Below are 115,343 nucleotides of genomic sequence, written 5' to 3'. Positions count from 1 at the left end.
ATAGTTCAGAACCAGAAACATCTACCAAAAGCATCATTGTTAGCTCACGTTCTTCTTCAAAAACTTTAATATAAGGTTCGTTGTAACGCGCGGTAACATTCCAGTCAATGGCTCTTACATCATCACCAAATTGGTATTGTCTTACTTCAGAAAAAGTCATACCACGTCCTTTGAAAGATGAGTGGTATTCACCTCCAAAAATATCATTAGACAAGCGTTTTGTCTTAATTTCTATCTTCCGAACTTTTTTAAGTATCTCTTTTGTATCCATTTCTTCAATTGTCCGTTAACATTTATCCATTATCAGTTTCACATTTTACACTGATAAGTGTTTATTGATAATTGATTAAGGTACTTCAACTTCATTAATAATCTGGTTTATAATGTCTACAGACGTTATGTTTTCTGCTTCCGCTTCATAGGTAATTCCTATTCTGTGACGTAAAACATCAAAAACAACCGCTCTTACATCCTCTGGTATTACATACCCTCTTCGCTTTATAAAAGCATAACATTTAGCAGCTTTTGCTAAGTTGATACTTCCTCTTGGAGATGCACCAAAACTAATTAAGTCTTTTAATTGTGGTAAATTATATTTTTCTGGATAACGTGTTGCAAAAATAATGTCAAGAATATATTTTTCAATTTTCTCGTCCATATAAACTTCATTCGCAACTTCTCTAGCTTTAATAATTTGTTCCACAGAAATAACAGGATTCACTTTTGCGAATCCGCCAGATAAATTCTGACGCATAATAAGCTGTTCATCTTGTAACTTCGGGTAATCGATGACTACCTTTAGCATGAAACGATCGACTTGTGCTTCTGGTAAGGGATACGTTCCTTCTTGCTCAACCGGATTCTGAGTTGCCATTACTAAGAAAGGTTCATCTAGCTTAAAAGTAGTATCTCCAATAGTAATTTGACGCTCTTGCATTGCTTCTAATAAAGCAGATTGCACTTTTGCAGGCGCTCTGTTTATCTCATCTGCTAATACAAAATTTGCAAAAATGGGTCCTTTTTTAATCATGAAGTCGTTTTCTTTCATGTTATAAATCATGGTTCCAACAACATCTGCCGGTAATAAATCTGGCGTAAACTGCACTCTACTAAAACTTGCTTGTACTGCTTTAGATAAGGTATTAATTGCCAGTGTTTTTGCCAAACCAGGTACCCCTTCTAATAGAATGTGTCCATTTCCAATCAATCCAATTAACAAACTTTCGATCATTTGTTTTTGGCCCACAATTACTTTATTCATTTCTAAAGTAAGAATATCGATAAAGGCACTTTCCCTTTCGATTTTCTCGTTAATAGCTCTTACATCTACATCCATTATATATTGTATTAGGTGTTATATTTTTTATTGAAAACAAAGCTACAATTTTAACAAATTTATTCTTGTTAAAAGTAGGTTAAAGATACTTTGTTATTTTTTCTTACTTTTATAGAAATATTAGAGGACTAAATTTTACATGGATAAGTTGACAGACAAGTTTTTATGGAAATCATTAAAGGAAGGAGACTTAAACGCTTTCTCTGTACTTTTTGAAACTTATTACCCAGAATTACATAGTTATGGTTTAAAAATATCGAAAGATACTGCTCTTACAGAAGATACTTTGCAAGATTTCTTTTTATATGTTTATGAACATCGAGAAAATTTAAGCGATTTAGAAACCATTGCTCCTTACCTTTTTACCTCTTACAAACGCTTTTTATTAAAAGTGATGAAAAAGAATGAAAAAGTAAAACACACAGATTTTTCTAATGAAAACTTTGCAGACATTCAGTTTACCGCAGAAGAGTTAATGACAAACCAAGAAACAGAACGATTTAAAAATAAAAACATTTCTAGTTTGCTAAATAAGTTGCCAAACAGACAAAAAGAAGCCATTTATTTAAAATATTATAGTGGTTTAAAGGCTACGGAAATATCAGAAATAATGGGAATTAATTATCAAAGTGTAGTAAATACGCTTCACAAAGCCATAAAGAGTTTAAAGGAAGAAATTTCTATTATCAAATTATTTAAGCTTTAACATAATATTAAGAGTATAGAAAAAGGGGAATTGCCTTATCTATATACATTCGATACATTTATTAAATGATAAAGAAAAAGTACAATACCATAAATGATTTTTTAGAAGATGCTTCTTTTAAAAATTGGGCACTACAAAATAATGGCACAGACATTAATTTTTGGGAATTTTGGATTGAAAACAATCCTGATAAAAAAGCATTGGTAAATAAAGCAAAAGACCTTGTTCTAGGCATTTCTTTTGATAAGAATTTAGTTGGTAAAGAAAAAGTAGCTTTCGAATGGAAGAAGCTAGAAGCTAAAATTCAAGCTAAAAAAGAAAAACCGAAAAGAAAAGTAAGATTTCTAAAGCAATTTAGTGCCGCTGCATCTATACTTTTATTAATTTCTGTTGCATTCTATTTTATAAATAGCAATTCTAAAATTATGCATAAAACAGACTATGGAGAAATTTTAACTATAAAATTACAAGACGGTAGTGATGTTACTTTAAACTCGAACTCTAGTTTGTCTTATTATAAAAATGAAAGTAGAAAAGTTTGGTTGTCTGGTGAAGCTTTTTTTCAAGTGGATAAAAAAGTAGCTACAAATGCTAAATTTTGGGTTTTAACAGACGATTTATCTGTAGAAGTTTATGGCACTTCTTTTAATGTAAACACTAAAAAGAAAAAAACAGGTGTTTTTTTAGAAGAAGGAAATATTTGGCTTAAATTAAAGAATGGTGCAGATAAAAAAATGATTCCGGGTAATTATATTTCTTATTCCGCAGCAAAAGATAAAATTTTAGAAGATAAAAACATATTTAATGCGACTATTAAAACCTCTTGGAAAAATGGTTCTTTACTTTTTGAAAACCTATCTTTGGAAGAAGCGATGGAAAAAATAGAAGAAGCTTATGGTTTTTCTATAATTTTTAAAGACGAGCAGAGTAAAAATACTTTAATAACAGGAGCTGTTCCTATTACAAATATTGACATCTGTATAAAAGCAATTGAAAAATCTGTTGATGTACTTATTATTAAAAAAGACAATAGTTTAATTATCAGTAAGAAATAGGCATCACCTTAAACTCGTAAATGTTTCAAAAATTAGTATACATAAAACTGATATTACTTATTTCTGTAACTTTTACTTTTCAAACGGCAGTTGCTCAAGAGCATAAAAAAGAGACCATATCTTTAGCTGCTTTGCTAGATAAAATTAGTAATAATCATCAAATATTTTTCACTTACAACGCAAATTTACTTTCGGGCAAACAAATTCAAGAAGAAGGTTTTGTAAACTTATCTTTAAGTGAGTCCATCTCTTTATTAGAAAAATTAACCCCTTTCTTATTTGATGATTTGGGCAATAACTATTATGTTATTTATGTCAAACAAAAAGACGGCAAGCGGAAAATTCATTCTAAGGGAACTACTGTTTTCTCGAGGAATGCAATTATAGACAGTACTTTTAATAGAAAAAAGGTAGTGGTTAGCGGAATCGTTCTAAGTTCAGATAATAGACCACTTAGCGGCGCAACTTTGCAAGAAAATGAATCTTTAGAAGGAACTACTACAAACATAGACGGAACATTCGCGTTCGAAATTCAGCAAAAAAATAATATTACCGTTAGTTTTTTAGGGCACAATTCTAAAAGACTTCAACTTGCGCCAAATATATTTCATACAATTGTTTTGTTGGCGGGTCAAGAATTAGATGAGGTACAAGTGGTAGGATCTAGAAATAAAAACAGAGTTGCCAAAGATACACCAGTAGCTATTGATTTTATAGATATTGAAAAGACATCTTCTAAAAGTAGTCAAGTAGAAATTAATCAATTTTTACAATACGCAATACCTTCATTTAATGCCACAAAACAATCTGGTGCAGATGGTGCCGATCATATAGATCCTGCAACTATAAGAGGTTTAGGACCAGACCAGACCTTGGTTTTAATCAACGGAAAAAGAAGGCATCAAGCTTCTTTAATAAATTTATATGGAACCAGAGGTAGAGGAAATTCTGGTACCGATTTAAATGCCATACCTATTTCAGCAATAAAAAGAATAGAATTATTAAGAGACGGTGCTTCTGCCCAATATGGATCTGATGCAATTGCAGGAGTTTTAAATATTGTTCTAAAAGACACCGATAATGAGCTAAATGTGAGTACTACTTTAGGGTTTCATAATGGCGATACAAATAGTGTTTTTCCTAATAAAGTTGATGGTTTTACCTATAAATTAGGTTTAAATTATGGCACAAAAATAAGTAAAGGAGGTTTTGTAAATGTTTCTGCAGAAGCTTTATCCACCGATAATACGTTAAGACCAACAACTGCTGCAAGAGAAAAATACGGTCAAGCAGCTGTAAAGAACGTGAGTCTTTTTTTAAATTCTGAAATTCCGATTTATAGAAATACAAAACTGTATTTAAATGGTGGTTTTAATTATAAAAACACAGAAGCTTTTGCTTTTACAAGAACTTTTAACAGCGAAAGAAATGTTTTAGCGATTTATCCGGGCGGATTTAATCCGTTAATTACCTCAGAGATTATTGACAATTCATTTTCAATAGGAATGGTGACAAATTTCAAAGAATGGAATATAGATGTGAATAATACGTTTGGAAGAAATAACTTTCATTATTTTATTAAAAACACTTTAAATGCAACGCTCGAAGAAAATTCACCAACAGAGTTTGATGCGGGTGGCCATCAATTAATTCAAAATACAACAAGCATCGATTTTTCTAAATATTTTTTAGAGAAATCTTACGGATTTAATATTGCTTTGGGTTTAGAATATCGATTAGATGAATACAAAATATTTTCTGGTGAAGAAGCTTCGTATGGCTCTTATGACATAAATGGAGATTTGGTAACCTCAAAAACACCAGTTTCAGACTATAAAACATATAACGGAATAATGAGACCAGGAGGTTCTCAAGGGTTTCCTGGGTATTCGCCAGAAAATGAAGTCGATAGAAATAGATCTAACTTTGGTCTATATTTAGATACAGAAGTAGATTTTACTAAGAAATTTATGATTGGTGCTGCGTTGCGCTATGAATATTATAGCGATTTTGGAAGCACACTAAACTTTAAATTGGCCTCTAGATATAAAATCACTCAAAAATTAAACCTAAGAAGTTCTTTTAGTACAGGCTTTAGAGCACCTTCCTTAGCTCAGATTTATTACAATTTAACCTTTACTAATTTTATTGGCAGCAGACCAACGGAATCACTTTTAGTAGCAAATAACAGTCCAATTGCAAGAAGGTTTAATATTGATAATTTAAAGGAAGAAAGCGCTAAAAATTTTAGTTTAGGGTTTGCGGCAAAACTAAGTTCTGCATTTAATGCAACATTAGATGCGTATTATGTTTCCATTAAGGACAGAATTATATTAAGCGGTAATTTTGATGCCTCTAGTTTAGGTTTGGGAATTGATAATGTTCAGTTTTTTGCAAACGGAGTAAGTACAGAAACTACAGGGATGGATTTGGTTTTAAACTGGAAGAAAAAAATGGCAAATAGCGAATTATCTTTCGATTTTTCTGGGAACATTAATTATATGAAAATTACAGAAATAAATAATAGAGAGTTAGATAAAGAAACTTTTTTTGGTAAGCGAGATCAGCAATTTTTATTAGCATCGGCGCCAAAAAGTAAGTTTAATTTAGGCGTTAATTATCAGTATAAAAAATTAAAAACATCTTTAAGCTTTACAAGATTTAGTAGCGTGCAATTAATTGATTGGCAAATAAGTCAAGATTTATCAAACTTTAATAATTCAGAAAAAGAAAGATTAGAAGCCTCTATAGATCGTTATCAACCAAAAATAACTACAGACATCCATTTCAGCTATCAAGTAAATGCTCTAATTAATCTGCAATTAGGCGCCAGTAATTTGTTTAATATCTATCCTACGAAACAAAATAGTTTTACTGATAGTGGAGGATTATGGGACGCTACACAAATGGGAACAAATGGTTCTTTTTACTACACAAAATTGAATATTAAGCTATAAATAGCAGCTATTCTATTGCTTTTTATAGTTTTTTTTGAAAATAAATAAATTTTTAAGGGTATACTTTTAGATTTCCTGTCTTATATAATAAATCGGTTACTGCAACTTTAAAAAAAGCGGCAACTAGTTAAACGTATTTATTAACTAATAATTTATTTATGAAACAAAAGTCTTTATCAAAATTATGTACAATTGCTCTTCTGTTTATGCTTCCTTTAGCATTCATGGCACAGACAATAAAAGGAAAAGTAACAGATGCCTCTGGAAGCGCATTGCCTTATATGAATGTTCTGGTAAAAGGAACTTCTATAGGTACTACCACTAATGATTCTGGTGAGTTTAGTTTAACAGTAAAAAAATTACCAGTTACTATTGTTGTGTCTTCGATAGGTTATAAATCGAAAAATGTAAAAGTAACCAATAGTGCTTTCTTAAACATATCAATACAAGAAGGAGATGAGGCTTTAAATGAAATTGTAATTACAGGATCTAGAACCCCAGCAAGAAGTAATACAAAAAGTCCTTTACCAATAGATATTGTTTCTGCAAAAGACCTAGTTTCTACAGGACAAACTAGTTTTGATAAAGCGTTACAATACAGAATACCATCATTTAATACTGTGCAAACACCAGTAAATGATGCTACTTCTTTATTAGATCCGTATGAAATTAGAAATATGGGGCCAAGTAGAACCTTAATTTTAATTAATGGGAAACGTAAAAATCTAAGTGCTTTATTATACACACAAGATTCTCCTGGACGTGGTGAAACGGGTGCAGATATTTCTGCAATTCCAACAGATGCAATTAAGTCTATTGAAATTTTAAGAGACGGCGCTTCTGCTCAATATGGTTCTGATGCGATTGCAGGGGTTATGAATATCATTTTAAAAGATGCTTCAGATGGAGGTTCTGCAACATTAAGAACAGGGATGACATCTAAAGGAGATGGCGAAATGTTTGGTGTTTCTGTGAACAATGGTTTTTCTATTGGAGAGGATAACGGTTTTATCAATTATACAGTAGATTTTTCTAAAACAAGTCTAGCAAATAGACCCGGTAAAGTGAGTGCAGAGGGTGAAGCGAATGAATTTGGTGCAGACTTAGGTGTTGTTCAAGAATTTTTATCAAGAAATCCTGATGCTAATAATATTAATGGTGCTCCAGAAACTGCTGCTGCAAAGTTTTTAATTAATGGAGGTTATGATTTAAGTGAAACTTCAAAAATTTATTTTAATGCAGCATATGTATTTAAAAAAGTAAATTCTTTTGCAAATTATAGAACTCCGTATTGGAAATCTGTAGTTTCAGAACCTTATTTAGGAGATTTGTTTCCTGGTGATCATCCTACAAATGCAGGTGGTTTTGATGGATATGTGCCAACTTTCGAAGGTTTATTAAATGATTATAATGCAACATTGGGTTTAAAAAAAGTTATTAATGATTGGAATATTGATTCAAGCATAACTTTTGGAGGGAACCAACAAACATATACCGTAAATAACTCTCATAATAGCTCATATTCGCTTACAGACCCTATTTGGACAGATACGAATAGTAATAATGAGGTTGATTCTGGAGAAGTTGCTTTTGGGAATAACAAGTATAGAGAAAATAGTCCTACTAGTTTCAATCCAGGAGGTACCGCTTTTAATCACGTTGTAGGGAATTTAGATATTTCAAAAATTTTATCTGATAAAGTAGCCATTGCAGTAGGAGCAGAATTTAGAACAGAAAATTTCGAGATAATTGAAGGAAGTGTTGCCTCTTATGAAGGTGGTGGTGCAGATTCTTTTGCAGGAAACGATATAAAAAACTCTGGAAGTTTTAACAGATATAATTTAGGTGGATATTTCGATTTAGCTTGGGATATTTCTGAAGACTTTTTAATAAACGGGACCATTAGAGGTGAAAATTATTCAGATTTTGGAAGTACTTTCGTTTGGAAAGTAAGTTCTCGTTATAAGTTTGCAGATGATAAGTATACGGTTAGAGCATCTATTTCTACAGGATTTAGAGCGCCTACTTTACATCAAATTTTTACAGAGAAATTACAATATTCTTTTGCAGATGATGGTGGAATTGAAATTAACGGAATTGTGAATAACGTATCTCCAAAAGCAAGAGCATTAGGTATACCAAGTTTAAATCCAGAAGAGTCTACAAACTTTACAATTGGTTTTGGTGGTAAGCCTTCAAGAAACTTTAGTTTTACTTTAGATTACTATAAAATAGATGTTGATGATAGAATTATTTTTACGAATCCGATTGCAGGAAATCAATTTTTTATCAACGGATTAAACACCACAACTTCTGGGTTAGATTTTGTATCTAACTTTAGAGGAATTAAAATCGGGGATGGTAAATTAGCATTCAACTTATCTGGTAACTACACGATAAAGAATGAAAGAACAAATGAAATACCTACTATTACAGCAGAAGATGGCAACAGTTATGCTGTTTTAGATAGATCTACAGAGGCTTTAATGTTTACTTCTAGACCAAAAACAAAATGGATTCTTGGTGCTAATTATGACATTAATAAATTCGGATTCTCTTTGAACAACACTTATTTTGGAAAAACTACTTTTAAACAAAAGTTTATGAGCGACAATTTAAGAACAGAATTTACACCAAAAATAATTACAGATTTAGGGATTAATTTTAATGCATCAGAAAAAATAACGATTGCTTTTAATGTAAATAACCTATTTAATGTATTACCAGAATGGGGCTTTAAAGCAGAAAATGCAGCAGGACAGTCAATTATAAACGATACTACTCTTACAAGTACCGGGTTAACGGAACTTCAAAACAATTCAAATGCAATTACATTTGATAATCGTTATGCTATAACTACTTATGATGGTTCTCACTTTAGCCAATTAGGTACCATGTTTAATTTGTCTTTAAATTACCAGTTTTAAAGAACAATTATATTTGATTAATTAGGAAACGCTACTCGAAAGAGTAGCCTTTTTTTACATAAAAAAGTAAATGATTAATAACGGATAGAAAGGCTTTTTTTAAAACAAGAATTTAATGCCGTTTTATTAAAACAGCAGCATATAAAAGGAACATGTGCCTTTTATATATCGCTACCTATTCAATAAAAAAAATACACTAAAACAAGTGTATCTCAAAGTAAATTGCTAATAATTAAATACTTCTATCAAAAAGTTGTAGTTTAGATAGCGTAATTAATTATTTTTAATAGAAACAATAATTTTAAAACACGAGGACTATGAAACAAAACAACGTACAAAAAATTTTATTTTTTTCTTTCTTATTTTTGTTGCCTTTAGCGATGGTTGCACAAACTATTAAAGGAAAAGTAACAGATGCTTCTGGGCAAACTTTACCCTACATGAATGTCTTTGTAAAAGGAACATCAAACGGAACCACCACAAATGATATCGGAGAATTTAGCCTTACGGTAAAAGGTTTGCCAACTACCATAGTGGTATCTTCTATTGGTTTTGCAACGAAAGAAGTACTGGTTACCAAAAACACTTTTTTAACAATTCTAATAAAGGAAGACAATGTTTCTTTAGGAGAAATTGTTGTAATTGGTTCTAGAAATCCAAATAGATCTGCCATAGATTCTCCTGTACCAATTGATATTGTTGATATAAAAGAATTAGCAGCATCATCACCACAAGTAAATTTAAATCAAATTTTAAATTTTGTAGCACCTTCATTTACATCGAACACACAAACTATTTCAGATGGTACAGATCACGTAGATCCTGCTTCATTAAGAGGTTTAGGTCCAGATCAAGTGTTGGTATTAATCAACGGGAAAAGAAGACACACCTCTTCTTTAATAAACGTGAATGGTACTTTTGGTAGAGGTTCTGTAGGTACAGATTTAAATGCAATACCAGCAGCAGCAATTAAGAGATTAGAAGTTTTAAGAGACGGTGCAGCTGCACAATATGGTTCTGATGCTATTGCAGGAGTTATAAATATTGTTTTAAACGAAACAGTAAATGAGTTGTCTTTAGCGGTAACTACCGGAGCTAATTTTAGCAAAAATGCAAATGCACAAACAGGTGGTGTAGACGGACAAACTACAAACATTAGTGCAAGCTACGGATTGCCTTTAGGTGAAAATGGTGGTTTTATTACTTTTTCTGGAGATTTTGATGTTCGTGAAGCTTACAACAGAATGAAAGAATGGGAAGGAGATATTTTTAATGGATATAATGTTGTTGAAAGATTAGCAAATGCAGCTAATTATGATACCACAAGATTTTTATCTTTAGCAAATGGATTAGACCCAACATCTAATGAATACAATACTATTTTAAATGATCTAAAAGGATTTTCAAACACGGCTGGTTATCCTACAACAGCAGGAGATGATTTAGCTGCGCTACAAACAATATTAGGTGCCGATGCAACTACATCTGAATTGGCAGCAAGAAATTTGAATAGAACAGACTTTAACATGAGAGTTGGGCAATCTAAAGTTCGTGGAGGTAGATTTTTTGCCAACTTTAAACTACCTTTAGATGACAATGGTACAGAAATCTATTCTTTTGCAGGTTTAAGTTCAAGAGATGGTAACTCTGCAGGTTTTTACAGATTACCTAACCAAAGTAGAACGTATACGCCTGCTTACAATAATGGTTTTTTACCAGAAATTAATTCAACAATTTCAGATAAATCTTTAGCTGTTGGTATCAAAGGTAAAATTGGTGAGTGGAATGTAGATTTTTCAAATACCTACGGTAGAAATGCATTCGATTATAGAATAGGGAATACCTACAATGCTTCTCAAGGAAAAGCATCTCCAACCACTTTTGATGCTGGTGGATTTGCATTTACACAAAACACGACCAATTTAGATATATCTAAATTTTATGACGACACTTTTGAAGGATTTGGTCTTGCTTTTGGAGCAGAACATAGAATTGAAAACTATGAAATTATTTCGGGAGAAGAGTCTTCTTACACACAATACCAAGCAGATGGACAAGCATTTAGTGGTATAGCGGGTACCACTCCGTTAAAAGACTTTTTTGGAAGTTCTAGACCAGGAGGTTCTCAAGTATTTCCTGGGTTTGGTCCTAAAAACGAATTGGCAAGAGCACGTAGTAGTGTCGCTGCTTACTTAGATTTAGATGCGAAATTTTCAGAAGTATTCTCAACTACTTTTGCAACACGTTATGAAAATTATTCAGATTTTGGTGCTACCGTAAACTTTAAGTTAGCGTCTATTTACAAAGCATCTGATAATTTTAGAATTAGAGCTTCCTTTAATACTGGTTTTAGAGCACCTTCTTTACACCAATTAAATTATAACTCTACCTCTACTATTTTTCAAGATGGTCTACCTGTAGAAGTAGGTACGTTTGCAAATGATAGTAAAGCAGCACAATTATTAGGAATTCCTCAATTAAAAGAAGAAACTTCTAATAGTTTTAGTGCAGGTTTTACAGCAAAATTACCAGAGTCTAATATTACATTTACTGTAGATGGTTATATTGTAAATATTGATGATAGAGTAGTGTACACGGGTCAGTTTAAACCGACACTTATTGCTGATGGTCTGCCAAATGCAGGAGAGCCAATTGATGCAGCTAACTTAGAACTTTCTAACTTATTGGTTCAAGCGAATGCAACGGCAGCGTCTTTCTTTGCAAATGCAATAGACACAAGATCTACAGGTGTAGATGTTGTAATTTCACACAAGGCAAATTTTGGAAAAAACACAAGATTAAAAACTGATTTATCAGGAACTTTTTCTCAAACAAGACAAGTAGGTGGAATCAATTCTTCGCAAATATTAAAAGACGCAGGTCAAGAAAGTACTTATTTTCCAGAAGATAGTAGAATCTATTTAGAAGAGGCAGTACCAACAACTAAAGTGAACTTAACAAATAGTTTAACTTCAGGAAAGTTTAATGTTTTCTTTAGAAATGTTTACTTTGGAAAAGTGTCTGAGGCAACAAACTCGATTGCTAATCAGCAAAACTTTAACTCTAAAGTAGTTACAGATTTATCACTTGGTTACAAAGCTACAGAAGACTTAACATTAACTATAGGAGCTAATAATTTATTAGACGTATACCCAGATAGAGCTATTGAAGCGAACCGAAGCGGTGGGCGTTTTGACTGGTCTAGAAGATCTCAACAATTTGGTGTTAGTGGTCGTTTCTTATTTGCAAGAGTAAGTTTCAACTTAAAATAAACCAATGTATTTTATCAGAAAAAAGCGGCAATTTGCCGCTTTTTTTTGTTCTTTCTTATTCTTGAGGTATCTATTATTCGTCTTTAAGTAAGAGAAAAGTATGTTCTGAAAAGACACCATAGGTATAATAATGTATCCAATCGCCAAGATTTATATAGATGCTGTTTTCTTGTAATTTTATCTCTAAAGGAAGGTGTCGGTGTCCAAAAACAAAGTAATCATAATGTTTTTCTGTCAGTTTCTTTTTACAATATTGCACCAACCATTCGTTTTCTTCTCCTAAAAATTTCGCATCTTCATCACCAGAAATCATTTTATTTTTTACAGACATGTATTGGCCAAGTCTTACGCCAATATCTGGGTGAAGCCATCTAAACATCCACTTAAATAAAGGAAAAGTAAATACTTTTTTCATGCGTTTATACCCTTTGTCTCCGGGTCCTAAACCATCTCCATGTCCAATTAAAAACTTTTTATTGTTGATGAGAAACTCTTTTGGTGCATGGTATACAGGTATATTTAATTCTTTTTCGAAATAATCATGCATCCATAAATCATGATTACCCACAAAGAAATAGACGGGAATTCCGGCATCTCTAATTTCTGCTAATTTTCCTAAAACTCTAACAAAACCCTTAGGAACTACTGTTTTATATTCAAACCAAAAATCGAATAAATCGCCTAAAATAAAAATAGCTTCTGCATCTTTTTTAATGGTATCTAACCAAGCTACAAACTTTTTTTCTCTAGGAAAACTAGCTTCAGCGGTTGGTGCACCTAAGTGCTGATCTGAAGCAAAATATACTTTTTTATTTTTTGAAGTGGTTATTTTTATCATTGCTACAAAGAAAAGCTATTCGTTAGTACTTTCCAACTCCAAAACCTTTTGCAGCATTTTGTCTTCTTCATGAATAATTCTGTAGAAACCAACATCACCAAAAAGTACGTTTGCAATAGAAGCTTTTAAATATTTTTTAATGCTCTGTTTTGCTCTAAAAGAAGGCTTAATTCTTTGTTTAATATCAGCTAAATAACTATTAAAAACAGCTTCATCTTTGTCAAAATCTTCAATATATGTAGCGATGGTCCATTTTGCTAGCTTCTTTCTATTTGTATCTACATAATCGAAAGCAAAATTATTAATAGTATTAAAATAAAAATTAGACATGTAAGAAGTGGTGTCTATCGCTACAAAAACATCAGGAATTATACCTCCACCGCCATAAACAACTTTCCCTTTAGGTGTTGTAAATTTTAAAGAATCTACTACTTTTATACTATCTTTATTTAGCAACTCTCCACTAGAAATTCTTTGTTGAAAATCTTTGTAATAATTTTTATTTCCGTGACCAGCATACGGTTTTTGTATCGATCTACCAGTAGGCGTATAATAGCGAGCAGTTGTTAACCGAACTGCAGAACCATCTCCTAGATCCATTTCTATTTGCACCAAACCTTTCCCAAAAGAACGTCTTCCAATGATCGTTCCTTTGTCGTTGTCTTGTAAGGCACCGGCAACAATTTCTGAAGCAGAAGCCGAATTTTCATCAATTAAAACATACAAACCACCTTTTTCGAAATCTCCCTTAGAAGTTGCAAAAGACTCTTCAATTTTACCTTTATTATTCTTTGTAAAGACAATTAGTTTGTCATCTTCTAAAAATTCGTCAACAATACTATTTGCGATGTCTATAAAACCACCTCCATTTCCACGAAGATCTAAAACGAGGTCTGTCATGCCATCATCCATTAAATTATTTAAGGAAGATTTAAATTCTGTAAAAGTGTTTCTAGCAAAGCGATCTAATTTAATATATCCAATAGAATCATTAATCATATAAGCTAAATCGACACTTTTAATATTTACTTTACCGCGCGTAATTTCAACATTAAAAAGAGAATCTGTACTTTTTCTATAAATTTGAAGATTTACTTCTGTATTTGGTTTTCCTTTTAAGAATTTAGGAATTGCATCAATTATTAATTCTTTTCCAAAAAGGGTGTCTTTATTAGCCATTAAAATTCTGTCACCCGCTTTTATTCCGGCTTTTATACTTGGACCACCTTTTATAGGTTGAATAACGGTAATAGAGTCGGAAATCATTCTAAACTGAACACCAATTCCTACAAAATTACCTTGCATATTTTCTTTAACAGCTTGTAGGTTTTCTTTGGGAATATAGACAGAATGCGGGTCTAATTCGCCTAGCATTTTTGTAATTGCACCATCTAATAAACTGTCTGTAGAAACGTTATCTACATAATCGTTTTCAATAAAATTTATTAGTTTTTTTATTTTTCTTTCTTGGGTAGAACTTTTTGAGAAAGACAATAAGTTGCTAGAGCTTCCGCTAAAAGACATGCCTATTAAGATTCCGAAAACAACTGCGATTGCAAGAAATAATGGAAGATTTTTTTTATTCATAAGGTAAATATGTGATTTTTACACCAGCTTTTTCTAAAAATTCTATTCCAGCAGTATCTCTATAAGAATTTGCATATACAACTCTTTTGATGCCTGCTTGGTGAATTAGTTTGCTACATTGTGTACAAGGTGATAGGGTAATATATAAAGTTGCATTTTTTGCAGATTGTGTAGAGCTTGCAACTTTTAAAATAGCGTTAGCTTCTGCGTGCAAAACCTCCCATTTTGTAATGCCTTCTTTGTCTTCGCAACAATTATTAAAACCTGTTGGTGTTCCGTTAAAGCCATCAGAAATAATCATTCTATCTTTTACAATTAAGGCACCAACTTGTTTTCGTTTACAGTGAGAAAGTTTTCCCCATTCTAAAGCCATTTTCAAGTAAGCTTTGTCATATTTTAACTGTTTTTGTGCTGTCATGAATACGAAAGTAAAAAGATTAATAAGAATGTTACGTTAATAAATTACCAAAATACTCTGTCTAACATCATTTGAATAGAGAAACCAATTACAATAGAAGAGCAAACTAAAACCCAATCTCTTCTGGCAACTCTTAAAAAATTCTGAAGGATCGCGCCAATAATTAAGATTCCTAAAACAATAATTATTTGTGCAGCTTCTATACCTAAAGCAAATTCTAATAACGGAAAAAGTTTATCGTCTTCTTTACCAACCATCATTTTAAAATAATTAGAAAAGCCTAAACCATGAATTAAGCCAAAAATTGAGGCAAAAAATAAGTTTATATTTTCTTTTCCTGTGGATGATTTCTTAGCAGTAAAAACATTGAATACTCCTGTGATGAAAATAGTTACGGGAATTAGAAATTCAATCATATCCATGTTAAGACTTAGAATTCCGTATGCAGACAAAGCCAATGTTACAGAATGCCCAAGTGTAAAAAGCGTAACCAACCAAAAAACTTTTTTAAATTGGTGAAAGCTAAAGACAACCGCTAAAACTATTAAAAATAAAATATGGTCGTAAGCACTAAAGTCTAAAACATGGTTTAGACCCATTTTAAAGTAAAGAATAAAATCGTTCATCATTATAATTTTCAGAGGAATTTCAAAGATATGAAAAGAATAAATTACTTAGTTAATTTCTAACAAGTAAGATACTTTCTAAAGTGTCTTTTTCTTTGAAGAATCTCTCACTATTAATTCGGCATCTAAAATTTGCTTGTTTAGTTTTTGCGTTACTGTTTTCTCTTTAATATGTTTTAAAAAGGTTTCTGCAGCCAACCGTCCTATTTCTGCACTGTGTTGGTTTACGCTTGTTATACTCGGAGTAACCATATCTGTAAAAGGTTCGTTACCAAAACCAACCAAGGCAATTTCTTCGGGTATTTTTATATTATTTTCATTTAGAACCTGCAAAGCACCTAACGCAGCATAATCTCCGGCAACATAAACAGCATCTGGTCTGTTTTTTAAATTGAGTAACTGTTGCATTTTTGCTCTTCCATTTTCGGTAGAAAGATTTGTTTCAATTAACAACTCATCATCTAAAGGTAAATGATACTTTTTTAAAGCATCTATGTAGCCTCTAATTCTGTTATTATAAATTCTTGTTCTTTTATAACCGCCAATATGAGCAATTCTTTTGCAACCCTGTGCTACGAGATGTTCTACAATAATATGACTGCTATTATAGTCATCAATTCCAATATAATCAACATTTAAATTATTTTCACCTCTATCAAATAAAATCAACGGAATTCCTTTCGACTTTATTTTCTCGTAATATTGTAAATCTACAGTCTCATTTGCCATAGAAGCAATAATACCATCTACTTGGGTAAATAATAAAGTGTCTATACTGTTACATTCTTTTTGATAAGATTCATTAGATTGTGTAATGATGATGCTGTATCCTTTCTCATTTAAGACGTGTTCTATATTTTGAATTACTGAAGAAAAGAAGCTGCTATTTGTTCTCGGTACAATAACACCAACTAATTTAGATTTTCCGCTTCTTAGTGCACTTGCCAAATGATTTGGTTGATAGTTTAAGTTTTCGGCAACCTGCTTTACTGCTTTTTTAGTTTTATCGCTAATTCTAGAATCGTCGTGAAGTGCTTTAGAAACGGCAGCAGCAGAGATGTTTAGAACATTTGCAATATCTTTTATAGTTGTTTTCTTTTTTTTATTCAATTTTTTATACCTTTGCTTAAACGATTAAGCAAATATAGAGCGATATTGTTAATTATCAAAATAGACCACAAGTATAATCTGTTTTGATTTTATTTTGAAGGGTTGGTTAAACGTTTAACCAAATAAATTGTAATTATTAAATAAGATATAAAATGGGTAAAGTTGTAACTTTCGGAGAGATCATGCTAAGATTAGCTCCACAAGGATTTTTAAGATTTTCACAAGCAAATAATTTTGATGTTGTTTATGGTGGTGGAGAATCTAATGTAGCCGTTTCTTTAGCAAACTACGGTGTAGATGTAGATTTTGTAACGCGTTTACCAAAAAATGATATTGGAGACTGTGCTATGATGGAAATGAGAAAACGTGGTGTTGGTGTACATAAAATTGTTTGGGGTGGAGACAGATTAGGTATTTATTTCTTAGAAACCGGTGCCGTTTCTAGAGGATCTAAAGTTGTTTATGACAGAGCGCATTCTGCAATCGCAGAAATTAAATCTGGTATGATCGATTGGGACGTTGTTTTTGACGGTGTGGAATGGTTTCATTGGACAGGTATTACGCCTGCAATTTCACAAGGAGCTGCGGATGTTTGTTTAGAAGCTGTAAAAGCTGCAAGTGCTAAAGGAATTACCATTTCTACAGATTTAAATTATAGAGCAAAACTTTGGAACTTCTGTGATGATGCTCATAGAGAATCGATTATGACAGAATTAACTTCTTACTGTGATATCGTTTTAGGGAATGAAGAAGATGCAGAAATGCATTTCGGAATTAAGCCAGAAGGAATTTCTGTACAAACAGAAGGACACAACGTAAAAGCAGAAGCCTTTTTATCTGTTTGTGAGCAAATGATGGAAAAATTTCCAAGAGCTAAAAAAGTAATTACAACCTTAAGAGGTTCTATTTCTGCTTCTCACAATACATGGGCAGGAGTTTTATATGATGGTAAAACATTGTTGCAAACACGTCAATATCAAATTACAGATATTGTAGATAGAGTTGGTGGTGGAGATTCATTTATGGGCGGTTTAATCTACGGATTGTTAAAATACCCAGAAGATGACCAAAACGCATTAGACTTTGCAGTGGCAGCTTCTGCTTTAAAACACACAATTAAAGGAGATGCAAATTTAGCAACCGTTGCTGAGGTAGAAAAATTAATGGGTGGTGATGCATCTGGTAGAGTAGCAAGATAAAATGTTTAATTTTTGAAACGTTTAATTGTGTAACTATACCTAATAATTACACATTTAAACAATTAGACAATTAATTACAACTAAAGAATTACGCAAATTTATGGCACAATATACAAGATTAGAAGTAGCACAAGTAATGAAAGATACAGGAATGGTTCCTTTATTCTTTCATAATGATATAGAAGTGAGTAAAAAAGTTTTAAAAGCATGTTATGACGGTGGTGCTCGTTTAATGGAGTTTACCGCAAGAGGAGATTTCGCACATGAAGTTTTTGGAGAATTAACCAAATATGCAATTAAAGAATTACCAGGCATGGTAATGGGTGTTGGTTCTGTTACAGATGCAGCAGCAGCTTCATTATATATGGCCTTAGGTGCAAACTTTATTGTAACTCCGGTTTTACGTGAAGACATTGCAATTGCTTGTAATCGTAAAAAAGTATTATGGTCTCCTGGATGCGGAACCTTAACAGAAATTGCAAGAGCAGAAGAATTAGGTTGTGAAATAGTAAAATTATTTCCTGGTGATATTTATGGTCCACAATTTGTTAAAGGAATTAAAGGACCACAACCATGGACGAGTATCATGCCAACAGGCGGAGTTTCTCCAACCAGAGAAAACTTAGAAGGTTGGTTTAGCGCAGGTGTAACTTGTGTTGGTATGGGTTCTAAATTAATGGCAAAAAATGCCGATGGTAGTTTCGATTATAAAACGATAGAAAGCACTACAAAAGAAGCTTTAGATATTATAAAGTCTCTTAGAAAATAAGATTATTTTTTTATTTTAAACTTTGAAGCCCTTCAATATATATGTTGAAGGGTTTCTTTTTTTTAAAATCAAAAAACAGACCAGTACCTACTAGTTGTTTGTTTAAAGAATATAGTATATATTTGTCTTATGGAAATTGTATCACTAGAACAGGAATCTAAAATACCTAAATATAAGCAAATAGTTAACTCTATAGAGAATGCAATTATAAGTGGAGTCTTAAAAAAGGGAGATAAATTGCCCTCTTTAAACACCATTAAAGAGCAGCATTCTCTTTCTCGAGATACTGTTTTAATCGCTTTTAATGAATTAAAAAATCGTGGAATTATCAATTCTGTGGTTGGTAAAGGTTATTATGTAAACAGTGAACATGTAGAAGTTGCGAAAAAAATATTTTTACTTTTTGATGAACTCAATTCCTTTAAAGAAGACTTATATAATTCTTTTTTAGAAAACTTAGGGGAAGACAATCAGGTAGATATCTTTTTTCATCATTTTAATAATGCCGTTTTTAGTAAACTAATCAATGACAATATCGGCAATTACAGCCATTATGTAATTATGCCCGCAAATTTAGTTGGTACAGAAGCCGTTATTCAGAATTTACCCAAAGAAAAAGTATACATTCTAGACCAGGTTCATGAAGAACTTTCTCAATATCCTGCCATTTATCAAAATTTTGAAAAAGATATTTTTAATGGTCTTTCCGACGGACTTTCAGCATTGAAAAAATACAATAAACTCATTTTATTATTTTCTGATGACAGGCAACCTAAAGGGATTTTAAAAGGTTTTCAGACTTTTTGTGCAAAAAATAAGGTGTCTAATGAAGTTATTTCTTCATTAAATAACCGAACACCAAAGAAAGGTGAAGTGTACTTTGTGTTAGATGATAAAAACTTGATTGTAATTATTAAAAAAATCAAACAAGAAAAATTAATTATAGCAGACGAGATTGGTATTATTTCTTTTAATGATACCATTTTAAAAGAAGTGGTAGCAAACGGTATTACAACTATTTCTACCGATTTTAATTTCATGGGAAAAAAATTAGCCCAAATGATCTTAAATAATGAACAAGAAAAAGTAGCAAATCCTAGTAGTTTTATAAGCAGAAAATCTTTATAGCATGTTTAAAGTTCATAAAATAAGCCAAAACGGTTTCAGTTTTTTAGAGTTAAAAAATTCAGATGAAAGTAGTATCGCAAGAATTTCTTTAAACGAAGGTGGAAGGTTGCAAGAATTCACTTTTAACAACATTGAAATTGTAAAAGACATTCTTAATTTCGAATATAAAAACTCGTATGCTTCTGCAATATTATTTCCTTTTGCAAATAGAATTGAAAACGGAAAATATATTTTTAATGATGAAAAACATCAATTTAAGTGTAATGAAGGGGAAGGTAAAAACGCGTTACATGGGTTGGTGTATAACAAAGAGTTTCAACTTAAAGAAGAAGAAATTAAGGTTGATAAATGTGCTGTAATGCTCTGTTATCAAGAAAATAAAAAGATAAAAGGTTTTCCTTTTACGTATGCAATTTACGCAACATACACTTTAACGAAAGAAGGGTTAAGTCTTTCTATAAAAGTAAAAAACACAGATACCAATTCATTTCCGTTTACTTTAGGTTGGCATCCTTATTTTTTCTGTGAAGATTTACACAATAGCTCTTTAAATTTTGCAAGTGATAAAAAAATAGCGTTTGATAAAAACTTAATCACTAAGGAAATTGTAGCCTATAAAGCTACTTCAGTTTTTAAAATTGAAGACAAACAATTAGACGATTGTTTTATTTTAGAAAACAATAAAATCGACTTTAATACCGCTAAGTATCAATTAGAAATAACATCAAACGTAAAAGAAAATTTTTTACAGATGTATACTCCAAAAGGATTGCCTTTAATAGCAATTGAACCAATGACTGGGGTTTCTAACAGTCTTAATAATAAAATTGGGTTACAAGTTTTAGAGCCAAATACATCTTATTCCTTAACATGGAATGTGAAAATAAATAATAATTAAACTTTTTATAATGAGCCAAACATTAATACAAGAAGTAAAAACAAAGTTTATATCGGTTTTTGCAAAAGAACCTTTACTTGTTTTTTCTCCTGGAAGAATAAATATAATAGGAGAACACACAGATTATAACGGAGGTTTCGTTTTTCCGGCTGCTGTAGACAAGGGAATAGCAGCTGCAATTCAAAAAAGTGATGTTGACGGTTGTATAGCAATTGCGCTAGATTTAGATAGTGAAATTAAGTTTGAGCTAGATACTTTAAAACCATCTAAAGAAGGAAGTTGGGAAAATTATGTTTTTGGTGTTGTTGCTGAAATTCAGAATCGGAATAAAATTATTGGAAATTTTAATATTGTATTTAAAGGAAATATTCCTAGTGGTGCAGGTATGTCTTCTTCTGCGGCTTTAGAAAATAGTGTTGTTTTTGGGTTGAACGAATTGTTTGAGTTGGGTTTAACAAAAACAGAAATGATTCTAATTTCACAAAAAGCAGAACACAATTATGTGGGTGTCAAATGCGGAATTATGGACCAATACGCAAGTATGTTTGGTATTAAAAACAATGCATTGTTGTTAGATTGTAGAACCATTGAATCTGAAGCCTTTGAAATAGATTTTAAAGACCATGAATTAATGCTCATAAACACCAACGTAAAACATAGTTTGTCTGATAGTGCTTATAATGATAGAAGGTCTGCCTGCGAAAGTGTTGCAGAACTGCTAAATATTGAAACGTTAAGAGAAGCAACCGAAGAAGATTTAGAAGGAATAAAAGATAAAGTTACACCAGAAAATTATCAAAAAGCGTTGTATGTAATTCAAGAAATTGAAAGAACTCAACAAGCTGCAAAAGCAATTAAAGAAAATGATTTAGAAAAATTAGGCGCTTTAATTTATGGGTCTCACAATGGTTTGCAACATCAATATAAAGTAAGTTGTGTAGAGTTAGATTTCTTGGTAGACCAAGCGAAGAAAAATAAACATGTTTTAGGAGCAAGAATGATGGGCGGTGGTTTTGGCGGTTGTACCATCAATTTAATTGCAAAAAGCGAATCAAAAGCATTTGCAGAAGCAGCTGCTAAAGCGTACAAAAATAAATTTAAAAAAGAGTGTTCTGTTTATTTTGTAGCACTTTCTGAAGGAACACATTTAGTAAAATAAAGAATTAAAAAATATTAAAATGGAAAATAACGATTTACAAGACTATTCACATAAGAGGTTTAATATTTTAACAGGAGAATGGGTTTTAGTTTCTCCTCATAGAGCAAAACGCCCTTGGCAAGGGCAGAATGAAGAGATTTCTACAGAAAAAAGACCTTCTCATGATGAAAGCTGTTATTTATGTGCTACAAATACACGTATAAATGGGGAGATAAATCCAGATTATAAAGATGTTTTTGTTTTTACAAATGATTTTGCGGCGCTTCAAAAAGACTCTCCTTCTTTTTCTGTGGATGAAGGTTTGTTAAAAGCTAAAAGTGAAAGCGGTATTTGTAAAGTAATTTGCTTCAGTCCAGATCACTCTAAAAGTTTGGCAGAAATGGAAGTTGAGGATATTAAAAAAGTAGTGCATGCGTGGCAAAAAGAATTTACTTCTTTAGGAGAAAATGAAGCGATTAACTATGTACAAATTTTCGAAAACAAAGGCGCAGTAATGGGTTGTAGCAATCCGCACCCTCACGGACAAATATGGAGTCAGTCTACGTTGCCAAACGAAGTTGAGAAAAAAGATGTTCATCAGAAAAAATACTATTCAGAAAACAACACAAGTCTTTTAGGAGATTATTTACAGCAAGAATTAAAAGCAAAAGAACGCATTATTTTTGAAAATGAAGATTTTGTTGTGTTAACCCCTTTTTGGGCAATTTGGCCTTTCGAAGTGATGATTGCACCTAAAAAAGCACAGAAAAATATCTTAGAACTTTCAGATGCTGAAGCTAAGAATTATGCCCAAGCAATTTCTGTAATTACAAAAGCGTATGATAAATTGTTTCATACTTCTTTTCCGTATTCAAGCGGAATTCATCAAGCACCAACAAACGGAGCAGATAATTCTCACTGGCATTGGCACATGAGTTTTTATCCACCTTTACTAAGAAGTGCTACTGTAAAGAAATTTATGGTAGGTTATGAGATGTTTGGTTCTCCGCAAAGAGATATTACTGCAGAAATAGCTGCAAACAGATTAAAAGAATTGATATAATAACGTTTAACGTTATAGCCTTCTAGAGGCTTTTTATAGATACAAATAAAAAAAGGGAGTAACTTTATGTTACTCCCTTTTTGGTTTATGCAAAATAAATATACACACCAATTACAATCACACAAATAGCAATACCTACTTGTTTTGTGTATGCCCAAGGTGTAATATCTACTTGTTTTGTGTATTCTTGTACAAATGGCTCTTTTCTCGGAGCTATTTTACCAATGATTAACATGATAATTACGTTTAAAGCAAACAAAATAGCCATCACATCTAAAAAGTGAGGATAGGCTTGTGCTTCAATTAAAGCAAGTTCTGCAATATCTGTAATATTAGACTCTGCTGCAGTATTCATTGCTTTTTGAACAAAATAAGGTTGTAAAATAAACTGACTCAATATATACAACAAACAACCAGAAACAAGTCCGACTTTTGCTGCAATTGCAGGAACCCATTTAGTTAAGTAACCCACAATAATAATGGTTAAAATAGGGATGCTGTAAATTCCGTTAATTTCTTGCAAATAATCAAATAAACTACCCGCATTCGCAATTAAAGGAGCAATAAACATGGCAGCGATTGCTAATATTACTCCAAATGTTTTTCCATATTTAACAACTGTTTTTTCACTAGCTTCTTTGTTGATGTGTTGTTTGTAAATATCAATACCAAATAAAGTAACAGAACTATTTAAAACACTATTAAAAGAACTTAAGATTGCGCCAAATAAAACGGCTGCAAAGAAACCAACCCAAGCACTTGGCAGTACTTTTTTAACCAACATTGGATAGGCGCTATCTGCCGATTCTAAATTCCCTTGAAATAAATGAAATGCAATTAAACCTGGTAGAACCACAATAATTGGACCTAATATTTTAATAAAAGAGGCTAATAATAATCCTTTCTGACCTTCTTTTAAATTTTTTGCACCTAACGCTCTTTGTATAATTTGCTGATTGGTTCCCCAATAAAATAATTGTACCAACATCATACCTGTAAAAATGGTATAAAAAGGAACAGGATCTGTTGGGCCACCCATCGATTTAAACTTCTCTGGATGTTCTGTTGTTAAGGTTGATAAACCATCTAAGATATTACCATCACCAATCATCATTAATCCAAAAACAGGAATTAAAATTCCACCAATTAAAAGTCCGATTGCGTTTATAGAATCTGAAACGGCAACAGCTTTTAATCCGCCAAAAACGGCGTAAATAGAACCGATAATTCCAATTCCCCAAACACATATCCAAATAGATTGAGTGTGCGTAACACCTAGTAACGTTGGTATATCGAACATACCACTAATAGCTAAAGAACCAGAATATAAAATTACAGGAAGTAGCACAACAACATAACCAGAAAGAAATAAAACGGATGTTAATGTCTTTGTAGTAACATCAAATCTTTTTGCTAAAAAACCAGGCACGGTTGTTAAACCACCTTTTAAGTACCTTGGTAATAAAAACATTGCCGTTACCACCATTGCAATTGCTGCTAAAGTTTCCCAAACCATTACAGACAATCCGCTTTGATAAGCAGCGCCATTTAAACCAACAATTTGCTCTGTAGATAAGTTGGTTAATAATAATGACCCAGCGATTACACCTGCGGTTAAACTTCTTCCTCCTAAGAAATATCCATCAGATGAAGATTCTTCTGTTTTACGCGTTTTTAAATACGCTATGATAGCTACTAGAGCTGTAAATCCTATAAATGTTAAAAATTGCATACTTGATTATTTGTGATTTTTAAAAGATTTAAATATACGTTAGAATTACCAAACAAGGGATACTACTTAAAACAAAATCAGAAAACATTTAAGGTGTCTTGTATAGCATAGATGCTTAAAAATGAAAAACCCTATTAATTGTTAAATTAATAGGTTTTTTTTTGTACTCAAGGCGGGAATCGAACCCGCACTTCCGAAAAAACTGGATTTTGAATCCAGCGCGTCTACCAATTCCGCCACTTGAGCAATTATTTAATAGGACTGCAAATATATTAAATTATTTTATTTTAAAGTCTATAAATTAATTCGAAACTAAATAAATAATTTCTACTTTTGTTGCTACACAACAACACAACATAAATTATATCTAAATGCCTACAAATCAATTAGCACCAAAACTTTTTGCCTGCAGACAAAGCACCGTTTTGGCAGAAAAAATTGCAAAAGAGTACAACACATCTTTAGGAAAAGTGAAAACAACCTATTTTAGTGATGGAGAATTTCAACCAGCTTTTGAAGAATCTGTAAGAGGAAGACGTGTTTTTATTATTGGGTCTACATTTCCGAATGCAGACAATTTAATGGAAATGCTTTTAATGTTAGATGCAGCTAAAAGAGCATCTGCAAGACACATTACAGCAGTTATGCCATACTTTGGTTGGGCAAGACAAGATAGAAAAGATCAACCAAGAGTTGCTATTGGTGCAAAATTAGTTGCAAACCTATTACAATCTGCAGGTGCAACTAGAATTATGACGATGGATTTGCATGCAGATCAAATTCAAGGATTCTTCGAGAAGCCAGTAGATCATTTATTTGCTTCAACTATTTTTATGCCCTATATAAAAAGTTTAAAGTTAGACAATTTAACAATTGCATCACCAGATATGGGAGGTTCTAAAAGAGCATATGCATATTCTAAGCACTTACATTGCGATGTTGTAATTTGTTACAAACAACGTAAAAAAGCCAATGTAATTTCTCACATGGAGTTAATTGGAGATGTGAAAGGGAAAAATGTAATTCTTGTAGATGATATGATAGATACAGGAGGAACTTTAGCACATGCCGCAAATTTAATGATGGAAAGAGGTGCTTTAAGTGTTCGTGCAATTTGTACACACCCAATACTTTCTGGAGAAGCTTATGATAAAATAGAAAAGTCTGGTTTAACAGAGTTAATTGTTTCAGATACAATTCCTTTAAAGAAAGAGACTTCTAAAATAAAAGTTGTATCTTGCGCGCCATTATTTGCTGATGTTATGCATAAAGTGCAAGACAATACTTCAATTAGTGGACAATTTTTAATGTAAATAAATAATAAAACAAAGTAATGAAATCAATTACAATTAAAGGATCAAAAAGAGAAAGCGTAGGTAAAGTAGCAACGAAAGCCTTACGTAATGCTGGTATGGTTCCTTGCGTTATATACGGAGGAGATAAGCCTATGCATTTTTCAGCGGAAGAATTAGCATTTAGACATTTGGTGTACACTCCAAACGTATATACTGCAATAATTGATGTTGATGGAGAAAAAACAGCTGCAATCTTAAAAGATATTCAGTATCACCCAGTAACAGATAGAATCATACATGCAGATTTTTATCAGTTATTTGATGATAAAGAAATTACAATGAAGATTCCTGTTAAATTAAAAGGGACATCACCAGGAGTTTTAAATGGAGGTTCTTTACGTTTTACAAACCGTAAATTAAGTATAAAGGCTTTACCTGCTAACTTACCAGATTCTGTAACTGCAGATATTTCAAAACTAAGAGTTGGAGCAAAGTTACTTGTTTCTTCATTATCTAGTGATGCTTATACTTTTATGCACCCAGATAATACTGTTGTCGTACAAGTAAGAACGTCTCGTAATGCAACTGCAGATGACGGCGAAGAAGAAGAAGAAACTACAGAAGCTGCTGCAGAATAATTTTTTTTAAAATAGAATTTATAAAAAGCGTTACATGTTGTAACGCTTTTTTTATTTTTGTAAAATGAGGTTTAAAAATTTATTTTTTAAATTATTAAGAATTAAAGTTGAAGCGAAAGAAGAATTGATGAAAAAGTTTTTAATTATTGGTTTAGGAAATATTGGTGCTACATACACGAATACACGCCATAATATTGGTTTTAAGATTGTTGATGAGGTTGCAGAAGAACACAAAGCAACTTTTGAAACAGAAAAATTAGGAGATGTTGCTACTTTTAGATTAAAAGGAAGAACTTTTATCCTTTTAAAACCAAGTACATTTATGAATTTAAGCGGTAAAGCTGTAAAATATTGGATGGATAAAGAAAATATATCTGTAGAAAATATTTTAGTAGTTACAGATGATGTGCATATAGACTTTGGTACAATACGTGTAAAAGCCAAAGGTTCTGCTGGCGGACACAATGGCTTAAAAGATATTCAAGAGGTATTAAACACTCAAGAATACGCTCGTTTTAGATTTGGTGTTGGTGCAAATTATCCCAAAGGAAGACAAGCAGATTTTGTTCTTGGAGAATGGAGTAAAGAAGAAACTAGCCAGTTAATTGAGCGCTTACCGCTTTCATCAAAAATTATTACCTCATTTGGTACTGCAGGTTTAGCAAATACAATGAATGAATTTAATGGTAAATAATTACTTTATACCCAAAATTTTCTTAAAACTTTTTACCTCACACGTATAGAATCTTTTAAATTTTAGTAGGAGTTCTTTCATTTTTAGTATTTACTTATTAGTAGGTAAATACTAAAATATGTTACAAAATTAGTTCTCACTAGCATACCATTCGGCAAAACTAGAGTCTGTTTCTTGTAATTTCATCGAATGTAATTTGATGTTGTTTGGTAATCTACGCTTAATTTTCTTTGCAAAATCAATCACCATCATTTCACTAGTTGGCTGGTAATCTACCAATAATACATGATGATCTCTATCCATTAACTCTTTTGCAAGCTCAACATGTGGTGTGTTTTTATTGAAAACTGTTGCGTGGTCGAAAATATCTACAATTTCTTCGTTCACAATTTTCTTTAGGTCACTAAAATCTATGACCATTCCAAATTTTACATTGGCATTGTCTGTAATTGGTTTTCCAGAAACTGTTACAGAAAGTTTGTAAGAATGTCCGTGAACATTTTTACATTTTCCATCATAACCGTATAAAGCATGACCCGTTTCAAAATTGAATTGTTTTGTGATTCTAATTGTACTCATTTGTGTTTTTATTGATGTTTGAAATCACTTTTAAAATGTGTTTTTAAAGCGACTCTGCGTATTATTTTTGGTAAAATGTTAACGACGTTTGTTTCTGTATTTGTTGTAAAAGTAAACAATAACCAATCCTATTGCTAAAACTAAAAATAAATAATCTCCCATTTTGTGTATCTCTTGTTATTCTTCAATTAAAAAATTATCTAAAACGTCTGCGATTTTTCTATTATCAGACAGTTGCGGAATTTTATTTTGTCCGCCAAATTTACCAATAGATTTCATGTATTCATGAAAGCCACCTTTTTTTACTTTTCTAATTACTAAAGGACGTAATATTTTTCCTTCAATCAAATCGAAATAATAAATATTCTGTTCTTGCATAGAACCATCTACTTTTTGTGCAAATTCTTCCATGTTTTTAGGCTCATTTTCAAACTCTATAAACCATTCATGATAAGGCAAACCATCGGTTGCATTTACTTGTGGCGCAACTGTAAATTCGCTAATATTAATGGGTGTTCCTTTTATAGCATCATTCAAAGCCTTTTCTACTTCTTTACCAATAACGTGTTCGCCAAAGGCAGAAATAAAATGTTTAATTCTTCCTGTAACCTTTATTCTATAAGGTTTTGTTGAAGTAAACTCTACAGTGTCACCAATATTATACCCCCAAAGACCCGCAGTTGTGTTTAAAATAATCACGTAATTCACACCAATTTTTACATCTCTTAGAGAGATTCTTGTTGGGTTTTCTTCAAAAAATTCACTGGCAGGAATAAATTCATAGAAAATTCCAGAATCTAATTGCAGCAACATTCCTTTTTCGGTTTGTGAGTCTTGATACGCAATAAACCCTTCTGAGGCAGGATATAATTCGATATAATCTATCTTTTTGCCAATTAAACTCTCAAACTTATTTTTATAAGGTTCAAAATTTACGCCACCATAAATAAAGAAATTAAAATTTTGGAATAATTCTGAAACCGATTTACCCGTTTTTTCAATCAGTTTTTCGAAATACATTTGTACCCAAGAAGGTATTCCGCTAATTACAGACATGTCTTCGTTTACGGTCTCTTCTACAATTGCATTTACTTTTGTATCCCAATCTTCAATACAATTGGTTTCCCAACTTGGTAATCTATTTTTCAATAAATAATTAGGTACGTAATGTGCTGCAATGCCGCTTAACCTTCCTAATTTAACGCCATTTTTATCTTCTAAAACAGGGCTCCCTTGTAAGAAGATCATTTTTCCATCAACAAAACTCGCATCATTTTTTTCAACAATATAAAACAACATGGCATTTCTTGCTGCTTTAATATGCGTTGGCATAGACTCTTTGGTAATTGGTATGTACTTTGCACCCGAAGTTGTACCCGAAGTTTTAGCAAAATACAGTGGCTTCCCTGTCCAGAGAACATCAGCTTCTCCGGCTACAACTCTATCTACATATTTTCTTAAACCTTCGTAATCTGTTACTTTTACTTGTTTTTTAAAATCTTCATAAGTAGCAATATCTTCGAAATTATGATCTTTTCCAAAAGCTGTTTTACTTCCTTTAGATATTAAATTTTTAAAGACTTTTTCTTGTGTTTCATGCGGGTTATTAGCCCATTTAAAGACTTTTTTAGTTGCAATTTTAGCAAACGGAATGGCAAAAAAAGATTTGATACTCATTATTTAAAGTCTATAAAATTTGTTGGGTTTACGGCATAACCGCCTTTCCAAAGTTCGAAATGTAAATGCGGTCCTGTAGAAAGTTCTCCTGTAGAACCCACACTAGCAATTACTTCGCCAGATTTCACAAAATCACCTTGTTGTTTTAGTAAGTTTCCGTTGTGTTTATACACAGAAATATAATCTTTATTATGTTTTAGAAGAATGGTATAACCAGTTTCTGCGCTCCAACCAGAGAAAATAACAGTGCCGTCTGCGGCAGCTTTAATTGGTGTGCCTGTTTTTGCAACAATATCTATCGCAAAATGTTTAGAATTCACATCGAAATCTTGAGAGATATTACCTGTCAGAGGAGCAAAAAACACAATTTTCACGTTACTTTTAGAATTGTTTAAAATAGCAAAACGAGTTTCTCTGTCTACTTTTTCTCGAAACAAAGAATCTTCTTTAGTAGGGTTTAATTCACTTTCTTCTAATACAGATTGTCTTGCTTCTATTTGAAGAGAATCTACTTCTTCGGAAGTTATCTCACCTGTAAGAACCGGTCTTAGTGCTTTTGTGTAATTTTCTAGAATTGCTAACTTTTGCTTTAAAGAATCTGCTTCGAATGTTAAGTTAATAGCAGCTGCTTTTAATTTCGAAGAAGAATAACCAGGAATGTACTCTTTAATGGGGGTAAATGCAATGATAACGGTAGTTATGGCAACTAATAAAATAGAGAAAACACCTCCCAAAACAAAGACGTTTAATCTAGATAGTTTTAATGAAAAACGCTCTTCGAATGTATCTTCGTTTAATACAACCAACCTGTACTTGTCAGTTAGTTTTTGTTTAAATTTGCCTTTTTTTTGATCGTTTTTTGCCAAAATAATTGTTTGAATATTTACAAATATACAACGAATTTTAAGTGAAGTTATTTCCTATAAAAATTCATTTGGTCTATATAGTTCCAAACTTCTTTTGTTAACATAGGTTTCACGTTTTTACCGTCTTTAATTCCGTTTCTTATCATCGTAGAAGAAATTTGTACAATGGGTGCTGCTACTCTGTGAATTTTAGGATGATCATCAAATTGTGTTTCTATTTTTCCTTCAGAAATTCTTGGATAAACATAAATATGATGGTGTTCTAAAATGGTTTCAAAATTTTTCCATTTATGAAAACTTTTCAAATTGTCTTCGCCCATAATCAAACAAAACTCTTTGTCTTTATAAAGCTCAGAAATATGAGCTAATGTATAAACAGTGTAGTTGGGTTGCGGTAATTTAAACTCAATATCAGAAGGTTTTATATTTAGATAATCTTCTGTTGCTTTGTAAACCAATTCTAAACGATGATGGTTGTCTAGCAATGAGTTTTTCTTTTTAAACGGATTATGAGGCGTTACAACCATCCAGATTTCATCTAAATCTGAATTTTCTACCATGTGATTGGCAATAATTAAATGTCCAATATGAATTGGATTAAAGGTGCCAAAATATAAACCGATTTTCATTTTTTTGCTTTTAGCTGTTTGTTTTTGGCTCTTTTTCTAATTCCAAAAACGCACTCATTAATTCTTCTGCTTCTTCTAGAGCAACATGTAAATCGTAATTTTTAATGATTTTATCAAATTGAGGTGCTGTAGCTAATTCTACAGAAGCTTTTGCAATGCGCATATTTATTTTTTCTTCACTTTCTGTTTTACGCTTTTTTAAACGGATTTTTAATTCATCTACACTTGGTGGTTTTACAAAAACAGATAAGGTTTCGTTAGGAAACTTCTTTTTAATTCTTAAGCCACCAACAACATCAATATCAAAAATAACGTGTTTTTTTAATGCCCAAATACGTTCTACCTCACTTTTTAAAGTTCCGTAGAAATTATCTCTGTAAACTTCTTCCCACTCTAAAAACTCATCACTTTTAATTTTATTTTTAAAATCTTTTAGGTCGATAAAATAATAATCTTCACCATCTTTTTCAAAACCTCTAGGTTCTCTAGACGTTGCAGAAATAGAAAACTCTAAATTAAATTTTTTTTGTTTTAATAAATGACGAACAATGGTGGTTTTTCCTGAGCCAGAAGGTGCTGAAAACACAAATAGTTTTCCTTTAAAATCTTTCATTTTCTAAAATTATGATTTCTAAATTTCACTCTAAAAGACAGAAAGGAATGTCTAATAAAATAGTATTGAAATTTTTATAATACGTTTAATATTTGTTCTTTAATCTGTTCTAGCTCGTTTTTCATTTGAATAACTGCTTTTTGCATTGGTGCATAATTTGCTTTAGAACCTGTGGTGTTAATTTCACGGCCCATTTCTTGAACAATAAAACCTAATTTTTTACCATTAGAATCTTCTGAAGCCAATGTTTGTAAGAAATAATCTAAATGATTTGCCAAACGAACCTTCTCTTCATTAATATCTAATTTTTCTAGATAATAAATTAATTCCTGCTCAAAACGATTTTCGTCTGTATCTACTTTTAGATCATCAATAGCCTTTTTTAAACGCGTTTTTACGTTTTCTACTCTATCGTTATCTAGTGCTTTTACTTCTTCTAAATACGTATTAATGTTTGTAATTCTTTCTTTAAAATCGATCTCTAAAGAAGCCGCTTCATCAACTCTATATTGTACAATTTCTTTAATTGCAATGTCTATATTTTCATTGATAAGGTCCCATTCATTTTCATCTAATTCTTCTCTTTCTGTAGATAATGCATCTGGCATTCTTATAGCCATTTTCAGCAATTCAACATCATCGTTAGAAGCTAACAAAATGGTGTTTCTTAACTGTTCTATGTATTGTTTTACAACCGTTTTATTTACCGTTGTAGAAGTTTCGTCTGCCGTCATTTCTACGTAAATAGAAAAATCTACTTTTCCTCTTACCAAAGAGCTGGCTAACTTTTTACGAACAGCTAATTCCTTTTCTTTGTAATAAGAAGGAATTCGTACGTTTAAATCTAAATTTTTACTGTTTAAAGATTTAATTTCTATAGTTACTTTTTTGGTTGGCAATTGTAAAACTGCTTTTCCATAACCAGTCATAGATTGAATCATAAAATCATCATTTTAAATGAGTTGCAAATATAGTTTATTTGATAGGTTTTTTCACTTGTTTGGTTACTAAATAAACACCAAAAAAGATCAATAAAGTAGCACTAATTTTTACTAAGTTTAAAGAATCGCTACCAACAATTAAGGCATAAATAGAAGCAATTACTGGTTGTAAATAAATAAAAACACTAACTGTTGTAGGTTTTAATCTTGATAAACCATATAAATTACAAAGATAGGTTACACAAGAAGTAAAAATCATTACAAAACCTATGTTCCAGTAGATATTTGCTGGTATTTCTAGCCATACAACTTCTTTTAACTCGCTGTAGCCAAAGGGAATTACAAAAATTAATCCAAATAAATACAACCACTTTACAAATACAACAGGATGGTATTTGTTGATTAAATTTTTAGCCAAAACCAAATACATACCATAAGAAGCGGCATTTACAAAGACTAAAAAGTTACCCCAATTGCTATTGGTTGCTGTTCCGGTAGCAGAACTACCATAAGTAATTAATAAAATTGTACCAGCTAAACCAACAAAAACACCAATAATTCTTTGTTTACCTATTGCTTTTCTAGTTAAAATACTCGAAAATAGTAGCACCATAATTGGCGACATAACCATCATTACAGAAGCACTTATAGGAGTGGTTATGCTCAAGCCCTTAAAGAAAGTAAGCATGTTTAAGCCTACACCAAAAAAGGATGCTAATAAGATTTTTTTATAATCTTCTTTTTCTATCTTTTGCTGTTTTATGAATAAACCTAGCAACCAAAAAATAGTTGTTCCGCCAATAACTCTTAGAGAAATAAAGGCGTAAGGTTTTATGTAAGTAGGCATTACGTCTTTAGCGATGGTAAATGTTAAACCGTAGATTAAAGTTGCAACAGAAACGGCAATTAGTGCTAATGTTCTTTGATTCATTTTAAAATTGACTCTAAAAAATTAAAAGGCAAAGTTGATGATAAAATTTAAATTTTAAGCACAAAAAAAGAGCCTCAAATTAATTTTGAAACTCTTTTTACTTTGGTTGATTAACTTTTGGCTAGTCCACTAAAGGTGGAATTCTTAATACCTGACCAGGATAAATTTTATCTGGATGTGATAACATTGGTTTGTTGGCTTCGAAAATTACAGGGTATTTCATTGCATTACCATAATATTTTTTGGCAATTTTACCTAAAGTATCTCCACTTTCTACAGTATAAAACTGTGCTTTCTCTGCTTCTTCAATAATTTCTACTTCTTTTACAGACATCTTATCTTCTACAGAAGCAACACCTCTTGTGTTTCCTGCTACTAAGATTACTTTTTCTTTGGTTGCTAAATCTGCGGCTTCTCCCCAAATTTTTACAGCATCATCAGCTACTTCTATCGCCAAATCTGCAACGTGTAGATCTAATGATGTAATTGCATTTCTTAATTGATCAGATTTCTCTGCATTCTCTTCTTCTGTTGTTTTTCCAATACCGAAAACCTTGGCTCCAGCATTTTTAATGAATGAAAAAATTCCCATTTTTTTTGTTTTAAATGATTAATTAGTACAGCAATATACAAATTTTAAGGAATTATGCTACATTTGTTATTATATTTCTACAAAATGAAAATACACCATATCTCAGAAAACAATTCAATTTTAAATAAGTTTATAGCAGAAATTAGAGACGTTGCTATTCAAAAAGATTCTTTGCGTTTTCGTAGAAATATTGAAAGAATTGGCGAGATTCTAAGCTATGAATTAAGTAAAAACCTTTCTTATAAACCTATAGACGTTGTTACTCCTTTGGGAGAAAAGTCAATAGAAAAACCTACAAATGATATTGTTTTATGTTCTATATTAAGAGCTGGTTTACCTTTACATCAAGGTCTTTTAAATTATTTTGATGATGCAGAAAATGCTTTTATTTCTGCATATAGAACTCATCCAGTGAACAATACGGCATCTGAAATTGTTGTAGAATATTTTGCTTCACCATCTATAGCGAATAAAACGTTGTTATTGGCAGACCCAATGTTGGCTACAGGACAAAGTTTAGTGGCGGTTTACGAGGCAATTAAAAAATATGGTGCGCCAAAAGAATTGCATATTGTTGCTGTAATTGCAGCTAAAGAAGGTATCGATTTTATTAAACCCCACTTCCCCGAAAACACCCATTTATGGGTTGCTACAATAGATCCAGAATTAACCGACAAAGGGTATATTGTTCCTGGTTTAGGAGATGCTGGCGATTTAGCTTTCGGAAGTAAACTATAATAAAAAAGGAAAAATAAATGCACTTATAAAAAGAAGTGTAAAAACAATATTTTTAATTAAATTTTTATTTACAGTTTCAAGTCCGTTTGCCATAATAATTGCGGAAGGAAATAGAAAAAACAACAACTCTGTTCCGTTTTTATTAGGAACTAAAAACGCAAACAATAGCGTAATAACTAGGTTTATCATTAAGAGAATCCAGCTTTTCTTAAATGAATTATTTACAGACAAAGTTTTTGGTGACTTCAAAAATATTGAGATCACAGAAAATATTACAATCAATATAGATATCCAATAAATGCTCTTTTCTGAATAGTAAAAGAAACTATTAAAGTCTTCAAAATAAAAAAGATTGGTAAAAATATACAATTTATCAAACCAAAAACAATATGTAAAGTATAGAGTTATTGGAGTTAAAAAACCAACTATTGGTGCAATTAGGTTATTAACTATTATTTTTTGATGCAAAAAAATAGCGCTATAAATTAATACGGCAAACATTGCAGAAAAAGGTTCTAGTATGTATAAAATACTTAGCCAAAAACCACTGTCAAAAAGCTTTTGTAAGGGTTGTTTTTGAGATTTTAAGCTGTATATTTTTCTTAAAAAAAGAATGTATAATAGTAATACAACCAGTGTTTTAGGGTTTGTTACAATAGGTAAAAAATAACTTAATATAATCGTGAAAATAAAATAGGCATAAGAATTATCAAAGGTTAAATTATTTTTAGAAACAATAAAATTAAAAAAGAAGAAAATAACTAAATATAAACCTAGAGAACTCGCAATTTTCATTAATAGAGAAAGTTCAAAACTATGGTTTAAAAAAAGAGAAAAAGAAGAAAACAGAAACAAGCAAATGAATAACCCTAAAAGAATTATGAAATTGATTGGTTTAGATTTTCCTAAAAAGTTGGCTAGCATCGTTTCTTTTTGTTATTTTTGCAGCGTAAAGATAATTAAGTTATGATAGCAAGCAATATTTTTAGATGGATTGGTAGTTTATTTACAGATCTTTTATTCCTTCCTTTTGATTGGTTACGTTTAACCGTAGCGAATGCAGATTTAGGATGGTGGATTTCTAACGCAGTAAACTGGTTTTTTCTATTAGTTCTTTTAGTTTTATTTGCCTATTGGATGAGAGAATCTCGTCGTTTTGCAAAAGAAGGAACAGAAGACAGAGCTTAATTTTATACTTTGGGAAGCAAAAATAAACTAAAACGTTTCAAAGAAAATGAAACGTTCGAAAATGTCATTCAGCCAACAAGAGAAGAAGTAGTAACGGGTTTTTCTCATAAAGGTAAATGGCATTCTTTTTTTGGAAATAACAATCCTATCGTTGTAGAACTAGGTTGTGGTAAAGGTGAATATACAATTGCCTTGGCCAGAAAAAATCCGAATAAAAACTACGTAGGTATCGATATTAAAGGTGCTCGTTTTTGGCGTGGTGCAAAAACTGCTATCGAAGAAGATTTACCAAATGTTGCCTTTGTAAGAACCCAAATAGAGTTGGTTGATTTTATTTTTGCAGAAAATGAAGTTTCAGAAATTTGGATTACTTTTCCAGATCCTCAAATAAAATATCAGCGCACAAAACACAGAATGACAAACACCTCTTTTCTTAAAAAATACCATCATATTTTAAGTGAAGAAGGAATAATGAACTTAAAAACCGACAGCGAATTTATGCACGGTTACACTTTAGGTTTGTTGCATGGTGAAGGTCATGAAGTTTTATATGCAAATCATACGGTTTACAAAAATGAAGGCGCACCAAAAGAAGTAACAGAAACCCAGACTTTTTACGAAAATCAATATTTAGAAGTTAATAAACCAATTACGTATATTAAATTTCGTTTGAAATATTAATTTTAGTTGTTACATATGAAATCTTCTTTTCATCCTTTTTTGTATTGATGATAAAATAAACCAAAACTGATTTTAATTCTCTAAAATTTTGCATTTCACGCTATAATCTGTCCAGACCACTTCGTTTTTTTGGATACGAGCCATCCTACAAAACTTAAAAATTAGAAAACATTAATTTATAGAGGTAATTCCTATCTAATTTTAACGTTGTGAATCTTTGTGTAATAATTATATCTTCACGGCATGAAAGAATCAGACAATTTTTTTGCTAAAGTTTACAAAGTAGCACGCTTAATTCCCTACGGAAATGTAACAAGTTATGGTGCAATAGCTACGTATTTAGGGGCAGCAAAATCTGCAAGAATGGTTGGTTGGGCAATGAATAAAGCACACAGTTTAGAAGATATTCCTGCACACAGAGTTGTAAATAGAAAAGGTTTACTTACAGGAAAGCATCATTTCGAAGGCACAAATTTAATGCAACAATTACTAGAAAATGAAGGCATTGTTGTGATTGATAACCAAATTCAAGATTTTGAAAAAGTTTTTTGGAATCCTCTCGATACCTTATAACTATTTTTTTTAGAAATAAAAAAAACCTATCACGTGAATGATAGGTTTGTATTAAGAATGTTTTAATAAACTTTATTTTACGGGAGTAATGTCTTTAACTTTTATGAATTTACCAGACCAAGTTAAGCCTTCTAAATTAGATTCATAATAATATCTACTTCCTTTAACTCTAGATATTTTTGTGTTAAGAATAGTGCCTTCACCAAAAGGTAAGCCTTTTTTATTTATTTCTGTAATAATAAGATTGTATTCGCTTTTAGAAGTCCATTCTATTTTAGCTTTAACAAATTCATTATTAGGATAATACTCTGTGTAATAACCATCTTTAATTTCAACTAAAATATCTTTTTCTCCATTATCAAAAGTATATTTACCTTCGTTTAAAAGGGTGCTTTGTATTTTTTCTACGTTTTCATCATCTTCAGATATGTTAAACGTATCTAATCTGTTAATTTGTAAGTTTTGATTAGAGTAGTTAGCGGCTACTTCTTGAGAAATTAGGTTTTGAGAACTAAAAAATACTATTACTGCTAGACTAAAAGTTTTTACTACTTTTTTCATAATTAGGGGGGTTAAAAAGTTATAGGATAAATATAAGTACTTTAAGCCTTACTTTTTGTTAAACTATGTTAATAAATTACTAAGTTTAAAGTTTTTGGTTCTAAAAATGTTCCTTTTTTTTGGTTTTACTATCTGCTATCTAAGACGTATCTTTGCAATTAAGATTAAATAAAAATAAGACGTGAGTTTTAAAAAAGAAGATATATATAAGGCATTAGAAACCATAACTGCACCTGGTGAAGGAAAAAGTTTGGTAGAAAATAAGAACATAACAAACGTAGTTACTTTTGGTGATGAGGTTGAGATAGATGTTACAATTAGCAACCCAACTTTACAAGCCAAGAAGAAAATTGAAACGGAAGTTACCAAGGCCATCCATAAGAATGTTGGTGAGCAGATTGCTGTAAAAGTAAACGTAAAGGTAGAAAAGCCTGCTGTGAAAGAAAATCCGAATCAAATTCGTGGTAAGGAAATTCCGAATATTAAAAATATTATTGCAGTTGCATCTGGTAAAGGTGGTGTTGGTAAATCTACAATTACGGCAAATACGGCTATTTCTTTAGCAAAAATGGGATTTAGCGTTGGTATTTTAGATGCAGATGTTTACGGACCGTCACAACATATAATGTTCGACGTAGAAAAAGCAAAGCCACTTTCTGTGAATGTAGATGGGCGTTCTAAAATGAAACCCGTAGAAAACTATGGCGTAAAATTATTATCTTTAGGTTTCTTTACAGATCCAGGTCAAGCTGTAATTTGGCGTGGACCAATGGCATCTAAGGCATTAAATCAATTAATTTTTGATGCAGATTGGGGAGAATTAGATTTCTTGTTAATCGATTTACCTCCAGGAACCGGAGATGTGCATTTATCAATTGTGCAAGCCTTACCAATAAACGGAGCTGTTATTGTAAGTACACCTCAAAATATTGCCTTAGCAGATGCTAAAAAAGGAGTTGCAATGTTTCAGCAAGAAAACATTAATGTACCCGTTTTAGGAATCATAGAAAACATGGCGTATTTTACACCAGAAGAATTGCCAGACAATAAATATTATATATTTGGGCAAGATGGTGCAAAAAACTTAGCAGAAGATATTAAAACCAAGTTTTTAGGAGAAGTTCCTTTGGTGCAAAGTATTCGTGAATCGGGTGATATTGGGCATCCTGTAGCTTTACAAAAGGGCACTGTTTTAGAAAAGTCTTTTAATGATATTACAAAAGAAATGGTATCAGAATTATTAAAAAGAAACGCAAATTTACCACCAACAGAAGTTGTTAGAATTACAACAATGAGTGGTTGTAGCACAAAATAAGCTAGATTTATGACAGCACAAGAAACATTAGACAATGTAGAAAAAGCGTTAGATGAAATTCGTCCGTTTTTAATTAGCGATGGTGGTAATATTAAACTTTTATCAATAGAAGATAACGTTGTTAATGTTCAACTAGAAGGTGCGTGCAATGGTTGTTCAGTAAACCAAATGACTTTAAAAAATGGTGTAGAAGCAACCATTAAAAAGTACGCACCACAAATACAAGAAGTAATAAATGTTACTTAAACTGATAAAAGTCAGTTTTTAAACCTTTATAAAAATATATTTTTGGGCGTTCCCTAAAAAGGGCGGGCTTTTCGCACTCGCTTTTTTTACTTAAAAAAGTAAAAAAGAGCTCAAACAAGTGCTTCAATCCCTAACGCGCTCATCAACATAAAAAAATATTAGATTAGTATCATAGCGAGGAACGAAGCAATCTCTTTATAAATAGGTAGATTGCTTCGTTCCTTACAATGACGAAGTAAAAAAATTAAAAAAGTGATTACAACAGATATCTTAATTATAGGAGCAGGACCAACAGGTTTGTTCACCGTTTTTGAAGCAGGTTTATTAAAACTGCGTTGTCATTTAATAGATGCATTGCCGCAAGCTGGCGGACAATGTTCTGAGATTTATCCTAAGAAACCTATTTATGATATTCCGGCATATCCAGAAATTTTAGCAGGTGATTTAACCGATAAGTTACTGGAACAAATAAAACAATTTGAGCCAGGTTTTACGCTAGGTGAACGTGCAGAAACCATAGAAAAACAAGAAGACGAAACGTTTATTGTGACTACAAATAAAGGGACCAAACACCATGCAAAAGTGGTTGCAATTGCTGGCGGATTGGGGTCTTTCGAACCAAGAAAACCACCCATTCCTAACATTGCAAATTTCGAAGATAAAGGAGTTGAATATATTATTCGAGATCCAGAGTTTTACAGCGGTAAAAAAGTGGTTATTTCTGGTGGTGGAGATTCTGCCTTAGATTGGTCTATATTTTTAACAGACGTTGCTTCTTCCGTAACTTTAATACACAGAAGAAACGAATTTAGAGGTGCTTTAGATTCTGTAGATAAAGTACAAGAGTTAAAAGATGCTGGTAAAATTACCATGATTACACCAGCAGAAGTTGTTGGTATTGCAGGTACAGATAAAGTAGAAGGAGTTTCTGTAATTCAAAACGGAGGAGAACCTTTTATAATAGAAACAGATCATTTCATTCCACTTTTTGGTCTATCTCCAAAATTAGGACCAATAGGAAACTGGGGTTTAGAAATAGAGAAAAATGCAATTAAAGTAAACAATGCTTTAGATTACCAAACAAACATTCCAGGAATTTATGCTATTGGAGATGTAAACACGTATCCAGGGAAATTAAAATTAATTTTGTGCGGATTTCATGAAGCAACCTTAATGTGCCAAAGTGCGTACAAACGTATTTATCCAGATAAAAAATACGTAATGAAATACACTACTGTTGGTGGTGTAGATGGTTTTGACGGAACACGAAAAGAAGCGCCAAAAGCCGTTGTTAAAAAGATAGAGTAATTAAGTTGTTGGTGTTTTATCAGAAAAAATATCAAACAGCATTTAATAAAAAACACCCTTTAGGTTATTATGCCTAAAGGGTGTTTTCATTTAAGGTTAATTGGTCTTAGTAAATACCAATATAAGTACCTTCTGCTAAATTTTCTAATGTTGCACCAACAGTAAAACCATCAGGACTTGTAGAGGTTGTATCAAAAATATATACATTACCATCTTTACCTGTCGGTGTAATTGCCATGTAGAATTTGCCATCTTTAACAACAGCACTTTGGTATTGTCTTAACCAAAGGTTGGTGGGTAAATTCATTTTAATTGCTGTACCGTTATATAAATCTACACGAGCAACAGACCAATTAGAATCGCTATTTGAATTTGTTTCATCTGATCTTAAGTACGGAACATAACCAATTCCGTTTCCGGCATAAAACCATCCGTAAGATCTTGTGTTTTCTCCTAATAGATCAGATAAATTAAATTGAAAGCTTTCATCATAATCACCATTACTTATTTTTAAAATATTTGTGTCATACGTGTTGTCTGGCACAGAAATAATTTGATATACATCTCCAAGTTCATCTTTGTAAGCAACAGGAGTTCTATAGCCATTAGTAGCGCCTTTTGCAATATCGGTAGAAATAATTTTAGGGTTTGTTAAAGAAGGGTAATCTAAAACTAATGTTTCCGTATTTTTGTAAATTGCAGGAGGACATCCTCTACCAGAACAAGGTTTTTCTGGGTTGTATGCACTTTTAGACATGCCATAATATATTTTATTACCAGCAATAACAGGTGCATCTACTCTACCAACATAATTATAATGATCATAATCTGTACCTGCTACATTAATGGTATAAGGCTCTAAATATGTATCACTTACAGGAATAATAATTTCTTCAATAGAACCAAAAGTAAGGTTGTTTAAACCAACACTCATAATTCTTAAAGTAACATCAGATCTTATAAATTTTGTAGCATCATTTTCATCATAAACTCTTGTAGCATTGCTACCACTAGCATAATGTATAGACGCAGATTCCTCGCTAGCTTTCGTCCACCTTGGGTAGGCTGTACCCATTGCAAATTCTACATTTTTTTCGAATAATTGGCTATAACTTTCTTCGCCATCAACAGAGAACTTGTAGATTCTTCCACCGCCATAATCAAGATTATATAAAGATTTTCCATCCGTAGATCCAAAAATTCTTGCAGTTCTTGTAGAAGGTATTTCAAACCCTTTACCATCATAACTTACAGTTACGCCAGCAGTTACATCTGTTAAAGCTTGCGTATACACTTTTGTTTCTCCGGTTGGGCTTGCAGATAAAGCTAATGTAAATTGGTTGCGACCTTCTATGGTTGGTTCTTCTGGTTCTGGGTTATCAATTGGGGCATCACTACTACAAGAAGTAGTTATAAAAACGATTGAAAGTATACTCAAAACAATTGCTTTTTGAATAGACCATTTGAAATTGAAATTCATCATAATAAAGTAGTGTTTAAAATTTAATGTTAAAAAATTGTGTAGTTTATTTTCATGTAAAAAGCACGTCCTGGTTTTTGTAAAGCATAATTATCAAAAACCTGAGTGTTTAAAATATTTCTTGCGTCTAAAGAGAAGGTTAGGTTTTTGTTAGGAAATGTATGTGTAATACCAATATCGCTAACTAATTGTGTTGGTATGATGTCTTTTCCAGTTCCGCCTAAAGATTCCCAATCTCTGTAAAACCAATGCACATAAGATAAGTTTGTAGAGAATACTGTTTTAGATTTTTTTTGAAATAAATTATCGCTTGTATATCTTAAGTTACCATTTGCTGTAAGAAAAGGTGCATTTCTTTCTCGGTCTCGATACCAATTATATGCTAGACCTGTTTCATCAAACTGAGTATTAAAACGGGAGTTAAATACAGATACATTTCCATTAAAATCTAATTTTCTGTCGTAAGAGTAGAAAATATCAATATCAAATCCTTTACTTATGTAGCTTTCATCATTAATAAACTCGGTGGTTTCATCGGTATCATCTTCTCTTACATTTCGTTTTATTTTGTCTTTGGTATCTCTTAGAAAAGTGTTTATTTTAATGCTGGTTTCATTTTTCCCATAAGTAAAAGTACCTAGTACCACACCTAGGTTTACGTTTTTACTTTTTTCGGGTTTTAAATTATAATTAGGCTCAAGGTTTTCGGCAAGATTACCAAACAACTCTCGAGCTACAGGGAGCCTGAACGAATTTTCTACGGATGTTTGAATTAAAATATTAGGTAAGAGTTCATATGCGATGGTAAATCCAAATCCGTTAGCAGTTGCATTTCTAGTTACATTATTTAATTCGACAGGAGAAGCCTCATTTTCTTTTTTATATTCAATAATCTGTATATTTTGATTGAAATTTTTATAAAAAATAGCTGTCTTTAGTTTGTCCTCAAAAGCATTTAACTCATAGCCTAACCCTAAAATACTCTTATTAGAAAACCTAGTGTCTTCTAAATTTCTTATATCAATATGTCTTAAAGGATCTTGTAAATCTCTAATAAACCTTGTGTGTAAAAAGTTAGCGGTTATTGCGTGGTGATCGTTTATCTTATATTTTGATGTTGCACGACCTAGGTATACTTTTTCAATACTTTCTTGTAATGTTGGGTTTCCTGCTTCAGCACCAGAGAAATACTCGTAATACCCTGTTGAGTTTCCACTTGAATCAAATTTTTCTTTACGTTTCCCGTCCCAATCATAAATAAAAGGAGTAATGTCTGTTAGGTTCCTTTTCAATCTAGAATATGATGAAAATAAATCTACAGTAATTTTTTTGTTTCCTAAAAAGCTAGCATCTTTATAAGATGCACTAATCAGTTTTGTTTGCTGTGCTACTTTTCTATTTCCGTAAACAGACTCCATGGTAGCGCCATGTTGTATCTCTTTATTTAGAGAGGAATAAAGAGCACCCACCAACAACTCATCTGCCCATTTTTGTTTAGAAAAGCCCGCATCTACTTTAAAACCTTTAGAAGTATACGCATCATGAAATCTTTTAGCCCATACATAAGTAATGTCTCCCCTTGTTGGTCCTTCTGTATCTGTAGTATAAACTTGGTTTCCCCAGACTTTGTAGTTGTTGTCAGAATAGTTATAAAAACCAGAACCTCTTAGAGTAAAACCAGAATTGTTATTGTATTTATTACCAGCTATTGTAGCTTGGTGTGTATTGAAAGAGCCAACTGAATAAGAAGTGCTTAAAGAATTTTTATTAAAATCATCTTTTAAAAGTACATTTATTGCGCCGCCCAAAGCATCTCCCGCCAATTCTACCGGAACAACACCTTTGTAGACTTCTATACGCTTAATCATGTTGGTTGGTATGCTACTTAAAGAAAAAGAAGGACCGTATGATTGTATTGGAGATCCATTGATAAAAATTCGAATTGCATTGCCCGAAAGGCCATTTATAGTATAATGTGTGTGAGAACCCAAGCCACCATTTTGCCTTATTCTTACACCAGAAGAACGATCTAAAACATCATTTGCTTGTATAGATTGTAGTGCTATATCTTTCATTTTTATAGCATTTACAGCAAAACCTTTTGTTTCTAGTTTGCGTTCTTTGGTTTTACTTTTTATAATTACCTCTCTTAAATCATTTGTTTGGTTGTAGTGTAAAATGTGGTTTATAATTACTTCTTTAGTACTTATCTGAACGGTTACACTTTCTGTATCCTTACCAAAGTATTTTATTTTGATGATGTGTTTTCCATAGGCTAAATCTTTAATTGTATAAAACCCTTTCTCGGTTGTGTAGGTATGTTTCGTTCCGTTTTCTAAGTAAACAGTTGCTAAATCTGCAGGAGTATTGTCTTTAAATTTAATAACACCAGTAATTGTTGCTTTCTGAGCAAAAAGAGATAAGCTAGCAAGAAAGAGAGAGAGGTATAAAAAGGATTTCATTTTAATTTTGTTATTTTTATTAAATCTAAATAATAATAATTTCTGCAAAGGTATTTTTTAATACCAATCTCACAAGAGTTATTTAGAATAATTTTAAATAAGGTTCAATGCCTTCCTATTCTAGGTAAATAAATGGTTCAGGTACTTTTTAAAGAATAAAAAAATAAGAATTGTATTATTTCCTATCTTTGTATAAATAACTAAATCGATTGAGATGTATTTAGATTTATTATCACATTTAAAATTCCTAATAAAACGCAACCCAGAATAGCGGTTTTTAATTTTTATATTAATCAAATTATTAATTTAAAATTTAACAAAACATGCCTTTTTATCATAAATTAGGAAAAATTCCACCCAAAAGACACACACAGTTTCGTAAAAAAGACGGAAGTTTATATTACGAACAACTCTTTGGTACTATTGGTTTCGACGGAATGTCTACCAATTCTTATCACGAGCACAGACCCACAATGGTCAAAGAAATTGGTAAACAATATTCTGTAAAACCAAAAATTGCCAAAGCCAATAATATTCAATCTTATCGTTTTCGCGGATTTCAAGTTCCATCAGAAGATGATTATTTAGAAAGCAGAAAAATTGTTTTAACAAATTCTGATTGTAACATTATTTTATCAGCACCAAAAAAGTCTACCACAGATTATTTTTATAAGAATACAGATGCAGACGAAGTAATTTTTATCCATAAAGGAACCGGGAAATTAAGAACGCATCTAGGTAATATCAATTTTAAATACGGAGATTATTTAGTAATTCCGCGAGGAATTATCTACAAATTAGACTTCGATGATGAAAATAACAGACTTTTTATTGTAGAATCTTATTCGCCCGTTTACACCCCAAAAAGATATAGAAATCATTTTGGTCAACTATTAGAACACTCCCCATTTTGCGAGCGAGATTTAAGAAGACCTCAAGAATTAGAAACGTATAATGAGTTAGGAGATTTCTTAATAAAAGTGAAAAAGCAAGGCGAAATTATAGAAATGATTTACGCTTCACATCCTTTTGATGTGGTTGGTTACGACGGTTATAATTTTCCGTACGCATTCTCAATTCACGATTTCGAACCAATTACCGGTCGCATTCATCAACCGCCACCAGTGCATCAAACCTTTGAAACAAATGCCTTTGTAATTTGCAGTTTTGTACCACGTTTGTATGATTATCACCCGAACTCAATTCCTGCACCATACAATCACAGTAACATCGATTCAGACGAAGTTTTGTATTATGTAGCAGGCGATTTTATGAGTAGAAACGACATCGATCAAGGTCATATTTCCTTGCACCCATCCGGAATTCCGCATGGTCCACACCCAGGAACTACAGAAAAAAGCATCGGAAAAACAAAAACAGAAGAATTAGCCGTTATGGTAGATACTTTTAAACCTTTGATGGTTACAGAAGAAGCTATGAAAATTGCCGATGAAACCTATTATAAATCTTGGTTGGAAAAATAGAATAAAGAAACTAGAGTAAAGAATAGAGATAAATTAGGATTGAATAAATAGATTGGAAAAGAGAAAAAGACATAACTACAAGAATTTAAAGATTTGGCAAATAGGAATCGAAATTGTTGATGATGTTTATACTATTATTGAAGGTTTTCCAAAAGGTGAAAGATTTGGATTAATTTCTCAAATTAGTAGATGTTCTGTATCTATTCCAAGCAATGTTGCTGAAGGTTCATCAAGAACAGATAAATCTTTTTCGCATTTTTTAGACATTTCTTTGGGTTCTTCTTTCGAACTTGAAACTCAATTAATAATAGCATATAAAAGAAATTATATAAATAAAGAACAATTAACAAAGATTGAAGTAAAAATTCAAGAATTTCAAAAGATGACAATGGGTTTTCAAAACAAACTCTAATTCTCTTTTTTCTTGCATCTCTTCTCTCTTTTCTATAAAACATAAAGATGAGTAAAAAAGAAATAAAATCAGTAGACTACGGTTTAGAAAAAATATTTGAAGGAGCACAAGATTTCCTTCCATTATTAGGAACAGATTATGTAGAATTTTATGTTGGTAATGCAAAACAAGCAGCACATTTCTACAAAACAGCATTCGGATTCCAATCACATGCATATCGTGGACTAGAAACAGGTTCTAAAGATTCTGTGAGTTATGTCTTAACGCAAGACAAAATAAAGCTGATGCTAACAACTCCGTTAAATAGCAAATCGCCAATTAACGACCATATTGTAAAACATGGTGACGGTGTAAAAATTGTAGCACTTTGGGTAGAAGATGCTAGAAAAGCGTATGAAGAAACAACTTCTAGAGGAGCAAAATCATACATGGAACCAACTGTAGAAACAGATGAAGATGGAGAAGTTGTAAGAGCAGGAATTTATACCTACGGAGAAACAGTACACATGTTTGTAGAACGAAAAAATTACAACGGCGCATTTTTACCAGGTTTCCAAAAATGGGAATCAGAATACAATCCGCCAAGTGCAGGTTTAAAATACATAGATCACATGGTTGGTAATGTAGGTTGGAATCAAATGGATGTTTGGGTAAAATGGTACGAAGATGTTATGGGCTTTGAAAACTTCTTATCGTTTGATGACAAGCAAATTCATACTGAATATTCTGCATTAATGAGTAAGGTAATGTCTAACGGAAACGGTAGAATTAAGTTTCCAATAAATGAACCAGCAAAAGCTGCAAAGCGTTCTCAAATTGAAGAATATTTAGATTTTTATGAAGGAGCAGGAGTGCAACACATAGCAGTTGCAACAGACGATATTATTAAAACTGTAAGTCAATTAAAAGCAAACGGAGTAGAGTTTTTATCGACTCCACCAGAAGAGTATTACAGATCAGTACCTGGAAGATTACAAGAATTTAGTCACGAATTAGGGGAAGATATTGAAAAATTAATGGCTTTAGGTATTATGATTGATGCCGATGAAGAAGGTTATTTATTACAAATTTTCACAAAACCAATTGAAGACAGACCAACTTTATTTTTCGAAATAATTCAAAGAATGGGCGCCAAAGGTTTTGGAGCAGGAAACTTTAAAGCTTTGTTTGAATCAATAGAAAGAGAGCAAGAAAAAAGAGGAACGCTGTAAATCAGTAAACAGTTTTTAGTTGTAGTTAAATCAATGTCATTGCGAGGCACGAAGCAAGCTAATAATTGTTACTACTTATTTTTAACAGATTTCTTTATGTTTTAAATAAGTTAAAAAGAGTCAAAAATATAAGATGAAAAATCTTTATTTTTGGCTCTTTTTCTATTCTAAATGAATACTAAAGATTCATTCAATTTATTAAAAAATAATAAAAGGAAACCCTCTTTTAAAGATATTTATACGATTCTATTTTAATGCTGTGTCTTTTTCATACGAATCGGAATCTCTAGGTATTTCAACAAATAAATTAGATTTTCAATAAAAAGTCTTGTTTCTTTGTTCTCTTATCTTGATTCCCGAAAAAATGAACAAAGACGAAATTTTAAAAGCAATAGAAGAAAAATACGATAAATTAGGGGTTCCTGTAGATTCGATGTTAGAAGGTTTACTTTGGAGCACACCAATTACGTATTGGGATTATATTCAGACAGACGCACTTTTAGGTTTGCAAACACCAAGAACAACGCAACCAGATGAGATGGTTTTTATTATGTATCATCAAGTAAATGAGCTGTTGTTTAAAATGATTTTGTGGGAAATAGATCAAGTTGCAAAAACCACGGAAGTTTCTGTAGCTAAATTCTCGATGCATTTAGGCAGAATTAGCAGGTATTTTGATATGTTGTGCAGTTCTTTTTCTGTAATGGCAGACGGTATGGAGAAAGAACAATATCTTAAGTTTAGAAATACATTAACACCTGCAAGTGGTTTTCAAAGTGCACAATACAGAAAAATTGAATTTGCTTCTACAGAATTAATTAATTTAATTGATGCGCGTTTTAGAAAAGATATCGATAGAAATTCATCTTTTAAAAATGCATACAATCATTTATACTGGCAAGCGGCAGGTAAAAATTATACTACAGGGCAAAAATCTACTTTATTAAATCTTTTTGAGGAAAAATATTTAGGTGAGTTCATCCATTTTATGGAAGATTATAATGATATCAATCTCTCAAAGAAATTCAAACAATTGCCAAAAGAGGTGCAAGAAAATGAAGATTTAATAAAAGCAATGCGTCATTATGATTATACGGTAAATGTAAAATGGGTGATGGCACATTACAACGCTGCAGGTAAATATTTAGGCGGAAAAGAGAAAGATTTAGAAGCAACCGGCGGAAGTAGTTGGCGAAAATATATGCACCCAAAATTCCAACGAAGAATCTTTTATCCGTATTTATGGAGCGAAGAAGAATTAAAAAATTGGGGAACATTTTAAGTTAAAAGAAGCGTTAAAAGTCATTTACAAAATAGAAGTAAATGACTTTTTTCTTTTTTGGAACGGTAATTGTCAATACTTTTTTATAAGTTTGAGAACTATGAAAAAACATACCCTACTATTATTTGCACTCTTTTTATCTTTAATTACTTTTTCGCAAGAAAAAAAAGTAGCCTTTAAAGACGGAGAATGGTTGCGCTATAAAATGAGTTACAGCGGATTCTTAAGAGCAGGAACTGCCGTCTTAGAAGTTAAAGAAACCGATTTAAACGGTAAAAAAGTATTTCACACAAAAGGCACTGGTTGGACTTCTGGGATGATTAAATGGTTTTTTAAAGTAGATGATGTTTATGAAAGTTATTTTGATAAAGACAATGTAAAACCGTACGTGTTTAAAAGAAGGATTGATGAAGGCGGTTATAAAAAACATAGAATAACTAATTTCGATTACAAATCTAAAATGGCGTATGTTCAAGATTTTGAAAACCAAACAGACACTGCAGTTGCCTTTTCTAACATTCAAGACATGCTTTCTTCTTTTTACTATTTGAGAAATCAAGATGTTAAGCAAATGAAAAAAGGAGATGATATAGCCATTGATATGTTTATGGATTCTCAAGTGTATCCTTTTAAACTTCGTTTTTTAGGAAAAGAGGTTTTAAAAACAAAATTCGGAAAAGTAAATTCTTTAATATTTAGACCTTTAGTGCAATCGGGTAGAATTTTTAAAGCACAAGAGAGTGTAACAATATGGATTACCGATGATGCAAATAAAATACCAATTAAAATGAAGGCAGATTTATCTGTTGGTTCTCTAAGGGCAGAGTTAGAAGCTTACAAGGGCTTAGCTAATGAATTTAAGAAGAGTTAATTAGATTTTGAATAGAATTATTAAAACTTTAACGAAACCGTTCTAGGAACTTCCTTGTTTAGTTTTAAAATAAATCAATTTTATTTGTACTTTTGAGGGTTGAATTTAATCACTCCTATTTTTTGAAAAAAATAATCTACCTCTTACTACTAGTTTTTGCATTTTCTGCTTGTAAAAACGATGAAAAAATTAAAGAACCAATTCTAAAACCGAAGCCTAAACCCAAACCGGTTTATAAATACGGATTTAAAATAGACGATTATAAAGTTGTTTTAGATACAATAAAAAGTGGAGAAAGTTTTGGTGTTATCTTAGACAGGCATCATGTTGGTTACCCAAAAATTAATGAAATTGCAGTTTCTATAAAAGATGTTTTTGATGTTCGAAGAGTAAGAGCTGGTAAACCTTATATGATTTTATCTAGCAAAGATTCTTTAGAAAAAGCCAAAGTTTTTATTTACAAAAATGATAAGATTAGAGCAACGGTTGTAAATTTTAAAGACTCTATAATTGAAGCTTACTCTTATCTTCAACCAATAAAAACGGTAGAACGAATTGTAGAAGGAGAAATTTACTCGAACCTTTCTAATGCAATGGATAGTTTGCATTTATCACCAAACATAACGTATGCTGTTGCAGATATCTATGCTTGGACGTTAGATTTTTACAAACTTCAAAAAGGAGATTCTTTTAAACTTGTTTTTGAAGAAAAATTTATTAAAGATAGCCTTTTTGCTGGTTATGGTGAGATTAAATCTGCTGTTTTTAAACACAATAATCAAGATTTATACGCCTTTAGATTTGTTGCAGATTCTATAAATGGCATTCCAGAATATTATGATGAAAAAGGAAACATGTTGAGAAGTCAGTTCTTAAAAAGTCCTATTAAATTTCAGTACAGAATATCATCTAGGTATAATTTAAAAAGAAGAATTGCTTATTATGGTAATAGAATAAGACCTCATAAAGGAACCGATTTTGCGGCAAACATTGGTACTGAAATTATAGCAACAGCAAGCGGAACGATTTCTGAGTCTGAAAGAAGAGGAGGTAATGGTAATTATGTAAAAATTAAACATAATGGTACGTATTCTACGCAATATTTACACATGAAAAAGCGTAAAGTAAAAAGAGGGCAATACGTAAAACAAGGAGATGTAATTGGTTGGGTAGGAATGACAGGAAATACTGGTGGCCCACATGTTTGTTATCGCTTTTGGAAACATGGGAAACAAGTAGATCCATTAAGTCCTAAAACAAAATTACCAGAAGCAGAACCTTTAAAGGAGAGCTTAAAACCAAGGTTTTTAGAATTTATGTACCTTCTAAAGAATCAACTAGATAAAAACATACCAGAAATAAAACAACCGACAGTAATTACAGAAGTAATCGCTCAAAACTAATCAAATGGCTTTAAAAAACATCAATCCAACCAAAACACAAGCTTGGGAAAAACTTACAGATCACTTTAATAATAACAAAGAGATTCGTATTAAAGATTTGTGTAAAGACATTAATAGACAAGAAGATTTTTCTTTAGAGTTAGGTGATTTATCCGTAGATTTTTCAAAAAATAGAATTACTGAAGAAACAATTTCGTTGTTGGTAGAATTGGCGAAAGAAGTTGATTTAAAAGATGCGATTGAAAAGCAATTTTCGGGTGAAGTAATTAATGTTACAGAGGGTAGAGAAGTTTTACACACCGCTTTAAGAAGTACTTCAGATGAACCCGTTTTAGTTGATGGCAAAAATATAAAACCACAAATACAAGCTGCTTTAAGAAAAATTAGAAGTTTTAGTAATAAAGTTATTTCTGGAAAATGGAAAGGATATACAGGTAAATCTATTACCGATATTGTTAATATTGGTATTGGAGGATCGGATTTAGGACCAGATATGGTAGTTGAATCTCTTCAATATTATAAAAATCAATTAACTACACATTTTGTTTCTAATATAGACGGAGATCATGTTTCTGAGATAATGAAGAAACTAAATCCGGAAACCACATTATTTGTAATTGTATCTAAAACATTTACAACACAAGAAACCATTACAAATGCAGAAACGCTTAAAAACTGGTTTTTAAAATCTGCAACTATTTTTGATATTCCGAAACACTTCGTGGCGGTTTCAACAAATTTAGAAGCAGTAGATAACTTCGGTGTAGACAAAGCAAACGTTTTTCCGATGTGGAATTGGGTTGGTGGTCGTTTTTCTTTGTGGTCTGCAGTTGGCTTGTCTATTAGTTTATCTGTAGGGTTTGATAATTATAGAGCTTTATTGGATGGTGCAGAAGAAATGGATTTGCATTATAAAAATACAGCATTCGAAAATAACATTCCAGTAATTTTAGCCTTGTTAAGTATTTGGTATAATAATTTCTACGAAGCAGAAACAGAGGCTGTATTGCCATATTCTCAATATCTAAAAAAATTACCAGATTATTTACAACAAGCTATTATGGAAAGTAATGGTAAAGGTGTAGATAGAAATGGCGATAAGATAGATTACCAAACAGGAACTATTGTTTGGGGGAGTACGGGTACAAATATGCAGCATGCATTTATGCAACTGGTGCACCAAGGAACAAAATTAATTCCGGCAGATTTTATTGGGTATAAAGAGTCTTTATATGGTTTAGTAGATCATCATAAAAAATTAATGGCAAACTTTTACGGTCAAATAGAGGCATTGGCTTTTGGGAAAACAGAAGAAGAGGTGCATTTAGAGTTGAAATTTTCTGGTGATGAAGCTAAGATTGCAAAATTATTACCATTTAAAGTTTTTGAAGGAAACAGACCCAGTAATGCTATCCTTTTTGACAAACTTACGCCCCGTTCTTTAGGGAAGTTAATCGCCTTATATGAACATAAAATTTTCACACAAGGAATTTTATGGAATATCTATAGTTACGATCAATTTGGAGTAGAATTAGGAAAAGAATTGGCGAAAAAATTATTGAATAAGCAGTAATTATGGCGTTTATGAATTAAAGTATTAATAATTTAATTGATTCTTTATGGTTTGTTAATAATATTGTTAATATTTAAGTTGCTGGTAGAGAGTTTGTAATGATAATTTTGTGTATTTTTATGTTCTTAATTTTTTGTTAAAGCTTAACATTAAATTAACTTTAGAACTCTGTAAAAGGAAGAATTTTGCAGAACATTTAATAACATAAAATTATACAATGAAAAATTTTAAAAACTTATTATTTGTAGCACTGTTTTTTATAACAGCTACAGTTTTAGGACAAACTAAAATTACTGGTACGATTGTCGATGAAACCAATCAACCATTACCAGGAGCAAGTGTTCTCGTAAAAGGAACAACAAACGGAACATCAACAGACTTTAATGGTAAATTTACCTTAGAAGCAAAGTCTAATTCTGGTGTTGTAATTGTTTCTTTTATTGGTTACAAATCTAAAGAAGCAATTTTTTCTTCTTCAAAAAACAATTTAACGGTTCAGTTATTAGAGGATGCAGGTTCTTTAGATGAAATCGTTGTAACGGCTACTTCTTTTGCAATAGACAGAAAAACGCCTGTGGCAGTTTCTACTATTAGAGCCGCTGAGATTGAAGCAAGATTAGGAACACAAGAATTTCCTGAAATTTTAAAATCTACTCCAGGTGTATATGCTACTAAAACTGGGGGTGGTTACGGAGATTCTAGAATTAACTTACGTGGTTTTAGTTCTGAGAACGTTGCTGTTATGATTAACGGTGTGCCTGTTAATGATATGGAGAATGGTGCTGTATATTGGTCTAATTGGGCTGGATTATCAGATGTTACTTCTGCGATGCAAGTTCAGAGAGGTTTAGGTGCTTCTAAAGTAGCTGTACCTTCTATTGGAGGAACAATTAATATTATTTCTAAATCTACAGACGCATTAAAAGGAGGTAATATAAAAATGTCTACAGGTAATAATGGATACCAAAAGTATAGTATGACTTTATCTACTGGCTTAATGGATAACGGTCTTGCAATTACTGCTTCAGCAGCTAAAATTTCTGGAGATGGTTATGTAGACGGGTTACAATTTGATGGTGTTAATTATTTCTTAAACGTTTCTAAAATATTGAATGATGATCATAAATTATCTTTTAATGTAATTGGTTCGCAACAAACGCACGGACAAAGATATAACACTAGAACTATTGCTGAGAATAGAGCTACTGAACAAGGTGGTAAAAGATTCAATCCAGATTGGGGTTACAGAAATGGTAAAGTAGAAAATATCTCTTATAACTACTATCACAAACCACAAATCTCTTTAAATTATGATTGGACAATTTCTGATAAAACATTTTTAACAACAGTTGCATATGCTTCTTTTGGTACAGGTGGTGGTAGAAGAACTCAAGGTTCTGGTAAATTCACAAATAATGATTATAGATTAGGAGATGTAGATCAACCAATTAATTTTGATAGAATCGTTCAAGAAAACAAAGACAATGGGGCGATGGGTTCTACAGATGTTTTTGCTGCTTCAAATAATGATCACAACTGGTATGGTATATTATCTACCTTAAAAACAGATTTATCAGATAATTTAATACTTACGGCTGGTTTAGACGGAAGATATTATATAGGTAAGCACTATTATGAAATTACAGATTTATTAGGAGGTCAATACTACTTAAATCCTAATACAAATGATAATAACTTTAATGAAGCTTTACAAGTTGGAGATCGTTTCAATAGAGATTATGAAGGAAGAGTATTAAGATATGGAACCTTTGCTCAATTAGAATACTCTCAAGATGATTTATCTGTATTCTTATCATCTTCGATTTCAAATACCAGATATGGTAGATCTAGCTTTTTAGATGATTCTTCTAATCCGAATGGTACCGTTTCTGAGAACGCTAACTTTTTAGGTTTTGGTACTAAAGGGGGTGCAAACTATAATTTAGATGAAGAAAATAATGTTTTTGCAAATATTTGTTATTTTTCTAAAGCACCATTTTTAACAGGAAATGTTTTTCTTAACAAAGAATCTGTAGAACTAAATGATGAAGCTTTAAACGAAAAAGTATTTAGTGCAGAGATTGGTTACGGGTATAGAAGTGAGAAATTCAATGCCAATGTAAACGTTTATAGAACCTCTTGGTTAGATAAATCGGTTACTGCAAGAGTTTTAGATCCAGACAATCAAGGTCAGTTTTTAGAAGCAAATTTAGCAGGTTTAGATGCATTGCATCAAGGTGTTGAATTAGATTTTGTTTACAAGATTAACGACAGATTAAAAGTGAATGGAATGGTTTCTTTAGGAGACTGGACTTGGCAAAGTGATGTTGAAGGTCAGATTTTTGATCAATCAAATACTTTGATTAGAGAAGTAGTTGTGAATGCAGATGGTTTAAAAGTAAACGATGCGGCTCAAACAACATATGCATTAGGTTTAAACTATAAAGCTTTAGATAGAACAAATTTATTCTTAGACTATAACTATGCAGGAGACATATATTCTAAATTTGATATTACAAGAAGTACAGATAGAGAAAATACATGGAAAATGCCAGCTTATCACTTAATAGACTTTGGTTTTACTCACGGATTTACTATTGGTGATTTTGAAACTACTTTATCAGGAAAGTTGAATAATATATTTGATGTTGAATACATTTCTGATGCATTTGACGATGGAACCCACACTGCTTCTGGAGCCAATGTATACTATGGAACTGGTAGAACATTTAGTTTAGGATTAAAAGTTAACTTTTAAAAAATACAATCATGAAAAAAATAATTTTATTATTAACAGTTTTTTCAATGGTTTTCACTTCTTGTGAACCATTAGAAGATATCAATGCAGAAGCAGATGCGCAACCTAATCCAATTGTTGGAGATGCAGAGTACACTTTAACCGGAGACGATTACGAGAGTTTAGGGTTTAACTATGGAAGCTTTAATTCGGTAGAAGACGCGAAAGAAAATGTTCCTGGGTTATTAGCAAACATGTTTCCTGTATGGGGTAATAAATCATCTGCAGTGGTTAGTTATAAACTATATGTAGGGAATGCTTTTAAATTAAATAATTACGAATTATCTTTAGAAGACTACAATTTAAGTGGAAGTGATTTATTAGGTTTTGAATCTAATGTAACTCCAGGAGATTATTTAGGAGATATTGTTAGTGCTAATTATAGCTCATCTAAGGAAGGAGATTATGTAAGTGCATCATATTTTCAATATACGGGTAGCGCTTATACAGTTACTCCGTTGGTTTCTTTCGAAGAAAATTTTGATTATGGATTAATACCTGGAGATTTAACAACAGTATCTTTGGGAGAATGGGTAAATCACTCTGGGGCTTCTAACCAATTATTATACACTGTAGAAAATTTGTCTATGACAGATTATCCTTCTTCTGATGTTGGAGGATCAATTTCTTTATCTAGTGCTGGTAGTGAAGATGTAAACAAATCATTTACACCAATTACTTCTAATATGGTGTACTCAAGTGCTTTGATAAATTTAAGTGAGATCGGAAACGGAACTTATTTTTTCCACTTAATGGAAGAAGATGGTAGCTTCAATTTTTCTGCAAGACTTGGAGCAAAAGATGATGGTTCTGGGAATATCTTATTTGGTATAGGGGCTAGTTCTAGTTCTTTAACTTATGGTGCTACATCTTTCGATTTAAATACAACATACCTTGTAGTTACATCTTATAATATAGATAATGGTGTTTCAAATATGTATGTATTAGATTCAGTTGTTAATGCTGAGCCTTCTACGCCAGAAGCAACTAGTGCAGGTAATGCAGGTAATTCTGCAAACAGAATAGGAGTGCGCCAAGGTGGTGGCGGTCCTACTGGAGTAATAGATGGAATACGTGTTGCTAACACTTGGTCATCTATAATGAGTAATGAAACATTAGAAGATGAAGTTGTTGGAGAGAAAGAGTCTCTTACTGCAATTTACAATTTTGATAATGGTGAATGGAAGTTACCTTCTGATAACGGTTTCTATACTATAACCGATGCTGATTTTGTGTCAATGGGTATAGAGAATTTCGGAAGTTCTACACCTGCTGAAAATTATTTATCAGCTTTTTTAAATATAAGATTTCCTTATGCTCAAGACGGAAAAGAATTAGACGTTTTATATAATTACGTATCTAGTTCAAGTGGGGCTCAAGTAAGAGGAAACTCATATACAAAAACAAATGGAGTTTGGGTAGCTTACAATGCGACTATTGAAACGAGCTTACAGTTTGGTCATGACGGTAAAACTTGGGTGCCAGATAATACTATTAAATATACTTTAATTAGAAACGCAGATTATGAGTACATGGCTTCTCAATTAACTGCCGCAGAATATGATGGTTTAAAAGGAAATTTAGGTACGTATGGTGATTTTGACTATAACTGGTCAGATGCTCAAATAAACTTTGCACTTATCCTATTCTTAGAACATTTAGATCCTAATGCTGCTGAAGGTCAGAAGTATTTATTAACTTATGTTGTTTATGATAATGGTGAGAATGATTATAATAAAAGTTTTATTAAAACAAATGGAGCTTGGGTTATTAATTAAGACAATCCAAAAATAATTTTAAAAACCACCTCAATCGAGGTGGTTTTTTTATGCATAAAAATTAGTAACTTTGTAAGAATAAAAAAAACAACTATTATGATGAAAGACATTCACTCTTATTGGGCATATTTAGTACTTGCTATCTTACTATTCGCAGTAGTAAATGCAATTATTGGTTTCACACAAAAAAAGCAATTTACAGACAAAGATTTACGTATTGGCTTGTTTGCGTTAATTGTGTCTCACATACAATTATTAATAGGTTTGGGTTGGTACTTTATGTCACCATGGTTTGACGCTTTAAAAGCAGATGTAGGTGCAGTAATGAAAGATAAATCGGTAAGATTATTAGCAGTAGAACACCCAATAATGATGATTTTAGCAATCGTTTTTATAACAATTGGTTGGTCTAAACATAAAAAAAAGACAGAAGATGCGGCAAAGTTTAAAACTTTCGTTATCTTTTACGGAATAGGACTGTTATTAATACTTTCAAGAATTCCCTGGAGTAACTGGTTTTAGTAAATTTAATTTTGTCTCATTCATTGAGAATTTAAGTGTACAAAAAGAAACTCTTAACTCATAAAGAACGTATATATTGAAAATTCTAAGTTATATAGTATCACCAATTTTTATATTGGCATTTTTTTTAATCTTAATCATATTCCATCCGTTACAATGGTTAAGTTTTAATTTATTTGGGCAAAATGCACACGGGAAAATGGTAGATGCCTTAAACTTTTGTTTGGTGAAATCGATGTTAATTCTTGGGGTTTCTGTTCGTTTAATCAATAAACATAAGATCCCAGAAAATGCCTCAGTAATATTTGTATCTAACCATCAATCTACGTTTGATGTGGCACCTTTAGGGTGGTTTTTTCGAAAACAGTATCCTAAATTTGTGGCCAAATTAGAATTAGGTAAAGGAATACCAAGTGTTTCTTTTAACTTAAGACATGGTGGCGCTGCATTAATCAATAGAAAAGATCCAAAACAAGCAATTACAGCTTTGGTGGCATTTTCTAAAAGAATTAAAGAGAAAAATTGGGGTGCAATTATTTTTCCAGAAGGAACAAGAAGTAGAGACGGAGCGCCAAAAGAATTCGCTTCAAGCGGCTTAAAAGTAATAACAAAGTATAATAAAGAAGGTTATATTGTACCTTTAACAATTAATAACTCGTGGAAAGTCTTTAAATATGGCAAATTTCCTTTAGGCTTAGGAAGTCCGATTACCATTATAACACACGCACCAATTAAAATAAATTCTTTACCATTTGAAGAATTATTAGAGAAAACAGAAACAATTATTAAAGAACATATAAAATAGAAAACGATGTCTATATATAATATAAGAAAAGAAGTAATGTTAACGCTAGAAAAAAGTATGGACCGGTTTATGGACAAGTACTTAATTCCTGCAGAGAAAATTTGGCAACCAACAGATTTTCTTCCAAACTCTCAAAAAGATTCTTTTATTACAGAAGTAGAAGAAATTAGAGAATTATCTAAAGAATTACATGACGATTTTTGGGTGGTTTTGGTAGGAGATACAATCACCGAAGAAGCTTTACCAACCTATGAATCTTGGTTGTTAGACCTAGACGGTGTAAACCAAGACCCAGATAATGGTTGGGCAAGATGGGTAAGAACTTGGACGGCAGAAGAAAACAGACATGGAGATGTTTTAAATAAATACTTGTATTTATCTGGACGTGTAAATATGCGTGAAGTAGAAATTACAACACAACATTTAATATCAGATGGTTTTGATATTGGTACCTCAACAGACCCGTATAAAAACTTTGTGTACACCAGCTTCCAAGAATTAGCAACCTATGTTTCTCATAACAACGTAGCCAAAATTGCACGTAAAAAAGGACATAAGGCGTTGGCTAAAATGTCTAAAATTATTGCAGGAGATGAAATGCGTCATCACCAGGCATATACAGAATTTGTAAGAGAAATTTTTAAGATAGATCCTAGTGAGATGATGTTGGCTTTTCAACACATGATGAAACACAAAATTGTAATGCCTGCATTACATTTAAGAGAATCTCATGCAGCAAAAGGAACTTTGTTTGACGATTTTTCTTCAGTAGCACAAAGAATTGGTGTGTACACAGGTTTCGATTATGTAGATATTATTAAGAAATTAAACGAAGCTTGGGAAATAGATAAGATTACAAATCTTACACCAGAAGCAGAAAAAGCAAGAGATTATTTAATGAAGCTTCCAGACAGAATGTACAGAATTACAGAAAGAATTGTAGTTCCAGATACAAAGTTTAACTTTAAATGGATGTTACCAGCGTAGTTTTAGAAGCTATTTCCTGCTTTCGCTACTCGCTTTTTTTATCCTGAAAAAGGAAGAAAAAAGAGCTCAAACAAGCCGCTCAATCAGGGCTAAACTAGTTTGCTAACTTTCAGGAAAATAAGCGATTGCTATACATTTTAAAAAACCTTTCAGTTTCTAATCAGAGACAGAAAGGTTTTTATTTTTTATGTAAATCTATTTCAAAAAGGCAAACGGGAGCCTTCTTATAATGCTCTGGTAAATTAGAAGTGTCTTTTAAATGAAACAGGCCTAAAAAATTAAATCCGGCTTTTTTATAATGTTCAATTAGTTTGTTATTTTCACCTAAAGTATCTAATCTAATAAACTGAATTCCGTTTTTAATAGCAAATTTTTTTGCCCAAATAACAATTTTATAGATATAATTATTCCCTCTAAAATTTGGGCTGGTTGCAATTCGATGAATGTATACTGCTTTGTCTTTATTCTTTTCTCCCCAAATTTGTTCATCAGAAAAAGTAATTGCCCAAATACAAGCAATTTCATCATTAATTAAAAACTTAAACTGTCTCTTTTCTAAAATTTCGTTGGCAACCATTTCCCTATCAAAATCTGGCCAAACAACTACGCTTTTCTTTTCTTTCTGGTAATTAGAAGCAACCTTGTAAAGTTTAAAGACTTCATCAATATCAGTAATTTTCACCTTTTTAATCATTATTTTTCAATTTTAAACGAATCTCTGTCATTCAGAAACCCAAGTTTACTTCTTGTTTGTTTTAGTTTTTCTTTGGACAAAGTCGCAGAAATAAATCCAACTTCATTTTTCTCTAAATGAGAAAGTTCTTCCCCCAAAGAATCAATAATTAAAGAATTACCAGAATAGGCATACTTATTAAAGTCCTTTCCTGTTCTATTTATACCAACAACATAACTCATGTTTTCTATAGCACGTGCTTTTAAAAGCGTATCCCATGCTTTTATCCTTGTAATTGGCCAATTTGCAATAAAAATTAAAAGATCATAATTTTCGGTATTTCTAGCCCAAACAGGGAAACGCAAGTCATAACAAATTAACGGACAAATTTTCCATCCTTGGTATGTGATTATCAATTTTTTTGAACCAGCACTATAAACTTTATCTTCGCCCGCTAAAGTAAAAGAATGTTTCTTGTTGTAGGTTTCTATTCTACCCTCTGGATGCACAAAAACCAAGCGATTGTAAAATTTATCATGATCAGAAATCACCAAACTTCCACAAATAGCAGTTTGTTTTTCTTTGGCTATTTTTTGCATCCAAGAAACAGAAGAACCATCCATTTTTTCAGCAACTTTTTCAGGATTCATTGTAAAACCACTTGTAAACATTTCTGGTAGAACAATAAGATCTACATCCTTTTCTAAACCCTTTATTTTTTCATCAAAGAAAGCAATGTTTTGTGCAGGATTTTCCCAAACTAAAGGAGCCTGAATTCCTATTATTTTCAATTCGTTTTTCATCAAAATTAATTTTAAAGATGTAACAAGTATAAAAGTAAGTTTTTGTACTTTAGAAAACCAATTGAATACCAAAAAAAACGATGCAATCCTTTATTTCAGAAACTTTAGATGCTATTTTAAAAACGACTAAATCTTTTGAAGATGTGGTGTTTATAATGCCGTCTCAAAGAGCCAAAGTATTTTTAAAACAAACCTTAAAAGATAAAATTTCTGTCGGTTTTTTGCCGGAAACGGTAAACATAGAGCAGTTTGTGCAACAAGTTTCTGGTATTGAAAAAGCAGACAGCATTCAATTGTTGTTTCATTTTTACACAATTTATAAAAGTTTAGAAAAAGACCCAGATTCTTTTGACACTTTTTCTTCTTGGGCATTTACGGTGTTACAAGATTTTAACGAAATTGATCAACATTTAGTAGACACAAAAGAGATTTTCGCTTACATAAAAGATATCGAGCGTTTAAGAAAATGGTCTGTAACAGGTACTTTTACAGAAACGGAATTTATGAAAGATCATTACTCTTTCTTAGAAAAATTGAATAATTTTTATCCGCCTTTGTATCAATTTTTACTAGAAAAAAAGATTGGCTACCAAGGCTTAATGTACAGAGAAGCGTGCAATAATATAGAGGGTTATATTGAAGAAAATAGCCATAAGAAATTCTTTTTTATCGGTTTTAATGCACTAAATAAAGCAGAAGAATTTTTGTTTCAGAAAGTATTAGAAACAGAACATTCAGATATTTATTGGGATTTGGATGAAGCTTTTTTCAAATCAAATCATCAAGCAGGTACTTTTATTAGAAAGTATAAAAAGGAATGGAAATATTACGAAAAGAATCCGTTAAAAACATTAAGTAATTCCTTTTCTACACCAAAAAATATTGAAGTTATTGGTGCTTCTAAAAACACGACTCAGATTAAATATGCAGGTGAAATTTTAGAGAAATTTACAGATTTTAAGAATACGGCACTTATTTTAGCAGATGAAACATTACTGCCAATTACTTTAAACTCATTACCCAAAAATATCAACGCAATCAACATAACAATGGGGTATCCTTTAAAAGATATTCCTACAACAAGTTTGTTGTTTTCTATTTTTCAATTGTTTGTTTCGCAAGAAAAACTACAAAAGACAATTGTGAATGAATTTTATCATAAAGATGTTGTTCGGTTTTTAAAACACCAAGCTGTTTATAAATTATTATCAAAAGATAAGAATACTTTAGTAGATGATTTTACAGAAGAAATAGGAAAGGAAAATCATATTTTTATTAGCAAAACACAAATAGAAAACATCTTAAAAGAGACCGATGCGGAAGTGAAAAAAACCATTGCTTCGATTTTTAGCTCTTACACAACTATTAACGAATTTTTAGATAGAATTTTAAACCTTATAAATCTTTTAAAAGTAGATGTAACAGATTTAGAAAAAGAATATTTGTTTCGTTTTTACACTGCTTTTACACAGTTAAAAACACTGCAAACGGAATATGAATATTTTACAGACTTAAAAACACTTTCTTTATTTTTTAAACAATTAATCTCTTCAGAAACCTTGTCTTTTCAAGGGCAAGCATTAAGAGGTTTGCAGTTAATGGGAATGTTAGAAACGCGTGTTCTAGATTTTGAAAACATAATTCTAACGTCTACAAATGAAGGTGTTTTACCTGCAAGTTCACAACAGAATACATTTATTCCTTTTGATGTAAAAATAGCTTTTGGTTTGCCAACATATAGAGAAAAAGATGCCATTTTTTCATATCACTTTTTTAGATTATTACAAAGAGCAAAAAATATTTTTATCCTTTATAATACAGAACATGACGTTTTTGGAAGTGGAGAAAAAAGTAGGTTTGTTACGCAATTAGAAATGATGCGAGGAGATATCGTTCAGAAAAGCATCTCACCAAAAGTAATTTCTAATAAGAAAGAATTAAAAGGCATAAAAAAGAATGAAGCTACTGCTGTGCGTTTAAAAGAATTGGCAGAAAAAGGAATTTCTCCTTCTGCATTAACCAATTATTTACACAATCCGGTTTCATTTTACAAACAGAAAATTTTAAAAATTAAAGAGTTTGATGATGTTGAAGAAACGGTTGCTTTTAACACTTTAGGAACTGTTGTTCATGAAGTTTTAGATGAATTATATACGCCTTACGTAAATGCCTTTTTGTCTGTAGATATTATTTCTAAAATGGAAAAAGAGGCGAAAGATTTAGTGGTAAAGCATTTTGAATTGCAGTTTAAAAACGGAGATATATCTAAAGGAAAAAATCGTTTAATTTTTGAAGTTGCCAATAGATTTGTTTCCAATTTCTTGTCGAAAGAAAAAGAGTTGCTAAAAGATGAAAAGAACAAACTAAAAATTATTGCAACAGAAGAAAATTTATCCGCAGAAATAGAAATTGAAGGCATTGATTTTCCTGTAAAATTACACGGTCAAGTAGATAGGGTAGATGAGTTAAATGGCGTTTTAAGAATTATAGATTATAAAACGGGCATGGTAACAGGTGCAAATTTAAGAGTGCCAGAATATGATAATTTACGAGATGAAAAGCACCTAAAAGCGATTCAGGTTTTATTGTACGCTTATTTATTTACTAAGAGTAAAAACTATAATTTTTCTCAACCTTTAGAAGCCGGAATTTTTTCTTTTAAAAACTTAAATAGTGGATTTTTACCAATTGATTTTGCGTTGCCTAGAAAAAAAGCAGAAACGGGTATTACGCAAGAAAAATTAGACGAGTTTATAGCGGAAATTAAGTTTTATATTAAAGAAATTTATAATTCTGAAATCGATTTTATTGAGCCTGCAGATTTAAGATATTAAAACCATTTTCCTTTTAAAACTAGTAAAGCATCTTATCTAAAAATGTTCCTTTTAAATTTTAACCTCCTTCATTAGCTAATTTTAGGGGCAGCTTTTCATTTTTACATTTTTTAGATATGTACCTTTGCAAAAAGAAGATTTTTGAGCACAAGCATTAGTTTTAAGAACATTAATAAATTAGCAATTCCTGCTTTAATTGCTGGTATCGCAGAGCCTGTTTTATCTATTACGGATACTGCTATTATTGGAAATATTGATAGCAATGCAACAGAAAGTTTAGCTGCAGTTGGTATTGTAGGAGCTTTTATTTCTATGTTAATTTGGGTTTTCGGTCAAATTAGAAGTGCAATTTCATCTATTATTTCTCAATATGTTGGTGCTAATAAAATAGACCAAGTTAAAGAATTACCTGCACAAGCAATTGCAATTGTAGTTTTAGGAAGCTTATTGGTTTTAGCAATTTCTTATCCGTTTTCTAGACAAATTTTTGAATTTTATAATGCTTCTGGTCAGATTTTAGAATATTGTATTACGTATTTTAATATTCGAATTTTTGGCTTTCCATTTGCGCTGTTTGTCTTTGCTGTTTTTGGTACGTTTAGAGGTTTACAAAACACTTTTTATCCGATGATTATTGCCATAATTGGTGCCTCTTTAAATATTGTCTTAGATATAATTTTAGTATACGGAATCGAAGGGTATGTTCCTGCAATGCATATAGAAGGGGCTGCGTACGCAAGTGTAATTGCACAAATAACAATGGCGGTTATTTCTTTGGTTTTATTATTGAAGAAAACGCCAATTTCTTTAAAGATAAGTTTCCCTTTTCATGCAGAAATTCCGAGGTTATTAAACATGATTTCAAATCTCTTTGTGCGAACAATTGCTTTAAATGTGGCACTCTATCTAGCAACTTCTTATGCTACAGATTATGGGAAAGAGTACATTGCAGCATACACTATAAGTTTAAATATTTGGTTTTTAGGCGCTTTTATGATTGATGGTTATGCTAGTGCTGGTAATATTTTGTCGGGTAAATTATTAGGTGCAAAAGATTATAAATCATTGATACAATTAAGTAATAAATTACTTAAATACGGACTTGTAATGGGTCTTATAATGGGGTTAACAGGTTTGCTTTTTTACAATTCCATTGGAAGAATCTTTACAAAAGAAGAATTAGTTCTAGAACAATTTTACACTGTTTTTTGGATTGTCTTAATCACACAACCCGTAAATGCGATTACCTTTATTTTTGACGGAATGTTTAAAGGAATGGGAGAAATGAAATACTTAAGAAATCTCTTAATTTTTGCAACAGGGTTGGTTTTTATTCCCACATTATTAATTTTTGATTATCTCGATTATAAATTAATTGCCATTTGGATTGCCTTTACATTCTGGATTATTGCAAGAGGTTTACCCCTTGTTTTTAAATTTAGAAGTAAGTTCTTACCCCTAGTTGGGGATTAAAACCTAACGATTGTTTCCACGAACTCAGTTGAAAGGTTAAAAAGAAGTCTCCACTGCGCTAGATCTGACATTTATTATCATACTTTTACTTAAAATTCAGTTTATGACCACAACACGACAAAACGGAAGTTTATATACAAATATTCAGAATAATATTGCAACGATAGAATTTGGGCACCCTGCAAGTAATTCTTTTCCTAGTGAATTATTAGAACGCTTAACCAAAGAGTTAATTTCTGTAGGGAATAATGATGCCATTTCTATAATTATTTTAAAATCTGAAGGAGAAAAAGCTTTTTGTGCTGGTGCTTCTTTTGATGAATTGGTTGCAGTTTCAACCCTAGAAGAAGGAAAACAATTTTTTGCTGGTTTTGCAAACGTAATCAATGCCATGAGAACTTGCGGGAAATTAATTATTGGAAGAATTCAAGGGAAAACTGTTGGCGGTGGCGTTGGTTTGGCTGCAGCTTGCGATTACGTTTTGGCAACCGAAAATGCGGCTGTAAAATTGTCTGAATTTACCATAGGAATTGGACCGTTTGTGATTGAACCAGCCGTTTCTAGAAAAATAGGTGTTTCTGGAACTGCAGAATTAACATTAGACGCAACCAGCTGGAAAAACGCCTATTGGGCAAAAGAAAAAGGTTTGTATGCGAAGGTTTTCGAATCTACAAATGAGTTAGATAAAGAAATAGATATCATGGCAACGAAGTTAGCCTCTTACAATCCTGCTGCTTTAATAGAAATGAAAAAGGTATTGTGGAAAGGAACAGAACATTGGAATAATTTATTAGCAGAAAGAGCAGCTGTTTCGGGTGAATTAGTCTTGTCTGATTTTACAAAAAAAGCTTTGTCAAAATTTAAAAAGTAAACGCGTGAAAATTATTTCAACAAATATCGGAGAGCGAAAAGAAATTGACTGGAAAGGAGAAATAGTGACAACAGGTATTTTTAAATTTTCTGTGGATACTCCAATATTTTTAGATTCAGAAGATGTAAAAGGTGATGAAATTTCTGATAGAGAAAATCATGGAGGAATGTTGCAAGCGGTTTATGGCTATTCCTTAAAACATTATGATTACTTTAAAGAATTACATCCTAATTTAGAGTTTGAAATGGGCATTTTTGGAGAAAACTTAACCATTGATAATTTAGATGAAACAGAGATTCGCCAAGGAGATACTTTTAAAGTTGGTGAAACTATTTTAGAAGCTTCTGTTCAAAGAAATCCATGTTATAAACTAGGAATTCGTTTCAACAATATGAAAATTGTAAAACAATTCTGGAATACTACTTTTTGCGGTGTGTATTTTAAAGTTTTACAAACTGGTTTTGTAAAATCTGGGGATGAATTTGTACAAATTAAATCGTGTCCAGAAAATCCAACAATTGCAGATTTATATGTTGCAGAAAGAGCTATTAAAGAAGTTTAATTAAGAAACTGTTTCTTCCTTTTTGTGTAAAAAACGAGTAAGTTTCATAGAAAGATCTAATAAAATAATTTTAGCATTTCCATTTCTTTCGATATGATACATGGCGTCATTTAGTTCTTTTTCGATGTCTAGAATGTTACCAGAATGTACAAAAGGAGCAAACTTAGAAAGATTGAATCCTGTTTTAGTTTCCATAAAAACCAAGTTATCACTTTTGTAATTTAGCAATAAGGCTTGTCTAAAAAATTGCAAGCAATATTCTAAAAAACGTTTCTGAGTTTCTCGTCCAGTTTTTGCAATGGTTTCAGACCATTCTATTAATTGTTGTACAACAGAAGCATCTCCTTTAGCTCTAAATGCAGTTCTAATCCAAGCAATAAACCATTCTTCAAAAACCAAATCAGAAGAATCATTATGCAGTAAATGTACTGCTTTGTTATAATTCCCTTCTGCTTGATGTGCAATTTTAGCAGCTTCATTTTCAGAAGCACTTTCTCTTTCAATCAACGCGTTTGCAATATCATTCTCACTTAAAACAGGAAAATGCAAAGCCTGACAACGCGATTTTATGGTATTGATAATCTGCTCTTCATTTTCTGTAATTAAGATGAAAACAGTTTTATTTGGTGGCTCTTCAATTAATTTTAAAAGCTTGTTTGCAGCAGCAATATTCATTTTTTCTGCCATCCAAATAATCATCACTTTAAAACCTCCTTCGTAAGATTTTAATTGTAATTTTTTAACAACAGCTTCTGCTTCATCAACACCAATATTACCTTGTTTATTTTCTACACCAATAAATTGCAACCAATTAAACAAACTTCCATAGGATTGATTTTTAACAAAATCGCGCCAATCTTCTAAAAATAAATTACTTACTGCATGTTTTTTAACAGCATCATTTGTAGTTACAGGAAAAGCAAAATGCAAATCTGGATGTTGTAATTTATCACATTTTAGATTACATGCATCAGCGTTGTCCGAAGAATTACATAGTAAAAACTGTGCGTACGCAATTGCCATTGGCAAAGTGCCACTTCCTTCTTTACCTACAAATAATTGGGCATGAGGAATCCGACCATTTTCTGCAGAAACCTGCAAATGGTTTTTTATGTGTTCTTGACCTATAATTTGGTTGAAAAGCATCTACAAATATAAAATTTGTTCTTCAGAATTTTATCAATTTTAGAAAGCAATTTAATTTTTATTAGAATGTGAGGCTCCCTGTAGTACAAAGCTGTGTTTAACACAGACCTTTACGCAAACGTTAACTTAACTTTTAAGGTTTCAATTTCTATAAATGTAAACAATTCGGTATTTTTGTTGAAAACAATCCATAATGAAAACACTGAAAGACTTTAATTTTGAAAATAAAAAAGCAATAATTCGCGTTGATTTTAACGTGCCTTTAAATGATAAATTTGAAGTAACTGATGATACTAGAATTCAGGCTGCAAAATCTACAATTATAGATATTTTAGAACAAGGAGGAAGCTGTGTTTTAATGTCTCATTTAGGACGTCCTAAAGGATTTCAAGAAGAATTTTCTTTAAAGCACATTGTAAAATCTGTGGTAGATGTTATTGGTTGCAATGTAAAATTTGTAGAAGATTGTATTGGAGATAAAGTAGAAGCAGCAGTGGCTAATTTAGAAGCTGGAGAGATTTTACTACTAGAAAATCTTCGTTATTATGAAGAAGAAACAAAAGGAGATGTTGCTTTTGCAGAGAAATTATCAAAATTTGGTGATATTTATGTAAATGATGCTTTTGGAACTGCTCACAGAGCACATGCGTCAACAACAATTATTGCGCAGTTTTTTGAAGGAAATAAATGCTTCGGAAACTTATTAGCAAGAGAAATAGAAAGTATAGATAAAGTATTAAACAATTCTGAAAAACCAGTTTTGGCAATTTTAGGAGGTGCAAAAGTATCTTCTAAAATTACAGTGATTGAAAATATTTTAGACAAAGTAGACCACTTAATTATTGGTGGTGGAATGAGTTTTACTTTTATAAAAGCACAGGGAGGAAAAATTGGTAATTCTATTTGTGAAGATGATAAAATGGAATTAGCACTTGCTATTTTAAAACAAGCAAAAGCAAAAGGAGTAGAAGTTCATATACCCGTAGACGTAATTGCTGCAGATGATTTTTCTAACGATGCTAATACACAAATTTGCGCTATTAATGAAATTCCTGAGGGTTGGGAAGGTGTTGATGCTGGACCAAAATCTAGAGAAATTTTTGATACAGTTGTAAATAAATGTAAAACCATTTTATGGAACGGACCTTTGGGTGTTTTTGAAATGGAATCTTTTGCAGGAGGAACCATTGCATTAGGACATTCAATAGACAAAGCAACCAAAAACGGAGCGTTTTCTTTAGTTGGTGGTGGAGATTCTGTTGCTGCTGTGAAGCAATTTGGTTTTGCAGATAAAGTAAGTTATGTTTCTACTGGTGGTGGTGCTATGTTAGAAATGTTAGAAGGAAAAACATTGCCAGGAATTGATGCTATTTTGAAGTAGTAGATAAATAATATTTATAGAAACAATTAGCGTGTAATTTTTAAAATTACACGCTAATTGTTTTAAAGACGAATAAGTCTTAGTTTTGTTGTGAGGTATTAATAAATTTCACAACTAAAATAAAGAACGTATACACTTTACATATATATGAAATATACAAAATTAGGAAACTCAGATATTAAAGTATCTAAGATTTGTTTAGGGACCATGACTTGGGGAAATCAAAACTCACAAGAAGATGGTTTCGAGCAGATGGATTATGCCTTAGAACAGGGAATTAATTTTTTTGACACTGCAGAATTATATCCGGTACCATCTAATCCTAAAACATATGCAGATACAGAAAGAATTATTGGTAATTGGTTTCAAAAAACAGGAAACAGAGAAAAAGTAGTTTTAGCTAGTAAAATTGCTGGTGGTGGCGACTATACAAAACATATAAGAACAGGCGGATTTAATAAAAATAACATAATAGAAGCAGTAGAAGGAAGTTTAAAAAGGTTAAAAACAGATTATTTAGATTTGTATCAATTGCATTGGCCAGATAGAGGTGTAAATTGTTTTGGCGAAAGAGATTATCCTTTTAAAACAGCTTCTAAAGAAGCAGAAAATCATTTAGAAATATTAGAAACATTAAATGATTTTGTAAAAGCAGGTACTATCAAATCTATTGGGCTTTCTAATGAAACTCCTTGGGGAACCATGAAATATTTAGAAACTGCAACTTCAAATAATCTAGTAAGACCAGTTTCTATTCAAAATTCATATTCTCTAATTCATAGATCTTATGAGGTTGCTATGTCTGAAATTTCATTGAGAGAAAATATAGGCTTATTAGTATATTCTCCTTTGGCACAAGGTGTTTTGTCTGGTAAGTATTTAGATGGTAAATCTCCAGAAGGTTCTAGAGGAAATTTATTTCCACGTTTTATAGCACGCTATACCGGAGATGGTTCTTTAAAAGCCGTTAAAAGATATGAGGAAATTGCAAAAAAATATGGTTTAACATCATCAGAAATGTCTTTGGCTTTTATTAATCAATTGCCATTTGTAACTAGTAATATTATTGGAGCAACAAAAATGAGTCAATTAAAAGAAAATATAAACTCTATAAATATAGAGTTGTCTGAAGATATTTTAAAAGAAATTGAAGTAGTACATAAAGAAATTCCAAATCCTGCGCCATAATTTAGTTTACAGTTTGTAGTAATCAGTCACTAGTATAAAAAAAATCCGAAGTAAAGATTTTACTTCGGATTTTTTTTTATCTTCATTTTTGTATCTAAAGTTGTTACTCTAAATCGTCTACCAACTTTATAGAAGTCGCTTTAAAACGTCCGTTTTCTACAACGCCAGAAACTTCTGCTTTTCTAACTACTTCGCAAAAACCTGTGTGTTCAGCATGAGCATCACCAAAATCATCAATATTAAAACTATCAACAAAATAAGCTTGCTCGTCTATACGAACTGCTAAATCGCAACCATCTTGACTATCTAGTGCAAACTGACATTGGCCACAAGAAATTTCTACCACTTTTTTTGCTTCTTTTTTATTAGAACAAGAAAGCGTAAAGATAAAGATTGATAAAAAAAGTAATTTTTTCATAATTTGTATTTTTAAATAAATATTATATTTTCAGTAGCAAAACAGCAAGTATGAAAACTGCTGCTAAATACTGCTACTAAAATAAACTATTTTCCTCCCCAAGAATCACGTAATCCAACAATCTTGTTAAAGACTAAATTGTCTGCAGTTGAATCATCATCAACATTAAAATACCCCATACGTTGAAACTGAAAACGTTCTCCAATTTTTGCCGTTTGTAAACTCGGTTCTACAAAAGCGGTAATCACTTCTAATGAATCAGGGTTTATAAATTCCATAAAATATTTGTCTTTATGAGAGTCTGGCGCTTCATCTAAAAACAATCTGTCATAAGCTCTCACTTCTGCTTTTATAGCATGTTTTACAGAAACCCAATGTAAAGTACCTTTTACTTTACGCTTGCTTTCTTCGGTGTCCATTCCAGATTTTGTCAACGGATCATACGTACAATGAATAACGGTAATTTCTCCATTTTCATCTTTTTCACAACTAGTTGCTGTAATGAAATATGCGTTTTTTAAACGGACTTCTTTTCCTAGTTTCAAACGAAAGAATTTCTTGTTCGCTTCTTCTCTAAAATCTTCACGTTCTATGTAAATTTCTCTAGAAAAAGGAACTTCTCTAGTTCCAAAACCATCTTCGTAATCATTATAATCAGCCGTTAACATTTCTTCTTGTTCTTCAGGATAATTATCAATAATCACTTTCACAGGATCTAAAACTCCCATCACTCTCTTAGCCGTTTTATTTAAATCCTCACGAATTTTAAACTCTAAAAGCGCTACATCAATTACATTTTCACGTTTAGAAACACCAACAGTTTCAATAAAACTTTTGATAGATTCTGGAGTGTAACCACGTCTTCTTAAACCAGAAATTGTTGGCATTCTAGGGTCGTCCCAACCAGCAACAATTCCGTTTTCAACCAAAGTTAACAATTTACGTTTGCTCATAATTGTGTAACTCAAATTCAAACGAGAAAACTCACGTTGTTTTGGCGGATTTGGGTATTCAGATCTGCTATAATCAACCACATTATCACGAAACCAATTGTACAATTCTCTGTGAGGTTTAAACTCTAAAGAACACAAAGAATGTGAAATTTGTTCGATATAATCACTCTCACCATGCGTCCAATCGTACATTGGGTAAATACACCAATCTGTACCAGTTCTATGGTGAGACTTGTACATCACTCTGTACATTAAAGGATCGCGCAGTAACATATTTGGGTTCTCCATATCAATCTTTGCACGCAAAGTATGTTCCCCCTCCTTAAATTTTCCGTCTTTCATTCCCTGGAATAATTCTAAGTTTTCTGAGACAGAACGCGTTCTAAAAGGGCTATTTGTACCAACCTTGGTTGGCGTCCCTTTTTGCGCTCTCATTTCTTCCGAAGATTGAGAATCTACATACGCTTTTCCATCTTTTATCAACAAAACTGCCCAATCGAACAATTGCTGAAAATAGTCTGAAGAATAACATTCATTTGCCCAAGAATAGCCCAACCAAGAAATATCTTTCTTAATCGCATCTACATACTCTTGTTCTTCTTTTGCAGGATTTGTATCGTCAAAACGTAAGTTTACAGGCGCATTATACGTCTCTCCCAAACCGAAACTAATTCCGATTGCTTTGGTGTGACCAATATGCAAATACCCATTTGGTTCTGGCGGAAAACGAAAACGTAAATTTTCTTTTGGCATTCCGTTTGCTAAATCCTCTTCAATAATATGCTCTAAAAAATTGAGCGATTTTTTCTCTTCAGACATCGTTTTATATGAAAAAATTAGAACACAAAATTACATAAAATACTTCATTGGTATTGAGAGTTTGTAACAAAATTGTAAATTCAGCAACTAATAACCAAACACTATTTCCTATGAGCAATCAAATTAGAAATTATACCTGTCCGAAATGCGACTCGAAAACCTATAAATTAGGAGAAATGCGTGCAACTGGCGGAACCTTATCGAAAATCTTTGATATTCAAAATCAGAAATTTACCAGCGTAACTTGTACACGTTGTACCTACACCGAATTCTACAAAACCAAAACAAGCGGTATTAGCAATGTTTTCGATTTTTTCACGAGTTAATGAAACTTAATTTTGAACCTTCTTCAGGCCTAATTTAAAATTGGTTATGTAATTCTAAATTTATTTCAGGACCTTAAAAGTGATCATTTACGATTCTTGGGCGTTACCAAGCAAAAAAGCTTGGTCAGGCTTTTCACTATATCTTTTTATTTAGAAAAAAAATAAAAAGGATGCCGTTTCAATCCTTAACGCTGGCATACTTTCCATTTAAAGTTCTAAAAAAGCTACTTAGGTACTTGTTTTTTGTCGTAATTTTGTAAAATGAAGAAAGACGCAGAAAAAAAGCCAGATTTAGTTGTTTTTAATGAAGAAACACAGAAGTATGACGCGGCTTTAAAACCCTACGGAACCTCTGCAAGTTCGCCAGTAATTAAACCAACAAATACTGCAACTTGGACGGCAGATGGTGTGAGACGTACCAATAAAATACTCAAAGGAAAATTCGAAGAAGTAAGAAAGGAGTATGAGTTGTTGATGGAAAAATTTCAATACAATGACATGTTGTACAATGCCAAATTTGGTTTTGAGCCTATTATTGGCGAAACATATCACTTATATATAAATAAAAAAGAAGAATTATTTTTATCAATTATAGAACCTAACGAATGGAGTTTAGAGTTTAAAGGATCTTTTAGATTAAACTCAGATAAAATGTGGGAAAAAATTGAAAGCATTTCAAATAAAGAAGAATAAATGGGGGTTATACAAGTAAACAATATCAAATTATATGCATTTCACGGTTGCTTAGATGAAGAGGCTAAAATAGGAAGTGAATACCGAGTAGATGTGGAGGTTAAGGCAAGTTTAAGAAAGTCTGCAAAAACAGATGAATTGGCAGACACGGTAGATTATGTACATTTAAATCATATTGTAAAAGAAGAAATGGCCATTCGTTCGAAGCTTCTAGAAGAGGTTGCACAACGCATTCTAAATCGTCTTTTTAAAGAAATTAGAAAGATAAAAAGTGCCAAAGTTTCTGTAGCAAAAATAAACCCACCAATTGGCGGAAACGTAGAAGAAGTAGTCATTATTCTCACAAAAAAGCGATAAGATAAAAAAATGCTTGCAATACTTGTAAATTTTCGTAAATTTGCAATCCTTAAAACAGCTTTCTAATTTATTAGAAATAAGTTTTAAAATTTAAAAGGTGTCTTGGCCGAGTGGCTAGGCAATGGTTTGCAAAACCATGTACAGCGGTTCGAATCCGCTAGACACCTCAAAAAACCTTAATTTCATCAATGAAATTAAGGTTTTTTATTTTAAAAATGAGTAGTGAGTTTTCTTAACGTTTTATAATCTTATTAAACTGATAAAAAAAACGTTCAATTAATCTTAAGTCCTCTGTTATAATTTCTGCGGTTCCGCGCATTTCTTGTTTGAATTTTATTTCTTTATTATAAGAAGTAATTAATTTATCTGGTAAAGAAACATCAATCATATAAAAACCATCTTTATTGGAAATTTCTGAAATATTATTTACAACACCTTTTAAAACTCCAAATTCATAATCTGGATAATTTTGTAATTTTAAATTTACTATTTGTCCAATTTTTACTTTACCTAAATTTTGAGCAGGAGTTTTTAATTTGGCTATATAAGAAGATTTTTCATTTGGAATAATTGTAAACACTAAATCTCCTTGATTTACAGTTTGATTTTCACTCCAGTAATTAAAAAAAGATACTTTACCATCCATTTCAGAATTTAACACATACTTCATTTCCCAATCTTTAATACTTTTCTTCAATTGATTAAAAGATTGAATTACATTTTTAAGTAGTGTCATTTCTTCACGAATACGAGATATTTCTGTTCCTTTTAAAGTTTTTTTACTATTAGAAATTGACTCTCTTAATTGAGAGATTGAAGAAGACATGTTTTTATAGCTTCTTTCTTTCTGAAGATATTCTAATTGTTTATTTTCATATTCCTTTTCAGAAATTACACCCTTATCAAAAAGATATTTACTTCTTTTCAAATCTTTTTGGTTGAACTCTAATTCTTTTTTATTTAGTGATTTTTGAGATTGAAGATTGATTAAACGCCTATTAAGTTCAGTTGTTGTAATTTTATTTGCATTAGCTTCATTAGAAAACGGATCTAATTCTTTATTTAAAATATATTGAATATAATTATTCTCAAAAACGGCATAACTTGTTTCAATATCTCCTAAGAATAAAATTGGCATCTTATCAATTGGGAAGTAAAACGATTGTTTTTGGATTTTCATATTATCTACAACAGATTTCAAAAAGAAAACATCTGTATAATTTGCTGTATTTTCTATAATAGCTAACGCTTGATTTTTATAAGATTTTTCTCCGTCTTTGACGAAAATAGTATCAATTTTACCTGTAATACTTGCATACTCTTTTTCAGGTGGAATTTTAGTAGTAATGATTGCTTCTGAAGTAATAATATCTGGGTATTTTACAAACCAAGACAATGCTAAAAGCATTACAATTAAAAGTAAGAATAGCGTATTTCCCCAACGAATCATCCAATTGGGTACTTTTGTAAGAATCTCTTGAACTTCTTCACTTCTTAATTCTATGTCTTCTATTTTGTTTGACATTTATTTACCTAATTCTAGTTGATTTTTCACTAAATGATAATAACTTCCTTTTTCTTTAATTAAAGATTGATGATTCCCAATCTCTACAATTTTCCCTTTATCTAAAACTACTATTTGATGCGCATTTTTTACTGTACTTAATCGATGTGCAATAACAACAACTGTTTTGTTTTTAAAAAAAGTATGTAGTTTTTCCATAATTACTTTTTCATTATTTGCATCTAATGCAGAAGTTGCTTCATCAAAAAATAAATAACTAGGGTTTTTGTAAACAGCCCTGGCAATTAATAATCGTTGTTTTTGTCCTGTACTTAATCCAACGCCTTCCATACCTATTTTTGTATTATAAGATAATGGTAAACTCTCTATAAAATCTTGAATATTTGCAACATCTACTGCATGAGATAATTTTTGTTTGTCTATATAATCTTCACCTACAGCAATATTATTAGCTATTGTATCGCTAAAAATATATCCTTCTTGCATTACTACACCACATTGGCTTCGCCAAGTTTTCTGAGAAATCGTATTTAAGTTATAATTACCTAATTTAACTTCACCTGCATTAGGGTTATAGAATTTTAGTAACAACTTCATTAAAGTAGTTTTTCCACTTCCGCTAACACCAACAATGGCAGTAATTTTATTTGCAGGAATTTCTAAATCTAATTCTTGTAATACCATTTGGTCTGAACCTATATATCTATAAGATACTTTATTTAAATTGATATTTGAATTGTTTGGTATTTCAGAAATACGTTCTTCATTTAGGGGTTCTTCATCTTCTTTTTCATGGATTTCAGACAAACGTTCTAGAGAAATTTTAGCATCTTGTAGTTCTCTTATAAAACCTATTAACTGCCCAACAGGAGCGTTTAACTGCCCCACAATATAAGTAATGGCTAACATCATCCCTAAAGTAATGTCTCCATCAATAACTAATTTTGCGGATAATACAGTAATTAAGATATTTTTAAGTTCATTGATAAAACCTGAACCTACGTTTTGATATTGTTCTAAAGCTAAACCTTCTATGGATATTTTAAATAAGCGAGCTTGTAAATATTCCCAAGACCAACGTTTTTGCTTCTCTGCATTGTGTAATTTAATTTCTTGCATGCCATTGATTAACTCAATTACCTTAGACTGTTCTTGACTCACTTGAGAAAATCGCTTGTAATCTAAATCTCTACGTTTCTTTAAAAAGATAAGAATCCATAAAAAATAGAAAAAACTACCTATTAAAAAAATGGCAAATATTTGCCAATTATAATACCCAAGTACAAGACTGAAGATTATTAAATTCATTAAGGAAAATAAAACGTTTAAAGAGGATGTTGTTAAAATACGTTCAATTCGCTTATGGTCATTGATACGCTGTAGAATATCTCCAGTCATTCGAGTATCAAAAAAGGCAATTGGCAAATTCATTAGTTTGATAAAAAAATCTGAAACTAATGAAATGTTTATACGAGTGCTTAAATGTAATAATATCCAACCTCGAATAACTTCAACGGCTGTTTTTCCAAAGAACAATGCTAATTGAGCAAATAGGATTAAATATATAAAATGTATATCTTGATTTTGAATACCAACATCTACAATACTTTGCGTTAAAAAAGGAAAAATTAGTTGTAGCAAACTTCCTGCTAATAGACCAATAATTAACTGAATCAGTAATTTTTTGTAACTAAAAAGATATTTAAACAAAAAAGAAAAACCTAACGATTTTTTTGCTGAATCAAATTCTGAATTATAAAATTTAGGTGTTGGTTCTACTAGTAAAGCAACTCCTTCTTCTGTTGTTTCATATGCATTATTACCAATCCAATTTTTTAAAAAATCTTCTTGGTTGTACTTTAACAAACCATGAGCAGGATCAGAAATGTAGAAGTTGCCTTTTTTAATTTTATATAAAACCACGTAATGGTTTTTATTCCAATGTAAAATACAAGGTAAAGGAGCTTCTAATAATTTTTCTAAAGATATTTTAACACCTAAACTTCTAAGACCTAATTTTTCAGCAGCCTCACTTAAACCCAATAAGCTACTTCCTGTTCTAGTAGTTTCTGCATGTTTTCTTAATGCTTGAATAGAAATAACCTTACCAAAATATTTGCTAATTATCTTTAAGCAAGTAGGACCACAATCTTTTTGGTCAGATTGTTTATAATGTGGAAATTTTTTCAAACTTATTATTAATTATTTTTTTAAATTTATTGGAGACCCTTTTCTTCCATTAAGATGCCACATTATATAATCATAATCCCCTTGAGATATTCTACCTTTATTTTTCTCAATATTAATTACCTTTTCAATTTTTTTCCAATATTTTTCTTGAGAATGAACAAAAACTAAAAAAGGAGCTATGTATTCTTTACAATTAAGCTTTTCTTTGTCTGGGAAACCATATTCTTCTATGATTTTGATTAGCTTTTCTGTATTTTGATTATCTAAGTCTATTTGTAAACTCATTAAAGAATCTTGTTTTTTCTGATTTTTATCTTTTAATAAATTTACAATTTTTCTAATTTTTTTGCCATAAGATAATTGTTTCTCTTTGGAAAATTTTATGTATTCTTTTTTAGAAATACCCTCCTTTTCTATTATTGAATCAAAAACCTTAAAAAAAGAATCTTCCATCAATTTATTTTTCCTGTATAATTGATCGTCCTTTCCAATTTTAGAAATAGTTTCGCATAGCATTTTGTTATTAACCTCTTTAGATTGGCAAGAAAAAAGTACGCTTAAAAATAATAATAGTTTGAATAATTTCATTAAAAAGATATTATCCCTTTATCTTTTTTAGATAAAGGGAGTTACTAAAATTAATTTTTTACAATCCATTGACCATTATCAAGTAAAACATCATCACCTTTGTTTAACTTACCATCATCATCAGTATCGTGATATACATCAGAACCAGATTTTCCTGATGATGTTTTGTATGATGTGTTACCACAACATCCTCCATTAATATTTGAAGGATTGGTTAATTCATGTTTTTTGAAATTTTCTTGAAATAATTTTTTCATAATTGAAATAATTTAGTTAAGCTTACTCTATTAATTAAGGTTTTCAGCTACGCCTTTGTTCTCTAAAATATTTTATATATTTATTAGATCATTTTTACTCCATTCTTCCCATTTATTTGTATAAGGATTATAGCCACATTTTAGTGGTTTAGGATATATATTATCTTTATTTTTTACAAATACTCTACAATCAGTGCATATATATTTAAATTCACAATCTCTACAAACCTTTATGTCATCTTTCGTAATATTCCAATACTTTTTAAACTTATCTTTATGAATGGACTTTTTTAATGAGTCTTTAGATAAGTTTCCAAAAACTTGATTCATTGAAGGGCAGTTTTTGATGTTTCCTTCCACATCTATACCAATTTTCCGATTCAGACAACTATTATTATTTTTACTTTCTGTAAAAAGAGACATATTTACTACAAAAAAATCTTTTGAAATTACTCCGCAACATGAATTGTCTTTTATTTCTTTTTTTGTATAAATAATATAACCCATATTTCCATTAATAGGAGGGATAAATTTTTCTTCTAACGAGCTAAATATTTTTAATGAAGTTAATCTTTTGTATTTACTTATGATTTGTTCTAAATTAGTAAAAGAATTACTAAATGGTAAAGTAAAATCAACTGAGATTATTGTAGATTCTGTTTCATCAAGATATTTTAGTATATCTGTTATTTCATTTAATTCAACAGAATCATATAACCTTATTTCTATGTGCTTACAATTTAATTCTTCTAATTGATTTATAACATTTATAATATCATAATCAGATTTAGAATCTCGGTCGATTATTGCATTAGTAATTGCAGAAGAGTTGTCCCATTTTAAATCTAATTTTGGAAATGACTCTGGGTTATCTGTAAAGAAAATAAATTCATTTTCTAAAAGAAATTCAAAATATTCCTCAATAGTTGAGTCATATTCGTTATTATATAATTTTTTGATTTCATTAATTTTTTTTCCTTCATAATTTAATAAAATTTCAACCAAGTCATTTGGAATTAATTTTACTTCATTGCGTTGTAAATCGCATATAGTACTTCTTTTAGCACCTTTACGGGCAAACAATTCGAAAAAAGTTTAAAAGGTTTATTCTGATTCATTTATTGTAATCATTTTAGATATAGGTTTGTAAAAACCTTCTGGAATAATATTTGAGTTTATTTTTTTAACAAAAATAAATTTCTCTTGTGAGTTAAAATCACTTTTAGATGAATTCTTATTTACATGTATGTTTCCCTTTTGTATGGTTAAAGGCAATTTTCTTTTAATTCTTTCTAATTCCATTTTCTATTAAGGCTGAAGCTATATTTTTTTCAATGTAATAATTGCAGTTTTTTGATACCCAGTCAAGTTGACCCATTGGATTTACTTCTAAAAAAACATATTCTTTAGAGGTCGTATAAATAATATCAATAGAACCTGTTTTAAGATTTACTTTACTCATAAATGCAATAACTTTTTTTTCTATTTTTTTTGGTAAAATGAAAGGGACACATCTGTTAGGTTTTTCACGATTATAATTTCTAAAATCAATTTTTGTCTTTTCATCATTCTGGGAAAATATTGCCATTGAATATAACTTGTCTTTAAAAAAGAAAACTCTAATTTCAAACTCTTTTTCTATCTGTTTTTGAACAAGTATGGGAGCAAAACTATCATCTAACAGGTCTAAATCTGTTTTTTTAATAATAAAAGTGCCACAGGAAGATATAGATTCTTTTTTAGTTTTAATTTCTACGGAATACCTAATATCTTTTGATATTGAAACATTTTTATTCAAAAAATTAGATAAATCAGTTTTTGAAGTTGTGATTAATGTTTCAGGGATTTGTAACCCAACTTCTTTTGCTTTAATTAAATTAAAAAGTTTGTAATTTTCAATTTCCTTTAAATAAGAACCCACATATTCTACAGTATCTTTCAAATAAAGTTCTATCGATTTTATTAACGCATCTTCTTCTTTTTTTAGATAGCTACTGTAATTACCTAAATTATTCAACTGGTTAGGCACGTGTCTTAACCTTCCCTTTCTATGCCAAACACAACTAACATTAATAAAATCAAGTTTATCAATTACCACACTAATATTACTATTACTTAAAGTAAATGAATTTAAGGAATTAAACTCTTCAGTATTTAAGTTTTTATATTCTACTTTATATTTATTAAGCCAATCTATAACAGTACTAGTTGTAATATCATACTTGCTACTTATTAACAAAATCATTTTAGTCTGTTTTTTTAAAGTTTATAATTGGCTTTGGCCTCCCTTCTAAGTGCCAAGTAATCATACCATAAGAAGCTTCATCTATTTTTCCTTTCTCATATTCAATATTTATTAAATCAGTAACTTCTTTTTTTAATTCATCTGGTGTATGCATTAACATTGCATAAATGGCTATGTTACTATTTGAATTACCTGAATCAAAATACCCATATTGTTTTATAATTACAATCAATCTTTTGGTATTGTAGGTGTCTATTACATTTTGCAATTTCCAAAGGCTATCTTTTTTAAATTTTTTAAGATTACTCCTGTTTTTTGAAATGTAAGTTCTATACTTTTGGTCATTAGCAAACATTTCATTCATTTGATTAAGTAAATTCTTTGGAATGATTATCTTTTTTGAGATTTGAGAAATACAATTAACATGAAATAAAGAAAAAAGAATCAAGGTTAGTATTAATTTCATATTTTATAATTTAAATAAACTACACGATTTTTCGTGTAGTTTAAAAATAGATTACTACCCTCTTTGCTCTCTCATATCATTGAAAAAAAAAGTAACAGTTTCTCCACTACCCCATTGATGATCATGGTCTGAATCAAAGAATTGATCGCTACCGAACGCCATTCCTTGAACTATACCTGGTGGAGTATCTATTGGCACTAAAGCACCCCCACCGTTAAAAATAGAACACTCTATCTGATTATCTTTAAAATTTTTTAATGTTTTCATTTTTCTTTTTTTTAGTTAAACCATAGTTAATTCAAATGAATCTCCCGAACTCCACTTTCCATCATCATCATTATCATGATGAATATCAGTGTAAAGCACTTCTTTGTTATCATTTTTAATCTCACTAGTAATATCTTTAAACCCACCAAATATTTTAGATGAATTAGAATCTAAAATAGATTCTTTTAAAAAATCATTTAATTTTTTCATAAATATAAATTTTAATTAATACCTACTCTATTTATGGCTTTTCGGTTTTCGCCTATTTGTTGCGCAACAATACTTTTCTTTTCATATTTAATCTTCCCGATAATTACGTTACAAATTAACAACAGAAAGAGATGAAAAACAAACCAAGCAAGTCGATATTCATAAATTAAGGACACTGTATTTATAAATATCGAATAGCTGTATTTTACTTAATTACATGTAAGTCAGTTAGATAAACTGTTCAGTTTCTTTTTTTAAGTTTTATGTATCTTTGTTCTTAAAAAAGAGCTAAATTGTTAAAGAAAAAAGAAAATAAGTATCAAATATTCAATAGTTATTGTTTAAGAACGCCATTACTTCCTTTTTCTAAGATTAAAAACATTTATAATTCTACTTCAATTGACTTTAAAATTTTATTAGAAAGTGTTGTTTTTAGAGAAGCTATTTTTTTAGCTTCACCAGATTTATACAATCAAATAATAAAGTGGGAGCAAGGAAAGTTGCAAGATGAACAAAAAATAGAAAAACTAAAATTTTCTATTTTAAAATATTTTACTCGTATTTCTAGTAGATGTACTCCTTTTGGTTTATTTGCTTCTTGTGGTGTTGGAGAATTTGGATATGAAACAAATATTCAATTAAATAACACTAATGTATATGAAAGACATACCCGTTTTGATACCACTTTTTTAAATCAGCTATCTCAGGAGTTATTAAAAATCGATGTAATAAAGGAAAATGTATTGTTTTATCCAAACACAAGTATTTATAAAATAGGAAATCATTACAGGTATGTAGAATATAGTATTGAGAATAAAAGAAGAAATTATGCTTTAGAAGGTTTGGTCCATTCTGAATATTTAGAAGCTATTTTAAACGAAGCTAAAACAGGGAAAACAATTAATGAATTATCTAAATTATTAGTTGATGTTGAAATAACAAATGAAGAAGCTAAAGGTTTTGTTGAAGAATTAATAGACAATCAAATTTTAGTATCAGAATTAGAAATTACAGTTACAGGAGGTGATTATTTTGAAAATCTACTATATAGAATTAAACAAATACCAGAAGCTTCTGAAATTTACTTTCAATTATTTGATTTAGAAAAAGCTCTAAAAAAATTAGATTCAAAATTTGGCAACAGTATAAAGTTATATGAGTCTATAATCAGTTTAGCTAAGAATTTAGTGCCAGATTTAGATACTAAATATTTATTTCAGACTGATACTTTTACTTCTTTTAAAGAAAATACTTTAGATGAAAACATTAAAAAGCAATTAAAGAAAGTATTTGTATTGTTTAATAAAATGACTTTGCCATCTTCAAATGGAAATATTGAGCAATTTAAAAGAGATTTTTTAAATCGTTTTGAAGATTCCGAAGAAATTCCTTTAAATCTAGTTTTAGATACAGAAACAGGCTTAGGTTATGGTTTTAAAAAAGAAGATTCTAATGATTTATTAGATGATATATTTTCTCCTAAAATTATTAAAAGATATAAGCATTTTACTTGGACAGATGTAGATGATATTCTACAGCAAAAATTAATAAATACTCTACTAAAAGGAGAACATGTTCTTCATTTAAATGAAGATGACTTTAAAGATTTACCATTAAGTTGGAATGATTTACCTGATACATTTTCTTCATTAATAGAAATTTATAAAGTGCAAGACGATGTGAAAGTATTTATTGACAATGCAGGTGGTACTTCTGCTACTTATTTGATGGGGAGGTTTTCAGCTAATAATAATAATAAAGTAAATTCTTTTATTAAAGAAGTTTCAGATTTAGAAAAAAAATTAAATCCAAACCAAATTCTAGCTGAAATTGTTCATTTGCCTGAATCACGAATTGGAAACATTATAAATAGGTCTGCTATTAGAAATTATGAAATACCATATTTAGGCAATTCTAGTGTTCCTTTGAAAAATCAAATACCTATTACCGATATTTTAGTAACTATAAAAAATGATAAAATTATTTTAAAGTCTAAGAAATTAGATAAAGAAATACTCACTAGGTTAAGCAATGCACATAATTACGATTCAAATTCCTTACCAACTTATAAATTTCTTTGCGACATTCAGACTCAAGATAAAAGAGATGTTATTGGTTTTGGATGGAACCCTATTTTTAAAAATTATTCTTTTTTACCAAGAGTTGAATTTGAAAATATGATTTTTTCTAAAGCTAAGTGGAAAATAAATGTTAACAAATTTAAAGAGTTGTTCATTGAAGAAAAATGTACTAGTTTAATAAGAAAGTGGCAAATAGATAATATGATTCCCGATTTAGTTGAACTTGTAGAAGGTGATAATAAGTTGTTAATAAATTTGAAAAATGATTTATCAATAAGTATTTTATTAAATACGGTAAAAAATATGAAAGAATTTTTATTGGAGGAATTTTTATTTTCTGATAATGAAAATATAAAAGACGAAAAAGGAAACTCTTTTTGCAATCAGTTCATTGTTTCTTATTACAATAACACCAAACTTTAAGAGCCGTATATGAAAGGAAATGATAAACAAAAAAATTTTCTACCTGGAGACGAATGGCTCTATTACAAAATTTATTCTGGCGTAAAAGTTGCGGATATTTTACTAATAGAAATTATAAAACCTTTAACAACAGAATTGATTGATAATAATATAATCAACAAATGGTTTTTTATACGCTATTTAGATCCTGAGCCACATTTAAGAGTTAGATTTCGTCTAAAAGACATAGAAAACTTTAGTATTGTAGTTTTAAAGTTAAAGGTCTTACTAACCTCTTATATTAAGGACAATCAAATATGGAAATTACAAATTGAAAATTATAAAAGAGAAGTAATTAGATATGATACAAATTATTTTGATAAAATTGAAACGTTGTTTTATTTAGATAGTGAAATAATAACTAATATTATTATTAACTCTAAAACTGACGAAGAGCGTTTTATTCAATTATTTATTTGGCTAGAAAAGATTTTTATTTTTTTAAATTTGGATAAAAAGGAATTATTAAACTTTTTAGAAATTATGAAAATACAATTTCAGAGAGAGTTTGAAGTTGATAGTAATATGAAAAAAAAGTTGAGTTTTAAGTATAGAAATTTAATACCTAAATTACAAAGTAAAAAAAATCTAATATTTCCTTTTGAAAATAGGTTTTCAGAAGTATTGGATTCATTATTGATATTAGAAAAAAAGAATATGCTTAATAATTTATTGCCAAGTATTATTCATATGAGTATAAACAGATGCTTTCTTTCAAACCAAAGACTTTACGAAATGACTCTTTATGATTTTTATTTAGAAAACACAAATCAGAACATATAAGACATAAAAATGTATAGATTAAGAAAACATATAATAATCTTTCTAAGCTTTAGTTATTCTTTAGTTTTTTATGGTCAAAATATTGATTCTTTAGAAAATAAATCAACTGATGAATTATTCAATCTTTATGAAAGCAGTAAAAAAATAGATGATAAAAAATCTATTATTAAAGTTTTCTTAGGAAAAGCTAAAGTCAATAAATCAAAAAATGACATAATTACAGGGTATTATGTGCTTGCTGGTCTTTACGACGATATAAATGTACTAAAATATAGCGATAGCATAATAAGCTTAACTTCAAAGAATCCAAATGCCTATCATCCTGCTTATGATTACTTAACCAAGGCTTATTTTTTTCAAGATAGATATGATTATGTCAATGCTATTGATAATTATTTGATAGTAAATGAATACGCAAAAAAATCTAACAACTCTGAATTAATAGTTCTAGCAAATTATAGTATTGGTTGTTTAAAAAGAAAAATAAAAGAATACAGTGGTGCATTAAAGCTCTTGAAAGAAAATTTAAAATATGCCAATAAATTAAAAGATAATAACCATAAACTACTTTCCCTAATTGAAATTTCAAATATTTATACGGAAACTAATAATATAGATTCTTTAAGCACTTATTCTGAGCAAGGAAAAAAATTATCATTGGTTTTGAAAGATTCAATATCATACCATCATTTCTTAACAAATGAAGCAATTACAAGTTATAATGAAGAAAATATTCAAGAGTCTATTATTAAATTAGAAAAAGAAAAACAATTTTTTGAAAGAAAAAAAGAAAGTAAATATTTATTATACCCTTATTTCTATTTAGCGAATGCTAATATTGTCATTGACAATAAAAAAGAAGCTTTAAAATATTTTAAAAAAGTTGATTCTATTCACCAAATAGAACAAAGTGTTTCTCCCTTTGTAAAAGATGCATATTCATTTTTAATTAGTCATTATAAAAAATCTGGAAATTTAGAAATCCAATTAAAATATGTAAATAGACTTATAGCTTTTGATAGTATCATTAATACAAATAGTTTGTTTCTAAATAAGAGAATTTATAAGGAATATGATATTCCAAAATTAAATGCAGAAAAAAAGATTATTATTGCAACAATGCAGAAAAAAGAGCATATGTCATTAATAGTTTTAATAGCTTTATTTGTTGTTTTAATTATTGTTTCTTTAATTTTAAGACATCAGTATAAGAAGAGAAAATTTTACAAGAATAAAGTGGAGATTATAATGACTACTACTACTACTACTACTACTACTATCAATAATAGTAATAATATTGATATTCCAAAAGATATTGTTGATGAAGTTCTTCTTAAATTAGAAAAGTTTGAACTTGATAAAAAATATCTTTCAAATAAAGTAACTCTTAATTCTTTAGCAAAAGATTTAAGTAGTAATACTAATTATCTATCTAAGATTATTAATCATTACAAAGGGTTATCATTTTCAAATTACCTAAATACTTTAAGAATTAATTTTATAGTTAGTGAATTAAAAGTGAATAGTCTCTATCGAAAGTTTACTGTTAAAGCTATAGCTGAAGAAGCAGGGTTTAATAATTCAGAATCATTTTCAAAGGCTTTCTATAAAATTACAAATGTAAAACCATCTTTTTTCATGAAACAATTAGAAGAAAATTATTAAAAATTACTCGATATTTATGAATATCGAGTAATTTTTAAAGTTTCTTGTAAATTAAGTATTGAATTTATTTTACATTTATGAAAAACATAAAATTATGAGCAAATTAAAATTAGAAAAATTTACAATTTCAAAATTAACAAATGCATCTGCAATTTTTGGAGGAAATGGTGATGATGATGGAACTATAATAAAAAGACCTACAAGACCAAAGTGCATCGATAAATCTAGAAAACTAGAGATGGAAAAAGGATAAACTAGAGTTATTTCCCAATAATTAACTCAAACTTTTAAGAATACCTAAAAGCATATTACTATTAAATGTCTTTTAGGTATTTTTGTATTTATTAAACATTTTATTTTATGAGTGATATTAAAAAAATCATTGTTATATTCTTTATGGGTTTTATCTTTTTTAGTTGTAATAAAACAAACTATAAGACTATTAAAGTGAATAACAAAGTTTCTTTAAAAAGATACAAATTAGAGTCTTTAGAAGATTTTAAAAACTGGCATTTTAAAGATGTTCTTATAGACACATTAGCAGGAATTAGCCTTAATAGAGCTTATGATTCTCTATTAGTTAATAGAAAACCTAAAAAAATAATTGTTGCTGTAATTGATATGCCAATTGAAATTAATCATTTAGGTCTAAAAAATTATATTTGGAACAATAAAAATGAAATTTCTAATAATAATTTTGATGACGATCAAAATGGTTATATGGATGATAAAAATGGTTGGAATTTTTTAAGTAATAAAGAAGGAGGTACTAATTATTTTGTAAACTATGAATATACCAGGATAATAAAAGAATATTCTTATAAGTTTAAAGGGAAGAAGATTAAAGAAATCAATCAAAAAGATTCAACCTTATTTCGTGTTTATAAAAAAGCAGAACTGAAATATAAACAACGTTTTATGTTTGCAAATGAAGAAGTAGAGTACATTAAAAACTTATCAATATGGAAAAAAGAAGCTGAGGAGGTAATTTCAAAATATATAAAAAACAGTAATTATGGTATCCATGAACTCGATAGTTTAAAAAATATGTACCCTAAGAATAAAGATTTACAAGATGCTTTAATTCAAAAAACTAATTTTATTGAATGGGAATTTACTGATAGCTACATAAAAGATTATAAACTAAAAGCCGAAGAAAGAGTCAGTAAGTTGTTAAACCTTGATTATAATGATAGGAAAATTCAAGGAGATAATCCAAAACTAATAAATGATATTGAATATGGAACCCCAAAATTTGAAGTAAATTTTGAATTACTTGATCACGGTACTAAAATGGCTGGTATAATCGTTAATATTGGTAAAAATGAAGAGCTTGAAATTATGTCATTAGCAATTTCTGCTTATGGTGATGAACATGATAAAGATATAGCTTTGGCAATAAGATATGCTGTTGACAATGGTGCTAAGGTAATAAATATGAGTTTCGCTAAAGAATTTTCTTTATATCCTAATTGGGTTTTAGATGCTATAAAGTATGCTTATGAAAATAACGTATTGATAGTAAATGGAGCAGGTAACGATAATCAAGATTTAGAAATAAAAAATGTAACTTGGTTTCCTAATGATCATGGACATGAAAATAAGAAAGAAATATCTAATAATTTTTTAAAAGTTGGTTCTAGTGGACTGTATATTAATAAAAAATTAAAATCTTCTTTTAGCAATTATGGAAATAATGAAGTAGATATTTTTGCTCCTGGAGAATATATTTATACTACTTTTCCTAATAACGAGTATAATCTTGTTTATGGTGGCACATCTGCATCTTCAGCTATAACATCAGGAGTTGCAGCCTTATTGTATTCTTACTACCCAAATTTAACAGCTTCTCAAGTAAAAAATATTTTAATGGATTCTGGTTTGGAATATACAATTGAAGTAAATACTCCAACAGAAGAAGATAAAAACAAAACAATACCTTTTAATATATTATCTAAATCAGGTAAAGTTCTAAACGCTTATAATGCCCTTATTATGGCAGATAGTATTTCTAGAAGTAATTAGCATTAACTTTAAATATAACAAAGAAATTCACTCCTGAGCTAATTTTACAAAACTTGATATTATTTATTAATTCCTCTTTTTATTGAAGTATTTTAACACTTATATCTGTCTAGTTTCTAATTAGACATTGGACCTTGAGCAAAATAATTTTTTCACGGATTAGCTAGCTCACGTGCGCTTCAAAACACTTATTGGTTGGTAAGTTAAGAACCATTCTTTTTATTTCTACGAATTCTAAAAGAAACTTCACGAATTCTAATTCACCCATTATTTAGAATACTTAAAGGCGTATTTTTGAGTTGTGCTTATAAAAATCAATGCTATGAAAATTAAAAATCTACTTTTAACGCTCTCTATTCTTTTCTTTATTTTTTCCTGTAAAAAAGAAAATGTTGAAACCGATAATATTTATAAATTTAAAGAATATATCAGTTACACAACTTCTGGTGTAGTTTCTATAGCAAATAATATTGAAATAAATCTAGCGAAAGAAGTTAAAAACTGGGAAGTCAACCAAGAAATTTCAACAGAAATTATTGCTATAAAACCATTCGTAAATGGCACAATTAAAACGATAAACAAGCATGCTTTCGTCTTTATTCCTGATGAAAATTTAGACGCAGATACCGAATATTCGGTCACGGTAAAACTGAATGAAATCTTTAAAGATATTTCTCAAGAATTTAAAAATTACACGTTTCAATTTAAAACAATTGCACCGAATTTTAATATTCAAACGTATAGTTTGCAATCGTATTCTAGAGAATATCAATATTTAGGCGGAACTGTAAAATCTGCGGATGTAATTTCTTTAGAAAATGCTAAAGAATTGATAAATGCATCTCAAAAAGGAATTTCAAAAAATATCGTTTGGAATGAATCTTATGAAAAGGGGAAAATTTTTGAATTTAAAATTGATAGCATTCAACGTTTTGTAGAAGATTCTAAACTAGCAATTATTTGGAACGGAGATCCGATAAAATCGGCATCAAAAGGAAAAAATGAAATGATAATTCCTGGTAAGAATAACTTTAAAATTGTTGGTTTAAAAGTGAATAATAGTTCTGAACAATATATTTCAATTAATTTTTCGGATCAACTTAAAAAACAACAAAATTTTGATGGTTTGGTAACGCTTAAAAACGTGAAAAATCCTCGTTTTATTGTCAACGGAAATGAGTTAAAAGTATTTTCTGAAACGAAATTTGAAGGCGCTATTTTGGTTTCCGTTTTTCAAGGAATAAAAAACATTGATAATTATAAATTAAAAAACAACTATACAGAAAACATCACTTTCGAGCAGAAAAAACCAGAGATTAGAGCAATTAGTAGCGGAACTATTTTGCCAAATTCGAATGATTTAAAATTCAATTTTGAAGCCATAAATGTTAGGGAAGTTGAGGTTAGAATTATAAAAATTTATGAAGAGAATGTATTGCAATTTCTGCAAGAAAATAACATAAATAGCAATAATGAATATGCTATAAAAAGAGTGGGTAGAAGAGTTGCAAAAAAGACCATTACTTTAACTGATAAGAATGAAAAAAACACTCAAAAATGGAAAGCGTATAGTGTAGATTTGGCTAAAATGATGGAAGCGGAACCTGGAGCAATTTATAGAATAGAGTTAAACTTTAATAAAAACCAGGCTATTTACAATTGTTCAGAAAGTACTGTTTCTATTGCTAATAACACTGATTTTGAAGGTGATTATTATGGTGAAGAATATAACAATTTAAGTGAAATTGATGATGAAGAAGAAAGAGAGGAATTGTATTGGGATAATAAATTGTATAGCTACAAGAACTATAATTATAATTGGAGAGAAAGAGACAATCCGTGTCATGAAAGTTATTACAATGAAAAAGGAATTTCTCAAAATTTATTGGCTTCCAATATGGGGATTATAGCTAAAAAAGGGACAAATAATGAATACTTTTTTGCGGTAACAGATCTCTTAAACACAAAACCTATTATTGGTGCAATTGTTAAATTATATAATTTTCAGCAGCAAGAAATTCTATCAACTAGAACAAATACACAAGGTCTTGTAAATGTAGAAAGCTCTAAAAATGCAGCATTTGCAATTGTTTCTAAAGGGAGTAATAGAGGATATATTAAGTTATTAGACGGAAATTCTTTGTCTTTAAGCAAGTTTGATGTTGCAGGAAGCAAAACCCAAAAGGGTTTAAAAGGTTATGTTTATGGAGAACGTGGTGTTTGGCGACCTGGAGATTCTCTGCATTTAACGTTTATATTGAATGATGCGGATAATAAGTTGCCAAAAAATCATCCAGTAAAATTAGAGGTTACAGATCCAAGCGGAAAGTTGGTATATAAAAAGGTAACTTCAGAAAACTTAAATAATTTCTATAAGTTTTCGGTAACAACATCACAAGAGGCAAAAACAGGAAATTATTCCGCAAAAATTTCTGTTGGTGGGGCAAAGTTTTACAAGTCTCTAAAAATTGAAACCGTAAAACCAAACCGTTTAAAAATTAAGATCGATTTTGATCATGAAATTTTATCAAGCAGAAAATCAATTAACGGAACCTTAGCTGTAAAATGGTTACACGGAACGCCTGCAAAGAATCTAAAAACTGAAATTAAAGCAAAGGTTTCGGCGGTTAATTATAGCTTTGAAAACTATAAGGATTATGTTTTTACAGATCCTTCAAGAGAATTTTCATCAGAAGAAATAACTGTTTTTGAAGGGAAATTAGATGCAAACGGAATCGCAAAAATCAATAGTAAATTAAGTATTGGTAAAAATGCTCCAGGAATGTTAAATGTTCAATTTTTGGTAAGAGCTTTTGAAAACGGAGGTGATTTTTCTATAGATGCTTTTACTAAAAAATATGCGCCTTTTACTTCTTTTGTGGGCTTAAAATCTCCTGAAGGAAATAGATATGGTTCTTTTTTTACAGATGAAAATCAGACTTTTTCTGTGGTTTCTGTAGATGAAGAAGGAAATCCGATTCAAAGAGATGAAGTTGAGGTTGAAGTTTATCAAATTCAGTGGCGTTGGTGGTGGAGTGCTGCTGATGATAATTTATCTAGGTATACTGCTAGCAGTTATCAGAATAAATACAAAACTTTAAAAATTAGCACAAATTCAAAAGGAAAAGGAAGTTTCCGTTTGAACATTCCGGAGAAAGACAGAGGTCGTTTTTTAATAAGAGTTCTTGATAAAAAAAGTGGTCATGCAACTGGTAGAACAGCTTATTTCTATAAGAACTGGTGGCAAAATTCGACTTCGGGTGATAAAGAAGCTGCAAAAATGTTGATTTTTTCTGCAGATAAAGAAACCTACAATGTGGGTGAAACTGCTAAAATTACGTTTCCTTCAGGAAGCAAAGGACGTGCATTGATTAGTATCGAAAATGGCACGAAAGTGTTGGAAACAAAATGGGTAGAAACTAAAAAAGGAACCACTTCTGTAGAAATTCCGATCCATAAAAATATGGCCCCAAATGTGTTTGTAAATATTTCTTTATTACAACCGCATCAAGTTTTAGAAAACGATTTACCAATACGATTATTTGGTATTATTCCGCTTTTGGTAGAAGACAAATCGACTAAACTAGAACCACAAATTTCAATGCCAGATGAATTGCAACCCGAAAAAGAGTTTGTTGTAAAAGTTTTAGAAAAAAACAACAAACCAATGACCTATACTTTGGCAGTTGTAGAAGAAGGTTTGTTAGATTTAACACGATTTAAAACGCCGAATGCATTTGATGTTTTCTATGCAAGAGAAGCTTTGGGTGTAAAAACCTGGGATATTTTTGATGATGTCATTGGAGCGTATTCTGGGAGTATCGATCAAGTTTTTGCCATTGGTGGAGATGGGGATTTAGCGAAAGGAAAAAGTCGAAAAGCCAACAGGTTTAAACCTGTAGTACATTTTTTAGGTCCGTTTTATTTAGAAAAAGGAAAAATAACTTCGCACAAAATTACCTTACCAAATTATATTGGTTCTGTGAGAACAATGGTGATCGCTGGTGATGTGAAAAATGAAGCCTTTGGAAATGTAGAAAAAACAGTTCCGGTTAAGAAACCTTTAATGGTGTTGGCTACATTGCCAAGAAAATTATCACCAAAGGAAAAAGTGACCTTACCAATTACCATTTTTGCAATGGATAAAAAAGTAAAGAATGTTACTGTAGAAGTAAAAACTTCCAACGGAGTTTCTGTTGTTGGAAACAAATCTCAAACAATAAATTTTGAGAAGCCAGATGAAAAAATGGTGTATTTTGAGTTGGATGTTTTAAAAGCAAATGGCATCAATACAGTTGAAATTATTGCGAGTGGAAACGGAGAAAAAGCATCTTATAAAGTTGAATTAGATGTTATAAACCCGAATCCGATGACTTCTAAAGTTATTGATGTAACTATTAAAGGAAAACAAACAGAAACGATCAACTTTAACACCTTTGGAGTCGTAGATTCTAACACTGCAATTTTAGAACTGTCTACCATTCCGCCAATCAATTTTTCGGGAAGACTAGCCTATTTAATTCAGTATCCGCATGGTTGTGTAGAACAAACAACTTCAAGTGTTTTTCCTCAATTATTTTTGAATGATATTTTCGATTTAACTGCAGATAAAAAACGTCAAGTTCAAGAAAATATAGAAAACGGAATGAAACGATTAGGAAACTTTCAACAAGCAAATGGAGGTTTAAGTTATTGGCTTGGAGAGAACGAAACAGATGATTGGGGTACAACGTACGCAGGTCATTTTATGTTAGAAGCTGCAAAAAAAGGCTTTGTTTTACCGTTAACATTTAAAAGTGATTTTATTAGATATCAGAAAAATGCAGCAAGAAATTGGAGACCAGATTATAGAAATAATTATACAGATTTAGCACAAGCTTACAGATTATATACGCTGGCCTTAGCAGGAAGTGCAGATTTGTCTGCCATGAATAGAATGCGAGAGTTTAAGCAAATTTCGAATGAAGCAAAATGGCGATTGGCTGCAGCGTATGCCTTGGCAGGTCAAAAAGAAGCGAGTAAAGAAATTATGAGTACTACAAATATTAATTTTAGTACTTCTAAATACAATTATTACTCTTATGGTTCTGTAGATAGAAACCGGGCAATGGCTTTAGAAACGATGTTAATAACCAATCATAAAGACACCAAAGATGTAGCAAAATCTATCGCAAAAGAGTTGTCTAGTAATAAATGGATGAGCACACAGTCTACCGCATATAGTTTGTTAGCAATCGGAAAAATGGTGGTTAAAAACGGAGGAAAAGCAATTAATTTAAAGTACATAAATGATGGAAATAAGGTGGCTATAAAAACACAAAGTTCGTTGGTTCAAAGAACTTTAAAAGTGAAAAAAGGTGAAAATTCTATCCGTATAGAAAATGATGAAAATAATATTGTTTTTGCAAGAATCATCAATTCTGGGCAATTGCCTTTAGGTGATGAAATTTCTGAAAGTAGAGGTTTAAGTGTTGCTGTTCAGTATATCGATTTGAAAGGAAAATCAATCAATATAAATGAGTTGAAACAAGGTCAGGATTTTGTTGCAAAAATAACAGTTAGCAATCCTAAAAATGAAAGTGTAAAAGACATTGCGTTAACACAGGTTTTTCCTTCTGGTTGGGAAATTGTAAACACCCGTTTTACTGATTTTGGAACTTCGATAAAAAGTGAAGCACGGTACACTGATATTAGAGATGATCGTGTAAATTTCTATTTCGATTTGAATCAGCAATCTAAAAAACCAGCAACAAAAACCTTTACTGTTTTATTGAATGCGGCCTATTTAGGAAATTATTATTTACCAGGAGTTCAAGTGGAAGCGATGTATGATAACGATTATTTAGTAAAAACTAAAGGACGTTGGATTGAAGTGATTAAGTAGTCAAACGTCATTGGGAGGAACGAAACAATCTTTGATTTAAGGTTGGAGATTGCTTGCTACCTAGTAATATAGATAATAATATGATTGTCATTCCGAATGACGTAGGAAGAGGAGTCTAAATCGTTATTAAAATGTGAGATTTCTCAATCGCCTAAAAAGGCTCAATTCGAAATGACAATTGGAATTGAAAATAGAAGTGTGATTGTCATTCCGAATGACGTAGGAAGAGGAATCTAAATCGTTATTAAAATGTGAGATTTCTCAATCGCCTGAAAAGGCTCATTTCGAAATGACAATTGGAATTGAAAATAGAAGTGTGATTATCATTCCGAATGACGTAGGAAGAGGAATCTAAATCGTTATTAAAATGTGAGATTTCTCAATCGCCTAAAAAGGCTCATTTCGAAATGACAATTGGGCTTGAAAATAGAAGTGTGATTGTCATTCCTAATGACGTAGGAAGAGGAATTTAAATCGTTATTAAAATATGAGGTTTCTCAATCGCCTAAAAAGGCTCATTTCGAAATGACAATTGGAATTGAAAATAGAAGTGTGATTGTCATTCCGAATGACGCAGAAAGAGGAATTTAAATCGTTATTAAAATGTGAGATTTCTCAATCGCCTAAAAAGGTTCATTTCGAAATGACAATTGGGCTTAAAAATAGAAGTATGATTGTCATTCCGAATGACGCAGGAAGAGGAATCTAAACTGTTATCAAAATGTAAGATTTCTCAATCGCCGAAAAGGCTCATTTCGAAATGACAATTGGAATTGAAAATAGAAGTGTGATTGTCATTCCGAATGACGTAGGAAGAGGAATCTAAATCGTTATTAAAATGTGAGATTTCTCAATCGCCTAAAAAGGCTTATTTCGAAATGACAATTGGGCTTGAAAATAGAAGTGTGATTGTCATTCCGAATGACGCAGGAAGAGGAATCTAAACTATTATCAAAATGTAAGATTTCTCAATCACCTGAAAAGGTTCATTTCGAAATGACAATTGGATTGAAAATAGAAGTTTGATTGTCATTGCGAATGACGTAGGAAGAGGAATTTAAATCGTTATTAAAATATGAGGTTTCTCAATCGCCTAAAAAGGCTCATTTCGAAATGACAATTGGAATTGAAAATAGAAGTGTGATTGTCATTCCGAATGACGCAGGAAGAGGAATCTAAATCGTTATTAAAATGTGAGGTTTCTCAATCGCCTAAAAAGGCTCATTTCGAAATGACAATTGAAATTGAAAATAGAAGTGTGATTGTTATTCCGAATGACGTAGGAAGAGGAATCTAAATCGTTATTAAAATGTGAGGTTTCTCAATCGCCTGAAAAGGCTCATTTCGAAATGACAATTGGAACTGAAAATAGAAGTGTGATTGTCATTCCGAATGACGCAGAAAGAGGAATCTAAACCGTTATTAAAATGTGAGATTTTTCAATCGCCTAAAAAGGCTCATTTCGAAATGACAATTGGGCTTAAAAAAAGACACAAATACATCAAAATTTTGAAAGGAATAAACTACATAAAACGTCATAAGAAGAAAACAATAGTAGTAGTTGTTTTACTGATATTCTATGCATTTTGTTTGCCAACCAAAATGTTTACAAAGCCAACATCTACTGTAATTACAAGTAAGAATAATGAGTTATTAGGTGCGTTAATTGCTAAAGATGGGCAATGGCGATTTCCTCATAACGATTCGGTTCCACAGAAGTTTAAAACCTGTTTAATTCAGTTTGAAGATGAACATTTTTATAAACATCCTGGGTTTAATCCGGTTTCTATTTTTAAAGCATTCAAGCAAAATATACAAGCAGGAAGTGTAAAGAGAGGCGGAAGTACCATTACACAACAGGTAATTCGATTAAGTAGAGACAACAGATCTAGAACCTATTTCGAAAAGATAAAAGAATTAATTTTTGCGACACGTTTAGAGTTTCGATTTTCTAAAGAAAAAATTATTTCTTTTTGGAGCTCTAATGCGCCTTTTGGCGGGAATGTAGTAGGTTTAGATGCTGCTGCTTGGAGGTATTTTAATAGAAATGCATCCCAATTATCTTGGGCAGAATCTGCAACCTTAGCCGTTTTACCAAATGCACCAAACCTGATTTACCCAGGGAAAAATCAACAAAAATTATTGGTAAAAAGAAACCGTTTGTTGCAAAAATTGCTTGCTAAAAAAGTAATAGACTCTTTAACTTATGAATTATCAGTTCTAGAAGAATTGCCACAAAAACCCTATCCACTTCCGCAAATAGCAACACATTTATTGCAGAAAATTAATAAAGAAAAAAAAGGCGAATTCGTAAAAACTACAATCGATAAAAACCTTCAAAATCAAGCAAATACCATTGTGAAAAACCATTACAATCAAATCAATAAAAACGGAATTTATAATATTTCTGTGTTGGTTTTAGATGTAAAAACAAGACAAGTTTTAAGTTATGTTGGTAATTCGCCAACAGATATTAAACATCAAAAAGATGTAGATGTTGTAGACAAACCAAGAAGTACAGGAAGTATTTTAAAACCGTTTTTATACGCTGCCATGTTAGACGCTGGAGACTTATTACCTAATATGTTGGTTGCAGATGTACCTACAAACTTTGGAAGTTATCAACCAGAAAACTTTGATAAAAAATATGCAGGAGCAGTTTCAGCAAAATTGGCATTGTCTAAATCTTTAAACGTGCCAACCGTAAGAATGTTACAAGATTTTGGACTGGAGAAGTTTCATGATTATTTACAGAAATTAAAGCTAAAAGATTTAAAGGAAAACCCGAATTATTACGGATTGACATTGGCTTTAGGAGGAGCAGAAAGTAATTTGTGGGATTTATGTAAAAGTTACGCATCGATGGCATCAACAGTAAATCATTATACCCAAAATTCTAGTAGATATTTTAAAAATGAGTTTTGTGAACCTACCTTTTATGGAAATAAAAAGATTGATTTTGGGCAAAAAACATCAGAAAAAATAATTTTTGATGCGGCTTCTATCTATTTAACTTTCGAGAGTTTGAAAGATGTAAACAGACCAAATGCAGACCAAAATTGGGAATTTTTCGATTCATCAAAACAAATTGCTTGGAAAACCGGAACGAGTTTTGGTTTTAGAGATGCTTGGGCAATTGGTACCACCAAAGATTTTGTGGTTGGTGTTTGGGTAGGAAATGCAGATGGAGAAGGAAGACCCGGTTTGGTTGGTGTGCAGACTGCTGCACCTATTTTGTTTGATGTTTTTGATAAATTACCAAAAGCAGCATGGTTTGAAAAACCATTTGATGAAATGACTGAGATCGAAACCTGTAATAAAAGCGGTTACAGAGCGACAGAAAATTGCGAAGAGAAATCATTGGAATTTGTTCAAAATGCGGGTTTAAAAACAAAAGCTTGTCCGTTTCATATTTTGGTAAATGTAGGCATTTCAGAAAATTATCAAGTAAATACTTCTTGCGAACGTTTAGAGAACATCAAGCAGAAATCTTGGTTTGTGTTGCCACCATTAATGGAGTATTATTATAAAGATAAAAATCCGTTTTATAAATCATTACCAAAATTTAGAAATGATTGTCTGGGGGGGAATAAAAATGCGATGAAGTTTATCTATCCAACAGAAAAAAGTACCATTTTTTTACCAAAAGGTTTTGACGGCAAAAAGAATGAAATTATTTTAAAAGTGGCCCATTCTAATAGTGAAGCTACTTTGTTCTGGTATGTAAATGACACGTATTTAGGAACCACTAAAGAAATAAACGAGTTTTCTGTCTCTTTAGAAATAGGAGATTATATTATCTCTGTTACCGATAATTTTGGGGATGAAGTTCGCCAACAAATAATTGTAAAAGAGTAATTCGTTTAAAGGTTTTTTGTTACGCATCAACTAAATTTATGTGTGATTTATTGAAATAGAAAATTTTAGAGATCTTGTAAGTATATTTTTACGACTGCACCCAGTAGATTCTCACCATGATGTTATTTCAAACGTTACTATTAGAACGTGTTTTAAACAGCGAATTGTTGTTTGTTATTTTAGGAATGGCAATCGCAGCATTTGTTATTGTTAAAGGCGCAAAATTGTTAAGTAGAATTAAAGTTTCTAAAAGAGATAAATAACGAGGCATTGCTTCTTAAGAATTAGATTTTTATTAACAGAAAATCAACCTTTTTTCTTCATATTTGTAAGCTATAAAAAACATTTTTGTAGTTTATTGTTAAATAGGTCATTAAATTATTAGTTTAGAGTAATTTTTAATGATTTTTTAATTTCTTAAAAAATGAAGATTTACCCAATTGAAACAGGAAAATTTAAGTTAGATGGTGGTGCAATGTTTGGTGTTGTTCCTAAAACTATTTGGCAAAAAACAAACCCTGCCGATTCAAATAATTTAATTGATATGAGCATGCGTTGTATGCTTATTGAAGATGGAGAGCGTCTTATCTTAATAGATACAGGCTTAGGTGCAAAGCAATCAGATAAGTTTTTTGGTTATTATTATCTTTTTGGAGACTTCTCTTTAGACAGTTCTTTGAAAAAACATGGTTTTCATCGAGATGATGTTACAGATGTTTTTTTAACACATTTGCATTTTGATCATTGTGGAGGTGTCATTGAATGGAATTCTGAAAAAACACTTTTACAACCCGCTTTTAAAAACGCGAAATTTTGGTCTAATGACAAACATTGGCAATGGGCAACAGAACCAAATCCAAGAGAAAAAGCATCGTTTTTAAAAGAGAATATCAATCCTATAAAAGAAAGCGGACAATTAAATTTTATCCATAGAAATGCGATAGATCAAATTGGTTTTAATGTTTTGTTTATGGATGGTCATACAGAAAAACAAATGTTACCAAAATTAAATTATCAAGGTAAAACAATTGTTTTTATGGCAGATTTATTACCAACCGTTGGGCACATTCCATTGCCTTATGTGATGGGCTATGACACAAGACCTTTATTAACAATTAAAGAAAAAGCCGCTTTTTTAAATGAAGCAGCAGACCATAATTACTATCTTTTTCTAGAGCATGATGCGTACAATGAAATTTGTACAGTAGAACATACAGAAAAGGGAGTTCGATTAAAGAACATACATAAATTTACAGATATATTTAATTAAGAGAAGAGAAATGAGCGTATTAAAACCAATTATTTATACAGCAGTAGCTGCATTTTTATTAGCAAGTTGTAAAACATCAGTAAACACAATTCCGGTTCCTAATGGAGCTGATACCGTGATTAATGTTCCTGCGAAAAAAAGCGTGTTATCTGAAAGTGAAATGCAAGTTTGGAGTCATATGGATTTGCAAACAGACTCAATTCCTGGAATGAGTGTGGCAAAAGCACATCAATTTTTAGAAGGTAAAAAAGGAACAACAGTTATTGTTGCAATTGCAGATTCTGGAATAGATGTAGAGCATGAAGATTTAAAAGACGTTGCTTGGGTTAATCCAAAAGAAATTGCTGGTAATAATAAAGATGACGATAACAATGGATATGTAGATGATATGCATGGTTGGAATTTCTTAGGAAATAAAGCGGGAACAATTGTAAATGCAGATCAGTTAGAATTAACAAGAATTGTTAAAAAAGGAATGGACAAGTTCGGAGATAAAAAAGCTTCAGAAATTGCGGATGCTGATAAAACTGAATTTGAAGAATACTTAAAATTAAAAGAAAAGCACACAAAATCTATTGCTGCTCACCAACAAGAGCTAGTCAATCTTCAACAAACGGAAGATAGAATTAGTCAAGTTGAGCAAAATTTTAAAGAAGTAAAGCAGTTTATGGGTACAAAAGAACTTTCTGTAGAAAATCTAAAAAGTGCAAAACCAGAAAGTGCTCAATTAGCAGCTAAAATTGCAGATGTTTCTAACATGATCGGTAGAGGAATGTCTGAAGCAGGTTTGTTAGACTATAAAAAACAATTGGCAGACTATAAAAAAGGAAAGGAAGCTTCTAAAAGTTACGATTTAGATTTTAATGCACGCCAAACTTTAGGGGACGATTTATATGATATTACAGATAAATTCTACGGGAACAATAATGTAATTGGTTCTAAAGATTTAGAAAGCCACGGAACGCATGTTGCTGGTATTGTAGGTGCTTCTAGAAACAATGCAAAAGGTGTAAACGGCGTTGCAAATAATGTGAAAATAATGGCGGTAAGAGTTGTGCCAGACGGAGATGAGCATGATAAAGACATAGCTTTAGGAATTCGTTATGCAGTAGATAATGGTGCTAAAGTTATCAATACAAGTTTTGGTAAAGCATACTCGCCAAACAAACAATGGGTTTATGAAGCGATAAAATATGCAGCAAAAAAAGATGTTTTAATTGTGAATGCTGCAGGTAACGATGGTAAAGATATTGATGTAGAAAGAACATACCCAAATGATTCTGAAGACTTGGTCAATGAAATTTCTGATAATGTTTTAACCATTGGTGCAATGAGTTTGCATTATGATGAAAAATTACCAGCAACTTTTTCTAACTACGGAAAAATGAATGTGGATGTATTTGCACCTGGTGTAGGTATTTATGCAACTTTTCCGAAAGACGAGTACCAAGCAATTAGTGGTACTTCTATGGCAGCACCTTCTAGTGCAGGGGTAGCAGCTTTGGTTCGTTCATATTATCCGCAATTATCTGCAAGTCAGGTAAAACATATTTTAATGAACTCTGGGATCAAAATTAATTTTGAAGTAATTAAGCCAGGAACGAAAGATGAGAAAGTTCCATTTTCAGATTTATCTGTATCTGGTAGAGTGGTAAATGCTTACAATGCTGTGAAAATGGCAGATAGAATAGTAAACGGAAAAAAATAATTTCAAAAAACAGCGATGAAATCATCGCTGTTTTTTACTTTTATAGTCAAACTTAATCAATTATAACATGAAAAAAAACCTACTTTTAGTTTTTACAATTGCATTGATAACTTCTTGTTCGCAGACAAAAGAAGCAACTTATCAGCAAAAAAAAGATGCTAAGTTTACTACATATTGGCAGCAACATATCGATTATACGATGGATATTGATGTAGATGTAGAAAAACATCAATATAAAGGAATACAGAAAGCAATTTATACAAACAATTCGCCAGATGAATTGACAAAAGTATACTATCATTTGTATTTTAATGCATTTCAACCAGGTTCTCAAATGGATGTTCGTTCTTTAAATATTAAAGATCCAGATAGAAGAGTTAGAGATAGAATTAGCAAATTAAATGCTGATGAAATTGGGTATATAAAAGTGAATTCACTTACACAAAACGGAGCAGCAGTTTCTTTTGAAACTGTAGGAACTATTTTAGAGGTAACCTTAAATAAACCTATTGCATCTGGTGAAAGTGTAACTTTAGATATGGTTTTCGATGCACAAGTTCCGGTTCAAATTAGAAGATCTGGTAGAAATAGCAAAGAAGGTGTTGCTTTATCTATGGCGCAATGGTATCCTAAAATGGCAGAATATGATTTCGAAGGTTGGCATACACCACCTTATATTGCTAGAGAATTTCATGCAGTTTGGGGAGATTTTGATGTGAAAATTTCAATTGATAAAAAATATATTCTTGGAGGAACGGGATATTTACAGAATCCGCAAGAAATTGGTTACGGTTATGAAGACAAATCAAAACCTTTAAATGTGCCAAATACAGACAAATTAACTTGGCATTTTAAAGCGCCAAATGTGCACGATTTTATGTGGGCTGCAGATCCTGATTACAACCATGATATTTTAAAAATGGCAAACGGAATAGATTTACACTTCTTGTACAAGAAAAACTTAGAGGCAAAATATTTAAGTAATTGGAAAGATTTACAATCGAAAACGGCTGATTTAATGACTTATTTTAGCAAACATATTGGTGCATATCCTTACAAACAATACTCTGTAATACAAGGTGGAGATGGTGGAATGGAGTATGCAATGTCTACTTTAATTACAGGAGAAAGAAGTTTTGGAAGCCTTTTTGGAGTTACAGCACACGAAATGGCACATACATGGTTTCAGTTTATTTTAGCTACAAATGAAAGTAAATATCCATGGATGGATGAAGGTTTTACTTCTTATATTTCTAACAAAGCTTCTTATGAGATTTTAGATAGAGGAGATAATAACCCGAATGCAGGTCCTTACAGAGGTTATAATTATTTAGTAAAAAACAATATCGAAGAACCATTAACAACGCATGCAGACAGGTACAATACCAATGCAGCTTATGGTACTGCAAGTTATGGGAAAGGAAGTATGTTTTTATCTCAATTAGAATATATTATTGGGGCAGAAAATGTTGCAAACGGACTTAAAAAGTATTTTGCAGATTTCAGTTTTAAACATCCAACACCAAATGATGTAAAACGTTCTATGGAAAAAGTTTCTGGTATTCATTTAGATTGGTATTTAAACGAATGGACACAAACAATTCATACAATAGACTACGGAATTAAATCTGTGAATGGAAAAAATATAACGCTAGAAAGAATCGGACAAATGCCAATGCCGATGGATTTAGAAGTTGTTTATACAGATGGTTCTAAAGAGCATTTTAATATTCCGTTAAGAATGATGCGAGGAAACAAACCTACCACAGCAACCGTTTTAAAAGATTGGGGTTGGGCAATGCCAACGTATTCTTTTAACGTTTCTAAAGCTGTAAAATCTGTTACAATAGACAAAAGTAAGTTAATGGCAGATGTAAATGATGACAATAATGTTTTTGAAGTAGAGTAAGTACTTTAATAATAATCATAAAAAAAAGACCTCGTTTATATCTATAAACGAGGTCTTTTTATTGATCGTAATTTATATCTTTTAATGAATAAATTCTTCTATTTTGTCATTTGGAATAAAACCTTTTAACATTAAGAAAACACCACAAACAATTAAGATAATTCCCATAATTTTTTTAACTCTAAAGATTACCTGTGGAGTCATTCTGTTTTTGAGTTGTTTTGCCAAAAATATTTTCCCTAGATCTGTCATAAAATAGCCTAGTAAAACGGTTCCGAAATACCAAAAAATAGCATTTTGATCCATCTTTAAAGTAGGTCCAATAACTAAAACAGTTCCCAACCAAAAAGCTAAAACACCTACGTTTATAAAGTTTAAAAAGAAACCTTTAAAGAAGAGTTTAAGGTAATTATTCTTAATGGGTACTTTTACTATTCTTGCAGACTCTAAAGCATCTTTTTTGTTCTGTTTCTCTAAATAGGTTATCAACCCATAAATGATCAAGACAAGTCCTCCTAAAAAGAATAATCTAGGGTCGTCTTTTATTTTTTCTAACAAAGACCTACTTCCGTAATAAGCAATTAAAATAAAACACAAATCTCCTAAAATTACCCCTAGATCAAAAACAATTGCAGCTCTAGCACCTTTTAAAATACTGGTTTGTATCAGCATAAAAAAAACAGGCCCTATCATAAAAGCCATAAAAAAGCCAATGAAAAAAGCATTTTTAAAGTCGTAAATATCCATGAGTTAAAGATAATTATTTAATTATAAAAAGAAAATTTTAACCTCTTACCGTTGCGTATATTATTTAGTATTGTTCTTCAATTTTTTAAGCATACCTTTTTAAAGGTCATCAAAATCGATTGCAATTTTAGGTGTTGTTGGGTATGCTTGACAAGCCAACACAAAACCTTCTTCAATTTCACTGTCTGTTAAAATAGAGTTTTTAATCATTACTGCTTTACCTTCAGTAACTTTACACAAACAAGAACTGCAAACCCCCCCTTGGCAAGAATAAGGAGCATCTAAATGATTGCGCAAACTTGCTGCTAAGATATCATCTGTCTGCGACATTGTAAACGTAGTTTCTTCATCATCTAAAAGAACTGTAATTTCAGTTTGTCCTTCTTTAACTTGCGCAACCTTTTCTTTATCTACAGAAGCTGTAAATAATTCGAAATGAATGTTTTCTTTTGCTATTTTATTTTTCTCTAAAGTTTTAGAAATGTCTTTTATCATTTCTTCTGGTCCACATAAAAATGCAGCATCAAAAGAAGTTTCTTTGTACATGTTTTTTACAAAGTAGTTGGTAACGTTTCCATCAATTCTACCGCGTAAGCCATTTTTTACATTCTCTCTACTGTAAATATAATGCAATTTAAATCTGTCTGAATACGTTTCTTTTAATTGTTCTAATTCTTCAAAAAAGATAGTGTCTGCAATCGATTTGTTACCATACACCAATGTAAAATTAGAAGTTTTCTCTGTTTCTAAAACAGTTTTCACCATCGATAAAATTGGTGTAATTCCAGAACCAGCTGCAAAACCAATGTAATTCTTATTTGCTTCAGCGTCTAATAAAAATCGACCATCGGGAGTAGAAATTTCGATTTCATCCCCCACTTTTAAGCTAGTTGTAGCGTACGTAGAAAACAAACCATCTGCTACTTTTTTAATAGCAACTCTAATTTCTCCACTACTAGGCGTAGAACAAATAGAATATGCTCTTCTAACTTCCTCGTTATTTATTGCTGTTTGAAGTGTAATGTATTGTCCCGAGTTAAATTTAAATTCTGATTTTAAATTCTCAGGTATCTTAAATACAACAGAAACCGCATCTACGGTTTCTTGTTTTATTTCTTGTATGTTTACTTTATAAAATTCTGCCATAAATGTGTTAGACTAAATTATTCTCAACTAAATATTCAGCTATTTGAACTGTGTTAGTAGCAGCCCCTTTTCTAAGGTTATCTGCAACAATCCACAAATTTAAGGTATTTTCTTGAGATTCATCCCTTCTAATTCGCCCAACAAAGACTTCGTCTTTATTATGCGCATTAATTGGCATCGGATATAGGTTGTTTGCCAAATCATCTTGTACAATAATTCCTGGAGAATCACTTAATATTTGACGCACCTCTGCCAAATCAAAATCATTATGAAACTGCACATTTACAGCTTCCGAATGTCCACCAGCAGTAGGAATTCTAACCGCAGTTGCTGTTACAGAAAAAGAGTCATCACGTAAAATTTTCTTTGGTTCTTTTACCAATTTCATTTCCTCTTTTGTGTATCCATTTTCTAAGAAAACATCACAATGAGGCAATGCATTTCTACCAATTTTATGAGGATATGCCATTTCACCATCAATACCAGCTTCTTCATTATCTAGTTGCTGCACTGCTTTTACACCCGTGCCAGAAACAGATTGATAGGTAGAAATAACCACACGTTTCATTTTGTATTTAGTATGCAAAGGTGCCAAAGCCATTACCAACTGAATGGTAGAGCAATTCGGATTTGCAATAATTTTATCATCCTTTGTTAATACGTCTCCGTTAATTTCTGGAACCACCAATTTCTTTGTAGAATCCATTCTCCAAGCAGAAGAATTATCGATAACTGTAGTACCAATTTCAGCAAATTTTGGCGCCCATTCTAAAGAAGTATCTCCACCCGCAGAAAATAAAGCAATATCTGGGGTCATTTTTAAAGCCTCTTCTAAAGTTACAATGGTGTATTCTTTACCTTTGTATGCTAATTTTTTACCAGCAGATCTTGCAGATGCTACAGGAATTAATTCTGTTATTGGTAAATTACGTTCTTCTAAAACTTTTAACATTACTGTGCCAACCATTCCAGTTGCGCCAACTACAGCTACTTTCATCTTTTATAAATTTTGATACTGCAAAGATGCTAAAAAAAACGATGAATTAAATGACACAAAACGTTATAAATCAGCTAAAGTTTAAAATTGAATAAAGAATTTTTGTAATGTTTAAAATTAAACAACTTATAATTGAATTTGAATAAATCAACCTTTCATTTTTTTCTTTTTGAAGCTATTTCCAGCTTTCCGCACTCGCTTTTTTTGTCTAAAAAGCCAAAAAAGAGCTCGAACAAATGCTTCAATCTGGGCTAAATTTGTTTGTTAATGTCATTGAGAGGCACGAAGCAATCTCTCAATTAATTAGCAGCTTGTTTCGTCATTATTGCTCGTAATGACGGGTTTTAAGATAAAAATTGTAATTTTGTACTCGATTTAAGTTCTGATCTTAAAATCAATCAAAAATAAAGTTTAACCTAATTAGTATAGCATGCAACTGTACAATAAGTTAAGCGCACTAGAACGCGCTGCCCTAATAGATGAAGCCGGTAAAGACCGCATCACCATTTCTTTCTATCAATATTATAAGATAGAAAATCCTCAATTATTTAGAGACAAGTTATTCCTAGAATGGAACGCTTTAGACGTTTTGGGTAGAATTTATGTTTCTTTCGAAGGTATAAACGCCCAATTATCTGTTCCGTCAGAAAATTTCTATGCTTTAAAAGACCAATTAGATAGTATTTCTTTTTTAGAAGATATCCGTTTAAATGTTGCCGTAGAACACGATAATAAATCGTTTTTAAAACTCAAGGTAAAAGTGAGAAACAAAATTGTTGCCGATGGTTTAAATGACCAGACTTTTGATGTAACCAACAAAGGAGTGCATTTAAATGCCGAAGAATTTAATAAAATGTTGGCAAATCCAGACACGGTTTGTGTAGATATGCGTAACCATTACGAAAGTGAAATTGGTCATTTCGACGGAGCAGTAACTCCGGATGTAGATACGTTTAGAGATTCTTTAGATATTATAGAAGAAGATTTAAAAGACAATAAAGAAGACAAGAATTTGTTAATGTATTGTACTGGCGGAATTCGTTGTGAAAAAGCCTCTGCATATTACAAACACAAAGGCTTTAAAAACGTTTTTCAATTAGAAGGCGGCATTATAGAATACACACGTCAAGTAAAAGAAGAAGGCGTCGAGAATAAATTTATTGGGAAGAACTTTGTGTTCGATCACAGAAGGGCAGAAAGAATTACAGACGATGTAGTTTCTAATTGCCACCAATGTGGTAAAGCTTGTGATGAGCATACAAACTGTGCAAACGAAGCGTGTCATTTATTATTTATTCAATGTGATGATTGTTCAGAAGCGATGGAAAACACCTGTTCTACAGATTGCCAAGAAATAATTCAATTGACTTTTGAGGAGCAAAAAGAATTAAGAAAAGGTAAAGGAAACAGTAATAAAATCTTTAAAAAAGGACGAAGTGAAGTTTTGAAATTTAAGAAGTAACTTATTTATAAGTAAATATATAAAAGACCTCAATTTTGAGGTCTTTTTTTTGTCAAAAAAATCCCTTTTAGGTGTCAGCGAGATTTCATATATTTACTGATTAGACTTTGTCAAATCGCTTTTTTGTAGTGGCTTGATAATCAAATTATGAACCAAACAGTAGTTCGGTTTTCGGTATTCGTTTTTAGTAGAGATTGCTAAGCGCTAGTTACGGTTAACTAATTACTAAATAATATATAAATCACATGGCATGTGGAAATTGTGGTACAACAGAAGATGGCGTACCAAAAGGTTGTAAAAGTAATGGTAATTGTGGGTCAGGAACCTGTGGAAGTGGTAGTAATAAACTAGCCGTTTTCGACTGGTTATCTAACATGACGTTACCAAGCGGACAAGAAAGATTCAATATTTTTGAAGTCCGATTTAAAAACGGAAGAAAACATTTTTATAAAAACCCAGATAACTTACCCATAACAATGGGAGATATTGTTGCTGTAGAAGGATCTCCAGGACATGATATTGGTACGGTTTCTTTGGCAGGAGAATTGGTGAAAGTGCAAATGAAAAAGCACAAAATTACCGAAGATCATGAAGACGTAAAGAAAATTTACAGAATAGCATCTCAAAGAGATATTGATATCTGGCAACAAGCGAGAGGGAAAGAAGAAGAAACTCAAAAAAAAGGAAGAGAAATTTTAGGTCGTTTAGGGTTGCAAATGAAACTTTCTGATGTAGAATATCAAGGAGATGGTAATAAGGCAACTTTTTACTATACAGCAGAAACAAGAGTAGATTTTAGACAATTAATTAGAGATCTAGCGAGTGCATTTTCTATTCGTGTAGAAATGAAGCAAGTAGGCGCAAGGCAAGAAGCTGCGCGTTTAGGAGGTATTGGTTCTTGCGGTAGAGAACTGTGTTGTTCTACTTGGTTAACAGATTTTAGAAAAGTAACCACATCTGCAGCTCGTTACCAGCAATTATCTTTAAACCCTTTAAAGTTAGCAGGACAATGTGGTAAACTTAAATGTTGTTTAAATTTTGAATTAGACACGTATTTAGATGCTTTAAAATCGTTTCCGAAGCAAGATTTAGTTTTAAAAACTGAAAAAGGAGAAGCTGTTTTTGTAAAGATGGATATTTTTAAAAATCATCTTTGGTATACCTATAAAGAAGAACGTTTTAAGTGGTTTCGTTTAACATTAGAGCAAGTTTTAGAAATCATAGAACTGAATAAAAATAATGAAAAATCTGCTACGTTAGAAGAGTATGAGGCAGATGTAGAAATTGCTGTAAAAGTAGATTTTGAAGACGCAGTTGGGCAAGATAGTTTAACTCGTTTTGACTTACCAAAAACAAGCAAACGAAAAAATAATAGAAATAAGAATAAGAAAAAACCTGTTGGAGCAGTTGCAAATAATACGCAACAAAAACCAAATGCAAGAAAAAAACCACAGGCAAAGCCACAAAACAAAACGCAACAACAAAACAAACCTCAGCAGCAGAATAAGCCGCAGTCTCAAAACAAGCCAAAATCTAGGCCGAAACCAAGACCAAACCCAAATGCAAACGCAAAACCAGCCTCAAAAGCGAAGCCAGATACAGTTTCGAAGCCTAATGTAAAAGAAAATACAGACACAAATAAGCCTAAAGGCGAGGTAAAAAAACCGAATAAACCAAGAAAGAACAACAATAGAAATCGTACAAACAACACTCCTAAAAATGGAAGCGATTCAGAAAAATAAATTTTTAGCGTTTGTACTAGTTTCAATTTTAATGATTGCATGCAATGATATTTCAGAATTTAATCAATACAAAACATTAGAAAATAGTTCTTGGAGTTCTGGAGAAAAAATAACTTTTAATTTTGAAGTAAAAGATACTATTTCTCCTAAAAACTTGTTTGTAAACATAAGAAACAATACAAAGTATGAATATAGTAACCTGTATGTTATTACGGAATTAAAATTCCCGAATAATGGCGTGGTCATAGATACATTACAGTATGAAATGACAGACGTATCAGGCAAATTCTTAGGAGATGGTTTTTCTGGAGTAAAGGAAAATAAATTATTTTATAAAGAACGTAAAGTTTTTCCTTTTGCAGGGAATTATACATTAACTATAAGACAAGCAATGAGAAAAAATGGAGAAATTAATACTATTGAAAACCTGCAAGGAATTAAGGATGTTGGTTTTAGCATCGAAAAAATAAATTAGATTTTCGTTTTCACGGGAAAGACAAATTAATGAAATCTCAATGTTATTGAGCAATAGTTTTTATTATGACAAAGAAAGAAACAACAAGTTTTAAAAAATATTTAAAGTGGTTTTGGGGAATTGTTTTAGGAGGTTTTACCTTCATTTTAGTATTATTTTTATATACAGCTTGGGATCCTTTTGATGCGTTGCCCTCATTTGAGGAATTAGAAAATCCGCAAACAAATTTAGCAACAGAAGTTATTTCTATAGATGGTAAAACAATTGGTAAGTATGCAACAGAAAACAGAACACCTATAAAATTTAAAGAGTTGCCAACCAATTTGGTAAATGCTTTAGTGGCTACGGAAGATGAACGTTTTTATGAGCATTCTGGTATCGATTTTAAAGGAACCGCAAGAGCAATTTTAAAACCAGGAAGTGGTGGTGCGAGTACAATTACGCAGCAGTTAGCTAAAATGTTGTTTACAGGAAGAGCATCTAGAAATATAGTTAAAAGAGTGCTGCAAAAAGCTAAAGAATGGGTGGTTGCTACGAAATTAGAGAGACAGTATACCAAGGATGAAATTATTGCCATGTATTTGAATAAATACGATTTTTTAAATCAGGCAGTAGGAATTAGATCTGCAGCAAGAATTTATTTTGGAAAAGAACCGAAAGAATTAGATTTAAGTGAATCTGCAATGTTGGTAGGAATGTTAAAAAACTCTTCCTATTTTAATCCTTTAAGAAGAGAAGAAAAGGTAAAACAGCGTAGAAATGTGGTGTTAAAACAAATGACACGTAGCGAGTATATTACAAAAATTGAAAAAGACTCTCTTCAAAAATTAGATTTAGGATTAGATATTCATAAAGAAAGTCACAAAGATGGTGCTGCAACTTATTTTAGAGGTCATTTACAGAAGATAATGCGCACATGGGTTCAAGAGAATCCAAAACCAAACGGAGAACAATATAATATTTTCGAAGATGGTTTAAAAATCTATGTAACGCTAGATTCTAGAATGCAACAATATGCAGAAGAAGCGATAGATGAACACATGTCTAATTTACAAGAATTCTTTTTTAAAGAACTAAAAAAGAATAAAACGGCCCCTTTTTACGACATTGATAAGAGCCAGATTTCAGGAATTATAAACAGAGCGAAAAAAAATTCTGACAGATATAAACGTCTAGAAAATGTAGGGAAATCATCAAAATATATAGAAGAAGTTTTTAAGAAAAAGACAGCAATGAAAGTGTTTTCTTACAAAGGAGATTTAGATACCATTATGTCTCCGAATGATTCTATAAAATATTATAAATACTTTTTACGTTCTGGTTTGTTATCAATAGAACCACAAACTGGGCACATAAAAGCGTGGGTTGGTGGTGTAGATTATGAACATTTTAAGTTTGATGCAGTAGAGCAACAAAAAAGACAAGTGGGCTCTACCTTTAAACCATTTGTATATGCAACTGCAATTAATCAATTAAAATTATCTCCATGTGATCAGTTTCCGAATATTCCTTATACAATTCCCAAAGGGAAATACGGAATTCCAGAAGCTTGGACTCCAGAAAACTCGAGTCCAATATACGGTGAAATGTTAACTTTAAAACAAGGTTTGGCAGGTTCTGTAAACACCATGTCGGCAAGATTAATAGATATGGTTTCGCCAGAAAATGTAGTTCGTTTAGCAAAATCTGCGGGTATAGAAAGCGATATTCCAGCAAACCCATCAATTGCTTTAGGAGCCGTAGAATTATCATTATTAGAAATGGTAAGTGCATACTCTACTTTTGCAAATAGAGGTTTGCGCGTAAGTCCAATGATTATTACTAGAATTGAAGATAAAAACGGAACGGTTTTAGAAGAATTTGCACCAAAAACGCAAGAGGTTTTAAGTGAAGAATCTGCGTACGTAGTTTTAAATTTACTAGAAGGCGTTACACAATCTGGTTCTGGTGCAAGGTTACGTTCTAATTGGACTTCTTACCCTAAGATAGTAACGGGTTTTCCATATAAATTGACCAATGCAATTGCTGGTAAAACAGGGACAACTCAAAATCAATCAGATGGTTGGTTTATGGGAATTGTACCAAACCTAGCAACCGGAGTTTGGGCTGGTGGAGAAGATAGAGCTACGCATTTCCCTGGAATTAGTTTTGGGCAAGGAGCAACAATGGCGTTGCCTTCTTGGGCATTATTTATGCAGAAATGTTATGCAGATAAAGATTTAAACATAAGTAAGGAAGCGTTTGAAAAGCCAGAAAATTTATCAATAAACATTAATTGCGATGAGGAGGTTGATAAAAAAGGCAAAGATATTAAAGAAATAATACCAGAAGAAGATACAGATTTCTAGTTCTGAATTTGTTTTAGAATCTCATAAAAATTAATTCGTATGATTAATAAAAAAGTAAATAACGTACAAGAAGCTTTAGAAGGCGTAAAAAGTAAAATGACCTTTATGTTAGGTGGTTTTGGTTTGTGCGGAATTCCAGAAAATGCAATTTCAGAATTGGTAAAATTAGACGTTAGAGAGGTAACTTGTATTTCTAATAATGCTGGTGTAGATGATTTCGGATTGGGATTATTGCTTCAAAATAAGCAAATTAAAAAAATGATTTCTTCTTATGTGGGTGAGAACGATGAATTTGAAAGACAAATGTTGTCTGGAGAGTTAGAAGTAGAATTAACACCACAAGGAACGTTAGCAGAAAAATGTAGAGCTGCACAGGCGGGTTTTCCTGCTTTTTACACACCTGCAGGGTATGGTACGGAAGTAGCTGAAGGAAAAGAAACAAGAGAATTTGATGGTAAAATGTTTGTTTTAGAGCCTGCATTTAAAGCAGATTTTGCTTTTGTAAAAGCGTGGAAAGGGGATGCTGCAGGGAATTTAGTTTTCAAAGGAACCTCAAGAAACTTTAATCCGAATATGTGTGGCGCAGCAACAATTACAGTTGCAGAGGTAGAGGAAATGGTAGAAGTGGGTGAGTTAGACCCTAATAACGTTCACATTCCAGGAATCTTTGTACAAAGAATTTTTCAAGGAAAAAATTATGAAAAAAGAATTGAACAACGAACAATAAGACAAAGAGACTAATTATGGCTTTAGATAAAATAGGAATTGCAAAACGAATAGCACAAGAAGTTCAAGACGGATTTTACGTGAACCTAGGAATTGGAATTCCTACGTTGGTTGCCAACTATGTAAGAGATAATATCGAAGTTGAGTTTCAGTCTGAAAACGGTGTTTTAGGCATGGGACCTTTTCCTTTTGATGGCGAAGAAGATGCCGATATTATAAATGCAGGAAAGCAAACCATTACAACCATGCCAGGAGCAAGTTTTTTTGATTCGTCCATGAGTTTTGCGATGATTCGTGGTAAACACGTAGATTTAACTATTCTTGGAGCAATGGAAGTTTCTGAAAACGGAGATATTGCCAATTGGAAAATTCCCGGGAAAATGGTGAAAGGAATGGGCGGCGCAATGGATTTAGTTGCCTCTGCAGAAAATATTATCGTGGCAATGATGCATTCTAATAAACGTGGTGAATCTAAAATATTAAAAAAATGTTCTTTGCCTTTAACAGGTGTTGGTTGTGTTACAAAAGTGGTTACAAACTTGGCGTTTTTAGAAGTTAAAGACAATGCTTTTCATTTATTAGAAAGAGCTCCTGGGGTTTCTGTTGAAGAAATTAGACAAGCAACGGAAGGAACCTTGGTTGTAAATGGAGAGATTCCTGAAATGAGTATTTAGATTGAAAAAATTAAAACCATTTATTCCTTTTTTATTTCCAGTTTTAGTTGTCCTTTTTGGGTTGATTATTTATAAGGTTTTGGGATATGAACCCAATGTATACACCATTATTATAAACATTGGTTCGGCTTTTATTTTATCACCAAGAATAAAAAAGATTCCTAAAGAAAACGGAACCGAAGAGCAGTTAAGTTGGCTTTTTTATAAAAAGATATTGAAGTAATATGAAGTTATTTAAAAAGATATTTTGGTTGATAAATCCGATATTAATTGTTGTTTTTATGTTGACAATGGACAAGGTTTTTAACATTCAAGAAATTTGGATGAATAGCATTATTTCTGTGCTTCTTGCCTTTATTTTATCACCCAGAAAAAAGATAATCCAAACTCAAAATGGAAAAATAAAACAAATTACTTGGTTGTTTTTAAAGCAACCAGTACTTATAAATAAATAAAATACAAGAGTATTTTTTTCTAAGGAAAGAAATAAAAAGAAGCCTTTATGAAAATAATATCTTACAACGTAAACGGAATTAGAGCAGCCCTAAAAAAGGGGTTTATAGAATGGTTAGAAGCGGCAAAACCAGATGTAATTTGTATTCAAGAAACAAAGGCGCACAAAGAACAATTAGATCTATCTGAGTTTGAAAATGCAGGTTATAAATACCACTATTGGTTTTCTGCTAATAAAAAAGGGTATTCTTCTGTGGCTATTCTTTGTAGAGAAAAACCAAATCATGTTGAGTATGGAACCGGAATTGAAACCATGGATTTTGAAGGAAGAAATCTTCGTGTAGATTTTGATGATGTTTCTGTGATGAGTTTGTATTTACCTTCTGGAACAAATTCTGAAAGGTTAGATTTTAAGTTCACTTTTATGGATGAATTTCAAGAATACATCAATAATCTAAAACAAGAAATTCCGAATTTAGTTATTTGCGGAGATTATAATATTTGTCATGAAGCGATAGATATTCACAACCCCAAAATGAAAGGTGTTTCTGGTTTCTTACCAGAAGAAAGAACTTGGATAGGAAATTTTATGAATAACGGATTTATAGATAGTTTTCGTTATTTAAACCAAGACAAACAAGAGTATTCTTGGTGGAGTTATAGAGCAAATTCTAGAGCCAATAATAAAGGGTGGCGTTTAGATTACGCCATGGTTTCTGCGCCATTAAAAGATAACATTTCTAGAGCTTATATTTTACCAGAAGCAAAACACTCCGATCATTGCCCAATTGC

Annotated in this window: 102 protein-coding genes and 2 tRNA genes (2 of these 104 running past the window's edge); 65 read left to right on the top strand and 39 right to left on the bottom strand. The window is 31.1% G+C overall.

Features of this window, described 5'->3' with window-relative positions; all coding sequences use genetic code 11:
- Together ES045_RS01210 and ES045_RS01205 are read right to left on the bottom strand one after the other, a co-directional pair.
- Positions 1 to 271, bottom strand: the 5' portion of a protein-coding gene (locus ES045_RS01210; RefSeq protein ID WP_100946618.1) for a DUF58 domain-containing protein. 599 nt of this gene lie to the left of the window's left edge; 271 of the gene's 870 nt are visible here — the first part of the coding sequence; it begins with the start codon at positions 269 to 271; the stop codon falls past the left edge of the window.
- A 75-nt stretch (positions 272 to 346) separates the two neighbouring features.
- A complete protein-coding gene (locus ES045_RS01205; RefSeq protein WP_147111116.1) occupies positions 347 to 1,336 on the bottom strand; it encodes an AAA family ATPase in 990 nt (329 codons plus the stop codon).
- Between the two features lie 139 nt (positions 1,337 to 1,475).
- Here ES045_RS01205 and ES045_RS01200 point away from each other — a divergent pair, with 139 nt between their 5' ends.
- The 5 genes from ES045_RS01200 (at position 1,476) to ES045_RS01180 (ending at position 12,253) form a co-directional block, all read left to right on the top strand.
- Positions 1,476 to 2,042 (top strand): RNA polymerase sigma factor, encoded by a 567-nt coding sequence (locus tag ES045_RS01200; protein WP_147111112.1) that lies wholly within the window; start codon positions 1,476 to 1,478, stop codon positions 2,040 to 2,042.
- Between the two features lie 65 nt (positions 2,043 to 2,107).
- Positions 2,108 to 3,097: a FecR family protein gene (locus ES045_RS01195; RefSeq protein WP_147111109.1), complete on the top strand. Its 990-nt coding sequence runs from the start codon at positions 2,108 to 2,110 to the stop codon at positions 3,095 to 3,097.
- Positions 3,098 to 3,117: 20 nt separating this feature from the next.
- Positions 3,118 to 6,054: a TonB-dependent receptor domain-containing protein gene (locus tag ES045_RS01190; protein ID WP_147111106.1), complete on the top strand. Its 2,937-nt coding sequence runs from the start codon at positions 3,118 to 3,120 to the stop codon at positions 6,052 to 6,054.
- Positions 6,055 to 6,212: 158 nt separating this feature from the next.
- Complete coding sequence (locus ES045_RS01185) at positions 6,213 to 8,981, top strand: TonB-dependent receptor (protein ID WP_147111103.1); 2,769 nt, start codon at positions 6,213 to 6,215, stop codon at positions 8,979 to 8,981.
- Positions 8,982 to 9,298: 317 nt separating this feature from the next.
- Positions 9,299 to 12,253 carry a TonB-dependent receptor gene (locus ES045_RS01180; RefSeq protein WP_147111100.1) on the top strand — a complete coding sequence of 985 codons (2,955 nt, stop codon included), beginning with the start codon at positions 9,299 to 9,301 and terminating at the stop codon, positions 12,251 to 12,253.
- A gap of 73 nt (positions 12,254 to 12,326) precedes the next feature.
- On the opposite strand, the gene ES045_RS01175 is transcribed toward ES045_RS01180, so the two are convergent.
- The 5 genes from ES045_RS01175 to ES045_RS01155 form a co-directional block, all read right to left on the bottom strand.
- Positions 12,327 to 13,091, bottom strand: a complete 765-nt coding sequence (locus tag ES045_RS01175; protein WP_189662994.1) for a UDP-2,3-diacylglucosamine diphosphatase — start codon at positions 13,089 to 13,091, stop codon at positions 12,327 to 12,329.
- Positions 13,092 to 13,106: 15 nt separating this feature from the next.
- Positions 13,107 to 14,678, bottom strand: a complete 1,572-nt coding sequence (locus ES045_RS01170; RefSeq protein WP_147111097.1) for a S41 family peptidase — start codon at positions 14,676 to 14,678, stop codon at positions 13,107 to 13,109.
- On the bottom strand, positions 14,671 to 15,096 hold the full coding sequence (locus ES045_RS01165; RefSeq protein WP_147111094.1) for a deoxycytidylate deaminase: 426 nt from the start codon (positions 15,094 to 15,096) through the stop codon (positions 14,671 to 14,673). Before ES045_RS01165 ends, ES045_RS01170 begins: the two co-directional genes overlap by 8 nt.
- Positions 15,097 to 15,140: 44 nt before the next feature.
- The gene (locus ES045_RS01160) at positions 15,141 to 15,722 is read right to left on the bottom strand and encodes a HupE/UreJ family protein (RefSeq protein ID WP_147111091.1); all 582 of its coding nucleotides are present in this window, start codon (positions 15,720 to 15,722) and stop codon (positions 15,141 to 15,143) included.
- A 78-nt stretch (positions 15,723 to 15,800) separates the two neighbouring features.
- On the bottom strand, positions 15,801 to 16,832 hold the full coding sequence (locus tag ES045_RS01155; protein ID WP_147111088.1) for a LacI family DNA-binding transcriptional regulator: 1,032 nt from the start codon (positions 16,830 to 16,832) through the stop codon (positions 15,801 to 15,803).
- A 152-nt stretch (positions 16,833 to 16,984) separates the two neighbouring features.
- Between ES045_RS01155 and ES045_RS01150 the strand changes: the two genes are divergently transcribed.
- The 6 genes from ES045_RS01150 (at position 16,985) to ES045_RS01125 (ending at position 23,027) form a co-directional block, all read left to right on the top strand.
- A complete protein-coding gene (locus tag ES045_RS01150) occupies positions 16,985 to 18,031 on the top strand; it encodes a sugar kinase (protein ID WP_147111085.1) in 1,047 nt (348 codons plus the stop codon).
- Between the two features lie 100 nt (positions 18,032 to 18,131).
- Positions 18,132 to 18,800, top strand: a complete 669-nt coding sequence (locus ES045_RS01145; RefSeq protein WP_147111082.1) for a bifunctional 4-hydroxy-2-oxoglutarate aldolase/2-dehydro-3-deoxy-phosphogluconate aldolase — start codon at positions 18,132 to 18,134, stop codon at positions 18,798 to 18,800.
- 129 nt (positions 18,801 to 18,929) lie between these two features.
- Entirely contained in the window at positions 18,930 to 19,928 is a 999-nt protein-coding gene (locus tag ES045_RS01140) for a winged helix-turn-helix domain-containing protein (protein WP_147111080.1), read from the top strand.
- A 1-nt stretch (position 19,929) separates the two neighbouring features.
- Positions 19,930 to 20,826 (top strand): aldose 1-epimerase, encoded by an 897-nt coding sequence (locus ES045_RS01135; RefSeq protein ID WP_147111077.1) that lies wholly within the window; start codon positions 19,930 to 19,932, stop codon positions 20,824 to 20,826.
- 10 nt (positions 20,827 to 20,836) lie between these two features.
- Positions 20,837 to 21,985 carry a galactokinase gene (gene galK / locus ES045_RS01130; RefSeq protein WP_147111075.1) on the top strand — a complete coding sequence of 383 codons (1,149 nt, stop codon included), beginning with the start codon at positions 20,837 to 20,839 and terminating at the stop codon, positions 21,983 to 21,985.
- Between the two features lie 19 nt (positions 21,986 to 22,004).
- Positions 22,005 to 23,027 (top strand): UDP-glucose--hexose-1-phosphate uridylyltransferase, encoded by a 1,023-nt coding sequence (locus ES045_RS01125; RefSeq protein ID WP_147111072.1) that lies wholly within the window; start codon positions 22,005 to 22,007, stop codon positions 23,025 to 23,027.
- Positions 23,028 to 23,112: 85 nt separating this feature from the next.
- Here ES045_RS01125 and ES045_RS01120 read toward each other — a convergent pair whose 3' ends face one another.
- Complete coding sequence (locus tag ES045_RS01120; protein WP_147111069.1) at positions 23,113 to 24,759, bottom strand: solute:sodium symporter family transporter; 1,647 nt, start codon at positions 24,757 to 24,759, stop codon at positions 23,113 to 23,115.
- A gap of 164 nt (positions 24,760 to 24,923) precedes the next feature.
- Positions 24,924 to 25,005: transfer RNA gene (locus ES045_RS01115), tRNA-Leu, on the bottom strand.
- Between the two features lie 125 nt (positions 25,006 to 25,130).
- On the opposite strand from ES045_RS01115, the gene ES045_RS01110 reads away from it, so the two are divergent.
- The 3 genes from ES045_RS01110 (at position 25,131) to pth (ending at position 27,386) form a co-directional block, all read left to right on the top strand.
- Positions 25,131 to 26,072 (top strand): ribose-phosphate pyrophosphokinase, encoded by a 942-nt coding sequence (locus ES045_RS01110; RefSeq protein ID WP_147111066.1) that lies wholly within the window; start codon positions 25,131 to 25,133, stop codon positions 26,070 to 26,072.
- A gap of 20 nt (positions 26,073 to 26,092) precedes the next feature.
- Positions 26,093 to 26,692, top strand: a complete 600-nt coding sequence (locus ES045_RS01105) for a 50S ribosomal protein L25/general stress protein Ctc (RefSeq protein WP_147111063.1) — start codon at positions 26,093 to 26,095, stop codon at positions 26,690 to 26,692.
- 64 nt (positions 26,693 to 26,756) lie between these two features.
- Positions 26,757 to 27,386 (top strand): aminoacyl-tRNA hydrolase, encoded by a 630-nt coding sequence (pth, locus tag ES045_RS01100; RefSeq protein ID WP_223267149.1) that lies wholly within the window; start codon positions 26,757 to 26,759, stop codon positions 27,384 to 27,386.
- A 129-nt stretch (positions 27,387 to 27,515) separates the two neighbouring features.
- Here pth and ES045_RS01095 read toward each other — a convergent pair whose 3' ends face one another.
- The 8 genes from ES045_RS01095 to lysM all read right to left on the bottom strand — a co-directional run bounded on the left by ES045_RS01095 (position 27,516) and on the right by lysM (position 34,214).
- On the bottom strand, positions 27,516 to 27,965 hold the full coding sequence (locus ES045_RS01095; RefSeq protein WP_147111060.1) for a 6-pyruvoyl trahydropterin synthase family protein: 450 nt from the start codon (positions 27,963 to 27,965) through the stop codon (positions 27,516 to 27,518).
- A 177-nt stretch (positions 27,966 to 28,142) separates the two neighbouring features.
- Positions 28,143 to 29,642 carry a GH3 auxin-responsive promoter family protein gene (locus ES045_RS01090; protein WP_147111057.1) on the bottom strand — a complete coding sequence of 500 codons (1,500 nt, stop codon included), beginning with the start codon at positions 29,640 to 29,642 and terminating at the stop codon, positions 28,143 to 28,145.
- Positions 29,642 to 30,508 carry a M23 family metallopeptidase gene (locus ES045_RS01085; RefSeq protein WP_147111054.1) on the bottom strand — a complete coding sequence of 289 codons (867 nt, stop codon included), beginning with the start codon at positions 30,506 to 30,508 and terminating at the stop codon, positions 29,642 to 29,644. Before ES045_RS01085 ends, ES045_RS01090 begins: the two co-directional genes overlap by 1 nt.
- A 47-nt stretch (positions 30,509 to 30,555) precedes the next feature.
- Positions 30,556 to 31,137 carry a nicotinate (nicotinamide) nucleotide adenylyltransferase gene (nadD, locus tag ES045_RS01080; RefSeq protein WP_147111051.1) on the bottom strand — a complete coding sequence of 194 codons (582 nt, stop codon included), beginning with the start codon at positions 31,135 to 31,137 and terminating at the stop codon, positions 30,556 to 30,558.
- A 10-nt stretch (positions 31,138 to 31,147) separates the two neighbouring features.
- Entirely contained in the window at positions 31,148 to 31,750 is a 603-nt protein-coding gene (gene gmk, locus ES045_RS01075) for a guanylate kinase (RefSeq protein WP_147111048.1), read from the bottom strand.
- Positions 31,751 to 31,824: 74 nt separating this feature from the next.
- On the bottom strand, positions 31,825 to 32,679 hold the full coding sequence (locus ES045_RS01070) for a YicC family protein (protein ID WP_147112084.1): 855 nt from the start codon (positions 32,677 to 32,679) through the stop codon (positions 31,825 to 31,827).
- A 46-nt stretch (positions 32,680 to 32,725) separates the two neighbouring features.
- Positions 32,726 to 33,622 (bottom strand): DMT family transporter, encoded by an 897-nt coding sequence (locus tag ES045_RS01065; protein ID WP_147111046.1) that lies wholly within the window; start codon positions 33,620 to 33,622, stop codon positions 32,726 to 32,728.
- 121 nt (positions 33,623 to 33,743) lie between these two features.
- The gene (gene lysM / locus ES045_RS01060; protein WP_147111043.1) at positions 33,744 to 34,214 is read right to left on the bottom strand and encodes a peptidoglycan-binding protein LysM; all 471 of its coding nucleotides are present in this window, start codon (positions 34,212 to 34,214) and stop codon (positions 33,744 to 33,746) included.
- Positions 34,215 to 34,298: 84 nt separating this feature from the next.
- Here lysM and upp point away from each other — a divergent pair, with 84 nt between their 5' ends.
- Entirely contained in the window at positions 34,299 to 34,952 is a 654-nt protein-coding gene (gene upp, locus ES045_RS01055) for a uracil phosphoribosyltransferase (RefSeq protein ID WP_147111041.1), read from the top strand.
- On the opposite strand, the gene ES045_RS16525 is transcribed toward upp, so the two are convergent.
- Positions 34,947 to 35,876: a DUF6427 family protein gene (locus tag ES045_RS16525; protein WP_223267148.1), complete on the bottom strand. Its 930-nt coding sequence runs from the start codon at positions 35,874 to 35,876 to the stop codon at positions 34,947 to 34,949. The two genes, upp and ES045_RS16525, sit on opposite strands and share 6 nt — an antisense overlap.
- 42 nt (positions 35,877 to 35,918) lie before the next feature.
- Between ES045_RS16525 and ES045_RS01045 the strand changes: the two genes are divergently transcribed.
- The 3 genes from ES045_RS01045 to ES045_RS01035 all read left to right on the top strand — a co-directional run bounded on the left by ES045_RS01045 (position 35,919) and on the right by ES045_RS01035 (position 37,394).
- Positions 35,919 to 36,140 carry a DUF6341 family protein gene (locus ES045_RS01045; protein ID WP_147111038.1) on the top strand — a complete coding sequence of 74 codons (222 nt, stop codon included), beginning with the start codon at positions 35,919 to 35,921 and terminating at the stop codon, positions 36,138 to 36,140.
- 9 nt (positions 36,141 to 36,149) lie between these two features.
- Positions 36,150 to 36,821, top strand: a complete 672-nt coding sequence (trmB, locus tag ES045_RS01040) for a tRNA (guanosine(46)-N7)-methyltransferase TrmB (RefSeq protein ID WP_147111035.1) — start codon at positions 36,150 to 36,152, stop codon at positions 36,819 to 36,821.
- 243 nt (positions 36,822 to 37,064) lie between these two features.
- Positions 37,065 to 37,394 carry an MGMT family protein gene (locus ES045_RS01035; RefSeq protein ID WP_147111033.1) on the top strand — a complete coding sequence of 110 codons (330 nt, stop codon included), beginning with the start codon at positions 37,065 to 37,067 and terminating at the stop codon, positions 37,392 to 37,394.
- 72 nt (positions 37,395 to 37,466) lie between these two features.
- Here ES045_RS01035 and ES045_RS01030 read toward each other — a convergent pair whose 3' ends face one another.
- Positions 37,467 to 37,955, bottom strand: a complete 489-nt coding sequence (locus ES045_RS01030) for a hypothetical protein (protein ID WP_147111030.1) — start codon at positions 37,953 to 37,955, stop codon at positions 37,467 to 37,469.
- A gap of 181 nt (positions 37,956 to 38,136) precedes the next feature.
- Between ES045_RS01030 and ES045_RS01025 the strand changes: the two genes are divergently transcribed.
- The 3 genes from ES045_RS01025 to ES045_RS01015 all read left to right on the top strand — a co-directional run bounded on the left by ES045_RS01025 (position 38,137) and on the right by ES045_RS01015 (position 40,824).
- Entirely contained in the window at positions 38,137 to 39,270 is a 1,134-nt protein-coding gene (locus ES045_RS01025) for an Mrp/NBP35 family ATP-binding protein (protein WP_147111027.1), read from the top strand.
- A 9-nt stretch (positions 39,271 to 39,279) separates the two neighbouring features.
- Positions 39,280 to 39,516 (top strand): NifU family protein, encoded by a 237-nt coding sequence (locus tag ES045_RS01020; protein ID WP_147111024.1) that lies wholly within the window; start codon positions 39,280 to 39,282, stop codon positions 39,514 to 39,516.
- Between the two features lie 252 nt (positions 39,517 to 39,768).
- Positions 39,769 to 40,824, top strand: a complete 1,056-nt coding sequence (locus ES045_RS01015; RefSeq protein ID WP_147111021.1) for an NAD(P)/FAD-dependent oxidoreductase — start codon at positions 39,769 to 39,771, stop codon at positions 40,822 to 40,824.
- 106 nt (positions 40,825 to 40,930) lie between these two features.
- Here the strand turns inward: ES045_RS01015 and ES045_RS01010 are convergent, their stop codons facing one another.
- Complete coding sequence (locus tag ES045_RS01010; RefSeq protein WP_223267147.1) at positions 40,931 to 42,307, bottom strand: hypothetical protein; 1,377 nt, start codon at positions 42,305 to 42,307, stop codon at positions 40,931 to 40,933.
- Positions 42,308 to 42,333: 26 nt separating this feature from the next.
- The gene (locus ES045_RS01005) at positions 42,334 to 44,766 is read right to left on the bottom strand and encodes a TonB-dependent receptor (RefSeq protein ID WP_147111018.1); all 2,433 of its coding nucleotides are present in this window, start codon (positions 44,764 to 44,766) and stop codon (positions 42,334 to 42,336) included.
- Between the two features lie 323 nt (positions 44,767 to 45,089).
- Between ES045_RS01005 and ES045_RS01000 the strand changes: the two genes are divergently transcribed.
- The 12 genes from ES045_RS01000 (at position 45,090) to ES045_RS00945 (ending at position 59,891) form a co-directional block, all read left to right on the top strand.
- The gene (locus tag ES045_RS01000) at positions 45,090 to 46,250 is read left to right on the top strand and encodes a homogentisate 1,2-dioxygenase (protein ID WP_147111015.1); all 1,161 of its coding nucleotides are present in this window, start codon (positions 45,090 to 45,092) and stop codon (positions 46,248 to 46,250) included.
- A 52-nt stretch (positions 46,251 to 46,302) separates the two neighbouring features.
- Positions 46,303 to 46,662: a four helix bundle protein gene (locus tag ES045_RS00995; protein WP_147111011.1), complete on the top strand. Its 360-nt coding sequence runs from the start codon at positions 46,303 to 46,305 to the stop codon at positions 46,660 to 46,662.
- A gap of 47 nt (positions 46,663 to 46,709) precedes the next feature.
- Positions 46,710 to 47,873, top strand: coding sequence for a 4-hydroxyphenylpyruvate dioxygenase (gene hppD, locus ES045_RS00990; RefSeq protein WP_147111009.1), 1,164 nt, complete (start codon positions 46,710 to 46,712; stop codon positions 47,871 to 47,873).
- Between the two features lie 364 nt (positions 47,874 to 48,237).
- A complete protein-coding gene (locus tag ES045_RS00985; RefSeq protein WP_147111006.1) occupies positions 48,238 to 49,155 on the top strand; it encodes a tryptophan 2,3-dioxygenase family protein in 918 nt (305 codons plus the stop codon).
- Between the two features lie 100 nt (positions 49,156 to 49,255).
- Positions 49,256 to 50,026: a DUF3108 domain-containing protein gene (locus ES045_RS00980; protein ID WP_147110998.1), complete on the top strand. Its 771-nt coding sequence runs from the start codon at positions 49,256 to 49,258 to the stop codon at positions 50,024 to 50,026.
- Positions 50,027 to 50,148: 122 nt separating this feature from the next.
- Positions 50,149 to 51,429 (top strand): M23 family metallopeptidase, encoded by a 1,281-nt coding sequence (locus tag ES045_RS00975; protein WP_147110995.1) that lies wholly within the window; start codon positions 50,149 to 50,151, stop codon positions 51,427 to 51,429.
- Between the two features lie 4 nt (positions 51,430 to 51,433).
- Positions 51,434 to 53,002 carry a glucose-6-phosphate isomerase gene (gene pgi / locus ES045_RS00970; protein ID WP_147110992.1) on the top strand — a complete coding sequence of 523 codons (1,569 nt, stop codon included), beginning with the start codon at positions 51,434 to 51,436 and terminating at the stop codon, positions 53,000 to 53,002.
- Between the two features lie 217 nt (positions 53,003 to 53,219).
- Positions 53,220 to 55,760: a TonB-dependent receptor gene (locus ES045_RS00965; RefSeq protein WP_147110989.1), complete on the top strand. Its 2,541-nt coding sequence runs from the start codon at positions 53,220 to 53,222 to the stop codon at positions 55,758 to 55,760.
- 11 nt (positions 55,761 to 55,771) lie between these two features.
- Positions 55,772 to 57,577, top strand: a complete 1,806-nt coding sequence (locus ES045_RS00960; RefSeq protein WP_147110986.1) for a hypothetical protein — start codon at positions 55,772 to 55,774, stop codon at positions 57,575 to 57,577.
- A gap of 99 nt (positions 57,578 to 57,676) precedes the next feature.
- A complete protein-coding gene (locus ES045_RS00955; protein WP_147112068.1) occupies positions 57,677 to 58,099 on the top strand; it encodes a hypothetical protein in 423 nt (140 codons plus the stop codon).
- Positions 58,100 to 58,175: 76 nt separating this feature from the next.
- On the top strand, positions 58,176 to 58,904 hold the full coding sequence (locus ES045_RS00950; RefSeq protein ID WP_147110983.1) for a lysophospholipid acyltransferase family protein: 729 nt from the start codon (positions 58,176 to 58,178) through the stop codon (positions 58,902 to 58,904).
- A gap of 6 nt (positions 58,905 to 58,910) precedes the next feature.
- A complete protein-coding gene (locus ES045_RS00945; protein WP_147110981.1) occupies positions 58,911 to 59,891 on the top strand; it encodes an acyl-ACP desaturase in 981 nt (326 codons plus the stop codon).
- A 178-nt stretch (positions 59,892 to 60,069) separates the two neighbouring features.
- Here ES045_RS00945 and ES045_RS00940 read toward each other — a convergent pair whose 3' ends face one another.
- On the bottom strand, positions 60,070 to 60,585 hold the full coding sequence (locus ES045_RS00940; protein ID WP_147110978.1) for a GNAT family N-acetyltransferase: 516 nt from the start codon (positions 60,583 to 60,585) through the stop codon (positions 60,070 to 60,072).
- On the bottom strand, positions 60,585 to 61,367 hold the full coding sequence (locus ES045_RS00935) for an amidohydrolase (RefSeq protein WP_147110975.1): 783 nt from the start codon (positions 61,365 to 61,367) through the stop codon (positions 60,585 to 60,587). The genes ES045_RS00940 and ES045_RS00935 overlap by 1 nt, the downstream gene beginning before the upstream one ends.
- Positions 61,368 to 61,447: 80 nt before the next feature.
- Between ES045_RS00935 and ES045_RS00930 the strand changes: the two genes are divergently transcribed.
- From ES045_RS00930 to ES045_RS00915, 4 genes are all read left to right on the top strand, one after another.
- Positions 61,448 to 64,201: a PD-(D/E)XK nuclease family protein gene (locus ES045_RS00930; RefSeq protein WP_147110972.1), complete on the top strand. Its 2,754-nt coding sequence runs from the start codon at positions 61,448 to 61,450 to the stop codon at positions 64,199 to 64,201.
- A gap of 141 nt (positions 64,202 to 64,342) precedes the next feature.
- Positions 64,343 to 65,674, top strand: coding sequence for an MATE family efflux transporter (locus tag ES045_RS00925; protein WP_147110969.1), 1,332 nt, complete (start codon positions 64,343 to 64,345; stop codon positions 65,672 to 65,674).
- 103 nt (positions 65,675 to 65,777) lie between these two features.
- Positions 65,778 to 66,545, top strand: coding sequence for an enoyl-CoA hydratase/isomerase family protein (locus ES045_RS00920; RefSeq protein WP_147110966.1), 768 nt, complete (start codon positions 65,778 to 65,780; stop codon positions 66,543 to 66,545).
- Between the two features lie 4 nt (positions 66,546 to 66,549).
- Positions 66,550 to 67,107 carry an MOSC domain-containing protein gene (locus ES045_RS00915; RefSeq protein WP_147110963.1) on the top strand — a complete coding sequence of 186 codons (558 nt, stop codon included), beginning with the start codon at positions 66,550 to 66,552 and terminating at the stop codon, positions 67,105 to 67,107.
- Here the strand turns inward: ES045_RS00915 and ES045_RS00910 are convergent, their stop codons facing one another.
- Positions 67,108 to 68,253 (bottom strand): ATP-binding protein, encoded by a 1,146-nt coding sequence (locus ES045_RS00910; RefSeq protein ID WP_147110960.1) that lies wholly within the window; start codon positions 68,251 to 68,253, stop codon positions 67,108 to 67,110. It lies immediately after the preceding gene.
- Between the two features lie 193 nt (positions 68,254 to 68,446).
- Here ES045_RS00910 and ES045_RS00905 point away from each other — a divergent pair, with 193 nt between their 5' ends.
- Positions 68,447 to 69,634 carry a phosphoglycerate kinase gene (locus tag ES045_RS00905; RefSeq protein WP_147110957.1) on the top strand — a complete coding sequence of 396 codons (1,188 nt, stop codon included), beginning with the start codon at positions 68,447 to 68,449 and terminating at the stop codon, positions 69,632 to 69,634.
- A 147-nt stretch (positions 69,635 to 69,781) separates the two neighbouring features.
- Positions 69,782 to 70,822, top strand: coding sequence for an aldo/keto reductase (locus tag ES045_RS00900; RefSeq protein ID WP_147110954.1), 1,041 nt, complete (start codon positions 69,782 to 69,784; stop codon positions 70,820 to 70,822).
- 103 nt (positions 70,823 to 70,925) lie between these two features.
- Here ES045_RS00900 and ES045_RS00895 read toward each other — a convergent pair whose 3' ends face one another.
- The gene (locus ES045_RS00895) at positions 70,926 to 71,240 is read right to left on the bottom strand and encodes a DUF6370 family protein (protein ID WP_147110951.1); all 315 of its coding nucleotides are present in this window, start codon (positions 71,238 to 71,240) and stop codon (positions 70,926 to 70,928) included.
- An 86-nt stretch (positions 71,241 to 71,326) separates the two neighbouring features.
- Positions 71,327 to 73,012, bottom strand: a complete 1,686-nt coding sequence (locus tag ES045_RS00890) for a glutamine--tRNA ligase/YqeY domain fusion protein (RefSeq protein ID WP_147110948.1) — start codon at positions 73,010 to 73,012, stop codon at positions 71,327 to 71,329.
- Between the two features lie 110 nt (positions 73,013 to 73,122).
- Between ES045_RS00890 and ES045_RS00885 the strand changes: the two genes are divergently transcribed.
- The 4 genes from ES045_RS00885 to ES045_RS00875 all read left to right on the top strand — a co-directional run bounded on the left by ES045_RS00885 (position 73,123) and on the right by ES045_RS00875 (position 74,555).
- The gene (locus tag ES045_RS00885) at positions 73,123 to 73,338 is read left to right on the top strand and encodes a zinc ribbon domain-containing protein (RefSeq protein ID WP_147110945.1); all 216 of its coding nucleotides are present in this window, start codon (positions 73,123 to 73,125) and stop codon (positions 73,336 to 73,338) included.
- A 261-nt stretch (positions 73,339 to 73,599) separates the two neighbouring features.
- Positions 73,600 to 74,031: a DUF2452 domain-containing protein gene (locus ES045_RS16275; RefSeq protein ID WP_189662992.1), complete on the top strand. Its 432-nt coding sequence runs from the start codon at positions 73,600 to 73,602 to the stop codon at positions 74,029 to 74,031.
- Positions 74,032 to 74,388, top strand: a complete 357-nt coding sequence (gene folB / locus ES045_RS16270) for a dihydroneopterin aldolase (protein ID WP_189662991.1) — start codon at positions 74,032 to 74,034, stop codon at positions 74,386 to 74,388.
- Between the two features lie 96 nt (positions 74,389 to 74,484).
- A tRNA-Cys gene (locus ES045_RS00875) sits at positions 74,485 to 74,555 on the top strand.
- Between the two features lie 65 nt (positions 74,556 to 74,620).
- On the opposite strand, the gene ES045_RS00870 is transcribed toward ES045_RS00875, so the two are convergent.
- From ES045_RS00870 to ES045_RS00825, 10 genes are all read right to left on the bottom strand, one after another.
- On the bottom strand, positions 74,621 to 75,913 hold the full coding sequence (locus tag ES045_RS00870) for an HlyD family secretion protein (protein WP_147110942.1): 1,293 nt from the start codon (positions 75,911 to 75,913) through the stop codon (positions 74,621 to 74,623).
- Entirely contained in the window at positions 75,914 to 78,103 is a 2,190-nt protein-coding gene (locus ES045_RS00865) for a peptidase domain-containing ABC transporter (protein ID WP_147110939.1), read from the bottom strand.
- Between the two features lie 12 nt (positions 78,104 to 78,115).
- Positions 78,116 to 78,556, bottom strand: a complete 441-nt coding sequence (locus ES045_RS00860; protein WP_147110936.1) for a hypothetical protein — start codon at positions 78,554 to 78,556, stop codon at positions 78,116 to 78,118.
- Positions 78,557 to 78,741: 185 nt separating this feature from the next.
- The gene (locus tag ES045_RS00855) at positions 78,742 to 78,948 is read right to left on the bottom strand and encodes a hypothetical protein (RefSeq protein ID WP_147110933.1); all 207 of its coding nucleotides are present in this window, start codon (positions 78,946 to 78,948) and stop codon (positions 78,742 to 78,744) included.
- Between the two features lie 72 nt (positions 78,949 to 79,020).
- Positions 79,021 to 80,031: a grasp-with-spasm system SPASM domain peptide maturase gene (gwsS, locus tag ES045_RS00850; protein ID WP_147110930.1), complete on the bottom strand. Its 1,011-nt coding sequence runs from the start codon at positions 80,029 to 80,031 to the stop codon at positions 79,021 to 79,023.
- Positions 80,032 to 80,052: 21 nt separating this feature from the next.
- The gene (locus ES045_RS00845) at positions 80,053 to 80,250 is read right to left on the bottom strand and encodes a hypothetical protein (RefSeq protein WP_147110927.1); all 198 of its coding nucleotides are present in this window, start codon (positions 80,248 to 80,250) and stop codon (positions 80,053 to 80,055) included.
- Entirely contained in the window at positions 80,231 to 81,193 is a 963-nt protein-coding gene (gene gwsG / locus ES045_RS00840) for a grasp-with-spasm system ATP-grasp peptide maturase (RefSeq protein ID WP_147110924.1), read from the bottom strand. Before gwsG ends, ES045_RS00845 begins: the two co-directional genes overlap by 20 nt.
- Before the next feature lies 1 nt (position 81,194).
- A complete protein-coding gene (locus tag ES045_RS00835) occupies positions 81,195 to 81,659 on the bottom strand; it encodes a hypothetical protein (RefSeq protein ID WP_147110921.1) in 465 nt (154 codons plus the stop codon).
- A gap of 54 nt (positions 81,660 to 81,713) precedes the next feature.
- Positions 81,714 to 81,926, bottom strand: a complete 213-nt coding sequence (locus tag ES045_RS00830; protein WP_147110918.1) for a hypothetical protein — start codon at positions 81,924 to 81,926, stop codon at positions 81,714 to 81,716.
- A 15-nt stretch (positions 81,927 to 81,941) separates the two neighbouring features.
- Positions 81,942 to 82,136 carry a hypothetical protein gene (locus ES045_RS00825; RefSeq protein ID WP_147110914.1) on the bottom strand — a complete coding sequence of 65 codons (195 nt, stop codon included), beginning with the start codon at positions 82,134 to 82,136 and terminating at the stop codon, positions 81,942 to 81,944.
- A 293-nt stretch (positions 82,137 to 82,429) separates the two neighbouring features.
- Between ES045_RS00825 and ES045_RS00820 the strand changes: the two genes are divergently transcribed.
- The 13 genes from ES045_RS00820 to ES045_RS00780 all read left to right on the top strand — a co-directional run bounded on the left by ES045_RS00820 (position 82,430) and on the right by ES045_RS00780 (position 103,781).
- Entirely contained in the window at positions 82,430 to 84,640 is a 2,211-nt protein-coding gene (locus tag ES045_RS00820; protein ID WP_147110911.1) for a lantibiotic dehydratase family protein, read from the top strand.
- Positions 84,641 to 84,649: 9 nt separating this feature from the next.
- Positions 84,650 to 85,462, top strand: a complete 813-nt coding sequence (locus tag ES045_RS00815; RefSeq protein ID WP_147110908.1) for a thiopeptide-type bacteriocin biosynthesis protein — start codon at positions 84,650 to 84,652, stop codon at positions 85,460 to 85,462.
- A gap of 9 nt (positions 85,463 to 85,471) precedes the next feature.
- Entirely contained in the window at positions 85,472 to 87,127 is a 1,656-nt protein-coding gene (locus ES045_RS00810) for a helix-turn-helix domain-containing protein (protein ID WP_147110905.1), read from the top strand.
- A 94-nt stretch (positions 87,128 to 87,221) separates the two neighbouring features.
- The gene (locus ES045_RS16265; protein WP_189662990.1) at positions 87,222 to 87,380 is read left to right on the top strand and encodes a hypothetical protein; all 159 of its coding nucleotides are present in this window, start codon (positions 87,222 to 87,224) and stop codon (positions 87,378 to 87,380) included.
- Between the two features lie 107 nt (positions 87,381 to 87,487).
- The gene (locus ES045_RS00805; protein WP_147110903.1) at positions 87,488 to 89,152 is read left to right on the top strand and encodes a S8 family serine peptidase; all 1,665 of its coding nucleotides are present in this window, start codon (positions 87,488 to 87,490) and stop codon (positions 89,150 to 89,152) included.
- A 322-nt stretch (positions 89,153 to 89,474) separates the two neighbouring features.
- The gene (locus ES045_RS00800) at positions 89,475 to 95,036 is read left to right on the top strand and encodes an alpha-2-macroglobulin family protein (protein WP_147110900.1); all 5,562 of its coding nucleotides are present in this window, start codon (positions 89,475 to 89,477) and stop codon (positions 95,034 to 95,036) included.
- 568 nt (positions 95,037 to 95,604) lie between these two features.
- Positions 95,605 to 95,745, top strand: coding sequence for a hypothetical protein (locus ES045_RS16260; RefSeq protein ID WP_189662989.1), 141 nt, complete (start codon positions 95,605 to 95,607; stop codon positions 95,743 to 95,745).
- Between the two features lie 447 nt (positions 95,746 to 96,192).
- A complete protein-coding gene (locus ES045_RS16255; RefSeq protein ID WP_189662988.1) occupies positions 96,193 to 96,333 on the top strand; it encodes a hypothetical protein in 141 nt (46 codons plus the stop codon).
- A 170-nt stretch (positions 96,334 to 96,503) separates the two neighbouring features.
- On the top strand, positions 96,504 to 98,894 hold the full coding sequence (gene pbpC / locus ES045_RS00795; protein ID WP_147112065.1) for a penicillin-binding protein 1C: 2,391 nt from the start codon (positions 96,504 to 96,506) through the stop codon (positions 98,892 to 98,894).
- A gap of 116 nt (positions 98,895 to 99,010) precedes the next feature.
- Positions 99,011 to 99,157: a hypothetical protein gene (locus ES045_RS16250; RefSeq protein WP_189662987.1), complete on the top strand. Its 147-nt coding sequence runs from the start codon at positions 99,011 to 99,013 to the stop codon at positions 99,155 to 99,157.
- A gap of 161 nt (positions 99,158 to 99,318) precedes the next feature.
- Positions 99,319 to 100,164: an MBL fold metallo-hydrolase gene (locus ES045_RS00790; protein ID WP_147110897.1), complete on the top strand. Its 846-nt coding sequence runs from the start codon at positions 99,319 to 99,321 to the stop codon at positions 100,162 to 100,164.
- A gap of 10 nt (positions 100,165 to 100,174) precedes the next feature.
- Positions 100,175 to 101,872: a S8 family peptidase gene (locus tag ES045_RS00785; RefSeq protein ID WP_147110894.1), complete on the top strand. Its 1,698-nt coding sequence runs from the start codon at positions 100,175 to 100,177 to the stop codon at positions 101,870 to 101,872.
- A gap of 67 nt (positions 101,873 to 101,939) precedes the next feature.
- Positions 101,940 to 103,781, top strand: coding sequence for a M1 family metallopeptidase (locus ES045_RS00780; protein ID WP_147110891.1), 1,842 nt, complete (start codon positions 101,940 to 101,942; stop codon positions 103,779 to 103,781).
- An 81-nt stretch (positions 103,782 to 103,862) separates the two neighbouring features.
- Here the strand turns inward: ES045_RS00780 and ES045_RS00775 are convergent, their stop codons facing one another.
- The 3 genes from ES045_RS00775 to ES045_RS00765 all read right to left on the bottom strand — a co-directional run bounded on the left by ES045_RS00775 (position 103,863) and on the right by ES045_RS00765 (position 106,671).
- Positions 103,863 to 104,528: a LysE family translocator gene (locus tag ES045_RS00775; RefSeq protein WP_147110888.1), complete on the bottom strand. Its 666-nt coding sequence runs from the start codon at positions 104,526 to 104,528 to the stop codon at positions 103,863 to 103,865.
- A gap of 99 nt (positions 104,529 to 104,627) precedes the next feature.
- Complete coding sequence (locus ES045_RS00770; RefSeq protein WP_147110885.1) at positions 104,628 to 105,674, bottom strand: ferredoxin--NADP reductase; 1,047 nt, start codon at positions 105,672 to 105,674, stop codon at positions 104,628 to 104,630.
- Between the two features lie 7 nt (positions 105,675 to 105,681).
- Positions 105,682 to 106,671, bottom strand: a complete 990-nt coding sequence (locus ES045_RS00765) for an aspartate-semialdehyde dehydrogenase (protein WP_147110882.1) — start codon at positions 106,669 to 106,671, stop codon at positions 105,682 to 105,684.
- A 430-nt stretch (positions 106,672 to 107,101) separates the two neighbouring features.
- On the opposite strand from ES045_RS00765, the gene ES045_RS00760 reads away from it, so the two are divergent.
- The 9 genes from ES045_RS00760 to ES045_RS00720 form a co-directional block, all read left to right on the top strand.
- Positions 107,102 to 108,133 (top strand): rhodanese-related sulfurtransferase, encoded by a 1,032-nt coding sequence (locus tag ES045_RS00760; RefSeq protein ID WP_147110880.1) that lies wholly within the window; start codon positions 107,102 to 107,104, stop codon positions 108,131 to 108,133.
- A gap of 245 nt (positions 108,134 to 108,378) precedes the next feature.
- Positions 108,379 to 109,875 (top strand): stage 0 sporulation family protein, encoded by a 1,497-nt coding sequence (locus ES045_RS00755; protein ID WP_147110878.1) that lies wholly within the window; start codon positions 108,379 to 108,381, stop codon positions 109,873 to 109,875.
- Entirely contained in the window at positions 109,853 to 110,350 is a 498-nt protein-coding gene (locus tag ES045_RS00750) for a gliding motility lipoprotein GldH (protein ID WP_147110875.1), read from the top strand. Before ES045_RS00755 ends, ES045_RS00750 begins: the two co-directional genes overlap by 23 nt.
- Positions 110,351 to 110,415: 65 nt before the next feature.
- Positions 110,416 to 112,698 carry a penicillin-binding protein 1A gene (locus ES045_RS00745; protein WP_147110872.1) on the top strand — a complete coding sequence of 761 codons (2,283 nt, stop codon included), beginning with the start codon at positions 110,416 to 110,418 and terminating at the stop codon, positions 112,696 to 112,698.
- A 39-nt stretch (positions 112,699 to 112,737) separates the two neighbouring features.
- The gene (locus ES045_RS00740; RefSeq protein ID WP_147110869.1) at positions 112,738 to 113,439 is read left to right on the top strand and encodes a CoA transferase subunit A; all 702 of its coding nucleotides are present in this window, start codon (positions 112,738 to 112,740) and stop codon (positions 113,437 to 113,439) included.
- A gap of 2 nt (positions 113,440 to 113,441) precedes the next feature.
- Positions 113,442 to 114,098, top strand: coding sequence for a 3-oxoacid CoA-transferase subunit B (locus ES045_RS00735; protein ID WP_147110866.1), 657 nt, complete (start codon positions 113,442 to 113,444; stop codon positions 114,096 to 114,098).
- Between the two features lies 1 nt (position 114,099).
- Positions 114,100 to 114,321 carry a hypothetical protein gene (locus tag ES045_RS00730; protein WP_147110863.1) on the top strand — a complete coding sequence of 74 codons (222 nt, stop codon included), beginning with the start codon at positions 114,100 to 114,102 and terminating at the stop codon, positions 114,319 to 114,321.
- A 1-nt stretch (position 114,322) separates the two neighbouring features.
- Positions 114,323 to 114,553 (top strand): hypothetical protein, encoded by a 231-nt coding sequence (locus ES045_RS00725; protein ID WP_147110859.1) that lies wholly within the window; start codon positions 114,323 to 114,325, stop codon positions 114,551 to 114,553.
- A 47-nt stretch (positions 114,554 to 114,600) separates the two neighbouring features.
- Positions 114,601 to 115,343 carry the 5' portion of an exodeoxyribonuclease III gene (locus ES045_RS00720; RefSeq protein WP_147110856.1) on the top strand. It continues 19 nt past the right edge of the window, so only the first 743 of its 762 coding nucleotides appear in the window; the start codon lies at positions 114,601 to 114,603; its stop codon lies beyond the right edge, outside the window.

Source organism: Polaribacter sp. IC073, from assembly GCF_007997075.1.
GTDB lineage: Bacteria > Bacteroidota > Bacteroidia > Flavobacteriales > Flavobacteriaceae > Polaribacter.
Note: the sequence above shows the minus strand (reverse complement) of the source record. Positions and strands in the feature narration are given on the sequence as shown.

Bases quoted from the DNA above. Each gene is read 5' to 3' on its own strand.
- ES045_RS01205 (WP_147111116.1), bottom strand. From the start codon at position 1,336: ATGGATGTAGATGTAAGAGCTATTAACGAGAAAATCGAAAGGGAAAGT.
- ES045_RS01200 (WP_147111112.1), top strand. From the start codon at position 1,476: ATGGATAAGTTGACAGACAAGTTTTTATGGAAATCATTAAAGGAAGGA.
- ES045_RS01195 (WP_147111109.1), top strand. From the start codon at position 2,108: ATGATAAAGAAAAAGTACAATACCATAAATGATTTTTTAGAAGATGCT.
- ES045_RS01190 (WP_147111106.1), top strand. From the start codon at position 3,118: ATGTTTCAAAAATTAGTATACATAAAACTGATATTACTTATTTCTGTA.
- ES045_RS01185 (WP_147111103.1), top strand. From the start codon at position 6,213: ATGAAACAAAAGTCTTTATCAAAATTATGTACAATTGCTCTTCTGTTT.
- ES045_RS01180 (WP_147111100.1), top strand. From the start codon at position 9,299: ATGAAACAAAACAACGTACAAAAAATTTTATTTTTTTCTTTCTTATTT.
- ES045_RS01175 (WP_189662994.1), bottom strand. From the start codon at position 13,091: ATGATAAAAATAACCACTTCAAAAAATAAAAAAGTATATTTTGCTTCA.
- ES045_RS01170 (WP_147111097.1), bottom strand. From the start codon at position 14,678: ATGAATAAAAAAAATCTTCCATTATTTCTTGCAATCGCAGTTGTTTTC.
- ES045_RS01165 (WP_147111094.1), bottom strand. From the start codon at position 15,096: ATGACAGCACAAAAACAGTTAAAATATGACAAAGCTTACTTGAAAATG.
- ES045_RS01160 (WP_147111091.1), bottom strand. From the start codon at position 15,722: ATGAACGATTTTATTCTTTACTTTAAAATGGGTCTAAACCATGTTTTA.
- ES045_RS01150 (WP_147111085.1), top strand. From the start codon at position 16,985: ATGGGTAAAGTTGTAACTTTCGGAGAGATCATGCTAAGATTAGCTCCA.
- ES045_RS01145 (WP_147111082.1), top strand. From the start codon at position 18,132: ATGGCACAATATACAAGATTAGAAGTAGCACAAGTAATGAAAGATACA.
- ES045_RS01140 (WP_147111080.1), top strand. From the start codon at position 18,930: ATGGAAATTGTATCACTAGAACAGGAATCTAAAATACCTAAATATAAG.
- ES045_RS01135 (WP_147111077.1), top strand. From the start codon at position 19,930: ATGTTTAAAGTTCATAAAATAAGCCAAAACGGTTTCAGTTTTTTAGAG.
- galK (WP_147111075.1), top strand. From the start codon at position 20,837: ATGAGCCAAACATTAATACAAGAAGTAAAAACAAAGTTTATATCGGTT.
- ES045_RS01125 (WP_147111072.1), top strand. From the start codon at position 22,005: ATGGAAAATAACGATTTACAAGACTATTCACATAAGAGGTTTAATATT.
- ES045_RS01120 (WP_147111069.1), bottom strand. From the start codon at position 24,759: ATGCAATTTTTAACATTTATAGGATTTACAGCTCTAGTAGCTATCATA.
- ES045_RS01110 (WP_147111066.1), top strand. From the start codon at position 25,131: ATGCCTACAAATCAATTAGCACCAAAACTTTTTGCCTGCAGACAAAGC.
- ES045_RS01105 (WP_147111063.1), top strand. From the start codon at position 26,093: ATGAAATCAATTACAATTAAAGGATCAAAAAGAGAAAGCGTAGGTAAA.
- pth (WP_223267149.1), top strand. From the start codon at position 26,757: ATGAGGTTTAAAAATTTATTTTTTAAATTATTAAGAATTAAAGTTGAA.
- ES045_RS01095 (WP_147111060.1), bottom strand. From the start codon at position 27,965: ATGAGTACAATTAGAATCACAAAACAATTCAATTTTGAAACGGGTCAT.
- ES045_RS01090 (WP_147111057.1), bottom strand. From the start codon at position 29,642: ATGAGTATCAAATCTTTTTTTGCCATTCCGTTTGCTAAAATTGCAACT.
- nadD (WP_147111051.1), bottom strand. From the start codon at position 31,137: ATGAAAATCGGTTTATATTTTGGCACCTTTAATCCAATTCATATTGGA.
- gmk (WP_147111048.1), bottom strand. From the start codon at position 31,750: ATGAAAGATTTTAAAGGAAAACTATTTGTGTTTTCAGCACCTTCTGGC.
- ES045_RS01070 (WP_147112084.1), bottom strand. From the start codon at position 32,679: ATGACTGGTTATGGAAAAGCAGTTTTACAATTGCCAACCAAAAAAGTA.
- ES045_RS01065 (WP_147111046.1), bottom strand. From the start codon at position 33,622: ATGAATCAAAGAACATTAGCACTAATTGCCGTTTCTGTTGCAACTTTA.
- lysM (WP_147111043.1), bottom strand. From the start codon at position 34,214: ATGGGAATTTTTTCATTCATTAAAAATGCTGGAGCCAAGGTTTTCGGT.
- upp (WP_147111041.1), top strand. From the start codon at position 34,299: ATGAAAATACACCATATCTCAGAAAACAATTCAATTTTAAATAAGTTT.
- ES045_RS16525 (WP_223267148.1), bottom strand. From the start codon at position 35,876: ATGCTAGCCAACTTTTTAGGAAAATCTAAACCAATCAATTTCATAATT.
- ES045_RS01045 (WP_147111038.1), top strand. From the start codon at position 35,919: ATGATAGCAAGCAATATTTTTAGATGGATTGGTAGTTTATTTACAGAT.
- ES045_RS01035 (WP_147111033.1), top strand. From the start codon at position 37,065: ATGAAAGAATCAGACAATTTTTTTGCTAAAGTTTACAAAGTAGCACGC.
- ES045_RS01030 (WP_147111030.1), bottom strand. From the start codon at position 37,955: ATGAAAAAAGTAGTAAAAACTTTTAGTCTAGCAGTAATAGTATTTTTT.
- ES045_RS01020 (WP_147111024.1), top strand. From the start codon at position 39,280: ATGACAGCACAAGAAACATTAGACAATGTAGAAAAAGCGTTAGATGAA.
- ES045_RS01010 (WP_223267147.1), bottom strand. From the start codon at position 42,307: ATGATGAATTTCAATTTCAAATGGTCTATTCAAAAAGCAATTGTTTTG.
- ES045_RS01005 (WP_147111018.1), bottom strand. From the start codon at position 44,766: ATGAAATCCTTTTTATACCTCTCTCTCTTTCTTGCTAGCTTATCTCTT.
- ES045_RS01000 (WP_147111015.1), top strand. From the start codon at position 45,090: ATGCCTTTTTATCATAAATTAGGAAAAATTCCACCCAAAAGACACACA.
- hppD (WP_147111009.1), top strand. From the start codon at position 46,710: ATGAGTAAAAAAGAAATAAAATCAGTAGACTACGGTTTAGAAAAAATA.
- ES045_RS00985 (WP_147111006.1), top strand. From the start codon at position 48,238: ATGAACAAAGACGAAATTTTAAAAGCAATAGAAGAAAAATACGATAAA.
- ES045_RS00980 (WP_147110998.1), top strand. From the start codon at position 49,256: ATGAAAAAACATACCCTACTATTATTTGCACTCTTTTTATCTTTAATT.
- pgi (WP_147110992.1), top strand. From the start codon at position 51,434: ATGGCTTTAAAAAACATCAATCCAACCAAAACACAAGCTTGGGAAAAA.
- ES045_RS00965 (WP_147110989.1), top strand. From the start codon at position 53,220: ATGAAAAATTTTAAAAACTTATTATTTGTAGCACTGTTTTTTATAACA.
- ES045_RS00960 (WP_147110986.1), top strand. From the start codon at position 55,772: ATGAAAAAAATAATTTTATTATTAACAGTTTTTTCAATGGTTTTCACT.
- ES045_RS00955 (WP_147112068.1), top strand. From the start codon at position 57,677: ATGAAAGACATTCACTCTTATTGGGCATATTTAGTACTTGCTATCTTA.
- ES045_RS00945 (WP_147110981.1), top strand. From the start codon at position 58,911: ATGTCTATATATAATATAAGAAAAGAAGTAATGTTAACGCTAGAAAAA.
- ES045_RS00940 (WP_147110978.1), bottom strand. From the start codon at position 60,585: ATGATTAAAAAGGTGAAAATTACTGATATTGATGAAGTCTTTAAACTT.
- ES045_RS00935 (WP_147110975.1), bottom strand. From the start codon at position 61,367: ATGAAAAACGAATTGAAAATAATAGGAATTCAGGCTCCTTTAGTTTGG.
- ES045_RS00930 (WP_147110972.1), top strand. From the start codon at position 61,448: ATGCAATCCTTTATTTCAGAAACTTTAGATGCTATTTTAAAAACGACT.
- ES045_RS00920 (WP_147110966.1), top strand. From the start codon at position 65,778: ATGACCACAACACGACAAAACGGAAGTTTATATACAAATATTCAGAAT.
- ES045_RS00910 (WP_147110960.1), bottom strand. From the start codon at position 68,253: ATGCTTTTCAACCAAATTATAGGTCAAGAACACATAAAAAACCATTTG.
- ES045_RS00905 (WP_147110957.1), top strand. From the start codon at position 68,447: ATGAAAACACTGAAAGACTTTAATTTTGAAAATAAAAAAGCAATAATT.
- ES045_RS00900 (WP_147110954.1), top strand. From the start codon at position 69,782: ATGAAATATACAAAATTAGGAAACTCAGATATTAAAGTATCTAAGATT.
- ES045_RS00895 (WP_147110951.1), bottom strand. From the start codon at position 71,240: ATGAAAAAATTACTTTTTTTATCAATCTTTATCTTTACGCTTTCTTGT.
- ES045_RS00890 (WP_147110948.1), bottom strand. From the start codon at position 73,012: ATGTCTGAAGAGAAAAAATCGCTCAATTTTTTAGAGCATATTATTGAA.
- ES045_RS00885 (WP_147110945.1), top strand. From the start codon at position 73,123: ATGAGCAATCAAATTAGAAATTATACCTGTCCGAAATGCGACTCGAAA.
- ES045_RS16275 (WP_189662992.1), top strand. From the start codon at position 73,600: ATGAAGAAAGACGCAGAAAAAAAGCCAGATTTAGTTGTTTTTAATGAA.
- folB (WP_189662991.1), top strand. From the start codon at position 74,032: ATGGGGGTTATACAAGTAAACAATATCAAATTATATGCATTTCACGGT.
- ES045_RS00870 (WP_147110942.1), bottom strand. From the start codon at position 75,913: ATGTCAAACAAAATAGAAGACATAGAATTAAGAAGTGAAGAAGTTCAA.
- ES045_RS00860 (WP_147110936.1), bottom strand. From the start codon at position 78,556: ATGGAAGATTCTTTTTTTAAGGTTTTTGATTCAATAATAGAAAAGGAG.
- ES045_RS00855 (WP_147110933.1), bottom strand. From the start codon at position 78,948: ATGAAAAAATTATTTCAAGAAAATTTCAAAAAACATGAATTAACCAAT.
- ES045_RS00845 (WP_147110927.1), bottom strand. From the start codon at position 80,250: ATGGAATTAGAAAGAATTAAAAGAAAATTGCCTTTAACCATACAAAAG.
- gwsG (WP_147110924.1), bottom strand. From the start codon at position 81,193: ATGATTTTGTTAATAAGTAGCAAGTATGATATTACAACTAGTACTGTT.
- ES045_RS00835 (WP_147110921.1), bottom strand. From the start codon at position 81,659: ATGAAATTAATACTAACCTTGATTCTTTTTTCTTTATTTCATGTTAAT.
- ES045_RS00830 (WP_147110918.1), bottom strand. From the start codon at position 81,926: ATGAAAACATTAAAAAATTTTAAAGATAATCAGATAGAGTGTTCTATT.
- ES045_RS00825 (WP_147110914.1), bottom strand. From the start codon at position 82,136: ATGAAAAAATTAAATGATTTTTTAAAAGAATCTATTTTAGATTCTAAT.
- ES045_RS00815 (WP_147110908.1), top strand. From the start codon at position 84,650: ATGAAAGGAAATGATAAACAAAAAAATTTTCTACCTGGAGACGAATGG.
- ES045_RS00810 (WP_147110905.1), top strand. From the start codon at position 85,472: ATGTATAGATTAAGAAAACATATAATAATCTTTCTAAGCTTTAGTTAT.
- ES045_RS16265 (WP_189662990.1), top strand. From the start codon at position 87,222: ATGAGCAAATTAAAATTAGAAAAATTTACAATTTCAAAATTAACAAAT.
- ES045_RS00805 (WP_147110903.1), top strand. From the start codon at position 87,488: ATGAGTGATATTAAAAAAATCATTGTTATATTCTTTATGGGTTTTATC.
- ES045_RS00800 (WP_147110900.1), top strand. From the start codon at position 89,475: ATGAAAATTAAAAATCTACTTTTAACGCTCTCTATTCTTTTCTTTATT.
- ES045_RS16260 (WP_189662989.1), top strand. From the start codon at position 95,605: ATGACGCAGAAAGAGGAATTTAAATCGTTATTAAAATGTGAGATTTCT.
- ES045_RS16255 (WP_189662988.1), top strand. From the start codon at position 96,193: ATGACGCAGGAAGAGGAATCTAAATCGTTATTAAAATGTGAGGTTTCT.
- pbpC (WP_147112065.1), top strand. From the start codon at position 96,504: ATGACAATTGGGCTTAAAAAAAGACACAAATACATCAAAATTTTGAAA.
- ES045_RS16250 (WP_189662987.1), top strand. From the start codon at position 99,011: ATGATGTTATTTCAAACGTTACTATTAGAACGTGTTTTAAACAGCGAA.
- ES045_RS00790 (WP_147110897.1), top strand. From the start codon at position 99,319: ATGAAGATTTACCCAATTGAAACAGGAAAATTTAAGTTAGATGGTGGT.
- ES045_RS00785 (WP_147110894.1), top strand. From the start codon at position 100,175: ATGAGCGTATTAAAACCAATTATTTATACAGCAGTAGCTGCATTTTTA.
- ES045_RS00780 (WP_147110891.1), top strand. From the start codon at position 101,940: ATGAAAAAAAACCTACTTTTAGTTTTTACAATTGCATTGATAACTTCT.
- ES045_RS00775 (WP_147110888.1), bottom strand. From the start codon at position 104,528: ATGGATATTTACGACTTTAAAAATGCTTTTTTCATTGGCTTTTTTATG.
- ES045_RS00770 (WP_147110885.1), bottom strand. From the start codon at position 105,674: ATGGCAGAATTTTATAAAGTAAACATACAAGAAATAAAACAAGAAACC.
- ES045_RS00765 (WP_147110882.1), bottom strand. From the start codon at position 106,671: ATGAAAGTAGCTGTAGTTGGCGCAACTGGAATGGTTGGCACAGTAATG.
- ES045_RS00760 (WP_147110880.1), top strand. From the start codon at position 107,102: ATGCAACTGTACAATAAGTTAAGCGCACTAGAACGCGCTGCCCTAATA.
- ES045_RS00755 (WP_147110878.1), top strand. From the start codon at position 108,379: ATGGCATGTGGAAATTGTGGTACAACAGAAGATGGCGTACCAAAAGGT.
- ES045_RS00750 (WP_147110875.1), top strand. From the start codon at position 109,853: ATGGAAGCGATTCAGAAAAATAAATTTTTAGCGTTTGTACTAGTTTCA.
- ES045_RS00745 (WP_147110872.1), top strand. From the start codon at position 110,416: ATGACAAAGAAAGAAACAACAAGTTTTAAAAAATATTTAAAGTGGTTT.
- ES045_RS00740 (WP_147110869.1), top strand. From the start codon at position 112,738: ATGATTAATAAAAAAGTAAATAACGTACAAGAAGCTTTAGAAGGCGTA.
- ES045_RS00735 (WP_147110866.1), top strand. From the start codon at position 113,442: ATGGCTTTAGATAAAATAGGAATTGCAAAACGAATAGCACAAGAAGTT.
- ES045_RS00725 (WP_147110859.1), top strand. From the start codon at position 114,323: ATGAAGTTATTTAAAAAGATATTTTGGTTGATAAATCCGATATTAATT.